The organism is Mesorhizobium sp. B2-1-3A (assembly GCF_006442655.1).
Lineage (GTDB): Bacteria > Pseudomonadota > Alphaproteobacteria > Rhizobiales > Rhizobiaceae > Mesorhizobium.
Genome location: NZ_VFWK01000003.1, coordinates 735700 through 849467 on the forward strand (window position 1 = coordinate 735700; position 113768 = coordinate 849467).

Below are 113768 nucleotides of genomic sequence, written 5' to 3' on the forward strand. Positions count from 1 at the left end.
CGGCGGCACATCCGGCATATCCTTCCGCCGAAGTCTTGCCGATCATGTCGCGCACCGCGTCCACGACATCGGGACGCGCCGCCCGAAATCCAGGCGTCAGCCAGCGCGTGAGGGTCGGTTCGATCAGGGGTTCGACGCCCTCTTTGCGCGCAAGCCTGACGCGCTCGTCCCACATCTCGATCGAGGCCGAGGCAAACGTCGCACACAGGACCAGACTGGACAGCCGATGGGGCGCGCGCACGGCGAGAAGCTGTCCGATCATTCCGCCCAGCGAAAGTCCGACGAAATGCACTTTCTCGATGTCCATCGCATCCAGAAGCGAGAGGACGTCATCGACCAGAAGGTCGAGAGAATAGTCGTCCGCCGTCGCTTCCGTCCGCCCGTGGCCCCGGGCGTCGAAGCGGATGACACGGTAGTTCTGCGCCAACTGCTGAGCTTGCGCGGCCCACATCGAGGTGTCCGCCGCAAGGCTATTGCTCATCAGCACCGCCGGCGCACCGACAGGTCCGATTTCCTCGACGTGAACGGAAATCCCGTTGACGAGCAGCCGCTCCAAAACGCCCTCCCCACTCTTGCGCAAACGCATTCCTCGTCATCATGAGATTGCACGGCGACAATTTTGTCAACAATCTTGTTGCAGATTTTGCCGACATATGGCCAATTGCGGAAAAGAGGTGTTGGATTGGATATCGAAACGATCGTCGTCGGAGCTGGCGTCATCGGCCTCGCGGTCGCGCGGCAACTGGCGCTGCATGGCCAGGAAGTTCTTGTGCTCGAAGAGGAAAATGCCATCGGCACACACACCTCGTCGCGCAATTCGGAGGTCGTCCACGCCGGGATCTACTATCCGCCCGGAAGCCTGAAGGCGCGGCTATGCGTCGCCGGACGGCGGATGCTCTACGACTATTGCGAGCACCGCGGTGTTCCGGTGAGCCGGCTCGGCAAGCTGATCGTCGCCACCACCCCCGCGCAGATAAAAACACTCGAAGCCCTGGCGATGCGGGCAGCCGAAAACGGCGTCCTTGATCTCATCGCTATAGATGGTGTTGAAGCCCGGCGCATGGAGCCGGAACTCGAATGTATGGCCGCGCTTCACTCGCCCTCGACCGGTATCATCGACAGCCATGCATTCATGCTCGCCTTGCAAGGCGACGCCGAGGCCCATGGCGCCCAATGTGTCCTGCGCACGCGGATGAATGCCGCGAGACAGCGCGCCGATGGATTCGACGTTCAGGCAACCGGCGAAAACGGCGCCGATGCCATATCGATAAGCTGTCGGAATCTGATCAATTGCGCGGGGCTTGGAGCCCAGGCGGTCGCCAGCAGCATCGAGAACCATCCACCGGACCGAATCCCTCGCCGCTTCCTGGCGAGAGGAAATTACGTTTCCGTTTCGGGAGCGACACCCTTTTCTCGCCTCATCTACCCCGTGCCGGTGGAGGGCGGTCTCGGCATTCATCTGACTCTGGATCTCTCCGGCCGGATGCGCCTCGGTCCCGATCTTCATTGGATTGATGAAATCGACTATACACTGGATGCACGGGTTGCAGAGGAGTTCTACACCCTCGTGCGATCTTACTGGCCTGGGGTCATGAACAGGGAACTCAATTGCACGCACTGCGGTGTCAGGCCCAAGATCAGCGGCCCTGGCGCGCCGAGCGCGGATTTTCTGGTCGAAGGACCACTTGACCATGGAATCCCGGGTCTAGTGAATTTTTTCGGGATAGAATCACCCGGTCTGACATCCGCGCTCGCGCTTGCCGAATATGCTGTCGGAAAACTATTGGAACGGAGTTGAGATTTTGGCCCAGAACAAAAACAGCCAGCATGTGGCTCAGATCGTCGATTTCATCAAGCAGAAGATCATCTTCGGCCGCCTCAGGCCACGTGAACGCCTGATCGAGGAAGACATCACCGCCCAGTTCGATGTCTCCCGGCACATCGTGCGTGCCGCCATGGCTGATCTCGAGCAGATGGGGCTTGTCTCGCGCCGCCCCAACAAGGGCGTGACGGTACGCGATTTTTCCGTCGAAGAGGTCGAGCAGATCTACGAGACCCGGGCGCTGCTGCAGACCGAAGCCGCACGGCGCATTCCCCTGCCCGCCAGCCGGGAGTTGATCGCCGACCTCGAGGCCATCCATCGCGACTATTGCGCCGCGCATGAGAGTGGCGAACTTCAGAAGGTTTGCACGCTCAACAACAAGTTCCATCGCCGCATCTGGGCGGCATGCGGCAATGTGTGTCTGGCCGGCCTGATCGACCGCGTCTGGGTGGAAACCCTCGGCATCCGTTGCTATGGCATCGGCGACCCGGTTCTCCTGAAGCTTGCGCGCGAAGAGCATGGCCGCATGATAGACATGTTGCGCACCGGTGACCGGGAGGGCTTCATCAGCCTGTCGGTCGATCACATGCAGCCCGCGCTCGAAGCCTACAAGCGGGCGCATGGCGGCTGGAACACCTTGCCCGAGACATTGCGCTGGGTAGAGGAAAGGCAAGCCTCTTGAACCCGTCCTACGAGATCGTCGTTGCCGGGAACAATCTGCGCCTGAAGGACGATTTCCTGGGGATGTCGAATGTCACGCTGATCCATGGCGGGCGCGGTCCGATCCTCTTCGATACAGGCGGCTACATTTCCCGGCTCGGCCTGTTGAAGAAGTTGCGCGAACGTGGCCTCGAGCCGTCCGATATAAAGACCGTCTTCCTGTCGCATCTGCATTTCGATCACGCGCACAACATCGATCTGTTTCGCAACGCGCGGATCGTCGTCAGCCGGACCGAGTGGAACTACGCAGCCAACCCGCATCCCGATGATCTGCTGGTTCCCTGGGGCATTCTCGACCAGTTGTCGCGCGGCCAGGTCGACCTGATCGACGGCGAGGGCGAACTGGAACCCGGCATCTCCTATTTCCCCGCGCCCGGCCACACTCCTGGCAGCTATGCGCTGCGCTTCGAGAGTGCGGAAAAGGGCCGCGTCATCATCGCCGGCGACGCCATCAAATACATCAAGGAGGCGATCCTGGCGCGATGCGACATGGCCTTCGACACGCTGGAAGCAGGCACAGCCACCATAAAGCACATTCTTGCAACGGCCGACCGCATCGTGCCCGGCCATTTTCCCGAGCTCATCAGGCAGCCCGAAGGTTCCTTTTCATGGGAGAGCGACGCGCCCTTCAACCTTCTTGTGAGATAGTCAATCACGCGCTCAGCCGGACGCCCTCCGCGAGGCGATGATCCCTGAGCAGGAAATTGGGACTTGTCACGAATCCCCTGACCTTCCTGGCGCGGCTCTTGAACATTGCGCGCCCTCCCAATGCCGAGGTGCGTTCCATGCCACGGTCCACTTGCTGAAAGCGACAGAACCCTCTCCCCGCTGCCACCCGGCGACGCGCGTCAGCCGCCGAGGCGACATCCATTCTCATGATCGCCGCTTTCGTCGCGTGAATGAATCCACTGGACGTGGCGATTGCGCAAACCCGCGGCGGACCGTCAGTGGTAGTAGATGCCGCCGTCGACGTTGAGCGACTGGCCGGTCACGAAGGCCGACAAATCCGAGGCGAAGAACAGCACCGGCCCGACGACGTCCTCAGGTGCGCCGAGGCGCTTCAGCGCCGCGACATCTTCCCAATGGCGGATCGCCGCCTCGCTGCCGAGGTTGTTCTTGCCCATCTCGGTCAGGATGATGCCGGGGCAGATGGCATTGACGGTGACGCCGTCCATGCCGACTTCCTGCGCCAGCACGCGGGTGAGCGTGATCACCACCGATTTGGTCGCCGCGTAATGACCCTGCGTCGGCACGCCCTGGCGGCCGGCGATCGAGGCGATGTTGATCACCCTGCCCGATCTCCTGGCGCGCATATGCGGCAGCACGGCCTGGCACATCATCAGCACGCCCTTGGCATTGATGTCGAAATGCGCGTCCCAGCTGGCCTCGTCGAGGTCCTGGAGCAGGCTGGGCTTCAGGATGCCGGCATTGTTGACCAGCACGTCGATGCTGCCAGCCGCCGCAAGCAGCGCCTGCGCGGTCGCCTCGATCTCGTGTTTCTTGCTGACATCCATCATGTAGACATAGGCCTTGCGGCCGGCCGCCTCGATCTCGGCCTTGGTTACGGCAAGCTCCGCGGCCTGCGACGGCAGGTCCGTGACGGCGACGTCGAAGCCCGCCTCGGCAAGCCCCTTGGCGAGCGCCCTGCCGATACCGCGGCTGGCGCCGGTGACGAGAGCCGTCTTGCCCTTGGCCTCAGGAAGAATGGTCATGCTGCTTGCACCTTTGATGTCTTGACCGGGAGCGAATCCATCGCCGCGACCGTGTCGTCGAATGAAACGAGTTTGCCGTCGGAGCCGAGCCCCATCGCCACCTTGGCGGCGACGGCGGTTGCGAAGCGGGCCGACTGTTTGAGGTCCCAGCCCTTGACGACGCCGACGATGATGCCGGCGGTGAAGGAGTCACCGCAGCCCGTGGTGTCGAAGACCTCGACGTCGAAGGCCGGCAGGTGGAAATCCTCGCCATGCTGCGGCGAGACATGCACGCCATCGGCGCCGAGGGTCAGGATGCAGTTCTTCACGCCCCTCGCCTTGAAGAAGGCGGCAACGCGGGCCGGATCCCGGTCGTGCGCCATCTCGCCCGCCTCGTCGATGCTCGGCACGAAATAGTCGATATAGGGCAGGCACGGCTCAACCAGCTTCCAGGTTTCCGGCGTCGCCTGGATCAGATCGAAGGTTGTGACGCGGCCAAGTTCCTTGGCGCGCTTCAACAGCTTGACCGTTGGCGCGCCATCAAAACGCTTCAACAGCCCTGTACCGCCGACATGGACGACCGTGGCGTCGAGCGCGGCGTCGAGATCGGCGTCCGCGACCTCGAACACGGCGGCCGTCCCCGGCACATGCAATGCCGGACGCTCGCCATTTGGCCGCACCGGCAGAATGGTGGAAGAGGTCTGGACGCTGCCGTCGCGGCGCACCAGGCCGCACTCCAGGCCATATTTCTTCAGCTTGGCCAGGAACCAGTCGCCCATGTCGTCGGTCCCAAGCGTGGTGACGGCCCGCGTCTTCAACCCGAGGATGGCGCAGTCCATGCCGGTCGCGCCGGCCGTGCCGGCGACCGTCATGCGGATCTCCTCGATATAGTCGGCCCGGCCGCCCTCGGGGATGCGCGACACCGGCCGCCCCAGGATATCAAGGACGTAGAAGCCGATCGAGCTGACGTCGAATTGTGGCATGGTTGGCTGACCTTTCGAACTCAATGGGCGGTCGAACTCAATGGGTGGCGCGGCGCAGGCCGAAGCTCACGGCCAGCACCAGGAAGACCAGCACGCCGATGCCGACCTGCTGCCAGTAGAAATTCCAGCCAACGAGCAGCAGCCCGTTCTTGACGATGGCAAGCAGCAGGACACCGAGCAGCGTGCCGATCACCGAAGGCTTGCGCTCGCGGCTGAGCGTCGTGCCGATGAAGGTGGCGCCGATCGCGTCGAGCAGGAAGGCGTTGCCGGACAGCGGTACGTAGGACTTGACCGTTGCCGACAGCAGGATGCCGGTGACCCCTGCCAGCAGCGCGCACAGCACATGCACCATCGACAATTCGCGCGGCACTCGGATGCCGGAATACCAGGCGACGCCGGGCTGCGCGCCCATCGCCTGCACATAGCGGCCGAAGACAGAACGGTGCAGCAGGACGTGGACCGCGATGGCCGAGACGATCAGCACGATCACCGGTGTCGGCACGCCGAACAGGGCGGTGCGGGCAATGGCGTTGAACTGGTCGCCGGCGTAGCCGCTGGTGAGGTAGATCGGCTGGCCGCCGCTGGTGGCGAGCTGCTGTGTGCTCTGGCCGATGAACAGCACGCCGAGCGTTGCCAGGAACGGGCTGATGTTGAGCCTGGTGATGAGGACGGCGTTGAGGATGCCGACGACCAGGGCAGCACCCAGGCCGCCACCGACGCCAACCACGCCGCTGTAACCGGCTGCCAAGAGCATCACGAAGACCATGCTGGCCATGTCGACGGACACGCCGACGGAAAGATCGATGCCACCGGACGAGATGACGATGGTGAGCCCGAGCGCCACGATCGCCAGCATGACGACATTGTTGACCAGCACGTTGAAGAGGTTGGCCGGCGTCAGGAAGGTCGGGCTCGCCATCGCGAAGAAGATGACGATCGCCGCGAAGGCGATGAGCACGCTGTATTTGGCGAGGAAGGCGCGCAGGCTCATCTTGGGACTGTCATTGGCCGAGACGCTCATCGTGAACCCTCCGAGCCGCGGGCAAAGGATGTGATCGCCACCACCAGCAGGATCAGCGCGCCCTGCACGCCGTTGACCCAGTAACTCGAGACGTTGAGCAACTGGAAGCCGTTGGCGAGCAGGCCGATGAACAGCACGCTGAGCAGCGTGCCGCCCATGGTCGGCACGAAGCGGCGGGAAAAGACGGTGCCGAGGAGCGCCGCCGCCAGCACCGACAAAAGCAGTTCGCCGGAACCGGGCGTGCTGGCCGAGAGCCGCGAAACGGTGAGGACGCTTGCCACCGCCGCGCAGAAGCCGCTCAGCACATAGGTGAAGGACACGTAGAAGGGCACGCTGAGACCGGCCGCGCGCGCTGCTTCCGGATGGCCGCCGACGGCGTAGAGCCTGAGCCCAAACGAGGTGTAGTGAAAGATGGCGATGACGAGGGCGGAGAACAGGATCAGCGCCCAGGCCAGCGCCGAGATGCCAAGAAAGGCCCCGGAAACCAGGAAGCCGAGCAGCGGGGAGGATGCGCCGACGACCGTGTTCTGGGTAAGCGTGAGTTCCATGCCGGCGGCGACGTTGAGCACGGCAAGCGTCGCCAGCAGCGGCAGGATGCCGAGGCCGACCACGGCAAGGGCATTCAGCGCGCCGACCGCCATGCCGACAGCGATGGCCGCCAGCACCGAAAGGACGTCGCCATAGCCCATGGACAGCAGCGTGGCGTAGACGGCGGCGCACAGCCCCATATTGGCGGCGATCGACAGGTCGATGCCGCCTTCGGTGACATCGGAGCCGCCGCCGATGATGACGGAAGTCATGCCATAGGCGAGCACGCCCAGGATCGCCGACTGCTCGACGACGTTGATCAGGTTGAATGTCGAGGTGAAGCCCGGCGCAAAGACGACGAAATAGCCCATGATCGCGGCGAAGGCGGCAATCGCGCCGAGCCGCACGACGAGGGTGGCGAAGCGCCGGCCAGCACTTTTGCCTGTGGCGCTGGTTTGGTCGGACACGCCGGCTTGGGCGTGGACAGTTGTCGCGCTCATGCCGCCACTCCGTCAGCGTTGGAGCGCGCGCCCGACGAGGCCGCGAGCAACGCATCGCTGTTCATCGTCGCACCGGAGAAGGTACCGGCCAGCCGGCCGCGATAGACGACCAGCACCCGGTCGCAGACGCCGACCAGTTCGAGCAGGTCTGACGACAGAAGCAGGATCGCCGCGCCCTCGCCGGCCAGCCGGTTCAACAGATTGTAGATTTCGACCTTGGCGCCGACATCGACCGCCACCGTGGGCTCGTCCAGCACATAGACGCGCGACTGGCAGCTCAGCCATTTGGCGATCGCCACCTTCTGCTGGTTGCCGCCGGAGAGTTCGCGCACCAGCGCGTCGCGATGCGGCGTCTTGATCGACAATTCCTTGATCAGTCCGTCGACCGCCTGGTTCTCGCTGTTGCGGCTGACCAGCCCGCTTCTGGAATAGCGGCGCAGGCTGGCCAGCGAAATGTTCTCGCGCACCGACAGGCCGAGCGCCACGCCGTGCGCGCGACGATCCTCCGGCAGCATGGCGATGCCGTCACGCACTGCCTTGACCGGCGTCGACAGCGACAGCTGCTTGCCCTCGACCTTGATCTGGCCGCCATCGGCGGTCTTGAGGCCGAACAGACACTGCACGATTTCCTTGGCGCCCGAGCCGAGCAGGCCGGTAAGGCCGACGATCTCGCCGGCGCGAACGTTGAAGCCGATGTTTTCGAAGCTGCCGCCGAGCCGCAGATTGGCGACTTCGAGCACCGGCGCGCCCAGCATGACCGAACGCTTGGGAAACATCTCGCCGACATCGCGGGCGATCATCATCGATATGATCTCGTCGATCGATGTCTCACGCGGGTCGACCGTACCGACATCGGTGCCGTTGCGCATCACGGTGACGCGGTCGCAGAGCTTTTCGATTTCCTGCATGTAGTGGGAAATGAAGACCACGGCGATGCCGTCGTCGCGCAGCCGGCGCAGCACGTCGAACAGGCTGTCCACCTCGCGTTTGACCAGCGCCGCCGTCGGCTCGTCGAGCACCAGCACGGACGCTTTCTGCGCCAGCGCCCGCGTTATCTGCACCACTTTCTGCTGCGCCGTGGTCAGGTCCTTGACCAGGGTTCCCGCCGGCAATTCCATGCCGAAGAACCGCTTCAACAGATCGGCCGCCTTGCGCTCCATGGCGCGGCGGCTGACGAACGGGCCGAGGCCGATTTCATGGCCGAGGAACACCGCCTCGCCGACCGTCGCGGTCGGCACCAGCAGCCTGTCCTGATGGATGAAATGCACGCCGAGCTTTTCCACCGATGCCGGCGACAGCGAGGTCACGGTCTCGCCATTGATGACGATGGTGCCGCTGTCCGGTCGGATGATGCCGGCCAGCACCTTGATGATCGTCGACTTGCCGGCGCCGTTCTGGCCGACGAGGCCGAGGATCGAGCCGCGCGCGATCTCGAGGTTCGCGTTCTCCAGCGCCCGCACCGGACCGAACCGCTTCGATATGTCCGTCATCGATACAGCAATTTCACGCTTTGCTGTCTGCATGGCCGTCAATCCTGGTTGATGGTGGCGGGCGGCCATTTCCCTGGGGATGGCTGCCCGCCGTTTCGTCCCGCCTATTTAACGCCTGCCTTCTCGGCGGCGTCGAGGAACGGCTTTCCTTTTTCGGCGGCATTTTCCTTGTTGATCAGCACCGCCGGTACGAAGGTGAAGGGCGCAACCTTCTGGCCGGCAAGATATCTGGCGGCATTGTCAACCGATGTCTTGCCGATCTCATAGGGCTGCTGCGCGGCCACCGCGCCTGCCGACGACTTCGGATCCATCACCATCTTGATGACTTCCGGGCTGCCGTCGATGCCGTAGGTCTTGACCTCGTTGCGGCCGGCGGCCTCGACCGCCTGCGTGGCGCCGATCTGCGGCACGTCCCAGCAGGCCCACACCGCGCCGATCGAGCCCTTCTCGGGCGACTTGGTCAGCATGTCCGTCACGTTGGAGTAGGCGCTCTGCACGGTGTTCGGGATGACGTCGCGCAATTCCGGCTCGACGATCTTCACATCCGGGAAGGAGGTCAGCACATATTTCAGCTGGTCGTAGCGGATCTTGCAGACCGGCACGCTGTAGAAGCCGTTGAAGACCAGCACATTGCCCTTGCCGCCCATGTCGGCGACCATCTGCAGCGCGATCTCGGCGCCGATATTGTAGTTGTTGGACGTGGTGTTGTTGATGGCGTGCGGCGTCGCGGTGTCGACCGTGAACAGCGGGATGCCGGCATCGCGGATCTTCTGCAGCCACGGGTTCAGCACTTCGAGATTGCCGAGCTGCTCGATGATGGCGTCGGGCTTCTGCGCGATCAGCGTCTGCAGCTGCGCGATCTGCTGCTGGTCCTTGCGGCCGGCGTCGAGCGCGATCACTTCGCCGCCGAGCTCCTTCACACGATCCTGGATGCCGCGGAACGCCATCAGGTCCCAATAGTGATCCGTGCCGATGGCGGAAACGCCGATGCGCTTGCCCTTGAGCGACAGTTCCTCGGCACTCGCGCCCGAGATGGCGGCCAGGCTGCAAGCCGCCGCCAACCCCAAAGCGAGCGCCTTGACGAGGCCTTTCATTGATCCGGTCATTTCATTTCCTCCCTTGTTGATCGCTCCGGGCCTTCCCGGAGGATTGTGCCAGATGGCCGCCGCTCAGGCAGCAGCCTCCTTGTCGCGCAGGCCGTAGCTGGCCATGCGCTTGATGACGTTTTCGATCTCCTCCTCGGGCAGGATCGGCGGCTCGCCGATCTGCAGGGCGCCGTGATACTGCCGCGCCAGCGTTTCAACCTCGACCGCCAGCCACATCGCCTGGCTGAGGCTGGAACCGACCGCGATCATGCCGTGCTGTGCGAGCAGGCAGGCCTTGCGGTCGCGCAGCGCCTCCACCGCATGCGCCGAAAGCTCCGCCGTGCCGAAGGTGGCGTAAGGGGCGCAGCGAATGTCGCTGCCGCCGGCGACCGCCACCATGTAGTGGATCGCCGGTATCTTCCTGCCCATGATGGCGATGGTCGTGCAATAGGTCGGATGCGCGTGGACGACCGCGTTGACCTCGGGCCGCGCCTTCATGATGTCGAGATGGAAACGCCATTCGCTCGACGGCGGCAGGCGCCCGTCGACCTCGCCGTCCCAGGCCATGAAGACGATGTCCTCGGGCACCAGCGTGTCGTAAGGCGTGCTGGTCGGCGAGATCAGCATGCCCTCGCCATGGCGCCGGCTGACATTGCCCGAGGTGCCCTGGTTGATGCCCAGCGCGTTCATCTTGAGGCAGGCATCGATGATTGCCTGGCGTGCCTCTAGGTCCGAAACGGTCATGCGATATTCCAATCCTTGCTCGGCCCGTCACCAGGCCGTGTAGCCGCCATCGATCGACAGGATCGCGCCGGTGACGTAGCTCGACGCCGGCGAGGCGAGAAACAGGATCGCCGAAGCGATCTCGTGCGGCTCGCCGAGCCGGCCCATCGGCGTCATGTCGATCCAGGTGTTGAAGAGTTCCGGACGCTCGCGCATTTTCAGCGTCATCTCGGTGCCGACATAGCCCGGCGCCAGGGCGTTGACGCGAACGCCCGATTTCGCCCACTCGACGGCGAGCGCCTTGGTCATCATGTGCACGGCGCCCTTGCTCACCATGTAGGAGGGCGCGGTCTGCGGACGATTGATGACAAGGCCCGACATCGAACCGAGATTGACGATCGAGCCCTTGTTGCGGGCGACCATCGAGCGGCCGAAAGCGCGCGAGGCCCAGTAGACGCCGTTGACGTTGACATCCATCACCAGGCGCCATTCCTCGTCCGATGTGTCGAGCGCGGTGTTGAGGCGGGCGATGCCGGCGCTGTTGACCAGTATGTCGACCTGGCCGAAATCGCTGACGATCCGGGCGGCCATCGCTTCGACGGCTTGCGGATCGGTGACGTCCAACACGCGGCCGTCGACGCTTGCGACACCGGCCGCGGTGAGCTCGTCGGCGGCGGCTTTCAGCCCTTGCGCATTCATGTCGAGAAGGACGATGCGCGCGCCGCAAGTGCCAAGCGCCTTGGCGGCCTCCAAGCCGATGCCGCTGGCGCCGCCGGTGACGACGGCAACCTCGCCCGTCAGGTCGAATTGCGACCGGTAATCCACGCAGATCCTCCATCGGACCAGGCTTGTACGCGGGCAAAATCTTTCCCTCGCCGCCAAGGCGGCGTCGCAAGCCGATCGATCCTGATAATGCCTCCAGGGTCAGGCTCCTCCCGACCCCATGACAAGGACGTTACAGAAGCTTCCCGGGTCCGTCAATCTGGTTATAACCAGAAAACGGATTCTTTTTCACGGATGTGATTCAGGTGCGATCGACACCGTTCACCGTCGCCGACGGCTGCTCGACCGCCATGTGGATGCGGGCGACGGAGGAGTTGTAGAAGGCCTCGTAATATTCGAGCGCCGCGCCATCCGCGTCATAGGCGATCGACTCGATCTCGATCAGCGGGGTGTTGGCGGCAACGCCCATCTGCTCGGCCTCTTCCTTGGTGGGCAATGCCGCGCGCAGCCAACGGTCGGCGCGCTTCACCGTCAGGCCGAACACCGCGCGGATGGTGCCGAAAATCGACTGGTTTTCCGACAGGATGTTTTCGAGACCGGGCACCCGGTGCCCCGGCAGGCTGATGCGCGTCATGGTGATCGGCGCGCCGTCGGTCATGTAGACGCGGCTGATGCGGACCACGCTGCCATTGGCGGGAATGCCGAAGACGCTGGATTCCTTCTCGTTCGGCGGGCAGCGGTAGATTTCGAGCGTGCGCGTCGAGACCTTGTGGCCCTTCGCCGTCAGGTCGTCGAACACGCCGAGATTGGCGGTCATGAAGTCGACATGCTCGCGCGGTGCGGCGACGAACATGCCCTTGCGCGGCATCTTGATGATGCGGCCTTCGCTGGACAGCGAGCCGATCGCGGCACGCACGACCGGACGCGAGACGCCGAAGAAGTCGCACAGCGCCTGCTCGGAAGGGATGCGCGAATTGGCCGCCAGCAGGCCGGTGTTGATGGCTTCCTCGACCTGGTTGCGCAATTGCACCCACAGCGGTGCCGCCTCGTCGCGGTTGAGCTCGACCTTGGAGCCAATCGAGCGGAACGCCTCGGCGGCTCCTGCATCTTCCTGGTCGTAGCGAGGACGCCCACGCATTCTGGTCGTTTGTTCCATTCGGTCCCGCCGCAAAATCATTTGCCGCGACTCAAGGAGCGGCAGCGTCCTCCCTAACGGAGGCCGCCAGCCATATTCACGCTCTCCGGCAAGTTTCGCAACCACAGCATGGCCACGGCTCCGAGAAGCGGGCCGGGAACCAGCAGCAGGAAGGCCCAGCGCCAGCCGCCGATGAGGTCGGCAAAGTGCGGTGTCAGCCAGATGGCGAGCACCGTAAGCGCGAAACCGGCGCCGAGTTGAACCGAGAGCGCCGTGCCGACAAAGCGGCGGTCGGCAAGCTCGGTGATGGCGGCGGAGAACTGCGCGGAATCGCCGATCACCGAAATGCCCCAGACGACGGCCACCAGCATGAACAGCCAGAGCGGCCCGGTGAACAGAAAGCCCATCAGCAGGGCGCAGCTTCCCGAGACGATCATCATGCTGGCTGTGGTTGCCGTTCGGCCGATGCGGTCCGACAGATAGCCTCCGAGCAGGCAGCCGAGGATGCCGGAGGCGACGACGAAGAAGGTCGACAGCGAAGCGGCGGCGGCTGTTCCGATCGCTTGCGTTTCGAAAGCCGCGCGCGTGTAGGCAAGCAGCCACGCCCACATGGCGTAGAGTTCCCACATATGGCCGAGATAGCCGAGATTGACCAGCAGCAGCGGCTTTTCACGAAACACCTGGCCGATGCGCGCCGGCTCGAACACCGCCTTGCCGAAGGGATAAGGCCCCTCCTTGGCAAACAGCAGGAACAGCAACGCGCCGATGGCCGTCGCCAGGCTGGCGGCGGCGACCACCGGCCGCCAGTCGAGCGCGCTGGAGGCGGCGCGGAAGAGATGCGGCAGCGCCGAGCCGATGGTCAGCGCGCCAATAACCGCGCCGAGCGCCAGGCCCCTGTCGCGCGTGAACCAGGTTGCGACCAGCTTCAGGGCCGGGGGATAGACGCCGGCGAGTGCCGCGCCGGTGACGATGCGCGCGGCAATGGCGCCGGCCGGATCGGGGTGGAACAGCAGGCTGGCATTGGCGAGCGCGGCAACCATTGCTGCCGCCGCCATGAGACGGCTGAGCCGCACCAGGTCGGGAAGGTTGACCAGGCTCGCCGCCAGCGCGCCGATCACGAAGCCGACTTGAACGCCATTGGTCAGCCAGGCCTCGGCGCCAGGGCCGAGCGCAAGCTCCTGCTTCAGCTCGGGCAGGATGGCGGTCGCCGAAAACCAGGTGGTCAGCGACAGGACGACCGCCAGGCAAAGCAGCGACAGAACGCGCCAGCGTTCGCGGTCGGCCGCCACGCCAAGCCGGCTGTCGCCCACCGTGTTCATACGCCTTGCAGCGGAACGGTGAACACCGTCGCCGTGCCGGTGAGACAAAGCTCGCCCTGGCCGTTGCGCACTGATGTCTCGATCTTGCAGATCGGCTTGTCGGGGCGCACTTCCTTGACCTCGACGCGTCCGGTGATCTCCTCGTCGACGCCAACCGCCTTGACGAACTTCCAGGCGACCTCGAGGAACACGGTGCCGGGTCCCGGCAGATCCTCGGCGACCAGCGCATTGAGGATGCCCGAGGTGACGCCGCCCTGGACGATCAGCTTGCCGAACACCGATTTCTCGGCCAGCGCGCGGTCATAGTGCAGCGGATTGCGGTCGCCGGTGATGTCGGTGAAGGCTTCGATGTCGCTGATGCGCGTGCGGCGCGTGCGTTCGGCAAAGGCGCCGACCTGCGGACGGCCCTTCACAACGCCTGCCCAGCCGTCTTTCGTCTCGGTGCTCATTTCGGCTTCTCCTCTGCTGCGGTTTCGACGGGTTTGAAGGCAGGCAGGACACGGCCGCCTATGGCTGTCGGCGCGAGCAACAGCGCGTCCCCTACCCCAGGCGATCGCATGCCCGGCAAGATGAAGCTCAGCATGGTCGGGCCTTCGGCCAGTTCGACCAGCCCAACCACGTAAGGTGCCACCGGCAGCCAGCCGGGATGGCCCGGCTTGTGCACGTGTGAAAAGGATTTCAGTTGGCCCCTGCCCGACGCCTCCTTCCATACGAGGCGCTTGCTCCAGCAATGCGGGCACATCGGGCGCGGGTAGAACACGGCCTTGCCGCAGTCCTCGCAGTGCTGGATTTTCAGCCGCCCTTGCGCCGCCGCGTCCCAGAATGGCTGGGTCAACGCGGTGATCGTCGGAGCGGGGGTTTTCAATGTGTTGAGATCGACGGACATCAGGCTGCTCCCAGCACGAGCGCGGTCGCCTCGCTCATCGTCGCGCCATTGCCGGTGACCAGCGCCAGCTCGGCCTTGCCGATCTGGCGTTCGGCCGCCTCGCCTCGGAGTTGACGCACCGCCTCGACGACATGCGTCATGCCGCCGGCAAGATCCGGCTGGCCGAAGCCGAGCTGGCCGCCATGGGTATTGAGCGGCTTGTCGCCCCGGTGAGAGAGATCGTGGTCGCGCAGCCACGCGCCGAACTGGCCGGGTGCGCACAGACCGGCATCCTCGATCGTCGTGGCGACCATGATCGTGTAGCAGTCGTAGAGCGAGAGGAGATCCATCTCCTTGGCGTCGGTTCCGGACTGCGCGAAGGCCCGGGCCATGGCGCTCTTCAGCGGACCCGAGGTGAGGCTGGGCGCCTGGCTGACCGCGCGATGCGTGACCTTCTCGCCGGCGCCGAGCAGATGCACGGGTCTTGTGGGCAGCGAGCGTGCACGTTCGGCCGAGGTGACAATCACCGCCTCGCCGCCGGCGACCGGCATGACGATTTCGTAGAGATGCAATGGCGAGGCGATCATCGGCGAAGCCAGCACCGCGTCCACATCCGCCGGCTTGCCGAAGAAGATGGCGTCGGGGTTGAGCTGCGCATTGGCGCGCGCCGCGGCGGCAATCAGCGCGAAATCCCTGGCGGTCGAGCCATGCTGCGCCATATGCGCCTGCATCAGCAGCGCGTAGGAGATGTTGGCGCCCGAAGCGCCGAACGGCACGTCGAACTCGCGGATCGGATTGCGGTTGGGCGAGCGGGGTGCCGCCGCCTCGCGGTTGTTGGCGAGCACGCACAGCACTGTCTCGCACATGCCGGCCTCGATCGCCGCCGCCGCGCGCCAGACCATCCCTGCCCCCGAAGCGCCACCGAGGTCGACGACATTGGCCATGGTCGGCGCCAGACCGAGATATTCGGCGATCGTTGCCGGAACATGCTGCGGCGTCTCGCCGACCTGCGGCCCGACCAGGAGCCCGTCGATATCAGCTGGCTCCAGCCCGGCATCGAGCACCGCCAGGCGCGAGACCTCGGCGATCATCTCCAGCGTCGTCGCGCCGCTGTTCAGTCGTTGCGGCTTCAATTCGCCGATACCGACGATCGCTCCCTTGGCCCGGCTCATGCCGCCTTGCTCCTGTCGAGCGCACGGTATTCCTCGAGGCATGCGGGATTGGCGAGCGAAGCCATGTTTTTCACCGGCTTGCCTTCGAGCGTGGTTCGCGCCGCACCTTCCACCCGTTTGCCATTGAGCGTGTAAGGCACGGCCCGCACCGCATGGATGCGATGCGGCACGTGACGCGGCGAAGCGCCCTCGCGGATGGCGCGGCGAATCCGCGCGGCAAGCTCTGATGTGAGGCCAAAACCAGCGTTCAGCTTGACGCAAAGCACGATCTCCTCGTCGCCTTCGACCGGCGCGCCGAAGACCAGGCAATCCTCGATCTCGGCGAAGGTCTCGCAGGCCGCGTAGATTTCGGCTGTGCCGATGCGCACGCCGCCGGGCTTCAGCGTCGTGTCCGATCGGCCATGGATGATCCCCGAGCCGTGCGCCGTCATCTCCGCGACATCGCCATGCGTCCAGATTTCCCGGCGTGCGGCGAAATAGGTGGCGTGGTAACGCGCGTCGCCGTCCTTGCCCCAGAAGGTCAGCGGCATGGACGGGAACGGTTCGGTGCAGACCAGATCGCCTTGCCGGCCGATGACCGGCGCGTTGCGCTCGTCCATGACAGCCACCGCGAGGCCCAGCCCTTTGACGGTCAGTTCGCCACGGCGAACGGCGTGGATCGGCGACCCGAGCAGGAAACAGCCGATGATCTCGGTGCCGCCCGAGATCGAGGCAAAGATCATGTCCGGCTTCACCTGCGCGTAGACCCAGTCGAACTGGCTGGGAGAGACCGGCGCGCCGGCCGAGAGCAGGGAGCGCAGCGAGGACAGGTCGTGCAACCGCCCCGGCGCGTAACCTTCGGCGGCCAGCGTCGCCAGATATTTCGGGCTGGTGCCGAAATGGGTGACGCGTGCACGCTCCGCCATTATCCACAGCGGACAGGGGTCGAGGCCATCAGCGGTCTTCAGGATCGGCGCGCCGTCATAGAGCACCACGGTCGCGCCGCAGGCGAGGCCCGAGATCAGCCAATGATACATCATCCAGGCAGTGTTGGTGTACCAGCTCATCACGTCGCCGGGGCGAACGTCGCCATGCAGCAGATGCTCCTTCAGATGCTGGAGCAGCACGCCGCCGGTGCGGTGGACGATCGCCTTCGGCGCGCCTGTGGTGCCCGAGGTGTAGAGCACATAGGCCGGATGATCGAAGGGCACGCGTTCGAAGGCGAGCGTGCCGTCGCTGCCGAAATCGTCGAAGGCGATACAAGCCGCCGCACAGTCCGGCTTTGCGCCCGCCTCGCCGGTCAACACGAGCGTGGTCACCGTCGGCATCGCGGCGGCGATCTCGGCCAACCGCTCGGAGATGTCGTGTTCCTTGCGCGCGTAATGATAGCGCGGCGCGGCAAACAGCACCTTGACCCCGATCTGGCCGAGGCGGTCGACGATCGCCGCGGCGCCGAAATCCGGAGAGCAGGACGACCAGACGGCGCCGATCGACAGCGTCGCCAGCAGCGCCACGAGACCTTCGACACGGTTGGGCAGGATGCCGCCGACGCTGTCGCCGCTGGCCACGCCGGCAGCGCGCAGGCCTCGCGCCGTCCTGGCGACGCGCCGTCGCAACTCGCCAAGGGTGAAGGTGCGGAAATGGCCACTCTCGTCGGTCTCGATGACCGCGGTCCGATCGTCGTCGCCCCGCAGCAGGTTTTCCGCGACATTGAGTGATGCGTCGGGGAAGAACCGGCTCCGCGTCATCGGCGCCTGATCGTCGCGCAGGAAAGATCGCGCGCCGGGATCGCCGATCACGCGGCCAAAGTCCCACACCGCCCGCCAGAACGCGCCGAGGTCACTGACCGACCAGCGATGCAGCGTTTCGTAGTCGCGCGGGTCGAAGCCGTTGGCTCGGCAAAAGCGCGCAAGATTGGACGATTCGAACGCGGCTGGCGCCGGCGCCCAAAGCACGGATGACATGAATTTCCTCCCGGAATGCAGGCCGGCACGAAGCCGTCATCTTGTCTGCATGTTGCTTTCAGATTATTGGTTATAACCAGAATGTCAAGCGGCGAACACAGCCTGTGTGCCGCGAAGGTGGAGGACGGGAAATTGCAGGATGCGGTCTATATCGTTGCGGCCAAACGCACGCCGATCGGCAAGCTGAATGGCGCGCTCGCCGGCCTTTCGGCGGCGGAACTGGGCGGGCAGCTCATTCAGGCGATGCTGGCCGGAACCGGGCTCGCGCCAGGATCCGTCAGCGAAGTGATCATGGGCCAGGTGCTGACCGGCGGCGCCGGGCAGAACCCGGCAAGACAGGCATCACTCAATGCCGGCCTGCCGGTCAGCGTCCCCGCCATGACGGTCAACAAGGTGTGCGGCGCCGGCCAGAAGTCGATCCATCTTGCCGCGCAGGCCATTCGCTGCGGCGACGCCGATTGCGTGATTGCCGGCGGACAGGATTCGATGACATCGGCGCCGCACTTCATTCCAGGCGTTCGCGGCGGCGTGCGCATGGGCGACCAGGTCGTCAAGGATTCGATGATCACCGACGGGCTGTGGGACGCCTTCCATCAGGTCCATATGGGCGTCACGGTCGAGTCGCTGGCGCGGCGCTACCAGATCACGCGCGATGAGCAGGACCGCTTCGCGCTGCGCTCGCAGGAGAAAGCCGACGCCGCCATCCGCTCGGCAAGGTTCGATGATGAGATTGTGCCTGTCTGCGTAAAGACCAGGCAAGGCGATGTCGTTGTCGACCGTGACGAGCACCCAAACCCCTCGACCACCCTCGCAGGGCTTGGCCGGCTGAAGCCGGTCTTCGAACGAGAGGGGACAATCACGGCCGGCAACTCCTCCGGCCTCAACGATGGGGCCGCCGCCGTGCTGGTGATGTCGGAGACACGGATGAACGAACTCGGGCTAAAGCCCCTCGCCCGCATCGCGTCCTACGCCTCGGCGGGTGTCGAGCCGATGGATATGGGGCTTGGCCCTGTCGCGGCGTCGCGCCTTGCGCTGGAGAAGGCCGGCTGGCGGGCGTCCGAGATCGACGTCATGGAGATCAACGAAGCCTTCGCCGCGCAGGCGATCGCGGTCAACCGCGAGATGGGCTGGAACGAGGAGATCATCAACATGAGTGGCGGCGCCATCGCGCTCGGCCACCCGCTGGCCGGATCCGGCTGCCGCATCGTGGTGACGCTGCTTCACGAGATGACGAGGCGCAAGGTCCGCAAGGGCCTGGCCTCGCTCTGCATAGGCGGCGGCCAGGGTGTGGCGATCTGCCTGGAGCGGTGAAAGTAGGCTCTGATCGGTTGGCGTCCGAGGGCTTTGCACAACGGGCTTGGCCAAGCCACCTCTGGAATTTCGTCGCTGCGAATGACTCCAGCTGCCCGGGAGGATGTGAGGGCCGGCCTTTGGCCGGTCCACATGCGCCCAGATCACGGGCAGCACGACATCACGAAGCGGATGCGGCGGCCTGGGGGCGTACTCCACGTCCGAACTCGACGTCCCAGCTACGCTCCGCTTGCGCGGCCTCACCGCTTAGTCCGAGTTTGGGGAAAAGCAGTTCAGCAACGTTGAACGCCTCTTCCAGATGCGGGTAGCCCGATGCGATGATCGTCTCGATGCCGATGTCCTGATACTCACGAATCCGCGCCGCGACATTGTCGGGATTGCCGACCAGCGCCGTTCCCGCACCGCCGCGCACCAGCCCGGGTCCCGCCCACAAATTCGGACCGACGACCAGCCGGTCGCGCCGGCCCTGATGAAGCGCCGACATGCGCTTTTGGCCGACGGATTCCGAGATATTGGTGAACCCGTTCTGGGCTTCGGCGATCAGGTCGTCGGTGACATGGCTGACCAGCCGGTCGGCCGCCGCCCAGGCCTCATCTTCCGTTTCGCGCACGATCAGATGAATGCGAAGGCCGAAGCGCATCGTCCGGCCTTGTGCCGCGGCGGCCTTCCTCACGCGATCGATCTTTTCGGCAAGCTGGTCCACCGGCTCGCCCCAGCTCAGATAGGCGTCGACATGCTTGGCGGCGATCGCAATGCCGGCGTCGGATGAGCCTCCGAACCACAGTGGCGGATGGGGCTGCTGAACTGGCGGGAAGGAAATGTCGGTGCCATGGGCAGACAGATACTTGCCCTCGAAATCAGCCGGCTCGCCCGAAAGTATCCGCCGCCAGATGGTGAGGAACTCGTCGGTCTGCGCATAGCGCTCGTCATGACCGAGCTTGTTGCCGTCGCCGGCAAGGTCGGCCGGGTCGGCTCCGGTGACGACATTGAGCAGGACCCGACCACCGGAAATGCGGTCCAGGGTGGCCGCATGGCGCGCGAACAGGGCCGGTGTTCCGCTGCCCGGCCGCAGCGCCACGAGAAACTTGAGCCGTTCGGTGAGCGGGATCAGCCCCGCCGCCACGATCCAGGCATCCTCGCACCGCGTCCCGGTAGGCAGGAGCACGCCCTTGAAGCCAAGCCGATCGGCGGCCTGGGCAATCTCCCTGAGATATCCGAACGTCGCCGGACGGTGCCGTTCGTCCGTGCCGAGATACGGCCCATCGCCATGGGTCGGCAGGTACCAGTAGAGGTCGACCGGACGGGTGTTGCTGGACATCGGATTGTTCCTACAGGGGCTGTGGAATGTGGGGCAGGCGTCAGATCTTGCCCTTCCAGGGGATGAGGCGATGCTCCAGCCAGCGCATGCCGCTGGTGAAGGCGAAAGCAAGGATGGCGATGACGATGAGGCCGACGAATACGACATCGGTGGCGAGGAAATTGGCCGCCGACATGATCATGTAGCCAAGGCCCGACTGGGCCGCGATCAACTCGGCCGCGACCAGCGTCGACAGGCCGGCACCAATGGCAATCTTCAGGCCGGTCATGATTTCCGGCAATGCGGACGGCAGGATGATGCTGGTGAACAGCTGCAAGCGGCTGGCGCCAAGCGACAGCGCGGCATTGATCCGTTCGATGGGTACGGACCTGACACCGGCCTGTGCGGCAAAGCAGATCGGAGCAAAGGTCGACAGCGACAGGAGCACGATCTTGGAAGTCTCGCCGATGCCCAGCCAGATGATCAGCAGCGGCAGGTAGGCCAAAGGCGGCAGGCCCCAATAGAGGTCGATCGGAACGCTGAAGATGCCCTTGACCCAGCGATTGAGCCCCATCAGCAAACCAAGCGGAATGCCAAGGAAAATACCAACGCCGAGCGCCGCGGCGATACGGCCAAGGCTTGCCAGCGTGTGGTCAAGGAGCGTGCCGTTGGCATAACCGTCGGCCCAGACAGCGCTGAACTGGGTCAGTACCTCGGCGGGCGAAGGCAGGAACAGCGGCGAGGCCCAGCCGAAATGCGCGGCGAGGAACCACAATGCGATCAGCGCAGCCAGCGTGACCAGGCTGATGCCGAGCGTGCTTGTCGATGTGGACCGGCGCGGCCGAGCGGACCGCGCACGCTGAGTTGTCGAGGCTGGAAATGAAGTTCCCGAATTGGCGGCAAGCGTCATTGCAAGGTTCCTTTGCGGGCGCCTTCCGGCAGGTGGATGAGCGAGCGGATTTCTTGACGCAGTTCGATGAAACGTGGGTGGGACTGGATTGGCCCGATGTCGCCGGTCTCGGCGAACTCGCGCACGAAATCGGCGTCGAACCGAGCAACGATGCGGCCAGGCCGAGGCGACATCACAACGATGGTCGTGCCGAGCGTAAGGGCTTCCTCGATGGAATGGGTGATGAACAGGATCTGCTTGCCGGTCTTGGCCCAGACCGAGGCCAGAAGCTGCTGCATCGTTTCGCGCGTCAGGCTGTCGAGGGCACCGAAAGGCTCGTCCATCAACAGTATCTTCGGATCTGTGGCCAGCGCACGCGCGATGCCGACGCGCTGGCGCATGCCGCCGGACAGTTCGTAGGGCGGCTTTTCGGCGAAATCGGCGAGCCCGACCAGTTCCAGCAGGCGTCGTGATTGCTCACGTCGGTCGCCGCGCCGCACGCCTCGGTATTTCAGGCCGAGAGCAACATTGTCCAACACGCTGGCCCAGGGCAGCAAGGTATCCTTCTGGAACACGACGCCCCGATCGCCGCCGGGCGCGACAATCTCCTTTCCGTCCAGCGTGATCGAGCCTTCGGTTAGCGGCAGGAAGCCGGCGATCGCGTTGAGCAATGTCGACTTGCCGCATCCGGAAGCTCCGACCGCGACGACGATGGAATCCGGGGCGATGTCGAGCGAGACGTGATCGAGCGCGTGTACCTCCTGACCGTCCGAGGCTGGAAAGGTGACGCTGGCGTCGCGAATTCGAAGCATGGTGGCCTCCAGGCAGTCTGGCTGGCGGGATTTCCGCCAGCCAGAACCGAATGTCGTTCGGGGATTTCTAGTTGGAGGCCTTGGCGGCCTCCGCATATTGCGGATCGGCGGCCGCGGCGTAGCTGTCCTTGATGGTGGTGATCTTCTTCTGGTCCTTCAGGAAGCCCGCGGTGTCCTTGAGGATCTTCGCAACGGCGCTCTTGTCGCCACCACCCAGCCATTTATCCGACACCTGCTCGTCAAGCGGCGGAACGACAGTCGTCTTCAATTGCTCGGAATTCTCGGCCGCCGTGCCGCCCTGCAATTTGGCGATCGCCTTGGCGTTCTCGGAGTCCGGTCCCCAGGCGGCCGGATTGCCGAGATAGGACGTGGTGTAGCCGTCGATCAGCCGGACATACTGGCCAAGGAAGTCGGGATTGGCCTTGGCGAAATCGCCAGTCACGACCAGCGCGCTGAAGGTCGGCGCGCCACGATCGGCAACCTGGCCGGCCGTGAGCAGGACCTTGCCGTTCTTCTTGAGTTCGGAGAGTGCGGGATCCCAGACGAAGGCACCGTCGATGTCGCCGCGCTTCCAGGCCGCGACAATCTCGGGCTGTGGAATGGCGATGACCTGGGTTTCCTTCTCGGAAATGCCTTCCTGCTTGAGCACGGCGAGAAGCTGGTAGTGGTCGGTGGAGACCGGCGCGGCGGCGAGCTTCTTGCCCCGCAGGTCGGCCGGGGTCTTGATCTCGGGCCGGACAACCAGGGCTTCGCCGTCACGAGATACCGACGAGATGTAGAACGCCTTCACGTCGATGCCCTTGCTGACGGCAGCGGCGAACGGGCTCGATCCGACATCCCCGATCTGGACGTCGCCGGACGCGATGGCGGCAAAGATGTCGGCGCCCGAGTTGAAGCGGCGGAACTCAATGTCCCAACCGGTCTTCTTGGCAAGATCACCATTGGCGATGCCGAGATTGTAGGGATTGGCACCGGTCTGGTAGGCGATGACGACTTTCTTGTCGGCGGCGTGCGCTGCAGCGGAAATGGCTGCCAGGGCAAACCCGACAAGGGTGGCGGAAATCAGCTTTCGCATGGCATTCAGTCCTTTTGAACAGAGGGCAAACCCCTCGATTGCCCGCCCTGGCCAAGAGCGTCGGACTAAATTCCACTTAACTTATAGACTTAGATAGAAATGAAATTCTGAAATGCGGCTCGCCTTTGAAAAAGAAGCAGGCCCCAACATCGGGTTTGTCGCGCGTGGCGACTGTCGAGCCAAATCTGGTGCCTGGACCGCACAATTGGCGTCGGCCGGTATCCGCGTCTATTTCATCACGAACCCAGATCCGGGACCGCGCGGATGGCGCATTCTCGACGGAAGGCGATGACTTGCTCCTTCAGCGCGCCAATGGACAGCTGTCGCTTCAAGTCACCGCGCCACAACCTTTTTCGACCGGGGACCAGAAACCTACTGCGGCTTGTCGCTCGGCGCCCATTTGAAGTGATCGCCGTCTTTCTCGATATAGCCGACACCCGGGAAGGGGAAATGTGGCGCAAAGATCATTTCGTGGTCCTCGGCCAGTGTCGCCAAAGTCTTGGCCCGGTTGTGCTCCGCCTCCGGCTTGTCGCCGTCGAAGGCCACCGCCCAGTCGGGCTTGGCGAGCGAGAGGATCGAACTGTGCACGGTATCGCCGATATCGAAAAGCCGTTCTTTTCCGGATTTGATCTGATAGCCGACATGGCCTGGCGTATGGCCCTTGAGCGCTACCGAGGTGATGCCGGGGGCCACCTGGGCGCCGGCCTTGAACGGTTTCACGTGATCGGCGATCACCTTGACGATATCGGCCACTGCCTTGTTGGACTTGGCAAAATTCCACTCCACGTCCGACATCCGTATCGTGGCGTTGGGGAAAGCGAGTTGCCCGTCCTTGACCAGCCCTCCGATATGATCGGGGTGAGAATGGGTGATCAATATTTCACTGACGTCACCTGCTTTCACCCCGGCCTTGGACAGGCTGTCCTGCAGCGCGCCGCCGACCCCGGTGTCGATCAGCATAGCGCTGTTCTTCGATTTCACCAGCAAGGCATCGACGCTCAACGTGATGGTGTCAGTCGGAGCCCCTGCGGCCTTGAGCAATTCGCCGACCTCCGCGGGGCTGTGATCGAGGCCGAAGGTCGTGCCATCGTTTGGCTTCACGAACTGGGCGTCATGCAAGGCGATAATGTCAAGCTCGCCAAGCTTGAACGACTTGGCGTCCGGCTGCTGCGCAGGCATCTGCGCCATTGCAAACCCCTGATGCAGAACCACCAAGGCCGTCACGGCCATCAGCCTGACCGTGGAATTGAACCTTGTCATATGGGTATCCTCTCGCTGCGGGCAGCGTGACCGTAACGGATTACCTCCATCGCGACAGGCAGTTTGGGGCTCCGTTCGATCACAAATGCGCTAGCGGATATAGGTCTCAAGCATGCTCCGGAAACGCCAGTCCGTGGCCGATCCCCGTTTTCCTGGGACGAGTTCACGAAGCTGGCGCACAAGCCTTCCCCAACGCCGCCCTTGGCGATGGCGTAGTCGAGGTAGGCATCGTCCTCTTCCGTACGGATCATACGATGGCGAGGCGTCCGCATTTCCAAGCGAGGCAAACCGGCAAGGAAAAGCCCGCCATGGTTCGCCATGGCGGGCCTCACATGCTGCAACTTCGATCAGGCTGGCTCAGCCAACCCTGACCACGAAATGCTTGGTCACCGGCTCGATGATCTTCCAGGTTCCCTTGAAATCGGCTTCCACGACGAACGCGTCGCCGGGACCCACTTCGACAGGCGTGCCGCCGTCCGGTGTGATGATGATGCGGCCGGCGATCATGTGCACGAACTCGTAATCGGTATAGGTCGCGTGATAGGTGCCGGGCGACGCCCGCCAGGTTCCCGATATGACCTTGCCGTCCGCGGTCGTGTGCTGGACAGCGGTTTGCATGGTCGGCTGCCCCTCGACCGCGATCCAGCCAGGCAGGTCGCCGGCTTCCGCGTGTTCGACGGGGCCGAATTTGAGGATCGTCTTGTTCGTCATGCCGGGCTCCTTTTGCTTCATCTGTCCGAGAGGTCGGATAGCCGATGCGCATGACGGGAGCAATGCAAATACCAGGAGAACCAGCGGCGCTTCCGCATCAGGCAACCCAGCTAGGGACGTCCCGCTGCCCGCTCCCGCGCTACGGCTTGTGCCGGGCCGAGACGAGTTCGGCCTTGCGGCGCGCCGTTTCCAGCCCGAGACCGATGAAGGCGCGCGCATGCTTTGCGAGCGCCATATTGTCGGTCCACAGATTGCGCCAGATCGCGGTTTTCTTCGACAGGTTCTCATCCACGATCTCCGAGGAGAAGGATTCGAAGCTGAGATCGTCGGCGTAGCCGATTGCCGTCAGCGCATCGAAAATCCCTGCGAAGTCGATGTTGCCGGTGCCCAGGAAGCCGCGATGGCTTTCACCGATATGGACATAACCGATCTTGCCCGCGGCGTGGCGGATGGCCAGCCCGACATCGGCCTCCTCGATGTTCATGTGGAACGTGTCGAGATGCAGGAAGATGTTGTCCGACCCGGTGTCCTCGATGAAGGCCAAACCTTGCGCGGCGGTGTTGAGCAGATTGCTTTCGAAGCGGTTGACGATCTCGAGATTGAGCGTGACGCCGGCCGCTTTCGCCGTCTCGGCGACCTTGGCCAATGTTCCGGCGCTGCGGTTCCATTGGTCGCGCGTCGGCGCTTCGACCTGCAGGCCGTGGCTGGCCGACAGGATGCCCGCGACCTTGCGGCCGCCAAGGTCGCGCGTCAGCGCGATGGTCTCGTTGAGGATTTCGACGCCACGCGCGGCGACCGCCTTGTCGGCGCTCGATATGTCGCCGTCGCCTGGCAATCCGATGCTGATCGCCACGCCGAGGCCGAGATCGGCGATACGTTTGGCAAGCCCGCCAATGTCGACATCGGCGGGATCGAGATAGGAGAATTCGATCAGGTCGAAGCCCGCCTCCCTGGTGTTGGCCAGCGTGCGCTCGAGCTCGCTCTGCGCCGAGCTTGCCGACCAGACAAAAGAATGGATTCCGATGCGCGACATGATCGTCTCCGGGTTAGAGCAATTCCAGGAAAAGTGTGAGCGGTTTTCCCACAGGAATTGCGTTAAAACAAAGAGATAGAGCGGTTCGCCGTTTCCGTGAAACGGTGAAACGCTCTAGCGGCGATGAGGAAGGCGCGGCCGGATCAACCCGGCCGCGCCTGTGTCGGACTGATCAGCGGGCCGCGGTCCAGCCCTTGTAGTCCTTCAGGTTCTCGGCGGTGATCAGCTTGGGATCGAGCAGCACGGTTGCCTCCGCCGGCTTCTTGCCGGCGAGCAGCTCCGCCGCCATCGTCAGCGACTGGCCGGCCATCACATAGGGGTCCTGCGAGGCCGAGGCCTTGATCATCGAGGTGCCGGAAGAGAGCTCCTTTTCGATATCGGGCGCGCCGTCGACCGCGGTGATGATGAACTCAGAGCGGTTGAGCTGCTTGGCGGCGAGCTGGGCGCCGATCGCGGTCGGATCGTTGATGGCGAACACCGCGTCGATCTTGTCGAAACGGGTGAGCAGCGACTGGAACACCTTCAGGCCGCCGTCGCGCGAACCTTCGGCGTTCTGGTCGTCCGAGAGGATCTTGATGTCGGGATGCTGCGAAAGCACGTTCTTGCAGCCCTTGACCCGCTCCAGGATCGACGACGACGCCGGGCCGTTGAGGATGACGTAGTCACCCTTGCCGCCGGTGTGGTCGACCAGGTACTGGCAGGCTTCCTCGCCAGCCTTGACGTTGTTGGTCATCACGGTGACGTCGGCGCCCGGCGCCGAAACGTCGAAGGCGGCAACGATGATGCCGGCGGCCTGTGCCTTCTTCACCGCTGGTGCGATCGCCTTGGCGTCGACAGCGTTGAGCATGATCACGTCGACGCCGGCGGCGATGAAGGAATCGACCTGCGAGACCTGCTTGTTGAGGTCATAGTCGGCCGAAACCGACGTCACCTCGACCTTCGGGTTGATCTTCTTGGCCGCGTCCTCGATGCCCTTGATGGTGGCGACGAAGAAGGGGTTGCCGAGCAGGCCGACCGAGATGCCGACCTTGTTGAGGTCCTTGGCCGATGCCGGCGCGATGGCGACAGCCGCGAATGCGGCGCCGCAGAGCAGTTTGGCGATGGTCTTCATTACGCTTACTTCCTCCAATTGCCCCGCGCCTCTCACGGTGCGTTACACAAGCCGGCCTTTGATGCCGGCGACCAGGTCACTCACGTTCTCGCCCCTGCCTGGAGCCGGTAGCGGTCGAGGGCGACCGCCACGATGATGACCAATCCCTTGATGATGTACTGCCAGATGTCCGAAACGCCGGCCAAGATGAGCCCGTTGGAGAGCACCGCGATGATCAGGCCGCCGATCAGCGTGCCCCAGATCGAGCCGACGCCGCCGACGAAGCTGGTACCGCCCAGGATGACCGCGGCGATGGCGTCGAGTTCGTAGGACTGGCCGAGCTGCAGGCCGTTGGCGGCGTAGAGCCTTGCCGCCGACATGGCGCCGCCCAGCCCGGCGAGCAGGCCCGAAACGCCATAGACGAACAGCAGCACCAGCGGCACCTTGATGCCGGTCAGCCGCGCCGCCTCGGCATTGCCGCCGACTGCATAGATCCAGGTGCCGAGCACCGTGCGCTTGAGCACCAGCCAGGACAGCACGACGACCGACAATGCGATGACGACCAGCCAGGGAATGCCGAACAGCGAGCCGTTGCCGATGAAGTCGAACGGCAGGTCGGAGTTGAACACGGTCGTATCCTGCCCGAGCAGGCGGGCAATGCCGCGCACGGCCGTCAGCGAGCCCAGCGTGACGATGAAGGGTGGCAGCCTGATATAGGCGACGAGCAGTCCGTTGATGAGGCCAAAGCCGAGGCCGGCCAGGATGGCCGCCGGCACGCCGAGCAGACCCCAGTCAGGCACCAATGACACCAGCACCGCCACCATAGCCGCGGCGGCGAGGATGGAGCCGACCGACAGGTCGATGCCGCCGGTCAGGATGACGAAGGTCATTCCCGCCGCCAGCACGATGTTGATCGACGATTGCTGCGTGACGATGAGCAGGTTGGTTTCGGTGAGGAAGCGGGGATTGATGAACTGGAAGCCGGCCGCCAGCAGCACCAGCACGGGCAGCATGCCAAGTGCGGCGAAGGCGGTGCGCAGCCGGCGGCTCCTGACCGCGGCCTGATCCACGCTCGTCGTCGTTCTGTCGGTCATTCCTGGGCCGCTCCCGTCGCAAGTTCCATGATCGCTTCCTGACGAAGCGGCTCGCCCCCGGATGCAGTCACCTCGCCCGCTATGGTGCCGTCGCGCATCACCAGCACGCGGTCGGCGACGCCGATCACCTCGGGCAATTCGCTGGAGATCATCAGGATGGCGATGCCTTTGTTGGCGAGATTGTCGATCAGCCGGTAGATTTCCGACTTGGCGCCGACATCGACGCCCCGGGTCGGCTCGTCGAGGATGACGACCTTCGGCTCGGTCTCCAGCAGCCTGGCGAGCAGCACTTTCTGCTGGTTGCCGCCCGACAGCGAGCCCGCATTGGCCTGCGCCGAACGGGTACGGATCGACAGGTCGGTGATCGCTTTTGCCGCACGCCTGTCGGCGGCGCTGAAATCGCGGAATCCGGCGGCCCGCGCGTCCCTGGCCAGCACGCCCATGTTGATGTTGTCGGAAATCGACATGTCGAGGAACAGGCCGAGCTCCTTGCGGTCCTCGGTGAGGTAGGCGATGCCGGCATCGAGCGCCTCGCGCGGCGAGCCGATGGAGATCGGTTTGCCCTCGAGCTCCACCGTGCCCGATATGCGTTTGTCGGCGCCGAAGATCAGCCGGGCGAGTTCGGTGCGGCCGGAACCGACAAGACCCGCCAGGGCCAGCACCTCGCCCTTGTGGAGGTCGAACGAACAGTTCTTCAACAGGCGCCCGTCTGACATGCCGTGCACCGAGAGCGCGACCGCGCGCTTCTCGTCCGGTGGGCGATGATCCTTCTTGTAGAAGGCGGAGAGATCGCGTCCGACCATCATCGACACAAGTCGCGAAGCGTTGAGGTCGGCGCGCTCCAGCGTGCCGACATAGCCGCTGTCGCGCAGCACGCTGACGCGATCGGCGAGCTGGTAGACCTCTTCCATGCGGTGGCTGATATAGATAATGGCGATGCCTTGCGATTTCAGCGTCGCGATCACCTCGAACAGGCTGTCGGTCTCGCGCGAGGTCAGCGACGTGGTCGGCTCGTCCATGACGATGATGCGCGCATTGGTCGATAACGCGCGCGCGATCTCGACCAGCTGGCGCTCGCCGAGCGACAGGCCGGAGACCAGGGCGCGCGCCGAGAAGGAAACGCCGAGCCGCGTGATGATGTCGTTCGCGCGCCGGCTGCACTGGTCACGGTCGACGATGCCGAAGCGCCGCGGCTCGTTGCCGAGGAAGATGTTTTGCGCCACCGTCAGGTTAGGCGCCAGCGACAGCTCCTGATAGATCACCGCGATACCCGCGGCGCGCGCCTTGATCGGATCGCCGGTCGCGGCTGGCGCGCCATCGATCAGGATCTCGCCGCCGGGATCCGGCCGATAGGCGCCCGACAGCACTTTCATCAGCGTCGACTTGCCGGCGCCGTTTTCGCCCATCAGCGCGTGCAGCTCGCCGGCGTGGACGGTGAGCGAGACATCGTGCAGGGCGCGGATCGCGCCGAAAGTCTTGGAGATGTGGCGCATCTCCAGCACTGGATGACTGCTTGCGTGTTTCTGAGCCGGCACGCTCATCGTGCACCACCCGCTGCCTTGACGGCGGCGCCCCGCGCGGCAATGCGGTCGCGCCAGGCCTCGCGATAGCCGGCGAGACCGCCGAAGACCGCCGCATGCACCGGCTCTGGCGCCTCGGTGGCGAATTCGCGCCCAACGCTCTCGAAGGCGAGCGCCGCAGCCCCCGTGGCACTGCCTTCCAGTGAGGCGCCCTGCAGGAAGGCCTGGCCGGGACGCAATTGCGCAATGAGCCCGGCAAGCAGGCCGCCGGCGTTCAGCCCGCCATCGACGATGACGGTGTTTTGCGAATGGATGAGGTCAAGGCAGAGATCGACCATCAGCGCCACATAGAGCAGAGCCGCCGCGGCGCGTTCTCCGGCATCGGGCATGCGCCCGACCAGCCGGCCTGCACTGCCCGGCATCGGCCCGCCCGGCGCGAAGCTCGGCAGCGCCATGATGCCGGCGTCGATCGCTTGCTGGATCGAGCCACGCGGGATCGCGCCTTGCCAGTCGTCGCTGATGACGGCGAATTCGCGGCCGCCCATGAAGCGGATGGTCGGCACCGGACCGCCGTCGACATCGACATTGACCAGCATGTCGCGCTCGCGGTCGAGCGCATCCAGCGGACAGTCGGGATTGAGCACGATGACCCAGGTGCCGGTCGACACTACGGTCAGCGGGCCAAGGTCCTGCCGGCGATAGGCATGCAGCGCCGCATTCGAGTCGTGAACGCCATTGTGGATGGCGATCGGCCGCGCCGCGCCTGCAAGGCGCCGCTCGCCGATGACCGTGCCGGCGCGCTCGAAGGCCGGCATCCGGCCGCGCCACCCCTGGGCATCGACCAATGAGGAGAAATCGCGCTTGCGCGGCGCCCACAAATGCGAATGGCAACCGAGATAGGACACTTCGCAGGCTGCCCGGCCGCCCAGGCGCCAGCTCCAGTATTGCGGATAGCCGAGGATCGATTTCGCCGCCGCGAACGCATCGGGATCGACCTCCTGCAGCCACAGCATGTGACGACCATAGTTGAAGCCGAGCGGCAGGCGGGGCGAGAACGTCTCGGAGAAGTCCGGGATGCTGCGATCGATCCGCGCGGCGATTTCGGCCGGCGGTTCCTGCTCGTAGTCGAGGATTGGATGCGTCAGCGCCGCGTCATCTACGAGAGCAAAGGTGCAGCCATGGCCGGACACCATCACCCCTTCCACGCCATGGTTTTCGACCGCGTCCGCGACGGCACCGAGTGCCCAATCATGGAGCTCGGCCTCGGCGAGCACGCTGAATCCGTCCTTGCGCGTCCATTTCGGCTGGGTCCGGCGCTCGTCGAGAATGCGTCCGTCCTGGCTGAAGACGAACAGCTTCGAATTGGTCTTGCCGAAATCGAGCACCGCCAGCCTCATGGGATCGCCCCCGAAGTGGAGGCAATCCGCACCATGACCCCGGCATCGTCCAGCATGCGCGCATCGGCGTCGGAGAGCCCGTCATCAGTCACCAGCGTCCCGATGCGCGACAGGGGCAGCGCGACATTGCGCGCATGGATCGACAGTTTGCGGCTGTCGGCCAGCACCACGATCTGGTCGGAGCAGAGGCTGAGGTCGACGATGGAGCGCACCAGCAGCGGGTGCGATTCCAGCACCCCTTCCTGGTTGAGACCTTGCGCGCCGAGAAAGAATTTCGATGCGTAGAAGGGCGTTGCCAGGGTCAGGGAATGGATGATGCCGGGCTCGCGATGCAGGTCACCACCTGCAACAGTCAGGCTGCAATGGCCGTGGTCGCTGAGATAGGCCGCCAGCGGCATCGAATTGGTGTAGAGGCGGATGTTGCGGTCGGCGAGCTTGACCCCGAGGTGGAAGCAAGTCGAGCCGCCATGGACGATGACGGCGTCGCCATCGCGCACCATGGTCGCCGCTACGGCCGCGATCTGCCGCTTGGCCTCGACGGCAAGGTCACGGTTTTCGTCATAGGGCCTGGCATAGGCAATGCCCGCCTGCGAGGCGCCATCGAGCGCCGAGATGCCGCCATAGACCTTGCGCGCCTCACCGGCCTCGTCGATCCGGTCGATGTCGCGCCTGACCGTTGCAGCCGAAACGCCAAGCCGCTCCTGCAGCTCGCGCACTGAGGCAAACGGGCGATCCCGCAGCAGTTCGACGATCTGACGCTGGCGGCCGGAGTCGCTCAACTTTTTCCTCCCAATGCCATTTTCCCATGGCAATTGGCGCAACTTACTCAACATTAGTGAGATTGCAAGCCAGTTTTGATGATAGTAGATCACTGTTGACGTAAGTCGCTCGCATCTGCGATATCAGCGCCAACAGCGGCCCGGGCGACGGGATTTCGTGCAGCGTGGAAGGAATGGCGCCATGGCAACCCAAGCTGACGCGCAGGAGCTGGCGGCCTTGCGGGCACTTTCAGCCGGCATTGGGCTGGACGCGCATATGACCCAGGCGGCCGGCGGCAACACCTCGCTCAAGGCCGGCGACACGCTTTGGATCAAGGCGTCCGGCACCTGGCTGAAGGATGCGCTCACCGACGACATCATGGTGCCGGTGGCGATGGCGCCGCTGCTCAAGGCGGTCGAGGAGCGCGACCCGGCCGCCGACAAGCCCCAGGGCTTCGCCATTGCGGCGCTCAATCCGCGCGGCCTGCGCCCATCGATCGAGACCACGGTGCACGCTTTGATGCCGCAGCGCGTGGTTTTGCATGTCCACTGCGTCGACACGATCTCGCTTGCCGTGCAGGCCGATGGCGAAGCCCAGGTCGCCAAGCGGCTGGGGGGCATCGAATGGGCCCACGTGCCCTATTTCCGGCCGGGCCTGCCGCTTGCCCGCGGCATTGCCGAGAAGCTGCGGCCTGGCGTCGACGTACTGATCCTCGGCAATCACGGGCTGGTCGTCGCCGCCGAAACCGTCGCCGAGGCGGATCGTCTGCTCCACCGCGTCCGGTCGCTGCTGGCGCGCCCGGCGCGCGCGACCATCGCACCCGACATCGCGGCCCTGACCGCGCTTGCCGGCGAAGGCGCCTACCGATTGCCGGCCGATGTCGAAGCCCATGCCGTCGCGCTCGATCCGGAAAGCCGCCGCATGGCCGGGGCCGGCAGCCTCTATCCCGACCACGTCATCTTCCTCGGCCAGGGCTCGGTCGTGGCGAGGCCCGGCGAAGACGCCGCGGGTGTCACCGCGCGGCTTGGCGCGGCACCCGTTGCGATCCTGTTCCCCGATGCCGGCGTGCTGATGCGCGGCGACGCCAGCGCCGGCGCGGACGCCATGCAGCGCTGCCTGGCCGACGTGACGGCACGCGTCGATGTCGCGGCCCGATTGAGCTATCTCACCGCCGCCGAGAATGACGAACTGGTCAATTGGGACGCCGAACAGTATCGCCAGAAGCTGAATGCCGCCGGTTAGCAAAGGACTGAAGACATGATGCCACTTGTCATCGGCATCGATATCGGCACATCGGGCGCGCGCGCTGTCGCGATGCGCCCGGACTTTTCGATTGCCGGCCAGTCCGCCGTCCGGCTCGACAGATTCGGCCAGGATCCCCGCGCCCCCTCGGCATGGTGGCAAGCGGTCCAGGCGGCTCTGGCGGAACTGCTTTCGGGCATCGACCGCGCCGCGGTCCGCGCCATCGCCGTCGACGGCACGTCGGGTACACTGCTGCCGGTCGACGCCGCGGGGCAGCCGCTGGCCGAGCCGCTGATGTACAACGACAAGGTCGCCGAGGGGGATATACTGGCCGCGATCGCCCGCGAGGCGCCGGACGCAAGCGCCGCCCACGGCGCGACCTCCGGCCTCGCCAAGGCGTTGCGGTTCCAGCATCTGCCCGGTATCGCGGCCGTGCTGCACCAGGCCGACTGGATTGCCGGAAATCTCTCTGGCCGCTTCGATGTCAGCGACGAGAACAATGCCCTGAAGACAGGCTATGACGTCGAGGCCCGCCGCTGGCCGGACTGGATCGCGGCCACCGGCATGCGCATGGACTTGCTGCCTGATGTCGTCGAGCCGGGCGACATCACCGGCTCGCTCACCGCGGCCGCCGCGGAACTGTTCGGTTTGTCGCGCAATGTGGTCGTGGTCGCCGGCACCACCGATGGCTGCGCCTCGTTCCTGGCGACGGGCGCCACGGCGGCCGGCGACGGCGTCACGGCGCTGGGATCCTCGCTGACCATCAAGATCCTGTCCGACCGGCCGATCTCGGCGCCACGCTTCGGCATCTACAGCCATCGCCTCGGCGATACCTGGCTGGCCGGCGGTGCATCGAATTCCGGCGGCAAGGTGTTGGCTCAGCATTTTCCACTGGCGCGGATCATCGAGCTCAGCGCGGCAATCGATCCCGCGACCGAGACCGGCCTCGACTATTACCCGCTCAGCGTACCAGGCGAGCGGTTCCCGATCGCCGATCCGACCCTGCCGCCACGCCTTGACCCGAGGCCGGCTGACGACACCGATTATCTCAAGGCGATGTTGGAAGGGATGGCCGCGATCGAAGCACTCGGCTATCGCAGATTGGCCGAACTTGGCGCGCCGGCGCTGACATCGGTCAGGAGCGTGGGAGGCGGTGCCGCAAATCCGGCCTGGACTGCCATCCGGCGGCGCAAGCTCGGCGTCGACTTCCTGCCCGCACTTTCCGACGAGGCCGCCGCCGGCACCGCGCGGCTGGCGCTGAGGGGTGCAAGCAAGGCAGGACTCATATGAGCGCGAAAACAATCGAGCGACTCGACGGTATCGGACCGCTGGCTGGCCGCTACCAGGTTTTCCTGCTCGACCAGTTCGGCGTACTGCATGACGGCCAGGCCCCCTATCCAGGCGCGGTAGAGGCATTGTCGGCGCTGAAGCGTGCCGGCAAGACGGTGGTGCTGATTTCCAACTCCGGCAAACGCGCCAGCCCCAATGAGGATCGCCTGCTGAAGCTCGGCTTCGCCGCCGGAAGCTGGGACCATTTTGTCTCCTCCGGCGAGGTGGCGTGGCGGTCCTTCAATGACATGGCGGCATCGGGAAGGCTGCGCCCGGGCACAAAGTGCCTGCTGATCAGCCGCGACGACGACCGCACCGCGGTCGAAGGCCTGCCCTTTGTGCTGACGCAGGCAGGCGAAGACGCCGAACTGGTGCTGATCTCGGCCAGCGAGGGCGACCGCCATGACCTCGACCATTATCGCCGGCTGCTTGCCCCGGCGGCGGCCCGCGAGGTACCCTGCTTCTGCACCAATCCCGACCGGATCATGCTTACGGCGGTCGGACCCCGTTTCGGCGCGGGCGAGATCGCCGATCTCTACGAGGAGTTCGGCGGCAGCGTCACCCGCATCGGCAAGCCCTATCCGGCGATTTTCGACGCGGCCCTGGCACTGGCCGGCGAGCCCGATCGCGCCAGCGTGGTCTGCGTTGGCGACAGCGTCGAGCATGACATTGCGGGCGGAAACGGTTCCGGCATCGCCACGGCATTGGTTCTGAGCGGGATACTGGCGGACACACCGGATCTTGCCGCCGTTTTCGACGAGCAGCAGGCCTGGCCAGATTACATTACCGGGTCCTTCAGCCTGCGCTGACCGCCTCGAGCATGCGCCTTGCGCTTTCCTCGTCGGTGATCAGGATCGTCGGCGCGATCAGGTTCATGGCGCCGAGCAGGGCCTCGATCTTCTCCTCGCCGCCAGAGGTCAGGATGCGGATCGGCGCCTTGCGCAGGCGGTCGACATCCACCGACATCACCAGGCTGTTGATCGGATGGTCGACCAGATCGCCATTGCGGTCGAAGAAGTGGAACAGAAGGTCGCCGACCGCGCCGCGCGAGACCAGCGCCTCGCGCTCCGCCTCCTTGAGGAAGCCGCCCCGATAGAAGGTCGTCGCGGAGGCAATGCCGCCGATCGACAGCAGCACGGCGTCAAGCGTGTCGGCCATCTCGAAGATTTCCTGCAGGCCGCAGCGCTCCACCAGCGCGATCTTGGTCTCGACGCTGTCGACAACGGCCGGTGTCGGAATGAGATAGCCGTCACCCTGGAAGACCTGGGCGAACCGCCAGGCGAACTCCGCCGGATTGTAGCGACGCGCGACGCCAACGCCGCCCAGCAGCGAGATCACCTTGAAGTCCGAGAGCGACCTGGCGCTGATGAACGGCAGGCTCGAGAACAACGTCCGGCCCCAGCCGACGCCGACGCGCATGCCGGATTTCATCGTATCGGACAGGAAGATCCCGGTCTTGGCGCTGATCGCGGGGATCGGGTCGGCATTGGGCGCGGTGAGCGGCGCCACCAGCGCCTGCTGCAGGCCGAACGTCCGCTCCAGCGCGCGCTCCAGCCGCACGATCTCCGACAATTCGCTCTCGATGGTGATCTTCACCTCGTTGCGCGAACGCGCCTCCGCCAGCATGCGCACGATGGTGACGCGGCCGACGCCAAGCACGTCGGCGATCTCGTTCTGCGTCATCTGTTCGACGAAATACATCCAGGCGGCCCTAATCCTCAGACGATCCGTCCGGCTTTCGCTGACGACCTGTTCGGTCGCTTCGGCTCCCGCCCGACCTTCGTCGATTTGTCGTCGCCTGGCCAAATCATCCCTCCCCCGCGGTGACGGCGCGCGCGTCCGTCACCGATTCTGCGTGCTGGTCTAGTATCGCCTATTGATCTACCAATCGATAGGAACAATGTAGAGTTGGTGGCCGCCCCTTCCTGGCGGCAATCCACGGCACTTTCGAGGCAAACCGCGATGCTCCGACAAATCTCCGAAGACGTCCGCGTCAACCTGAAGGACCGGTTGCGGGAAGTCAGAGACATCATCAGGCAGAGCCGCCATGATGGCAGCGGCGACGCCAGCGTCCTGCGCGAGGCGACCAGCCATCTGCCGCCGTTTCCGGGCAAGGGCATCGAAGGCTTGCTCAGCCACGCCGCCAGCGCCGTCGACGAGGCGCTGTCGATCGCCGAATCCTTTGTCCCGCATGAGCGTCCTATCAAGGTGGACGGCACGACCGTAAAGGGCCTTGGCACCTATTTCCCGGCCGGAAACGAACAGCGGCAGTTGAGTGCCGAGCGCCTGTTCCGACGCGACATGTACTATCTGGCCAAGGCGGTGCTTGCCGGGCTCAAGGTCGAAAACGCCCGCATCCACGAAGCCGATTTCGCAGCCGCTCACGCCGCCATGCGCAAGCGCCATGCTGATCTGTTGGCGGCCCTGGCCGCGCCGGGTGCCGGGCTGCCGGCTATCGCGGCCACCTGCGCGGCGTTGCTGGTCGAGTTGCTCGGCCACCGTCCGGCCCGCTTTGGCGACGCCGCGCCGGAAATGGCGGGGGAGCGGGCCCTCGACATAAGCTGCCTGGCGCCGGTCGTTCTGGCCTGCGGCCTGGCGACCACCGGCCGCGACGGCGCGCCGGAGCCTGACATGCTGGAGATCGCGATCCTGGCGGTCGATATCCGTCATGACCGCATCCTGCAGGCCTGCGCCAAGGCAAGCCCGGTCGATGAGCTGACGCCTGTCTTCGCCACCTTGCTTGCGCATTTGCCGTAGGCCCCAGCAGCGCTTTAGGAAACCTATTCCCCGGCTATCATGGCCGTGATCGTCTTCTTGGCGCGCTGGATCGAGGCCGGGCTCATCGAAAGCTCGGTCAGCCCCATCTTCACGAAGACCGGGATCAGGTCCGGTCGCCCGGCGGCCTCGCCGCACATGCCGACCATGATGCCGGCGGCGACGCCGGCTTTTGCCGTCAACTCGATCGCCGACATGACCGCCGGATTGGTGACGTCGTTGAGCTTGGCCACGGTCGGGTTCAGCCGGTCGGCGGCCATGATGTACTGGGTCAGGTCGTTGGTGCCGATCGAGAAGAAGGCCACTTCCTTGGCCAGAGCCGGGGCGATCAGCACGGCGGCCGGGGTCTCGATCATCACGCCGAGATCGAACGTCGCATGCGGCACGCCTTCGGCCTTGAGTTCGGCGGCGCATTCATCGACCAGTGCGCGGGTGCGAGTGACTTCGGAAATATCGGACACCATCGGCAACATCACCTTGATGTTGCCATGCACGGCCGCTCTGAGCAGCGCCCTGAGCTGACGCTTGAAGATGTCGGGCCGGTCGAGGCACATGCGGATGCCGCGCCAGCCGAGAAAGGGATTTTCCTCGTCGGGAAACTCGATACCGGCGATCGGCTTGTCGCCGCCGATGTCGAGCGTGCGCACGATGACCGGATAGGGCTCGAAGGCCTTGGCCAGCGCCATATAGGTCTCGGCCTGCATGTCCTCGGAGGGCAGGTGCATGTGGCGCATGAACAGAAGCTCGGTGCGGAACAGGCCGACGCCCATGGCTCCGGCCTCCTGCGCTGCTTCGATTTCCTCGAGCGAACCGATATTGGCCGCGACCTCGATGACCCTGCCGTCGGCGCGCTTCGGCGTCACCGTCTTGAAGGCGGTCAGGCCGGCACGCTCGTTCGCCGCCGCTTCGACACGGCCGGCGAAATCGGCACGCGTCGCCTCGTCGGGGTCGATGATCACATGGCCGGTGTTGCCGTCGAGCGCCACGTCGTGCGCCGTGCGCAAGGCATTGATCTGGTCGCCGAGACCCAGCACCGCCGGAATGCCGTGCGAGCGGGCAATGATGGCGATGTGCGAGGTGGCGCCGCCATGGCCGCAAATCACCCCGCCTATGCGTTTCAGCGGCGCGCGCGCCAGGTCCCAGGCGCCGATGTCGTCGGCGATCAGGATGGCGCCTTGCGGAATGTTTTCGAGGCTGACGTCATCCTGCCCAAGCAGGACGAGACAGATCTGCCGCCCGACGGCATGGACGTCATCAGCGCGCGCATTCAGATAGTGATCGTCGACGGCGCTGAAATCGGCGGCGATGGCGGACGCGGCGGTGATGACGGCCGAGACCGCGTCGTTGCCGCCCTTGATCGCCTTCTCGGCCTCGCCGGTCAGGCTGTCGTCGGCGGCTATATCCCTGAGTGCCGCGACGATGCCTCGGTCTCCGGCCGACAGGCTGTCCTGCGCCAAGGCCCGGTCCATGCGCGCCTGGACGGCGGCGACAGCAGCGCGGAACCTGTCGATCTCACCGGCGATCTCTTCAGCCTGCAGCGTGCGGCCCTGCCCGGTAATATCAGGCGGGAAATGCGCGAAAGCCGGCCCGATCGCGACACCCTCGCTTGCCGCGACACCGCGCAAGCCATTCGCTTCGCCGGATGCAGCGGGCGCAGATTCGGCCGCTGGTGCGACTGCCGCTTCCGGCCCGGCATCATTGGCCGGGCTCTGCGGCCCCGCTTCATCGTCGAGACCAGCCTTGGGGTTTTCGAGATAGCCGATCAGCGCTTCGATGGCCTCGATGGCATCCGCGCCGTTCGCCCGAACGGTGACTTCCTGGTTCTCCTTGACCGCCAGCAGCATCAGTTTGACCGAGCTCTTGGCGCTGACCGCCTTGCCGTCCTTGACCAGTTCGACATCGGATTCGAAACCCTTGGCGAGTTTGACGAACCGCGTGGCGGGACGGGCGTGCAAACCTTCGTGCACTCTGACGATGGTCGAGCGTTCCATGGCAATACTCTGCTTTCCTAGAGCGATTTCGCCATTTCATCGAAACGGCGAAATCGCTCTAACTCTTTGTTTTTACGCAATTCCCGACGGAAACCGTTTCACATTTTTCCTGGAATTGCTCTTGGCGCCAGGACCGGACGGTCCCAGCGCGGGTGTGTTCAGGCGGCGATGGTGATGATCGCGCCTGTCTCCAGGGCGGCCACGAGCGCCTGGGTATCGACCTGCGACGCGCAGATCTCGCCCGGCCGCTCGGCCTCGGTGGCGCCGTTGAACGAGATGACGACATGGCCCATCTCGAGCACCTTGCTCCATGCGCTGGAGCCAACCGCCGTTATGACGGCTGAAACCGAACCGACGGTGATCGAAGCGCCCTTGGCGGGCGCTCCGTCACTTGGTCCCTGCTCCGTCTTGTGCAGGACGGAGACTTCGGCAAGCTCCGGCGGCGAGCCATCCGCGAACAGGATGAGCACGCCCCCTTCGGCAAGATCCGCCACTTCGGGTCCGATGGAAGTGACCCGTGTTCTCAACAGAACCGTCATATGGCGAACCTCATTTCCTTACTCTCTTTAAAACACGATCAGTGAGACGACCCAGGCGATCAACACCGAGATCGGACCCATGATCTGGCGGCTGATGAGCACCGCCGGCACGCCGATTTCGATGGTTTTCGGCTTGGCTTCACCAAGCGCCAGGCCGACAGGCACGAAGTCGCAGCCGACCTGGGTGTTGTAGGCAAACAACGCCGGCAGGGCCATCGCCGGCGAAATCGTGCCGTTGGCGATCTGCGGGCCGATGATGGCGACGCCGATGACCTGCGCGATAACAGCGCCTGGCCCCAGGATGGGCGACAGGAACGGCAGGCCGCAAATGGCCGAGATGATCAGCAGGCCGACGATGTTGTTGGCCAGCGGACCCATCGGCTGGGCGAGCACATCGCCTATGCCGGTGTAGAGGATCAGGCCGATAAGCATGGTCACGAAGGCCATGAACGGCAGCACGTTGCGCACCACCTGGTCGATGGTACGGCGGCCGGCATTAAAGAAAATGCCGACCACTCGGCCCATGACGCGGCCGATCGAGCTGATCAGGCCGATCAGCCCGCCTTCGCTCGGCAGCGGCTGTGGAGCCGCGGCTGCAGTGTTGTTGCCTGAACTCATCGATGCTGCTCCCCCCGCAGCGGTGACCGCCTCGGACCCGTCCGCCATTGTGACGTTGGCCGGCTTCACGCCCGAAACGTAGATGTCCTCCGTGATGAACTGGGCGAGCGGCCCAGCCTGGCCGACCGGCGTCAGATTGACGGTCGGGATGCGCTTGCGCGGATAGACGCCGCAGCGTGCGGTGCCGCCGCAATCGACGACGACAACCGCCATCTCGCCTTCAACCGGCGGCGCCTTGAAGCCGTCGACGGCCGTGGCACCGGTCATGTCGGCGATAAGCTGGGCCACGGGATGGATGCCGCCGCCGGTGACGGAGACGACCTTGTCGCGCTGTGCGGTCGGCTCGATGACGAGCGGGCCGCCCCAGCCGGTGTTGCCCCGGGAGATCTTTACGGCTTTGAATGTCTTGGCCATGATGTCCTCCCCGCCCTTACAGCTCGACGCCCTGGCGGCGTGCCATGATCATGGTGATGCGCTCGGTCAGCATGCCCTTGAGCAGGATGACGACGAGGCCGACAATGGCGTACCAGATCGCCACCTTGACGTGGTAACCGGCGACGACGACGCCCTTCTTCTCAAGCTCGAGCAGAGCCACGAGAATGCCGCCCCAGACGAAATATTCGCCCGGATTGATGTGCGGGAACAGGCCGAGCGGCGGATGCACATAGGACACGGCCGCGTCATAGAAGGCCGGCTTGTGCTTTTCTTCCAGGAACGATCCGAACGTATAGGCCATCGGATTGGTGAGGAAGAACACCGCCAGCAGCGGCAGCAGCGTATAGCGGGTCAAGGCAATCCTGCCCGCGCCGCGCGCCAGGCCATGCACGCGCTCCTCGCCGACCAGTTCGGTGACGGCGTAGAAAGCGGTCATCAGCACCACCAGCGTCGGAATAATGCCGGTGACGAAGCCGGCGAACACTTCGCCGCCCTTCTGGAAGATGCCGATGAAGTACTTGCCGATGGCGGTCAGCCAGCCGAGTTGCTCTTCCTGCTGGACGTCCTTCAGCTTTTCCTTGAACTGGTCGACGGTAATCGGCCCGCTATCTGCTTGCGCAAGGACAACGAGATGATCAGAAGCATGCTCGACGGCGAACTTGCCATGCAATGCAGCATCCGAGACCATCGCACCTGCGACATGCAGATTGTGCACGGCCATGTCGGCATGCTGCGCCAACAACGAAAATACAGACATTTCTCCTCCTTATGCCGCCCGCCGGTTATCCCAGTCGGTGCGCGGCGTCCTCAGAGCATGATGCCGAAAAGCGTGAAACGGTTTTCGGACGACATCATGCTCTATCCCTTTGATTTAGAGGCGGATTCAGATTTCAGGTCGAACAGACCTGAAATCATCCGACTCTAGGCCCTTGCTACGTTCAAGCCGGCCAGGCCCGGCTTCTTCCCCGGCTCCGACCGTGCTTTGTCGATCTGTTCGATCGCCCGCTTCACGGCCTCGGCCACACCGGGTTCCCCCTCCCCCATGATCGCAGGGTTGGACCGGAGTCGATCGAGGGGAACACCCTCGAATTCTTCATGTCTTTTGAACTTGGTGAAAACGGAACGGCCACTCATCACCATCATGCGGCGCACGATCAGGTCGGGCGTCACCACGACAAGCGCGATGGTGCCCTTGGCCAACCGGCCGCGGAAATTGCCGGCTCCGACGAAGCCATCCTTGTACTGGTCGGTGACGCCCCGGAAGACATCCGAATAGTGCCGCATCTGCAGCCAGACGCCGAGCGACTGCAGCGCCCAGACAATAACCAGCAGAAGCAGTCCCCACTGCCAAATCGCCATTCGGTTCTCCTCCCGAAGCCTCAGTTGAACTGCACCTTGGACCGGCGCGCGACAACAGCAAAGTGAGAACATTTGTTTCCGTGAATGTCAATATGTATGATATTGGCCTTGGTCGCGGTCATCCACAGGACCGTCGGCCGATTTCGGCGGCGGCACGGCTGTGCTAACCTGCCACCAAACGGGATGCATGCAATGGAACTGCCCTTCAGGGATGAACTGGCCCTTATGCCCGACCTGCGCCACCGGTTGCGGCAGTTGCGCTGGTTCCGCGCCACCTTCCGCGGCAGCGCCAAGGTGGTTTCGGACACGTTCGGCGTGCGTTACGAGATCGACGAGGCGAAGCTCACCCGAGCTTTTCTCGACTGGGTCGAGATCATGGAGGCGCAGAAGCGCTTTGCCGCGATAGACCGCGCCGACTTCATCGTCTTTGCCGCCGGCCTCGTGCTGCGCGAACTGATCAAACAGGCGCCGGCCAGGGAGATCTCCGGCCTCGCGCAACTCATCGAGACGGATCAGAATGCCGGCACGCTTGAAATCATCCGCTTCTGGCCGGAAGGCTTTCTCTATACCAACTACTGCGTCTCGGTAATCTCGGCCATCTACGAACAGGAGTTCGGCAAGGCGCCCAGTATCGACAAATGCGCCGACGACCTGCGCACCTGGTGGTCCTATCGCGAGAATGTCACCGAGATGCCGGCCTACGCGGTGGCTTTCCTCGACCGCTTCCTCGGTGCCGAGCCGAACTGGATCACGCCCGACCGCGCACAGTCGCGGCAAGCCATGCAGCGGGCGCTCGGATCCTCCCGCGCAAGCGACGCGCTGCGCCAGCTTTGACTGCTCCCCGGTTTCGAGCCCAAGCGTCTTCAATCCATCGCGCTATTGAACATTTGACTTTTTGCCGATAGCGATGTGCGGAAGTTGACTTCAGGAGACAAGTGCGTGGCGCGACCAAGGCCTATCATTTTCGATTGCGACGGCGTGCTCGTCGACAGCGAGCCGCTGGCAGCCAGGGCCTATGAACACGTCTATGAAAAGCACGGCATGCCAGGCGTCCATGGCGGCATCATCGCCCAGTGCGTCGGCATGAAGCAGTCCGACATCATCGTGCGGATCAGGGAATTGACCGGCCACCAGTTTCCGGCTTCGGCCGACGGCGACATCTGGGCCGAGACCAAGGTGCTGTTCACCGAGGAATTGAAGCCGACCCCTGGCATAGCCGCGTTTCTGGAAACGCTCGAGGGCGACCGCTGCGTTGCCTCGTCATCCTCCGTCGAGCGGATAAACCACAGCCTTGCCGTCACCGGGCTGGCGCATTTCTTCGGCGATGCGATCTACAGCTCCTCGATGGTCAAGAACGGCAAGCCGGCGCCGGACATCTTCCTGTTCGCCGCCGCCAGGTTGGGCGCCAATCCGGCCGACTGCATCGTCATCGAGGATTCGCCCTTCGGCATCCAGGGCGCGGTCGCCGCCGGCATGACGGCGATCGGCTACACCGGCGGCGGCCACACCTATGCCGAGCACGCCGCGCGGCTGACGGCGGCTGGTGCCGATTTCGTCTGCGCCGACTGGCATGAAGTTAGCCGGCAATTGTCCAAGTTCGGAGTGCCGGCCTAGGCCGGCAGAAGCTAGAGAGGCCGCGGCCATTCGTTGCGTGGAATCTCAGCGCCGACACGGAAGTCAAACGACAAGACCCTCGTCGCATCGGTATCAACCTCGCACCGGAAGCTCAGATGGTACCATGTGGTTGTGGTGCTGAAAGCGACATCCGAGCCGTCAACAATATTGCCCGCTTTCAGCGGAACAGATGGCACCCATTTAGGAAAATAAGAGGCATCCAGCAACTGCTGCTGTAACGCGTTGGCGCAAAGTATGGCAGCACGCTGACCGCGACGCACCCCGTCCATCGCGGTCGTGGCAAGTGCATCTCTGGTAGCGCCTTGCGAGTAGAGCTTACGAACACCCGGAAGGCCAGAATCGTTCCGAGATGCGGATTTCGAGGCCTTCGAGGGGCTGGGCTTCGGCGCATTCGCGGGTTTGGGCTTCGGCGCTTCGGCTGATGCGGGAAGCTCGATCTCGCCGTCGGCAGCCAAAGGCGCTGGTGCCGGGCCCTCTTGCTTGGCGGGGTCGAGCGCCGCCTGCTTGTCTGCCTCCTGTTTGGCTGCCTCGGAGTCTGTCGGCGTGACAGGTTGGCTGTCTGCGGGCTTCGGCTCGACCGGCGGCTTCGAAGCATCATCCTTGGCTGGCACCGGCGAACTGTCCTGAGCACTGGCCCCATCCAGGGATTTCCTCGGACCGGTATCCTTGTCGCCGAACTGAAAAACGGGCTTCAGGACATCGACTGGCGGTGGCTTATTAGGCTGCTTTTCCGGCGGAGGTGGCTTTTCAACCTTCTGCTCAGGCGGTTTTTCTACTTTCGGTTCCGGTGGCTTGGGCGGCGGCACGGGAGCAGGTTTCGGTTTCGGCTGATCGGGCGGAGGCACGAGCGCGACACTGACCGGCTGCTCCTCCTGCGGCTTTTGGGGAGGAATTGGCAGGCCATATATCAGGAGCGCCGCGACGAGCACGTGTAGGATCAGCGATGCGGGGATGCCCCACAACAGATACCGACGCCGTTCCAGTGCCTCGTCCTTCATCCTGACCGATGTGGAATGAAATAGCGGCGGCTTCAAGCATAGGCATTGGATTTGCGCGTGTAGCTTGTCGATTCACCACACCCGGGCCAGCCCGGCCAAGGCGCAGCGGCGGCTCAACGAGCGGCTGCCACACGATCCGACCCATCAAGACAAGGGACCGGCCAGTTCGCTGCCGCCATGCCGCCCAACTGACGGAGACTGGTGCCGATTCGTCTGCGCCGACTGGCAAGAAAATAGCCAGCAATTGTCCGGCTCGGCATGCCAAATCTAATTCAGCGGATACTTCGTGAATCCGCGACTGGCCCATTCGCCGGGCGGGATCAATGACCCGACACGGAAGTTGAAGGACAGGACCCTCGTCGCATCGGCGTCGACTTCGCACCGGAAGCTCAGATTGTACCACGTGTTTCTCGTGCTGAAGGCGGCCTGCGGAGGATTAAGGACATTGCCTGTTTTCAGCGGAATGGTCGGCACCCATTTGGGCGTATAATCGGCGCTCTGCAATTCCTGGTCCAGAACGTTGCCGCAAAGGTTGGCAACGCGCTGATCGCGCGGAACGTTGTCCATGGAGCTTGTGGCCAACGCATCGCCGGTTGCGCCCTGCGAGTAAAGCTTTCGGACGCCCGGAAGGCCGGAATAGATCGGCGATCCCGCAGCCTCGGTATTGGCAGGATTTGACCTTCCTGGCTTTCCGCTTGGAGCTTTGAAGGCTGTTGCGGGTTTGAACCTCATCGGCTTTGCCGGTTTTGCCTTTGCCTTTTCGGCAGAGGGTGGCGGCGCAGGCTTGCCGCCAGCCTCGGCAGCCAATGGCTTTGGCTCCGCGACCGCTGGTTTCTCAGTGATTTGCGGCGTCGCCTCCTGTTTGTCAGGCTGCTGTTTGTCAGCATCCTCAGTCACCTGCTTTTCCTCACTTTGCGCGGGTTTTTCGTCCGGTGCGGCGGTTGCCGGCTTCTCGTCAGTTTTGACGGGCTCTGTCTGCTGCTGTTGCGTTGCAGCCGGAGCGGCCTGGGGCGGCGCGGGCTTCGGTTCGACTGGCGGCTTCGCGGCCTCATCCTTGGCTGGCGACGGCGTATGGGCTTGAGCGCTGCCTCCGTCCAGGGATTTCTCAGGCCCGGTATCCTTTTTGCCATATTGAAAAACGCGCTTCAGAACCGGAATGTCCACCGGCTTGGGCGGCTGCTCGGGCGGTTTTTCAACCTTGGGTTCCGGCGGCTTTTCGACTTTGGGTTCCGCTTTGGCTTCCTTTGGCGGCGGCGGAACAGGTTTCGGCTTTGGCTGCTCGGGCGGCGGAGGCACCAGCGCGACATTGATCGGCCGCTCCTCCTGTGGCTGTTGGGAGGGCGTGCGTACGCCGTATACCAGGGCCACCACGAAAAGCGCATGTAGGATCAGCGATGCGGGGATGCCCCACAACAGATTCCGACGCCGTTCTCTTGCTTCATCCTTCACGCTGATCGATTTGGAATGAAATAGCGGCGGCTTCAAGCGTTAGCACCGGATTAGCGCAATTTGGCCGCTGACAGCTTGGTGATCTGGATGATCACACGCAGAAGATCAGCCCGGAATCCCATCCAGAAACCCCTCGTCCAGCCGCGTTTCGCCAAACCAGTTCAGCCGGTTGATGCTGACGAAGCCGGCATCGATCGCCTCGTTCTCGTCGCCCGGCTCACTGGCATGGGCACGCCCGCGCGGAACCGTGATGACCGTGCGATCGCCGTCGCTTTCCACGATCTCGGCGGTGCGGCCGATCTTGTCGCGACCAATGCGCGGCTGGCGGATTTCAGCCGGCAAGGCGGTCGGCAGGTTGACGCTGAGCCAATGGCCCTCTGTCGCCCAATCGGCACGCGACTGCCACAATGAGGCGATCAGCGCGCCAAGCCACCGGTCGTCGCCGTCAATGAAATCGGGATTTTTCACCCGCGAGAAGCCGATCGCCGGCACACCCCAGAAGGTTGCCTCCCGGGCAATGCCAAGCGTGCCGGAATAGGCGAGGTCCTCGGCGACGTTGCGGCCGTCATTGACGCCCGACAGCACCAGATCCGGCTTCTTCGTCTCGGCGAACAGCCATGTCATCGCGCTGACCACACAATCGGCCGGGGTGCCCGAGCAGGAGTACCAGTTCGACTTGATGCGCCGCATCGTCAACGGCCTCGCGATCGTCAGCGACGAACCGGCGGCGGTGCGCTTGCCGTCGGGCGCGACCACCCACACATCGTCGCTCAACCCGCCGGCGGCGTTGGCGAGGCGGGCAAGGCCCGGCGCCTCGATGCCGTCGTCGTTGCAGATCAGAATTCTCATTCTTAGCTTCCTTGCGGCACCGCGATGCGCTGGCCGGTACGGCATTGCGTGCGCAGCGACGGAATGTGGCTTTTGAGATCATCGAGAAGATCGGCGGCGCAGGAATGTCCCAGCGCTTCAGGCCGCCCCGCCTTCTCCCAGATATCGACATTGCCGGAGAGCGTCGGATGGGTCGGCATGCGCACCCAGTCCGCCCGGCCGGCTTTGTGCAGGAGATCGCCTGGAGAACCGGCCGGCAGATGCCCGGTGAGCAGCACAGGGAACCCGGCCTGATCGGCGCGCGGCACCAGGCGTGACGACGGCCCGGCCTCGCCCATGCCGTCATCGGCCAGCAACGGCAGTGGCGGCAACGGATCGGCATCGGTCCAGTCGGCCGCGCTCGCCAAGCGGACAAGCAGAAGCTCGGAAACCCCAGGCAACAAGGCCGCCGTGGCGCCAATCTGCGCCTCCAGGGAGGAACGCATGCCGGCATGGATGGCAAACGGGCCCGGCAGAGCCGCGATCAATTCCAGCGACCGCCCCGACAGCGGCGTCGGCAGGAGGCACCCCTGCGGATGCCTTGCCACCCATTCGGAAATTTCCCGCGCCCGCGCCGCGCCCGATACGGGATCGGCGCCGTAGGAGGCATCGAAGACCAGAAGATCGCAATGCGGGATCGTGTCCATCACGAACACATGGCTATCCGGCACCACGTCGGCCGAATAGGCGACGCGGCTTTTCCCGTTGTCGACGGCGAACCAGACGCCGCCCACGACATGTCCCGACCGCCCGGTCCGGACCGTGAGATTGCCAGTCTTCAACGTATCGCCGGGTTCGAAGATTTCGACCCGATCGTGCGGAACCGGAAAGCGCCTGAAATCCTCCGGCTCGGCATAGGCGGCGAGCGTGGCCGGCGCCTCGTCGCGCGTTTCGGCCGTCATGAAGATCGGGCCGGCATAGCCGCGCGACAACAGCCAGCTCAGCGCGCCGACATGATCCTCGTGGGCGTGCGAGACAAAAAGCGCATCGATGTCGCCGACCGATCCGTTGAGCGCCGGATAATACTCCGCCCCGGAAGCGCCGACCTTGATGCCGACATCGAGCAGGATGCGGTCTTCGCCGCTGCTGACAGCGAGGCTGGTGCGGCCCTTTTCCCCAAAGCCGCCGAGCAGGTCCAGCATCATCACGATGCCGCCTCCGCCGGGATGAGCCATCCTGATCTTATCCGCAGCCGCGCCTGGGCCCCGCTCTCAAGCGTGACCGGATCGGGTTGCTCGAAATGCAAGGTAAGCCCGGGACCGGCGGCAGGCGTGAATTCGACGCGCGCCGCCCCGCCCTGATAGATCACCCGCTTGACGAGGCCGTCGAAGCCCGGACCATCCGGTGATGCGTCGAGATCCGCGGACCGACAGCAGATCTTCGCGCCGGCACGCGGCCGCTCGCCGAGGCGGCAGCGGACCACCAGCTCGGCTCCGAGGACCCTGACCTTGCAATGGCCGCCTTCTTCGCCCGTCAGGACATCCGCCGGCAGCAATATGCCTTGCGAGATGAAGGACGCCACCATTTCATTTGCCGGCTCATGATAGAGCTCGCGCGGGGTGGCCAGCTGCACCAGCCTGCCGCGATCCATCACCGCGATGCGATCGGCCAGCGCCATTGCCTCGGCCTGATCATGGGTGATGTAGACGATGGTCGTGCCGGTGCGCTTGTGGAAGGCTGCGAACTCGTCCTCCATCGAGGCTCTGAGATGAACGTCGAGATTGGCGAGCGGCTCGTCGAACAGCACCAGCGAGGGCGCGGCGACAAGGCATCGCGCCAATGCCACGCGCTGGCGCTGGCCGCCGGAGAGATTGGCGGGACGGCGCTCGCCAAGCCCCTGCAGATTGACCAAGGCGAGTGCGTCCTCGACCTTCTGGCGCGCAACCGACTTGTCGAGCTTCGCCACCTTCAGCGAATAGCCGATGTTTTCGGCAACCGTCATGTGCGGCCACAGCGCATAGTTCTGGAAAACAATGCCGACGCGCCGCTTTTCCGGCGCGACGCTGCCGTCCTTGGCCGACACGACCTCGCCGCCGATGCGGATTTGGCCCGATGTTACTTTCTCGAAGCCGGCGACGAGCCGCAGCAATGTCGTCTTGCCGCAGCCGGAAGGCCCGAGCACGGCGAGAAACTCGCCGTCGGCAACGTCGATCGAGACATCCTTCACCGCGTCGAAATCGGCGAAGCTCTTGGTCACATGGTCCAGGGTCAATCGCGCCATGGCAGAACTCCGCTCGGAAGATGAGGGGCAAGCAGGTTGGTCACCAGCATGAGCGCGAAGGTGACCGCGACCGTGATGACCGACATCGCCGCCGCATAGTTGGAATCGCCGCCTTGCTCGAAGGAAAACATCACCACGCCGATCGTCTCGGAGCCCGAGGACCACAGCAGCGCCGAGACGGTAAGCTCGCTGAGCGCCGTCATGAAGATCAACAGGCCGCCTGCGATCGCCGCCGGAGCAACCAGCGGAAAGACGATGGTGCGCATGCGCGTGAACAGGCCGGCGCCGGCCACCTGCGCGGCCTCTTCCAGCGCCCGGTCGATCTGGTGATAGCCGCTGATGGTCGGCCGCAGCGCCAGCACCAGGAAGCGGGCGAGATAAGCGTAGAGGATGATCCAGACCGTGTTGTAGAGCTGGATGCCGGTGAAGGGGATCGGCCGCAGGAACAGCAGCAGCGAGGCGATCGCCAGCACCACGCCGGGCAAGGCATAGGGCAGTTCGACAGACAGGTTGAGCAGCCGCACCCAGCGTTGCTTGCCCCAGGCGATGAGATAGCCGACAGGCACGGCCACGATGACCGCGAAGAAAGCCGCCGCGATCGACAGCCAGAAGCTATTGAAGAAGGCGCGCTTTGCGGCATCATGCTCAAACAGCACGAAACGGTAGTTGTCGAGCGTCGCCGTCTTGGCGGTCAATGCGATGCCATAGCCGGGCACCAGCGAGGTCAGCACCAGCCCGAACAGCGGCAGGAACAGCACCAGCACGATGAGCAGCCACATGCCGGCCTGGACGGCGGGCCGCCAGCGGCCGAGCTCGTAGGGTTCAGCCGGCAGCGATGTCGAGGAAATACGGTAGTCGCGACGGCGGCTCATCACCTCCTGGGCAAGGATGCCGGCCATGGCGATGACCCCGATCAGCACCGAGAGGAACGCGGTTTCGCCGAGCACCGCCGGACCGCCGCCGGCCAGCTTCTGATAGATGAGCGTCGGCAGCACCAGATAATTAGCGGGAATGCCGAGAAAGGCCGGAATGCCGAAATTGCCGACACAGGAGACGAAGGCCAGCGCCGCGGCCGCCATGATCGACGGCGTCATCAAGGGCAGCACGATGGTAATAAGCACGGTGAACCAGCCGGCGCCACCGGCGCGTGCAGCCTCGACCAGTTCACGCGGCAGCTTGCGCAGGCCGGCCCGCACCAGCAGGAAGACCAGCGGGCCGTATTGCACGCCGAGCAGGAGGATGATGCCCGAGGTCGAATAGAGCGGGTTCTTCGTGCCGAGTGGCGGTGCGGCGCCGAACAGCTTGAGGAACGGGCTTGCCGGACCGAACAGTTGCAGCCAGGCCAGCGCCGTCACCTGCGGCGCGATCATCAGCGGCATGACATAGCACAGCACCAGGGCGCCGCGGCCACGTATGTTGGTCAGCGAGACCAGGACCGCCACCAGCGTTCCCGACAGCACGGCAAGCAATGTCCCGCCGATGCCGACGACCAGTGTGTGCCATGTCGCGATCCAGGTCGCCGGGCTTCTCAGTCCGGCCTGCACGGCCACGGTCGACAGGGTTCCGCCGGGTGCCACGATCTCCTTGACGAGGCGCAGCATGGGCAGCAACGAAAGCAGCACGATGACGACGGCCACCGCCGCCGTCAGGGCCATTTCCTGACCCCGGCTTTCCCTGATGCGTGTTGACATGATTGTGTTTCCTGGGATCGATCCGTCGACGCGAGGGATGCCGCCTGATCGGCATCCCCCGCGATTTGCCGGCTCAGCCGCCGAACAGTTCCTGGAACTTCGCCTTGTCGGCGTCGGTCTTGGCGACGATTGCCTTGGTGTCGAACGGCATCACCTTGACCTTGACGCCTTCCGGCAGCCAGTCGGGGCGGCCGACCGAGGCGCGTGCCGGCAGATAGCCCATGGACAGCGCCAGCTTCTGGCCTTCATCCGACAGAATGAAGTCGACGAACTTCTTGGCGCCATCGACGTTCTTCGCGGTCTTCATGATGGCCACCGGCTCGGTCACAGCCGGCACGCCTTCCGAGGGGAACACGAACTCGACCGGCGACCCCTTCTTCTTGGCGTTCATCGCCATGAAGTCGACGAGGATGCCGTAGGGCTTCTCGCCTGATGCCACGGACTTCAGCACCGCGCCGTTGCCGCGCACGCTGACGGTGTTGTTGGTCTTGAGCTTCTGGAAGAAATCCCAGCCATAGTTCGTATCGCCGGCGAAGCCCGAGAGCAGATAGGCGGCCGCACCCGAATAGAGCGGGCTCGGCATGACCAACCCATCGGCATAGGCCGGCTTGGCTAGGTCGGCCCAATGCTCCGGCTTCTCGGCCGCGGCGGTGTTGTAGACGATCCCGGTGGTGATCAGCTTGCTGCCGAAATAGGTCTTGTCGGCGTCATAGGCGTCGGCCTCGATGCCGTCGAGCTTGGCCTCGGGATAGGCCATCAGCCTGTCATCTTTCTTCAGCAGCTCCATCGAGACCGCGTCGGCGATCAACAGCACGTCGGCCTGCGGGCTTCCGGCGGCGAACTCGGCCGCCATCTTGGTCAGGATGTCGCTGGTTCCGGAACGATAGATGGTCACGTCGATGCCGGGCTGAGCCTTCTTGAAAGCGTCCACTGTCTTGGCCGCGTCGGCCTCCGGCTGCGATGTGTAGAGCGTGAGTGTTTCGGCACTTGCCACGCCGGCAAACAAAGTTGCGGCGAGCGCCAGCTGGCTGGCCAGCAGCTTGATGAATAGCGTCTTCATGAGACCTCCTGTCTTGTCTGTGCATGACCGGTCCGGCCCCTGGCCGGCTCCCCGTCTCTTCCTCCCTGCACGGCGCATATGACTGGTGGATGACACAGCGCGTGGAACTCACAAAATATGTTCATATGTACAATGTCAATTACAAATGAACAGAGATGTGCGACAATCGGCATGCCGCAAGCCGGCATCCAGTTGACATCCGGTCGGTGTTGCTCCGATGAGGGCAACGCCGCCAGACCATGGCTCATGAGGGACCAGAACCGATGCCCGCCGAAAAACCCGGACCGGCCCGTCTGCCGATGGTCTCGTCGGACCTCAACGTCAAGACGGCCTGGCTCTACTATGTCGAGGGCTTCACGCAGGAGCAGATCGCCGAGAAGCTCGATGTTTCCAGGGTGAAGGTCATGCGCACGCTGGCTGCCTGCACCGCGGAAGGCATCGTCGTCACCATGATCAACGCGCCGACCGCCGAGCAGGTGGCGCTCGAGCGGCAGCTGGAAAAGCGCTGGGGCCTCAACGCCGCCGTCGTCATCCCGACACCCTCGTCGCACGAGCATCTGGAGAAGGCGATCGGCCATGCGGTCGCGGCCTATCTCGGCGAGCAGATGCGGGACGGCATGACGCTGGCGATCGGCGGCGGCGCGACGCTGCATGCCAGCCTGGGTTTCCTCGCCCGCCGGCAGCTGAAGCGCGCTTCGGTGGTGGCACTTGTCGGCAGCCTGCCGCATTCGCAATGGATCAACCCGTCGATCGTCGCGGCCAAGGTCGCCGATGTCTTCGAGGTCGACAGCTACCAGATCACCGCGCCGGTGATGGTGGACAATCCTTCGCTTCGCGATCTCCTGTGGGCACAACCGACCCTGCAAGACGTGCGCCGCCGCGCCGCGGCCGCCGATATTGCCCTGCTCACCGTAGGCGACATGTCACCGGACGCCACCATCTTCCGCCATGGCATCGTGCCGTCATCGCTGATCGCGCCATTGAAGGCGAAAGGCGCGGTCGCCAATATGTTGTGCTACTTCGTCGATGCCGCCGGCAGGCTGGTCGATCACGAAGTCAACGGGCGCGTCATGGCCATCGATCTCGAAATGGTCGGCCAGGTGCCGAATGTCGTGCTGGCCGCTGGCGGAAGACGCAAGGTGGCGGCGATCCTGGCCGCGCTGAAAGCCGTCAGCACCAATGTGCTGATCACCGACAGCGACACGGCCACCGCGCTGCTGGCCAAGGGCGGCTAAGACAGCTTTCGCTCCGGCCATCGGTTCGAGCTAGATAAGTCCGCGCTCGCGCAAAAAATCCTCGACGCCGACATGCGTCATGGATTCGAATTCGGCGATCGCCTCGGCAACCCGCCTGCGCTGGGCCGCCAACAACGTGAACACCTGCTTCATCTCGCCGGAAACGCCGAAACGGCTCCAGCGCTCCGCAATATGAGCGGGCAGGCCGATATCGGCGCAGAACGCGTCCAGGCTGTCATAACCAAGGCCGGCGACAAGCTGCTTCGTCTCGTCCGCCGACATGCGCGGCTCGAAAGCGTGATCGTGCAGGCGCTGCGCCACAAGCTTGATATCGGACGGCGAGGCACCCATCACCTTACCGAACAAGGTTTTGACGTCAGATGGGTCGAATGCAGGCATGCTGGCCTCCCTTGAACGCAATCCACTGGAGAACATGGGTCAAGGGTCGACGCCTGACAAGTCGTTTCTGAATGTGAGCCGGCTTCGCAGGCCGGCCTCACCCAACTGTCAACACGGCCTAGACCAGCATGCCCATCGGGTTTTCGATCAACCGCTTGAAGGCGACCAGCAGTTCGGCGCCAAGTGCCCCGTCGACGGCACGATGGTCCGTCGACAGCGTCACCGACATCACGGTGGCTACTCTGATCTCGCCGTTCTTGACCACGGCCCGCTCCTCACCGGCACCGACCGCCAGGATCGTCGCGTGCGGCGGGTTGATGACGGCGGCGAAGTCCTTGATGCCGAACATGCCGAGGTTCGACACCGCCGTGGTGCCGCCCTGATACTCTTCCGGCTTCAGCTTGCGGCTGCGCGCACGGCTCGCCAGATCTTTCATCTCGTTGGAGATGGTGGACAGCGACTTCTCGTCGGCATGTCGAATGATCGGCGTGATCAGGCCGCCGGGGATCGAGACGGCGACGCCGACATCGGCATGCTTGTGCTTGACCATGGCGGTTTCGGTCCATGACGCATTGGCATCCGGCACCGCCTTCAGCGCCATCGCCATCGCCTTGATGACCATGTCGTTGACCGACAGCTTGTAGGCGGGAGCCTCGCCCTTGTCGGTCTTCTTCATCGGGGCTGCAGCATTGATCTGCGTGCGCAGCGCCAGCAGCGCATCGAGTTCGCAGTCGAGCGTCAGGTAGAAATGCGGAATGGTGGTCTTGGCCTCGACGAGGCGGCGCGCGATGGTCTTGCGCATATTGTCGTGCGGGACGAGGTCGTAGGAACCCTCCTCGAACAGTTTCAGCACCTGGTCGTCCGACATCGCCTTCACGGCGGGAGCGGAAGCAGCAGCGGCGGGAGCTTCAGGAGCCGCCGCCGGGGCCTCTTTGGCACCGCCCTTGGCAATCGCCGCGTCAATATCCGCCTTGACCACGCGGCCGTAAGGACCGGTGCCGGTGATGCTGGCAAGGGCAAGGCCCGCCTCACGCGCCAGACGACGAGCCAAAGGTGTCGCGCGTGCGCCCGACGGCGATTGGACGATCTCCCCGCTTGTGGGGCCCGGCAGGGCAGAGGGGGTCGTGACAGAATGCGACTTTGGCGGGACAGCGCCCCCCTCTGTCGACTCCACAGGGAGGGAAATTGGCGCCCTGTCTTGCTTGGCCCCATAAGCCTCGCCATCGGCATAGATCCAGGCGACCGGCGCGCCGACCGGAATGTCGACGCCTTCCTTGCCGGTCACGTCGCGCAGCACGCCGCTGGCCGGCGCGTCGATCTCCATCGCCGCCTTGTCGGTCTCGATCTCGAACAGCACGTCGCCCTTCTTGACCTGCTGGCCTTCCGTGGCGAACCAGCGCGAGATCTGTCCGGTCGCCATGTCCATGTCGACCTTGGGAAGAATGACTTCTGTCGGCATGTCTCAGCGAACCCCTTTCACGAGGTCGCGCGCGGCGGTGATGATGTCGGGAACCTGCGGCACGGTGGCCTTTTCGAGCTCCGGATTATAGGGGATCGGCGTCTCGGCGCCGCCCAGCCGCACGATCGGTGCGTCGAGATAGTCGAACGCCTCGCTCTCGGCGATCATGGCGCTGACTTCGGCGCCGATGCCCAATGTCTTGACCGCTTCGTAGACGCACATCAGCCGCGACGTCTTCTTGACGCTGTCGATGACGGTCTGCTTGTCCATCGGCCGGATGGTCCGGAGATCGACGACTTCGACGTCGATGCCCTCGGCTTCCAGTGTTGCGGCGGCTTCGAGTGCCTTCTGCACCATGATCGAGGTGGCGACGATGGTGAGATCCCGGCCTTCGCGGCGGATATCGGCCTTGCCAATCGGCACCGTATAGTAGCCTTCAGGCACCGGGCCCTTCACCTTGTAGAGCAGCTTGTGCTCGAAGATCATCACCGGATCGGGATCGGCGACGGCGGCCAAAAGCATGCCCTTGGCATCGTAGGGCGTCGCCGGCTGAATGACCTTCAGACCCGGCACATGGCCGAGCCAGGCCTCCAGGCTCTGGCTGTGCTGCGCGGCGGCACCCGTGCCGGAGCCGGCCGGAAAGCGCATCACCACGGGAACGGAAACCTCGCCGCCCAGCATGAAACGCATCTTGGCCGCCTGGTTGACGATCTGCTCCATGGCGAGCGTGGCGAAGTCGGAGAACTGGAATTCGAAGATCGGTCGCATGCCGGTGACGGCGGCGCCGACAGCGACGCCCGCGCCGCCCAGTTCCGAGATCGGCGTGTCCATCACCCGGTCGGCGCCGTAACGGTCGACCAGGTCGCCGGTCACCTGGAAGGCGCCGCCATAGACGCCGATATCCTCGCCCATCAGGAAGACGCGCTCGTCCATGTCCATGGCGATCGCCATGGCTTCCTGGATCGCCTGGGCGTAGCTCAGTTCACGCACCATCGCGTCCATCACGCCTGCTCCGTATACACATAATTTCCAGTCTCGCTCACATCCGGCGAAGGGCTCGCCTTGGCGAACTCGATGCCGTCGGCAATCTCCCGCGCCACGGCGTCGCGAATGGCCTCGATGCCCTTGTCGTCGATGAAGCCGAATTCCCGCAATTCGTTCTCGAACAGCGTGATCGGGTCGCGGTTCGACATCCAGTCCTCGATCTCTTCCTTGGTGCGATAGCGATTGCGGTCGCTCTTGGAATGGCCGCGATGGCGGTAGGTCTTGGATTCGATGAGCGTCGGCCCCTCGCCCGCGCGCGCCCGTTCGACGGCCTTGTACGAAGCCTCGGCGACTTCGGAGAAGATGTTGCCGTTGACGATGACGCCGGGCATCGAATAGGCGGCGGCGCGATCGGCGATGTTCTTCACCGCGGTCGAACGGGCCGTCGATGTCGACATGCCGTAGCCGTTGTTCTCGCAGACGAAAATGACAGGCAGCTTCCAGACCGCCGCCATGTTCAGCGCTTCGTGGAAGGCGCCCTCATTGTTGGCGCCGTCGCCGAAGAAGGAGACGACGACCTTGCCGGTCTTCATCATCTTGGAGGAGAGCGCAGCACCGACGGCGATCGGAATGCCGCCGCCGACAATGCCGTTGGCACCGAGATTGCCCTTGGCGACATCGGCGATGTGCATCGAGCCGCCACGGCCCTTGCAGTAGCCGGTGGTCTTGCCGAAGAACTCGGCGAACATGCGCTTCACCTCCGCACCCTTGGCGATGCAGTGGCCATGGCCGCGATGCGTCGAGGTGATCTGGTCATCCTCGCCAAGCGGCATGCAGATGCCCATGGCGCTGGCTTCCTGGCCGATCGACAGGTGCATGGTGCCGTGGATCAGGCCGCGCGTGTAGCTTTCCTCCGCGCCCTCTTCGAAGCGGCGGATGAGGTACATCTTGTAGAGCACCTGCTTGAGCTGCTCGGCGCTGTACTGGCGATAGACGAAAGGCAGGTTGGCGCGGCTGTCCGCGACGGCTTTGCTGGCTGTGGCCATGATCAGGCTCCCACGGTTCCGTAGACGAGTTTGTCCTGGCGAGCGCGCAGCTCCGCGATCTTCGAGCCCGGCGCAGGGGCCGCATTGGCATAGGTGATGAGCTCACCCTTCTTGATCGGCGCCGTCACCGAACCGCCCTGCAGCAGGCCGCAAGGAATGGCCCGCGCCGCATGCGCTTCCGGCGCCGTCATGATCCAGGCCCGGTAGCAATATTCGCCGATCGCATCGAGCTTCTCGCCCGGCTGCATGTCCTTCTTTGCGACCGCCGCAACTTCAGCCACCGGCTTTGCCAGCGGCACCATGTCTGCCTTGCCGTAAAGGACGACGCGGGCGCAGGTCAGCGGCACTTCGAGCGAGGTCAGGTGATAGGGGCGATGGAAGGTGAAATACGGGCCCTTGCCCATCTTCAGGTCTTCCATGCGCTCCGAAATGCGCGGATGCGACATGTCGGCGACGACGAAGACGCCGGGCGCCACGCCCTTGCCGATCGAGTAGTCGACGACGCCGACCCTGGACAGCACGCCGCCATCCTTCTCAGGCACCAGGACTTTCGAGAGTTCGCCGAGTGTCGCGGCCGGACCATGCATGCCGGCCTTGTCCGGCACCAGGCCGGTGGCATTGGCGATCGCCGCCATTTCGACCATGGTCTTGGAGCCATCGACGAATTCGACCAGCATGCGCACATTCATGTGCCGGCGCTTGGCCTCTTCCTCGTAGGCGGGCGGCGTGGCGTCGATGTTGAGCGGGTTGTTCTTGCCCTTGCCGGCGGCGACGATCGGATGGCCCATGGCCGAAACGAACTCGATCAGTTCCATGCAGGAGGACGGCTCGTCGCCCGCGCCCAGCGAATAGGTGACGCCGAGCCGGTCGGCCTCGCTCTTCAGATAGGCGCCGATGGTGACGTCGGCCTCGACATTCATCATCACCAGATGCTTGCCGTGCTCCATGGCGCGCAAGCCGATCTCGGCACCGACGGCGGGAACGCCGGTCGCGTCGATGACCACATCGATGAGATCATTGTTGATGACCAGGTTGGCGTCGTTGGTGACCGCCACCTTGCCGGCTTCCATGGCCTCCGTCATCGCCGAAGCGCTCGACACTTCGCGCGCATGGCCGGTTTCCTGGAAGGCGATATCCACCGCCTTGCTGGCGGCCGGCAGGTTCAGCTCCGAGATCGCGCCGATCTCGATGCCGGACATATGGGCGACGCGGGTGACGATGTCGGTTCCCATCTCGCCGGAGCCGATCAGGCCGATGCGGATGGGCTTGCCCGACTTGCCACGCTCATCGAGATCGCGGGCAAGGCCCGTCAACGAAATATTGGAAGCCATACCGCTTATTCCTCCCACATTGCAGGCTTGTTCAAGTGCTTGACGGGTATTGAACATCTGTATTTCTGTCAAGACTAATGTCCAAAATTACCGCACTTTCGTGCCCTTTCCGGAGGCTTGCGGGAGGCGCGGAATGGCCACCGGCAAAAGCTGGAAGCCACGCGTTGCGGCAGGCTGTCCGGGATGCGGAACAGCCGTCGAGCCGCGAAGCCGCGCGGCGGACGCCGCGATGTTCCGGTAAAGGCGGCTACTTGATGCCGGCCCGCATGAAACTCTGCACGAACTGGCGCTGGAACAGCAGGAAGCCGATCAGCAGCGGCGCCGAGGTCATCAAGGCGGCTGCCGAGATGATGCTCCACTGTACGCCCTGATCGGGCGAGGCGAAGACCTGCAGGCCGACCGTCAGCGGCCGGGTCGAGACCGAGTTGGTGATCACCAGCGGCCACAGGAGATTGTTCCAGTGATAGCTGACCGAGACCAGCCCATAGGCGACATAGATCGGGCGCGACAGCGGGACGTAGACCTTGAGCAGGATGCCAAGCGGTCCGGCCCCTTCGACGCGTGCGGCGTCGTCGAGTTCCTTGGGCACGGTCAGGAAGGCTTGACGCAGAAGGAAGATGCCGAAGGCCGACGCCATGTAGGGCAGGCCCATCGCCAGCACTGTATCGACGAGGCCTAGCTTGACCATGGTGCGGTAGTTCTCGACCAGCAGCACCTCGGGCATGATCATCAGCTGGATCAGCACCAGCATGAACACCAGCGTCTTGCCGCGGAAATCGTAGCGGGCGAAGGCATAGGCGGCGAGCGTGCAGATGACGAATTGCGAGGCCAGGATGACCGTGATCAGCACGAAGGTGTTGAGGAAATAGCGTGCGAACGGAGCCGCGTTCCATGCTTGGATGAAATTGCCGAATGTCAGGGGCGCCGTCAGGTCGAAGCGCACTTCGTATTCGGCAGGATGGAACGCCATCCACACCGCATAGAGCAGCGGCAGGATCCACAGCGCGCCGAGCAGGTAGCAGCCGATCACCTCGATGGCGTGCCAGAAGCCTTGTTCGCGCGACTGGACCGGCTGGGGGAGAGCGGTGACGGTCATTTGTAGTGGACCCTCCGGTCGAGAATGCCGAACTGCACGAAGGCGAGCGCAGCGAGCAGTGCCAAGAGCACCATGGTCAGCGCGGCGGCATAGCCGGTATCCCAGAAGCGGAACGCCGTCTGGTAGATGTAGTAGAGGAGCAGCGTGCTGGCATTGTCGGGGCCGCCACGGGTCATGACGATGACGTGGTCGATCAGCCGGAACGAATTGATGATGGCGTTGATCAGTACGAACAAAGTCGTCGGCATCAGCAGCGGGAAGGTGACGCGCCGAAAGAAGTACCAGCGCCCGGCGCCCTCGAGAGCCGCGGCCTCCGACAGCGACGGGCTGATCTGCTGCAGCGCCGCCAGGTAGAAGATCATGAAGAAGCCGGCTTCCTTCCAGACCGCCAACACCATGAGGCTGCCCAGCGCCGTCGAGCCATCACCCAGCCAGTTGCGCTCGGCAAAGCCGAACAGGCCAAGGAAGCGGTCGATGAGACCGTAGCCGGGCGTGTAGAAGAACAGCCAGATGTTGGCCACCGCGATCATCGGCAGGATGGTGGGCAGGAAGAACGACATGCGCAGCAGGGCCTTGCCGCGGATGGACGAGTTGACGATCAGCGCCATCAGCATGGCGAGGCCGATCGCCACCGGCACCGTGCCGATGGCATAGATGGCATTGTTTTTCAGCGCGGCCAGGAACACCGGGTCGCTCAGCATGTCGCTGTAGTGGCCGAGCCCGACGAACTTTGCCGGGCGTACGCCGCGCGGCGTGTTGTAGAAGCTGTTGACCAGCGTCATCACCGCCGGGATGTGGGTGAACGCCGCCAGCAGCACGACGGCCGGCAACAGCAGCAGCCACGCGGTGATCTGATTTCGTCCTTGTGTCACGAGACACCCTTTCCTGTCGCTCTGGCGGAAAGGACGGCGGATCGGCTTCGACCGCCGCCCTTCGTATCGGTCAGCGATACTGTTTCAGGATGCGGTCGGCTTCCTGCTGCGCATCGCCCATCGCCTGCGCCGGCGTCTTGGTGCCGGTCAGCGCGGCCTCGATGCCGTCATCGATGACGCGGGCGACACGCTGGTTCTCATGCGTCGAAAGCTCCGGCACCATGTAGGGGATCTGGTCGTGCGGGACGGCGGCACCCGGGAATTCCTTGACATAGGCCTGCATCGCCGGCGTGTTCCAGGCATCGTCGCGCGGCGCGATATAGCCGGTCTTGATGCTCCATTCGGCGGCCTGGTCGGCCGAGGTCAGCCATTTCGCGAACTGGAAGGCCGCCTGCTGCTTCTCGGGCGCCGTGCCGTTGAAGATAAAGATGTTGCCGCCGCTGGTCGGCGCGCCGCGCTTCTTGTGCTCCGGCAGCATCTGCACGCCGAACGGGAACGGTGCATTGGTCTTGACGTTGGTCAAATTGCCGCTGGTCGTGGTGATCATGGCGGCACGGCCCTCGAAGAAGTCCTTCGGGTTGGTCGCCCACTCGATCACGCCGGGCTTCATCACCTTGTGCTTGAGCGCCAGGTCCGTCCAGTACTGCAGTCCTTCGACGACCTCGGGGGAATCGAAATAGGTCTTGTCCCCCGAAACATCGGCGATCGTGCCGCCATTCTGGGCGACATAGCCCTGCAGCAACCAGTAGGAGGTCAGCGACGACGGCACCTGCATGCCCCATTGCGTGACGTTGCCGCTGACGTCGCGTTTGGTCAGCTTGGTGGCGAAATCGACGACTTCTTCCCAGTTCTGCGGGCCGACATCCGGGTTGAGGCCGGCCGCCTTGAAGGCATCCTTGTTCCAGAAGAACACGGTCGTACCGCGCTGGAAGGGGATGCCCCAGGTCTTGTCCTCGCTCTTGCTGTTGGTCATGAACACCGGCGAAAATCCGGCGAGCCAGGCCTTGTCGTCGTCGGTCTTGACCAGGTCGTCGATCGGCGCGATCGCGCCCTCGTCGATCAGCGTGAAGAGATCGGCCGACAGCATGACCGCCAGTTCCGGCGGCTGGCCGGCCTTGAACGCGGTCAGCGACTTGCTGATCGTCTCGGAATAGGTGCCTGAGTAGATCGCCTTGACCTTGATGTCGGGATTGGCCGCCTCGAACCGAGTGATCAGGTCATCGACGATCTTGGTCACCGGACCGCCGATGGCCACGGGATAATAGAAACTGACTTCGACCGGCTCGGCCTGCGCCGCGCCAAGGCTCAGGCCTGCCCCCAACAGCGCGGCGCCAAGCCACTTGCCACTTCTTGCAAACATCGTTTCCTCCGGTTTGTGATATTCTCTCGTTGTCGTCGCCAATCGGCCTGCTTCGAGACCGCGGGCCGTTCCCGGCAGGTCAGGGCACCGCGCGCAGCACGCGCTCGCCGACCGCCTGACCGACCAATACCTTGCGCTCGGCCCTGTTGCCGTCCGCCTCGTCGAAGACGTGCATGGCGTCGGGCAGCCAGCCCAGCCGCACCTGGTCGCCAACGGACTGCCGACGGATGCCGTCCACCCGCACCTGCAGAAGCTGGTCGCCGACGGCGCACTCCAGAATGCTGTCTGCGCCGTGATATTCGATGCCGCGGATCATGGCGGGAACGACGCCATCCGGCTCGATCCGGATCTCCTCCGGCCGCAGCCCGAGCGACAGCCCATCGCCTTTGCCTTCGACCAGTGCCGGCCCCGCCGATCCCTTGATTATGGCGCCGGCCGGCCCATCGGCCAGCGAGACGAGGTTCATCGGCGGCGTGCCGATGAACTTTGCCGCGAACGACGTCGCCGGCCGCAGATAAAGCCCTGCCGGCTCCGCCTTCTGCTCGATGCGGCCGCCGCGCATGAGGATGACCTGATCGGCAAGGCTCATCGCCTCGATCTGATCATGCGTGACATAGACCATGGTCATGCCCAGCGCCTGCTGGATGGTGCGTATTTCCTTGCGCATCTCGTGACGAAGCTGCGCGTCGAGGTTGGACAGCGGCTCGTCCATCAGGCACACCGACGCCTCCGCGACGATCGCCCGGCCGAGGGCTACGCGCTGCTGCTGACCGCCCGAAAGCTGGGAAGGCTTGCGGTCAAGAAGCGCCCCCAGCCCGAGAATGTCGGCTGCCTTCTTGAGGCGGCGCGTCCGCTCCCCGGCCGGCACCCGCCGTACCTTGAGACCGAATATGATGTTTTCCGCAACGCTGAGGTGCGGGAAGAGCGCATAGGACTGGAACACCATGGCCAGGCCGCGCTTGGCCGGCGGCTGCACGGTGACGTCCTTGCCGCCGATGAAGATCTGGCCGGAAGTGACCGAATCTAGGCCGGCAATCAACCGCAGCGTCGTCGACTTGCCGCAGCCTGACGGTCCAAGCAGCACCGTCAGGGTGCCGGGCTTCACCTCGAAGCTGACATCCTTCACGGCGTCAAAGGTCGCCCACCTCTTGTTGAGGTTCCTGATCTCGATGCCGGACATGGTGCCTCCCTGTTCCGGTAACCTCCCGCCCGATCCCTCCGGAATCCGCGCAGCGAAGACGCGCTCGGGCTGGCGATCCGTTGATCGCTAAAATCGAATATTGAACTATCTTTCTCAAGTCAATACAATTGTACAATTCTGAAGCAGCGACGCGTCAGACCACGCCCACCGGCAAAGAGAGATCCATGGCCTCGATTCGAATTATGCAGATATCCGACACCCACCTGTCGCCGCGAACCCACCGGTTTCACGAGAACAACGAACTCATGATCGACGTGCTGAAGACCGCCGATCACGACCTGATCGTCCATACCGGCGACATCACGCTCGACGGCATACGCTTCGAGGAAGATTATCCCTTCTGCCGCTCGTTCCTGGAGCGCGCCGGCAAGGACATCCGCTATATCCCCGGCAATCACGATGTCGGCGACAATCCACGCCTGTCGCAGCCCGAAACCGCCATGGGCAGCGCCATCAGCCCGACCAGGCTTGACCGTTACGAGCGCTATTATGGCGCCGACAGATGGTCGATCGACCGCGGCAACTGGCGGCTGCTCGGCATCAATTCGCTGCGTGTCGGTTCGGGACTGGACGGCGAGCAGCAGCAATATGACTGGATCGGCGAACAGCTGGCGACGCTTGGCGAGCGGCACCTGGCGCTGTTCTCGCATCAGCCGCTCTATGTCGACACGCCGGAAAGCACCGAGCTGACCTACTGGACAGTCGATCCGATCGGTCGTGAGAACCTGCACGAATTGATGGCGCACAAGCAGCTGAAGATGATCGCCAGCGGGCATCTGCACCAGCAGCGCTCGCGCGGCCACGATGGCGTGAGGCTCGAATGGTGCTCGTCGATCGCCTTCACCACCCGCGAGGAGCTGGTGCCCGAAATGGGCGGCAACCGCGAGGTCGGCTATCTCGAGCACGTGCTGCATGATGACGGCGGCATCGAAACCCGCGCGGTGACCATCCCGGGCTTCGTCAACAGCTATCTCGACGACTGCCTGCTCGAGGTCTACCCGAAATACTGATCGCCCCATGCTCGAGAACGCAAGAAGGGCGCGCCGGTGATCCGGGCGCCCTTTTTTTAACTTCGAATCCGGTTCGTCCGATCCTTTCGGGATCAAGTCTCAGGCGACCGCCTGTTCAAGAGCCCCGTCGAGTTCCGACAAGGCGCCCGCCGGCACGAAGGCATGGCCCATCCAGTTCAGGCAGGTGACCGAGGCAATGCCGGAATCGATCAGGCTGTTTTCGTCACCCGGCGTCGTGGCGTAGTTGCGGTCGGCCAGCGGCTCGATGCGGGCGCTGCGCCCATCCTCGGCATGGATGATCACCCGCGTCGCGCATTTGTCGCGGCCGATGCGCGCCGAACGCATGGGCGCTGGCACAGTGCGCGGCAGGTTGACGCTCAGCCAATGTCCCTCCTGGGCCCATTCCTGGCGGGTGTTCCAAAAACCTTCGATGCGCGCCGCCAGCCATGCGACCTCGTCATCGCCATAGGCCTGGCTGTCGCGCGGCATGGAGAAGGCCACGCCGGCAATGCCGCACAGCGCCGCCTCGCGCGCCACCGCCATGGTGCCGGAGTAGGAGACGTCCTCGGCGACGTTGCGCCCCTCATTGATGCCCGACAGGACCAGATCGGGTTTCGCGCCGTCGCGGAACACCCAGTGCATCGCCCCGATGACGCAGTCGGCCGGGGTGCCGGTGCACGAATAGCGACGGGGCGCGACCTGCTCAAGTGCAAAGGCCTGCCGCAGCGTGATCGAATGACCAAAGCCACTGCGGTTGCCGCTCGGCGCCACGGTCCAGATGTCGTCGCTCAGCAGCGCCGCCGCCCTTTCCAGGATCGCCAGACCGGGCGCGTCGATTCCGTCGTCATTGGAGAGCAGTATTCGCATGTCATATCCTTCTGGCTGCGCCCGAGCGTCTTCATAATTCGTACATTTATGCCATATTGAGAATTATTGTACAATTCCGTAAGATGAACTCGGGCAGGCTTTTCGGTTTGCTGGATTTCCACGGGCGGCCGGCGCGCGAGCGGCCGCGTGATTTCCCTCCGTCGGCAAATCGTCTAATGGGGGTACGTCTTGAGGGAAGTGGGCATGGCAGGTTCGGAAAAGCGACCGAGGCGGACGAAATTCCAGTCCGACCAGGACGAACTCAAGCTGAGAGCCGCCTATCTCTATTATGTCGAGGGCCTGACCCAGGAACAGGTTGCCCAGCATCTCGACATCAGCCGCATCAAGGCCCTGCGCCTGCTTGCGGCGACGCGTGAGGACGGTACGGTCCAGATCACCATCAATTCGCAGGCCGAATCGCTGATCCGCCTGCAGCGGAACCTGGAAAAGCACCTCGGCTTGACCGAGGCGATCGTCGTGCCCGCGTCGAGCCAGGACGAGGAGAGCGTCGCGGCCGTCGTCGGCCACGCCACCGGACGCTACATTTCCGAACAGGTCACCAACGGACTGTCGATCGGTGTCGGCTGGGGCGCCACGCTGCAGGTCTGCATGCGGTCGCTGATCTGGCGCGAGGTCAACGACATGACCGTCATTTCACTGCTCGGCGGCCTGACCCATGCGACAGCGCACAATCCTTCGGCCGTCGCCTGGCGCTTCGCCGAATTCTACCGCACGGAACTCTATCAGATCACCGCGCCTGTCTTTGTGCCCGACCGCGAACTGGCCGACGCACTGTGGAAACAGGATGATCTCAAACAGCTCTACGAGCGGGCACGTGCCGTCGACATCGCTCTGCTCAGCGTCGGCGATGTCGGCACCCAGGCCTCGATCTTCCGCCGCGGCATTCTCAACTGGTCGGACGCCAAGAGCCTCAAGGATGCCGGTGCCGTAGGCGATGTGCTCTGCCATTTCGTCGATGCCGACGGCAATGTGCTTGACCATCCCGTCAACCATCGCGCCATGGCCATCAATCCCGCCGACATCAGCAGGGTGCCGAAGGTCATCATCTCGTCGGGCGGCCTGCGCAAGATCCACGCCATCCGCGCCGGCATCGCGGCGACCAACGCCAAGCTTCTCATCACCGACGTCGCCGCCGCCCAGGCGCTGCTCGAGCTTCCTCCGCTCGAACAGGCCTCCTGACCCGTCGCGACACGACAGCGGCAGCGCACCCGTCACTTAGGCGGATCATGGGCTTGTCCCTGGACACAGCTGTGCGTAAAAGGCAGGAATATGCATCGGTAGGGGCTTTCCGATGAACGTCCAACAAAGGCTGCGGCCTGCATCACCGGGCGACGGACCGGCACATGCGATCGCCGGCATCTTCGCTGCGGAATTGCAGGTTCCCTCGGTCGGTCTCGACGACAATTTCTTCGATCTCGGCGGCGACTCGCTGATGGCCGAGACCTTGGTGCTTGCCGTGCAGAAACGATTCGGCGTCAAGCTCCAGACCTCCATTCTGCTCGAAGCGCAGACACCGCGCGAATTCGGCAGGCTGATCGCGTCGCTGGTGCCGGTCCATCCGGCGCGCGAGCTGATCGTGCCGGTGGCGGGCAGCATCGGCCATGAGCCGATTGCCATGATCCATGGCATTACCGGCTCGGCCTTGTTCGTCAATCGCTTCGGCAAGCGGCTGAAAGAGAAATACGCCATCATGGCCGTGCGCGGCATGGGCACCGAGCCCGGCGAGACGCCTTATTCCAGCATGGCCGAAATCTGCTCCAGCTATTTCGAGGCCCTCACTTCGGTGACCGGCCAGCATCCCGACGTGATTGGTGGCATTTGCGTGGGTGGATTGTTGGCGATCGAGGTCGGTCGGCTGAGCCATGAGGCGACCGGCAAGCGGCCCGCCATCGTGCTCATCGATCCGCCCTCGCCCGGCTCCGCCTGGCTGAAACCGATGCCCAACGACCGCCTGACGGACAGCCGGCGCCGCCAGATCACGCGCAAGGTGATCTATTGGCGCTTGCTGCGCGATACGATGAGCGCGGTGGGGCTGGGGCAGACACGCCTGGGGCGGCATCTGCGCAAGAAAGCCTACAAGAGCGCATTGTTGCAGGCCGCGGCCGGTTTCGTGCCCTCCTCCTATCCCTGCGACGTTCTCATCCTCGCCAGTTCCGAATGGGGCGCCACGACGGTGAAGGATTACAAGGGCTGGGCATCCGACAAGGCCAGCGTGAAGACGGTCGTCATGCCGGGCACGCACAACAAATTCCGCAAGGCCAACATGGACGCGATCGACGCGGAGATCCTCACTTTCCTCTCCGAAAGACCCGGGGCGACACGCGTCCAGCACCAGCGATGAGTTTTGGCCGGCAGATACTGGAAGCCTTCGCGGCCCATGGCGACAAGGTCGCGATGGTCAATGACCGTTCGCAGATCACCTATGCGCAAGCGCTGACGCAGGTCGGGCATCTGGCGGCAAACTTCAACGCATCGGGCATCAGGCCCGGCGACCGCGTCGGCCTTGCCATGGTCGACAACATCGACGTGGTGCTGTCCATCCTCGCCTGTTGGAAAAACAGCGCAACCCCCGTGGTTATCGATTTTCGAACGCCCAGAAGCCAGCGTGCAAGACAGGCGCGCGACTTCGGCTTGAAGATGGTTTTCGAAAGCCGTGCCATGCCCGGCGACGAAATCTATCCGAACGCCCTCTTTGATACCGGCTGGAAATCGGCCTCGGCGCCGGGATTCGAGGCCAGCGCCCCGATGGATGATGCCAATCCGGCCTTCCTGATCTTCTCGTCCGGCACCACGGGCGACCCAAAGGCCTATACACAGTCGCACGAAGCGCTTGCCCGGCGTATCGCGGCGCGCCGGAGCGTTGTGGAGGGAACCGCCAAGCGATTTCTGACGCCGATGGCGCTGTCCTACTCGGCAATGCGCCACCAGACTTTCGGGTATCTGCTTTACGGCGGCGTCGTCCGGTTCTTCCCGCCGCTGTTCACGCCCTCCGAACTCATCGAGGCACTGCTGTCGTTCCAGGCAAGCGGTACGGCGCTGGCACCGTCGGTGATAGCCCGAATGGTCAAGGAAACCGGTGAGCGCGCCACCCACCTGCTCCCAAAACTCTCCGTCCTCTACAGCATAGGCGGACCAGCCAGGGGCGAAGACAAGATCGCCGCCTGGCGCTACATCTCGCCGGGTTACCGGATAAGCTACTCATCGAGCCTCACCGGCATAATATCCTCGCTGTCGGGTTCAGATATCCTGGCCAAGCCCGAAAGCGCGGGCCGCCCAGTGGCGGGTGTTCAAATCGAGATTGTCGGTCCCGACGGCCACGTGCTGCAACAAGGGGACAGGGGGCTGATCAAGGCCCGGACCCCGACCATGGCATCGGCCGTCCTGATGCCCGGCAACCGCCTCTTCGTCGATCCACAGATCATGGGCTCGGACTGGGGCATTCCCGGCGACATCGGTTTCCTGGATGCCGACGGCTTCGTGACGATCGTCGACCGCGAGGCCGATATGATCGTTCGCGGCGGCGTCAGCGTCGCGCCCCAGGAGCTTGAAAAACTGATCCGCGCCCATTCCAAGGTGCAGGACGTCGCCGTGGCCGGTTTCGCGGACGAGACCATGGGGCAGGAAATCGCGGTATTCATTGTTTCCGAACAGGGAACGATTGAGGAATTCCAGGCATTCCTGCGCGCCAACATCGCACCCGACCGGCGGCCGCGCGAGATACGGATCGTGCCATCATTGCCCTACAGCAGCAACGGCAAGTTGCTGCGCCGCCAGTTGATCGAAACGCTGGCGCGCAAATAAACTAAAAGATCCCCCAGATACCGGCGAGCCAGGGCGTCGGCCATGGCTGGGACGCCAGCATATCGAAAACCGAATAGACAAAAACCGTCGTGGCGGCGGCGATCGTCAGCGGCGACCGCCATGACTTCGAGCCAAGCACCGCGATGCTGCCGGCCACGAAAATGAAAGTCGCCGCCAGGTGTCCGACCAACAGGATGAGGACGGCCAAGGCAAGGCAGAGGCCCAGCACCGCAAGATTGCCCTTCATGGTTGGTTCCGTGGCCGGCGACCATTCGCCGGGAGCCCCGGCGGGCGCGGACGGGACGGGCGTGGAGGGCGTCCACCATCGCAGTGTCGTCCGCACTGTCGTCGTCAGCGAAAACATCATCAGCAATCCAGCCGTGATGATCGGGAAGATGGCGGCCTCGAAGGGAAAACCGGTAGCGGCGGTCACCAATGCCGCCAACGCCAGCAATGTCATGGCGGCGCCGGCGATGATATCGGGCAGCGCGGGCGGCAGCGGGCCACCTGGGTTTCTGGCCCTGATCCACGACAGCGTCTGCCTGATGACGCCGACCACCGCCAGTCCAAGCAGCAGCAGCACCAAGGGCTGGGCGAGCCACGACCAGCCGGAAATCTGGTAGGCGAGAAAGAAGTAATTCTCGAGGCTCGGCCCAAGAACGAAACCCAAGGAGAAGGCCGAGCGCGGCCAGTTGAGTTCCTTCATCGCCATGCCGATGGCGCCGACGCCGATGACCAGCGCAAAATCGAAAGCGCTCATGTTGGTCTGGTAAGCGCCAACCACGATGAAGGTCACCACCAGCGGCACCAATATCGCGGCCGAGACCTGCGCCACGCGCGCCAGCGGCCGGGTCAGCACGAGGCAGGTCACCGCGCCGACTATGTTGGCCACGGCAATGCTGAACACCATCGACATGGTGAGCGCGGCATTCTTGCCGAGCATGTCCGGTCCGGGAACGAGCCCGTGCACGACAAAGGCGCCAAGCAGAATGCTCATCGAGGCCGAACCCGGCACGCCGAAGGCGATCGTCGGAATGAGCGAGCCGCCTTCCTTGGCATTGTTGGCGCTTTCAGGAGCGATGACGCCCCTGACGTTGCCCTCGCCGAACTTCGGTCCGGAGCCTGGCCGGCGTGACGCATAGCCATAGGCGATCCAGTCCAGCACCGCGATGCCGACACCGGGAACGGCACCAAGCAAGGAACCTATGGTGCTGCATCGCAGGACCAGCGGCCATTCCCGCAGCGTGTCCATGATGCCTTGCCACATGCCGGCATAGGTCGGCCTCTCCGCATTGCCCTGGATGGAACCGCGCAGCAGAAGCGACGCCAGTTCCGGCAGGCCGAACAGGCCGAGAAACACCAGGGCAACCGGCAGACCGTCCCAGAGATAGATTTCGCCGAAGGTCCATCGGTCGATGCCGGCGATCTTGTCGATGCCGACGAACGAGGCCAGCATGCCGAACATGGCCGCCGCCAGCCCCTTGAGCGGCTGGCTTCCCGCCAGCATGGCGACGATGGAGAGGCCAAAGGCGCAGATCGCGAAGAAGTCCGGCGTCTTCAGGTAGAGGACAAGCGGCCGCATGACCGGGATCGCCGCCGCAAGCACCAGCGCGCCGAACACGCCGCCGATCATCGAAGCGGAATAGGAGGCGCCGAAGGCACGCGCGGCTTCGCCCTTCTTGGCCATCGCATGGCCATCAAGCACCGTTGCCGCGGCGCCCACCGAACCCGGAACGCCGAACAGGATCGCGGGTATGGTGTCGGAGGTGGTGTTGACCGATCCCATGCCAAGCAGCAGCGCGAAGGCGGCATAGGCGTCCATGTTGTAGGTCATGGGGATGAGCAGCGCCATCGCGAACAGCCCGCCAATGCCGGGGACGACGCCGACAATCAGGCCGGCGAAAACACCGGTCACCAGCATCAGCATACGGAATGGCTGGGCCATCTCGAAAATGGCGGTGAGGATCAGATCCACCGTTGAGCCTCGCCGGAAATCTACTTCACCAGATTTCTGGCGGTTTCGAATACGTCCGGATCCACCTTCAATTGCTGCGCCACGAGCCGGCTTATGTCTTCGCCGCTGGTGGCGTTGACGGTCATTTCGCTGAGCTTGCCGATATCGGCCAGAAACGCCGGATCCTTGACCATCTCCATATAGCCCTTGCGAAGCGCTTCGACGGTGTCCTTGGGTGTTCCCGGCGGAACAACGAGCGGGTGATGGAACTGCAAGGTCGTCTCTATGAGCGCGGCCGCCTCCCGAACCTCAGGGTCTTCGATCCTGGCCGTGAACTTCTCCTGGCCTGCAACCGTGCCCGGGCCAAACGTTCCGACGAGGTTGAGCGTGTCGCGGTTTCCGGAGATGTTGTAGCTGGAAACACCGCACATTCCGGCGATTTCGCCGCGTTGCATTGCCAGTTCGATATCGGCGGTGCCTTCAAAACCCGTGACGATCTTGAATTTCGCCTTCAGCCCGTTCTTGACCAGCGCCGCGAAAATATAGGTCACGCTGCTCTTGCCGGTCGCTCCAATCAGGAAATCGGACTGCAGGAACTTGTCCATCGTGTCGATGCCGGAGCTTTTGGCGGTCAGGCAATAGGCCGGTTCGTTGACGAGCGAGCCGATCCATTGCAGGGCCAGCGGGTCGAAATTCGCGTTCTGGGGATCGAGCACCGGAGCATAGGACATCGCCTCGCTGACCGAAGCGATGACGCTTCCATCGGCCGGCTCGCTGCCCAGCACCATCTTGGTGAGCTTGAGGCTGCCGCCGCCCGGCACATTCTGAACGACGATATCAGGCTTGCCGGGCAGGAACCGGCCAAAATGACGAGCGATCAGCCGCGATGTCTGGTCGTAGCCGCCGCCGGGGCCATAGCCGACCTTGATCGTGATGGTCTTGAATTCGACCGCCTGTGCCTGCGCGCACATCGCAAGGACTAGGCCAGCGACAAGAAAGGAGAGAACGCGCAAAGCGCGGAAAATCACAGCCAACGTATCAACCCCGCATCAAACCCAAAGCGGTTCTAACCCATGACTTTACAAATCGGTAATAATTTTCACGGGGGATGATACGGGATCGGATCACAGTTACGACAGCCAATCCGTGACGCGTAGCGAGCGTCAGCGTCCTGATCCTGTCGGGGGCATATGCATTATCCGGCGACGGGAAAATCGTGGAAATGCACGACCACCCCATCCCCGTCGATGAAGATCACGGCATAGGCGGGCGGCTCGTGGCCCAGGCTCCAGCTCTGCGAAAAATCGAGCGCGGTCTGGTGGTTCGTGCTGCGCAGCGTGCTGATCGGTATGCCGCGCCAGCTGCCGGCGATCAGCCGATGGACGTGGCCCGCGAAGATGTGGCGGACATTGCCGTGGCGCGACAGCACCGCGTGGAAGCTATCGGTGTCGGCGAGCCCGACCTCGTCGAGCACCGGCATGTGTATCCGAAACGGCGGGTGGTGCATGAAGACGAAGGCCGGCCTGTCGCGCGCCTCTTGCAGCCGTTCGTCGAGCCAATCGAGCCGCGCGGCGCACAGCCTGCCCTCGACATGGCCGCTGTCCAGCGTGTCGAGCAGGATCAGGCGACCCTCCGTGCCATCGAAAACGCTCTGCACGAATCCTTGCTCGGCAGCGGCGTCGGGAAACATTTCAAGGAAAAGCGCGCGATCGTCATGGTTGCCGAGCATCAACCGGCAAGGCGGAGAAAATTGCGCCAGCCTCTCCCGCAATGCCGCGTAGGCGGCACGCTCACCATCATTGGTGAGGTCGCCGGATATCACCACCAGTTCGGCATCGGCATGGTTCTTGCCGATGTCCGCCAAGCAGGCGTCCAGCCTGGCGAGCGGATCGGAGCCATAGAGAAGGCCACCCGGCGTCATCAGATGCGGATCGGAGAGCTGGATGATTTTCATGGGCGTCGACCTGTGGCTGAGGATTCAGGAGGAACTGTCTGGAAGTCGCTCCGCGTCATGCGGAACAAAACTGCCGCGCACGACAAGCGGCACGTTGAAGCGCTCGCGGATGGGCGCAAGATCCGGCTGCCGCTGGCGCATATCGAGCAATGCCACGGCACGGGCGGCCATCATCTCCGGATCCTGGCGGAAGGTGGTCAGCCGGTAGGCAAGCCAGCCGGCTTCGGGAACATCGTCGAAGCCGATCACCGAGAGATCGCCGGGGATGTCGAGCCCGGCCTGCCGGGCGTGGTCCATGACGCCGAAGGCGATGAGGTCGTTGACGCAGAAGATCGCCTGCGGCCGATCCTGGCTATCAATGAGAGCCTTGCCCGCCTGCAGCCCGCCCGCATAGTCCGTGTCTCGGCCCCGCGCGATCACAACCTCGGCGCCAAGACGCGCTGCCTCGGCGCAGAATGCATCCTCGCGTTCGGTGATGGTGGGTGTACCCGACAGCGATCCCGCCAGACCAAGCTTCGTCATGCCGCGCGCGACGAACAATGCCGCCGCGAGCTTGGCGGCCGCGCTGCCGTCGGTCTGGATATGATCGGCTTCCGGTTCGGAGCGGCCGATGACCACCAGCGGCTGGCCGTTGCGCCGCGCCAGCTTGAAGAAGGACGAGGGCGGCGAGCCCGACAGGATGATCGTCGCCTCGGCGCGATGGCCAAGCAGCGTCTTCTGGGCCGATATCAGCTCCTGCTCGGTCTGGCCGGTGTTGATCATGACCGGAACATTGCCGCGATGGATCAGCGCCTTGGTGAGCGCAGCGGTGAGATGGGCACGAAAGCCGACTTCCGGCTTGGTCACCACCAGCCCCACCAGCCGGCTCTGGTTGGCGAGCAGGCCGCGCGCCAGATCGTTGACCTGATAGCCGAGTTCCTCGGCGGCGCGCATGATCTTTTCGCGCGTTTCGGTGGCGACGCTGGCGCCCGGCGTGAAGGCGCGCGACACCGCCGAGCGCGACACGCCCGCCTGGCGCGCGACATGCAGGGCGCTGACCGAGCGAAGCTTGTCCGAGGTCTTGTCGCCCGTGGTCGAATTCTCGTCTGCCGTCATTGGTCGACGCTCACGCTTTTCAATGGCCAACCCGCGACAGCACATCGGCCTTCAGGAACCGCTCGACGATCAGCATGAAGCCGATCGATGGGATGAGCAGCAGAAGTGCCGTGATCGAGGCGATCTGATAATTGCCGCCGGCGCCCGCCGAATACAGCAGCAGCGGCAACATATTCACATCCGGCGCGCCGACGAAATAGCTGCCGGTGAATTCGTCGAGCGATTCCAGGAAGACGAAGATGGCGCTGGCCATCAGGCCGGGCATGGCGAGCGGCAAGGTCACATCACGGAAGGCGCGGAACGCTCCGGCGCCAATTGATCGGGCGGCCTGCTCGAGTTCGGCATCGACGGCCGAAAAAGCCGCCGTTGCGATCCACACGGCATAGACCAGGCCATGCACGGCATGCACCAGAACCACGCCGGTGATCGTGCCGTTGAGGCCGATCTGGTAGAAGACGCGCGCGATGTTGACATAGACCGGCAGGTTCGGAAACGCCTGCGGGATGAGGAAGGCGAGCAGGATCAGGCCGCGCAGCGGCAGCTTCAATCGCGCCAGCGCGTAGCCGGCAGGGATTGCAAGCGCCAGCGAGACGATGACCGTCAGCACCGCCACCAGGATGCTGTTCTGCAGCGAATCCATCGCACCGCCACGTGGCGAGAAGACACGCTTCCAGACACTGAAACCGTAGTCGAGCGGCAGGACATGCGGAAAATACCAGCGCTCCGCCACGGTCCACAGCAACAGATTGAGCAACGGACCGAAGATGATGAAGGCGAGCAGGCCGAGGATCACTGCCCTGGGCAGCCACCACAGGTCGATCCGCACTTTATGTCCCATGACGGATGATGGTGCGAGGCTCATGCGCGCTCCTTCATCGTGTGGCGCAGATAGATCCACGCAACGCCCGAGGTGATGACCAGCGAGATCAGGCCGAGCGCGTTGGCAACACCGTAGTCGCCATAGGCATTGATGCGGAAGGCGATGTCTGCGGTGAGCATGGTCGGCGACTGTGCATTGACCATCAGCGGCACCGACAGCACCGACATCATCGTGACGAAGGACAGGATGAGGCCGACCAGCAGCGTGGTGGCGACCTGCGGCACGACGATCTCGATCAGGATGCGCAGCCGCGAAGCGCCGAGGTTGCGCGCGGCCTCGATCGTACCGCGGTCGATCGACGCCATGGCGCCGGCGACCAGCAAGGCAACGAAGGGAACCTGCTTCCAGACGAAGGCGATGACGATGCCGCGCCAGTCGAGAAAAGCGGTGGTCTGCAGCGGCGTGATGACGCCGGCGCTGATCAGAAGATTGTTCATCAGGCCGTTCTTGGCGAGGAAGGTACGCAGGATCTGACCGACAACGATGAAGGGAATGAACATCGGCCAGCGATAGAGCCAACGCAGGATCGCCACCGCGCGCGGATTTTCGCCCAGCGTCAGATAGCCGCCGATAGCGATGGAAAACAGGCCGATCAGCAGCGTCGACAGGCTGACGATCAGAACGGTGAAGATCGTATCGCTGCGGTAGAGCTCGAACGACTTGACGAAATTTCCCATTCCGTAGCCGCCGTCCACTTCGAACGCGCCGATGACCGAAGCGGCAAGCGGGACGATGAACAACAGCACGATCACCGCCAGCGCGGGCAGGACGAGCAGCAGGCCGAAAAGTCGTTTCGACATCGTGGGTCTTTCACCGGGTAGCGGACATTCCCGCACCGCCCGGCAATGCCGGGCGGTGCGGGGTTCGAAGGTCAGTCAGCCCGCTCAATTCGCGGTCTGGCGCTCATAGGCTTCGAGGATCGCGTTGTTATAGGGAGCGATCGGGAACGGCTTGCCGTACTTCGCCAGGTCCGCCGGCGAGATGTCGACAAACAGCTTGTTCCAGGTTGCCTCGTCGAGCTTCGGCTTGACGAAATCGGCGTCGATGCCCGGATACCAGTTGAACTTCTTGACGATGCCGTCGGCCTGTACTTCAGGGCTGGTCGCGAGCGCCACGAACTTCTCGGCCAATGCCTCGTTCGGGCTCTTGGCGGGGATGACGTAGTGCATCGGCTGGCCGGGCATGCCGGGCGCCGGCAGCACCAGTTTCAGCTCCGGCGGAAGCCGGCCGTCGGCCTGCCAGGAGTAGAACATGTCGACCCAGACCGGGCCCATGCCGATCTCGCCGCGCGACAGCATGTCGAGCGTGCCGGCATTGCCGGGCGTCAGCGTCGCATTGGCGGTGAACTCCTTCAGGCTGGCGAAGGCCTTGTCCCACTTCTTGGTCTCGGCCTCGTCGAAGGGGCCGTTCATCAGCTTGTTGGCGTCGCCCTCACCGAAGGCATAGATCCAGCCCATGACGAAGCTGACACCGGAGGCGCCGCCCTTGATGCCGTTATAACCGAACTGCTTGGGATGCTCCTTGGCCCATGCGACCAGTTCCTCGTAGCTCTTCGGCGGATTGGGCACCATCGCCGGATTGTAGGCAATCGCGGTCTGGCTGTTGAACATCGGCATGACATAGCCGCTGACATTGGAGCCCAGCGCCATGTCGGCATTGGAACGCGTCACCATCTTGCCGGTGTCGATTTTCGGGCGATAGGCTTCGAGATAGCCGGCTGTCACCATCGGGCCGGCGAACTTTTCGTGCACGACGGCGACGTCAGTGTCCCACTTCTGCGAACCCGCATCGGCCTGCGCCTTGAAGCGTTCGGTGATCTTCTGCGATCCGGCATCGCCCGGGCCGGTACCGACGACGCGCACGGTGTTGCCCGGATTCTGCTTCTCGAACAGCGGCCCGAGATAGTCGTTGATGTAGTCGACCATGTTCTGGTCGCCGGCGGTGAGAACGGTGAGTTCGGCGGCTGTGGCGGGTGATGCCATCAGGCCGAGAGCCAGTGCGGCTTGCAGGATTGTCTTCACGGAAAGGTCTCCAGTTGGATGAAGAGATTCAAGCTTCGGATGCTTCCAGGGAGCGGCTTTTGGCGCCGCCCGACCGGGAACGGGTTGGCGCCAACGGCGAAGCCGCCGGCGCGTTGAACAGGAAAAGCACATCGGACGGGGTGCGGACCTTGACCGCCTCGCCGACAGCGAACGCCTTGTGGGCATCGACCAGGACCATGTCGTCGCCGACCCTGACCGCATGGCGCCAGAGGCCACCGGGATAGCTGACGGTCTCGACATGGCCCGCCAGCTCGAGCGTTCCGGCGGGAACGGCGTCCGTGGCGGTGCCCGCGAAAAGCTGTGCCGCCTCGGCCCGGAACCGCGCCTCGACGAAGCCGCGCGCCAGCGGGCGCCCCTCCAGCGGCACCGCGCAGGCGGCGTTCGCCGGCCCGGCTTCGATCTCGAAACGGCCCCGCAACGGCTGCCCCCAGAGTTCCACCCGGTTCTCTGCGCCCATGAAGGCTGCGACGAAGGCGGAAGCCGGGCGGTTGTAGACGGCTTCGGGCGTGCCCTGCTGCGCGATGCGCCCGGCATCGAGGATGACGATGCGGTCGGCCATCACCATGGCTTCCTCGCGATCATGCGTGACATGCACGGCGGTAATGCCGAGCCGCTTCTGCAGGGCGCGGATTTCGTGGCGCACGGTCAGCCTGATGCGCGCGTCGAGATTGGACAGCGGTTCGTCGAGAAGCAGGATTTCCGGATCGATGGCCAGCGCCCGGCCAAGCGCCACGCGCTGGCGCTGGCCGCCCGAAAGCTGCGCCGGCTTACGATCGCTAAGCCCATCGAGCCCCAGCAGTTTTTCCATCTCGCCGACGCGCCGCGCGATCTCGGTGCGCGCATGCCGCTTGAGCTTCAGCCCGTAACCGATGTTCTGCGCCACCGTCATGTGCGGCCACAGCGCATAGGACTGGAACACCAGCGCCATGCCGCGCTTGTCCGGAGGCAGGCGGGTTACATCGCGGCCGGCGACCTTGATCGAGCCGGCGCTTGGCGAAACAAAGCCGGCGATGGCCCGCAGCAGCGTGGTCTTGCCGCAGCCGGAAGCGCCCAGAAGGGCCACGAACTCGCCCTTCGCTATGCCCAGCTCTATGCCGTCCAGAACCCGCGAAGCGCCGTATCCGGCGCTGACCCCGCCAAGTTCGAGGAAGTTTCCTTTGGTCATTTATCACCTTTGCACAGCTGTGCATTGCTATGCGCAAGCTGCCCGTTCTCGAGTCCCGAATAGGAGGTCTAGGTAACGGCTTGATGACGGTTTGAAGGGAAAGCCTCGCCTCTCTCCCTTCGTCAGCCGGTCAGTCGACGCGGCTCATGGCTGCGGAAAACCTCCCAATCCTTCCGCGGCCGCCATCAGGATACAATCATCCCGCAGCGATAGGGAACCGCCTTTTTCGGTACTGGTCGGTAAAAGCGGAAATGTTGCGACCGATGCGTTACTGCGCCGTCCAGCCGCCATCCATCGGCAAGGTCGTGCCGGTGATCTGCCTGGCTGAATCCGAGCACAGGAACAGCGCCAACGCGGCAAGCTCCTCGACGGTGACGAATTCCTTCGTCGGCTGTGCAGCGAGCAGCACATCATGCTTGACCTGTTCCTCGGTCATGCCGCGCGCCTTCATCGTGTCGGGAATCTGCTTCTCGACCAGCGGCGTCCAGACATAGCCCGGCGCGATGGCGTTGACGGTGATGCCGTCCTGCGCGACTTCCAGGGCGACCGTCTTGGTGAGGCCCGCAATGCCATGCTTGGCCGAGACATAGGCCGACTTGAACGGCGAGGCGACCAGCGCATGCGCGGAAGCCGTGTTGATGATGCGGCCCCATTTGCGTGCCTTCATGCCCGGCACCACCGCCTTGATGGCATAGAAGGCCGCCAGGAGGTTGATGCGGATGATCGCTTCCCACTTGTCGTCGGGAAATTCCTCGATCGGCGCGACATGCTGGATACCGGCATTGTTGACGAGGATGTCGAGGCTGCCAAACGCCGCCTCGGCGTCGCGAACCATCGCCGTGACGGCAGCGCCGTCCATCATGTTGGCGTCGGAATAGCGGCACTTGACGCCGAAATCCTTCTCGATGCCGGCGCGCTCCTGCTCTATTGCCGCGGCGTCGCCAAGGCCGTTGATGGTGACGTTGGCGCCCTCGCCGGCAAAGGCGCGGGCTATGGCCAGGCCTATGCCGCTGGTCGAGCCGGTAACGAGGGCATTCTTCGAAGACAGGGAACCCATGGTGATCTCGCGAGAGGTGGGAGGGAATAGGAATTGTGCGCCGCAGCATGACAATGACAGAGCCATGTGTCGATGCGATTACAGCCAGACGACAGCCTCGGCGTGGCTCTCAACCGGCTCCAGACCATGGTCGTTTGGCTGACACGGCACTGTCATGGTGCCGTGCAACATAATCGGCAGCGCATTCGCGCGCCTATTCCTGAACGAAATTCGCCGACAGAACCTTGGGGGTGCAGCTTGGAAATCGCCGATGTCGTGAAGCGCGCCTATGCGATGCCACTGACCAATCCGTCTTTCCCGCCCGGGCCCTACCGTTTCTTCGACCGCGAATACATCATCATAACCTATCGCACGACACGCGAGGCGCTTGAGGCCGTCGTGCCGGCGCCGCTGGAAATCGACGAGCCGCTGGTCAAATACGAATTCATCCGCATGCCTGATTCCACGGGCTTCGGCGACTACACCGAGACCGGCCAGGTCATTCCGGTGAAATACAAGGGCCAGCATGGCGGCTATGTCCATTCGATGTATCTCGACGACGACGCGCCGATCGCCGGCGGCCGTGAGCTTTGGGGTTTTCCGAAGAAGCTGGCCAATCCGAAGATCGTCCATGAGGGCGAGGTGATCGTCGGCACGCTGCACTATGGTAGCGTTCTATGCGCCACCGGCACGATGGGCTACAAGCACCAGGAAGCCGATCACGATTCCGTGCTCGCCGCGCTCGCCGCGCCCAACTTCCTGATCAAGATCATTCCGCATGTCGACGGCACGCCCCGCATTTGCGAGCTGGTGCGCTACTACCTCACGGACATCACCCTGAAGGAGGCCTGGACGGCGCCCGCGGCACTCGACCTGCGGCCCCATGTCATGGCCGACGTGGCGAAGCTGCCGGTGCTCGACATCGTCTCCGCCGTTCACTTCAAGGCCGATCTTACCCTTGGGCTGGGCGAGGTCGTGCACGATTATCTTGCCGATCACGACCGGCTCGCAACCAGCACAGCCCAGCCGGAGAAAATTCGTGCTTGAACGCAACCGAAACAAGGAAGCCGCCGCCACCATCGAGGAAATCTCGGCCCAATATGACCGCATCGCCCTGGTGTTCCAGGGCGGCGGCGCGCTCGGTGCCTACCAGGCCGGGGTGTACCAGGCGCTGGCCGATGCCGGTTGCGAGCCGACTTGGCTGTCCGGCGTCTCGATCGGCGCCATCAATGCCTCGATCATTGCCGGCAACGAGCCGAGCCGCCGCCTGCAGCGGCTCGAACAGTTCTGGCAGACGATCTCCGGCCGCAAGATCTGGGCCTATACGCCGGAAGGCGACATCTACCGCGACATCCGCAACCGCACCTCGTCATGGATGACCATGACCATGGGTCAGCCCGGCTTCTTCAAGCCTCGCAATCCCAATCCCTGGTTCGAGCATCCGGGCGCCGAGGGTGCCACCAGCTTCTACGATACCGCCGAATTGAAGGACACGCTGGAGAGCCTGATCGACTTCGATATCCTCAACGACGGCAAGAAGCGGCTGAGCGTCGGCGCGGTCAATGTCCGCACCGGCAATTTCGTCTATTTCGACACCGAGAAGGTGCGCATCGGTCCCGAGCACATCATGGCCAGCGGCGCGCTGCCGCCCGCCTTTCCGTCGGTCCGCATCGAGGGCGAGTACTATTGGGACGGCGGCATCGTCTCCAACACGCCGCTGCAATATCTGCTCGATCAGGAAGAGGACCGGTCTTCCCTGGTGTTCCAGGTCGACCTGTTCAGTGCCCGCGGCGTGCTGCCGCGCAGCATGCCGGACGTGCTGTCCCGCCACAAGGACATCATGTATTCCAGCCGCACGCGCCAGAATACCGACAATTTCAAGCGCATCCATGGCCTGAAGATGCGCCTGCTCGATGCGTTGAAGCGCGTGCCCAAGGAGCAGCTGACGCCGGCCGAGGAAGCGCTGATCGCGGACTATTCGGACGCCGGCATCGTCAACATCGTGCACCTGATCTACCAGCACAAAGGCTATGAGGGGCACGCCAAGGATTATGAATTCTCCGGCACCTCGATGCGTGAGCACTGGGAGACAGGCCTGGAAGACACCCAGCGCACCTTGCGTCATCGAAAGTGGCTGACCTTGCCCACCAATGTCGATGGCGTCGCCATCCACGACCTGCATCGCGAAGACCCGACCTGAGACTTCGCGGGCCGAAGGCTCTCGAAGGTTTCCTTCCTGACCGGGATTGCGCTGCTCGTGTCGAGCGGCCGTCGCCAACGTTCGAGATTGGCTGAAGCCTCCAAACTTCGTCATCCCAGAGCAAAGCTCCGTTGCGGAGACCCTGGGATCCATTCCGTGACCTATGCCACGGAGTGCAACGGAGCAGAATTCTGCACCGTTGCAGCGCTCAGGAGTCCCGGCATGGATCCCTTGGGCTGCGGAGCAGCTCCAGGGGTCTGCGCCGCGTCGCTGCGCTCCTTGCTCCGCCCGTGGATGACGAAGCGTTGGGCGTTTCGCGCCAGTCTCGCAGGCATATTCCACGTCAATACAAACGCGAATGCCTCTTCGAAATTCGCTCAAAGAAAAAGGCAGCGCCGTCGCCGGCGCTGCCTTTTGTTTGGATGCTTGTACGCCCGCTCAGAACACCTGGCGGAAGACGATGAACAGCACGAAGGCCAGCGCGATCGAGCAAGGCAGGGTCAGCACCCAGGCCAGCAGCAGGTTGCGCACAGTCGCCCATTGCAGGCCCGAACCGTTGGCAGCCATCGTTCCGGCGACGCCCGACGACAGGACATGGGTTGTCGACACCGGCAGGCCGAGCCGATCGGCCATGCCGATGGTCACCATGGCGACGAGTTCGGCCGCCGCACCTTGGCCATAGGTCAGATGGCTCTTGCCGATCTTCTCGCCGACCGTGACGACGATGCGCTTCCAGCCGACCATGGTGCCGAGGCCCAGCGCCAGCGCCACCGCGACCTTCACCCAGAGCGGGATGAACTTCGTCGCGTTGTCGACGGCCTTGTGGTAGTCGGTGACCGCCTTGAGATCGGCGGTCTGCATCGGCAGCAATTGCTTCTTGTCGATCAGCTTGAGCGCCTCGCCGATCAGGTAGATGTCGTTGCGGGCGTTGCTGACCAGGTCGGTCGGAACATTGTCCACCGAGGCATAGGGCTGCAGCGAAGCCGTGGTGTTGTGGATGTAGGTCTGCAGCGCGACCGTCGTCTGGTCGCTCCAGGTCCGGGTGCGCACGGCATCCTGGACGGCGGCCTTGGCGTCGGCGACAGTGATGCCGGGCTTCACATATTTGCCCAGCGCCTGCTCGACGCCGGCCGAAGCCGACTTGTAGGCCTCGAGATAGTTGATGTCGGGCGTGCGGTTCAGCGCAAAGGCCGTCGGCACGACGCCGATCAGGATCAGCATGATCAGGCCCATGCCCTTCTGCCCATCATTGGAGCCATGCGCGAAGCTGACGCCGGTGCAGGTGAAGATTAGCAGGCCGCGGATCCACCATGGCGGCGGCGTGTTGCCTTTCGGCGCCTCGTAGAGTGCCGGATTGCGCACCAGCAGCTTCATCGCATAGAGCAGGATCGCGGCGGCGAAGAAGCCGACGATCGGCGACACCAGCAAGGTCAGGCCAACATTGGTTGCTTGCGACCAGTCGACGCCGCTTGTGGCGCTGCCTGCCGGTGCCGTGAACTGGTTGGCAAGGCCGACGCCGATGATCGAGCCGACCATCGTGTGCGAACTGGAGGCAGGCAGGCCGAGGAACCAGGTGCCGAGATTCCACACGATCGCCGCGACCAGCAACGCGTACACCATGGCAAAGCCGGAGGAGGAGCCGACCTGCAGGATGAGCTCGACCGGCAGCAGCGACAGGATGCCGAAGGCGACCGCGCCGCTGGAGGTGAGAACGCCGAGGAAATTGAAGACGCCCGACCACATGACGGCGAACTCGGCCGGCAGGGAACGTGTGTAGATGACCGTCGCCACCGCATTGGCGGTGTCGTGGAAGCCATTGACGAACTCGAAGCCCAACGCGATCAGCAAGGCGATGCCCAGCAGGATCCACGGCACGGTCTTGGCTTCGGCCAGGTCCTGGCTCAGCGCGTATCCGACATAGACGACGCCGACCAGCACCAGCACGCCGAAAGCCGGCAGGAACCACTTCGCGCTACCCGAACTATCCAGCGGATGATCCGGCCTCGGAATGCCCGCCTCACTAGAAACTATGTCCACCATGTCCCACTCCTATTGCATCGCAGCAAAGAACCGGGATGGACGCTATGTCTGGACGATGAACCCTGTGTGACGCCAAAGGGGCGTTTGCCCCCCGGTGTCCGCTCCTTCACGCAAGTCAGGGGCTTGTCTTCAGGATCGCCGAGAACAAGGGATCGAAGGCGCGGCTGATGGGCGCCGCGGCCGCGCCAAGCGCGATCGACCAGGGGTCCGTGGTGCCGAGCTGCAGGCGCGGCAAAGTCCTGCTTGGCCGGTCGGCGATCGACGGCAACAGCGGATGCATCGCCTCGACAAGGCGGCGCGCCAGCGCTTCCGGCGCGCCGCTGGTCAAGATGACGGTCTGCGGATCGAAGATCGTTTCGATGAGATGCACGCTCCAGCGCAGATCGTGCGCCGCGCCATCGATCCAGGCCATCATCTTCGCATCCTCGGCCAGCGCCAGGGCGTTCATCTGTTCGTAGATATCACTGTCGGCCGGATTGAGGTCGAGGTGCTGATAGAGCGAGGCCAGCGAGGCGCGGTGTTCGAGCGGCGTCGACCCCGGACCGGCGGGCGCTAGCAGCGCCATGCCTATTTCACCGGCATTGCCATGGCCGCCGCTGTAGAGTTCGCCATTGAGGATCAGTCCGGTGCCGATGCCATAGCCGACATAGAGGCAGACCGCGTGATCGACGCCATGCGCCGCGCCGACGATGCGCTCGGCCGTGGCGCAGGCGGCGGAATCGTTCTGCAGGCCGACATTCAGTCCCGTCCTGGCAGCCAGCGTCTCCAGCAGCGGAAACTTCTGCCAGGCCGGCATCATCCATTTGTCGTCCGAATTCTTCAGGCCGAAAGGGCCAGGCATGGCAACACCGAGACCGACGAGCCGTTTCTCCGACTGCGAGGAGATGCCGGCAAGGTCGCGGCGCACGCCGTCGATCAGGCCAAGAATGACCTCGACGCCCTTCGACGGTTCATCGAAGGGCAGGTTCGCCTCGGCGCGCGCCAGCACGCTGCCCATCAAATTGACCGCGACCGCCCGCGTCAGGTGGCGGTCGATCTGCAGGCCGATGGCGAAGGCGCCTTCGGGCACCAGCCTGTAGGGGGTCGAGGGTTGTCCCCTGCCCTTGCGCACCGCATCGAGCGCGGCGACCAGGCCGTCGCTTTCGAGATCCTCGATGATGTTGGACACCGCCTGTTTGGTGAGCTGCGTCGCCCGCGCCAGATCAGCCCGCGACAGGGCGCCATTGAGGCGCAGCGCCTCGATCATGACGCGGCGGTTGTGCGCGCTGGTGCCTTCCTGATTGGTGCCGCTTTTGGCGCGGATCGGGTTGATGTCGTCCATCGGCGTTTCCCCTCTTGACTCCATTAGAATATTGATCGACTAATTAAGTCAAGCGAGTTGACTTAATGCGAACCGAACGCCCCAAAACAAGATGGCCAGGGCCTCCGCCTGCCGCCACTGGTGAGCCGGGTAACCATCAGGTCACGCGACATGGATCCGGGAAGACGATGCGAAATGCCCGCATTGCCGGCCCGTCAACGCCGGAAATGGGAGAAGAAAATGCTTAGGACAATCACCAAGACACTGGTCGGCGCGGTCTTCGCCGGAGGACTGCTTGTCCCCCACGCTTTCGCCGAAACGACGCTCAACGCGCTGTTCATGGCTCAGGCCGCCTACAGCGAGGCCGACGTGCGCGCCATGACGGACGCCTTCACCAAGGCCAACCCGGACGTCAAGGTCAATCTCGAATTCGTTCCCTATGAAGGCCTGCACGACAAGACCGTGCTCGCGCAGGGCTCGGGCGGCGGCTACGACGTCGTGCTGTTCGACGTCATCTGGCCGGCCGAATACGCCACCAACAAGGTGCTGGTCGACGTGACGCCGAAGATCACCGACGACATGAAGAAGGGCGTGCTGCCCGGCGCCTGGACCACCGTCCAGTATGACGGCAAATATTACGGCATGCCGTGGATCCTCGACACCAAATACCTGTTCTACAACAAGGACATCCTGGAAAAGGCCGGCATCAAGACGCCCCCGAAGACCTGGGAAGAGCTCGGCGCACAGGCCAAGATGATCCAGGACAAGGGCCTGCTGAAGACGCCGATCGCCTGGAGCTGGTCGCAGGCTGAAGCCGCGATCTGCGACTACACCACGTTGGTCAGTGCCTATGGCGGCGACTTCCTCAAGGACGGCAAGCCCGACTTCCAGAATGGCGGCGGCCTCTCGGGACTGAAATACATGGTCGACAGCTACAAGTCCGGCCTCACCAACCCGAATTCCAAGGAATTCCTGGAAGAGGACGTGCGCAAGGTCTTCGAAAACGGTGATGCCGCCTTCGCGCTGAACTGGACCTACATGTACAACATGGCCAACGACCCGAAGGACTCGAAGGTGGCGGGCAAGGTCGGCGTCGTGCCGGCGCCCGGCGTCACCGGCATCAGCGAGGTGTCGGCCGTCAACGGCTCGATGGGCCTTGGCGTCACCGCGGTCTCCAAGCATCCGGACGAGGCCTGGAAGTACATCACCTTCATGACCTCGCAGGCGACACAGAACCAGTATGCCAAGCTCTCGCTGCCGATCTGGGCCTCGTCCTATGACGACCCGGCCGTCACCAAGGGCCAGGAAGAACTGATCGCCGCCGCCAAGCTCGGCCTGGCCGCCATGTATCCGCGCCCGACCACGCCGAAGTATCAGGAGCTGTCGACCGCGCTGCAGCAGGCCATCCAGGAATCGCTGCTCGGCCAGTCCTCGCCCGAGGATGCGCTGAAGACCGCCGCGCAGAACAGCGGCCTCTGAGCATCGTTGTCCTTCATGGGCGGCCGGGGCATGACCCAAAAATCGGAATCGATTTTTTGGAACGGATCATGCCCCAAAACCAAAACGCTACAGCGTCCTTGGCGCGTCCAATAGGACGCGCGGCGCTGTAGTGCCGCCCATGCTATGTCTGAAATCCTGTTGAGTGAAGAGAGGCTGCTCTGATGTCGGGCACCTGGATGACGACCCGTGCATGGCTCTTGATGCTGCCGCTGCTCGTGGTCATGGTCGCGGTCATCGGCTGGCCGCTGGTCGATACGGTCAGCCTCTCCTTCACCGACGCCAAGCTGGTCGGCACGGGCGGCAATTACGTCGGCTTCGAAAATTACACCAACATGCTGTCGAGCTCGAATTTTTCGCGCACGCTGGCCACCACGACGTTGTTCGCGGTCATCTCCGTTGCGGCCGAAATGGTGATCGGCGTTCTTGCCGCTCTCCTGCTCAATCAGCGGTTCCACGGCCGCGCCGTCCTGCGCGCCCTGATGATCCTGCCCTGGGCGCTGCCGACAGTGGTCAACGCCACCCTGTGGCGGCTGATCTACAATCCAGAATATGGCGCGCTGAACGCCGCCTTGACGCAATTGCATCTCATCGACGCCTACCGCTCCTGGCTGGGTGAGCCGGGAACGGCACTGGCGGCCCTGATCGTCGCCGACTGCTGGAAGAACTTTCCGCTGGTGGCGCTGATCGCGCTCGCCGCCCTGCAGGCGGTGCCGCGCGACATCACCGCCGCCTCGCTCGTCGATGGCGCGGGCCCTTTCAACCGCTTCCGCTTCGTCATCCTGCCCTATCTCGCCGGCCCGCTGATGGTGGCGCTGGTGCTGCGCACCATCGAGGCTTTCAAGGTCTTCGACATCATCTGGGTGATGACCCGCGGCGGCCCGGCCAACAGCACGCGCACGCTGTCGATCCTTGTCTACCAGGAAGCCTTCTCCTTCCAGCGCGCCGGCTCCGGTGCGTCTCTGGCGCTGATCGTCACCTTGCTCGTCACCGTGCTCGCCGCCGCCTATGCGGCATTGGTCAGGAAGGCCGCCGGGAGTGCCGCCTGATGGAACGCAGGAGCCCCGCCTTCACCGTCTTCATCCATGCCTGCGCGCTGCTGCTTGCCGCCATCATCCTGGCGCCCATCGCCTGGCTGTTCATCATGAGCATTTCGCCGGCCGCCGACCTCGCCGCCAAGCCGCTGCGCTGGTGGCCGCAGGCCGTCGATTTCTCGCGCTACCAGCAATTGCTGTCGACAGCGGAAAACAGTGCCGGCGCGGCCTTCACCTCGTCACTGCGCAACAGCCTGGAGATCGCGGGCATGGCAACCCTGGCGGCACTCGCCTTGGCCATCCCCGCCGGCTGGGCGGTCTCGCGCACGCCAACGATCGGCTGGTCGCTGTCGATGGTCATCGCCACCTACATGCTGCCGCCCGTCGCGCTGGCCGTGCCGCTCTATATGGGCCTGTCGCATCTCGGCCTGCTCAACAATGTCTTCGGCCTGGCGCTTGTCTACCTGACCATCCTGGCGCCTTTCACCACCTGGCTGATGAAGTCCGGTTTCGATTCCATCCCGCGCGAAATCGAAGCGGCGGCGATGATCGACGGCGCCGGCCTGTTCCAGACCTTGCGCATCATCACGCTGCCGCTTGCAGCGCCGGTGATGGCAACCTCGGCATTGTTCGCCTTGCTGCTGGCCTGGGATGAATTCTTCTATGCGCTGCTGTTCACCTCCGACCAGCGGGCCAAGACCTTGACCGTCGCCATCGCCGATCTGGCCGGCGGCCGTGTCTCCGACTACGGATTGATCGCGACGGCCGGCGTGCTGGCCGCGCTGCCGCCGGTGCTGATCGGCCTGGTCATGCAGCGCGCGCTGATCTCCGGCCTGACCAGTGGTGGTGTGAAAGGATGATGATGACCGCAACCAGAATTCGGCCGGCCGGACTGGCCGCCATCGACCGCGAAATGGCACGCCAGAACGCGGATGCGCGCGCTTCATTCGAGCGCAACACGGCGATGGCGCTGAAACTCGCTGCCTCGATCAGGAAGACCGGTCGTCTCCTCCTGCTTGGCATGGGCGGCTCGCATGCCGTCGGACGTGCCGTTGAACCGCTCTATCGCGCGCTCGGCATCGATGCGCTGGCCTTGCCGCTGTCCGAACAGCTCGGCCAGCCGCTGCCGCTGGCGGGCCGGACGGTGCTCGTCACCTCGCAATCCGGCGAGAGCGCCGAGGTCGTCAGGTGGTTCGCGGAGGCCGGGAGCCCTGCCGATGTTTTCGGCCTGACGCTCGAAGGCGGCTCTTTCCTCGCCCGCACCGCGCCTTGCCTGGTCGGCGCCGGCGGGACGGAACTGGCCTTCGCCGCGACGCGCAGCCTGACCGTGACCTTCGCCTTGCATCTGGCCATTCTCGCCGCACTTGGCGAGGATCCGGCTGCAGCACTCGGCGCACTGGATCAGCCGCAGGACACGGACATTGCACAGGCGCTGGCAGCCCTCGGCAAGGTGACCACCATCGTCTCCTCGGGGCGCCGGCTGCAAGGCGTTGCCGAGGCGCTGGCGCTCGGCCTCACCGAGCTGTCGCGCCTGCCCTGCTTTTCGCTCGAAGGCGGCCAGTTGCGGCATGGACCGATGGAGATGCTTGGCCCGCGGGTCGGCGTCATCCTGTTTCGCGGCAACGACCCAACCGCGGAACTGGTGACCGCCATGGCCACCTCCGTGGTCGAGGCCGGCGCGCCGCTGATCATATTCGACGCATCGGGACAATCGCCCGTGGCGGGTGCCGTCACGTTTTCCTTCAAGCCGGCTTCGGATCTCGACGCGGTCTTCGCCATGCTGCCTGTGGCACAGCGCCTGATGATCGCCTTCGCCGATAGCCGTGTCGACAATGCCGGCACGCCCGTGCGCTCCACCAAGATCACCAGGAGCGAATGATGCGTCCGCTCGCGGTGATCGGCAACGTCAATGTCGACCTGATCGTCGGCCCGGTCGCGCCGTGGCCGAAGGCGGGAACGGAAACCGTCGTCGACCATGACGAATTGCGCGTCGGCGGCCAGGCCGGCAACAGCGCGCTCGCCTGGGAAGCACTGGGCGTCGACTTCACCATTGCCGCCAATGTCGGCGACGACCAGTTCGGCCGCTGGCTCAGCGAGGCTTTTGGCCATCGCGCCGAGACCTGGCCGGTCCGTCCCGAAGGCACGACGCTGTCCGTGGGCATGACCCACCCGGACGGCGAACGGACCTTCTTCACCACGCGCGGACACCTGCCGCGGTTCAGCCTTGCCGACGTACTGTCTGTTCTCGACGGCAGCGCGCTCTCCGGCGGGTACGCGCTGTTGTGCGGCTCTTTCCTGACCGACGACCTCACCCGCGAATACGATGCCTTCTTCGACTGGGCCGACAGCCACGGCATCGCGGTGGCGCTCGACACCGGCTGGCCGATGGATGGCTGGACCGAAGCCAATTGCGCCGCGACACGCGCATGGCTCTCGCGCTGCGCGCTGGCGCTGTTCAATGAGGTCGAGACGGTGACCCTGGCGGGAATGTCGAGCCCCACGGACGCCGCGCGCCAGATCCGCTCCAGCATGCGGCACGGCGCGACCTTCGTCGTCAAGCGCGGACCGCGAGGCGCCATCGCCATCGGTCCCGACGGCACGCTTGTGGAAGCAATGGCGCCCGATGTCCGCGTCGTCGACACGATCGGCGCCGGCGATGTCTTCAACGCCGCTTTCCTCGCCGCCCTCGCCCAGGAGCAGCCCCTGTCCGCATGCCTTTCCGCCGCGACGCATGTCGCCTCGCGCGCCATCTCCACCTTGCCCCGCAACTATGGCGGGCCGATGCATCTCGAGGACGCCACGCATGAGCGCGCTTGAAATCCGTAACGTTCGCAAGAACTACGGCAATGTCGAAACGCTCAAGGGCATCGACATTGCGCTGCAGAGCGGGGAATTCCTGGTGCTGCTCGGCTCCTCGGGCTGCGGAAAATCGACGCTCCTCAACATCATCGCGGGCCTCGCCGAAGCGACGAGCGGCGATGTGCTGATCGGCGGCCGCTCGATCCTTGGCGTTCACCCGAAGAACCGCGACATCGCCATGGTCTTCCAGTCCTACGCGCTCTATCCGAACCTGACTGTCCGCCGCAACATCGGCTTTGGCCTGGAGATGCGCGGGGTCGCCGCCGATGAGCGCGAAAAGGCGGTGAACGAGGCGGCAAGGCTGCTGCAGATCGAGGCCCTGCTCGACCGCAAGCCGAGCCAGCTTTCCGGGGGCCAGCGACAGCGCGTCGCCATCGGCAGGGCGCTGGTGCGCAAGCCCCAGGTCTTCCTCTTCGACGAGCCGTTGTCCAACCTCGACGCCAAGCTGCGGCTGGAGATGCGCACCGAGCTAAAGCGCCTGCATCAGATGCTGCAGACCACCGTCGTCTACGTTACCCACGACCAGATCGAGGCGATGACGCTGGCGAGCCGCATCGCTGTCATGCGCGACGGCAGGATCGAGCAACTCGGCACACCCGAGGAGATCTACAACGAGCCGGCCACGCTCTATGTCGCCGGCTTCGTCGGCGCGCCGTCGATGAACATGCTGCAGGCCACCGTCACCGCCGGCAAGCTGGCCGTTGCCGGGTCCGATGTCCGGATCCTCTTGCCGGCACGCTATGCCAGCGCGGCTGGTGAAGGCGTGCAGGTGGTCGTCGGTATCAGGCCCGAAGCGCTTCGCCTGGCGACCGTTCCGACGGATTTTTCATTGCCCGTGGAGATCGAAGTCGTCGAGCTGACCGGCCCCGAACTGGTCACCACGGCCCGGATCGGCACGCAGCGGCTGACGGCCTGTCTGCCGCCAAGGGCCCGCGTCGCCAAGGGCGAGAAGTGCAGCCTTACCTTCGATGAGACAGCGCTTCGCTTGTTCGACCCCTCGACGAGTAAGGCCCTGGCAACGGTTTGAGAGAGGCCGCGCAGGCCTGAACGACATGCGCGGCCCAGGGCAATTCCAGGAAAAGCGGGAACCGGTTTTCCACCCGGAATTTGCGTCAAACAAATCCGGGCATCAGCGCGCCGGCGGCGCGTACATCAGGCCGCCGGCGTTCCAGAGCGCATTGATGCCGCGTGCGATCTTCAGCTGGCTGGACTGGCCGAGATTGCGTTCGAACATCTCGCCATAATTGCCGACCTTGGCGACGATGTTGTAGGCGAAGGCTGGATCGAGCCCGATCTGCTTGCCATTGTCGCCCTCGACACCGAGGAACCGCCGGATCGTCGGGTTCTGCGACGTCAGCGAAGCTTCCGCATTGGCCTGCGTGATGCCGTCTTCTTCCGCCTCGATCAGTGAGAACAGCGTCCAGCGCACGACATCGAACCATTTGTCGTCACCCTTGCGAACGGCAGGCCCAAGCGGTTCCTTCGAGATTACCTCGGGCAGCACGGTGAAGGCGGCGGGATCGGTCAGCTTCAGTCGCTGCGCATAGAGCGCCGAGGCATCGGTGGTGTAGACATCGCAGCGGCCGCTGTCGAACGCCTTGATGATGCTGTCGGCGGAATCGATGACAACCGCCTCGTATTTCATCTGATGGGCGGTGAAATAGTCGGCGACGTTCTGCTCGGTGGTCGTGCCCTGCTCCGCACAGACAGTGGCGCCAGAGAGCTTGAGCGCGCTGTCGACGCCGAGGTTCTTGCGCACCATGAAGCCCTGGCCGTCATAATAGGCGGCGCCGACGAAGTGGATGCCCATGCCGGTGTCGCGAGACAGGGTCCAGGTCGACTGGCGTGACAGCATATCGACGGTGCCGGCCTGCAGTGCCGTGAAGCGTTCCTTCGTCGACAGCGGCACATAGCTCACCTTGTCAGGGTCGCCGAAAACGGCGGCCGAAACCGCGCGGCAGAAATCGATGTCGAAGCCGCTCCATTTGCCCTGGTCGTCGGGCGCTGAGAAACCCGCCACGCCCTGGCTGACGCCGCAGATGATCGAGCCCCTCTGCTTGACGATGTCGAATGTGTCCGCCTTGGCCGGCGCGGCCAGCGTGGCCGATGCGAGCAAGAGCGCGGTGATCAATGCATGTTTCATGGTTTCCTCCCTTGATGAGGCAAAGCCTCGCCTGCCGCCGGCGCTTGAAGCGCCGGACGTTCGTGAAAATCGCTGTTGTCCTGTCTGCTCACGCACCGCCTGGGCGGTGCGTTGATCTGTCCTAAGCCCCTTCCGCCAGAACCGCCGCCATCGCCTCGTCGAGAACGCCGACCAGATGATCGGCATTGGCCCGGCTGAAGATCATCGGCGGACGCATCTTCAGGACATTGTCATGCGGCCCCTCGGTGCCGATCAGCACGCCACGTGCCCTCACCCCGTCATTGATGCGGCGAGCAAGGCGTGTGGCCGGCGCCTTGCTCTTGCGATCCTCGACCAGTTCGATGCCGAGGAAGAGGCCCTGGCCGCGCACATCGCCGATGATGTCGTAGCGGTCCTGCAAGGACTTGAAGCGGGCCATGAGATAATCACCGATCTCCAGCGCATTGCGCCTGAGGCCATCGCGCTCGATGACGTCGAGCACCGCGAGCCCGGCAGCGCAGGAAACCGGGTTGCCGCCAAAGGTGTTGAAATACTCCATGCCGTTGTTGAACGAGGCGGCGATCTCTGACGTCGTCACCAGCGCCGCCATCGGATGGCCGTTGCCGATCGGCTTGCCCATGGTGACGATGTCGGGCGTCACGCCTTGCGTCTCGAAAGCCCACCAATGGCTGCCGACGCGGCCGAAACCGACCTGCACCTCGTCGGCCGCGCAAATGCCGCCGGCGGCGCGCACCATCGCATAGACCTCCGCGAGATAGCCGTCCGGCAAGAACACCTGGCCGGCGACGCTGGGGATCGATTCCGCCAGGAACAGGCCCGGCGCGCGGCCTTGTCTCGCCATATCGGCGATCTGCTCGGCGACGCTCCCGGCGAAACGCTTCGCATGTTCGTCCACCGGCCATTCGGCCGGGGCGCGATAGCTGTCGGGTATGTTTGCCTCGAACACATGCGCCGGGCGCCCCTTGCCGCCCTTGCGCTTGTATTTGTAGGGGCTGAGCTCGATCAGCTCCTGCGTCGTGCCGTGATAGGCCCAGTTGAGCACGATCGTCTCGCCGCGGCCGGTATGGGTACGCGCCATGCGCAGCATCAGGCTGTTGGCCTCGCTGCCCGAGCAGGCGAAGGACGCCACCGACAGGCCGGCGGGCAGCGTCGCCGTCAGCCGTTCCGCATAGGTGACGATGGCATCGTGCAAATAGCGCGTGTTGGTGTTGAGCTTCGCGGCCTGTCCGGCGATCGCCTCGACCACGTCGGGATGGGCATGGCCGAGATGGCAGACATTGTTGAAACAGTCGAGATAGGCGCGGCCGCGATCGTCGATCAGCCAGACGCCCTCCCCGCGCACGAACTTGATGGGCTCGGAATAGGAAATGGAGAGATTGGGCAGCAGCGACGCCTTGCGCGCGGCAACGATCTGCGGCCGCGACCTGCCGCTCTGCCGGAAGGTTTCTAGCGGAATGCCGGCGAGATCGGCCGCATCGGGGAAAAGTTCCTTCCAGACGTCAAGATAGCGCTCCTCGCCGACACCGAGGATGTCGCGTGCGGCGAGGCTGGTATCCGTCGATATCTGGAAATGCAGATGCGGCGCCCAGCCGCCGTTTTCGGCTGGCGTGCCCATCTCGCCGACAAGCGCGCCCGCTTCCAGACGATCACCTGCCTTAAGCCTCCGTCCCGCCTCATGCGCCATATGCCCCCACAGGGTGACGAAGGGCGGGCAGCCCGGCGGCGTGTGCTCCAGCGTCACCAGGCAGCCATAGCCGAGTGGGTCTTCCTCGATCTCGACGCTTCTGACGATGGCGGCGAGCGGCGTATAAAGCCGCGTCCCCGCCGCCATGAAAAGGTCGAGGCCGAGATGGTTGGCACGGCGAGCGCCTTCCACGAAACGCGACTGGAAGATGTCGCTGGTGTAGACGGTGCGTGCCTCACCCCATGGGCCGATCCCGAGCGCAATGCCGTGCTCGGCGCAATAGGCATCCCACCACGCCGTGGCCTTGTCGGGCTGCTGCGCGGCCGATGTCACCGTCATCGGATTTTGCGGATCGCCATAAGGCACCAGCGCCTTGGCAAGCGTCGCCGGATGGCGGTCGAGGATTGGCGCGAGCCGCGCGCGGTTTGCCGCGATCCAGCCTGTCACGGCGCGGGCGCCGGAGGCGGCTTCGAAGCCGCAGGCTCTGCGCAGGATCGCCGTCGCGAAGCGCCGGTTCATCCTGTCCAGACGACGCAGCAATCGCCAGGCCGGCGCTTCCGAGATCGACAGATAGGGATTGTCGGCGGTGCGGTCCCTGCGCGCGGCCGACAGTGTCACCGAGGTGACGAGACGCATGGCGATAAGGTCGAACAGCAGGTCGAGTTCCTCTTCGCGCAGCGGATACTCGGCATGGAAGCCGGCGGCGAGGCGGGCAGCGGCACCGATCGGATCCTCGGCATCGAGGATCGCATAGGCGCAGGCGACCGCGACCTCGGCGATCAGCACGCTGTGCAAGGCGTCACCGAAATCGATCAGCCCGGCGACACGCTCGGGTCTTTCTGGATCGACGAGCACATTCCAGTCATTGGCGTCGTTGTGGATGACCTGTGCCCGCAATGCCGGCAGGCTGGGTGCCACCTCGGCATCGAAATGATCGAGGAACCGTTCCAGCAGGGCGCGGTCCTGATCGTCGTCGATATGGTGCAGGCGTTGCCGTGCTGCACCTGCCCGGCGAATGTCCCAATCGAATGAGCGCAGCGCGCCGGGGTGAATGAAGCCTTGTAGGGCGCGGTCCAGCCTGCCGAGCGCGCCGCCCAGGCTTTCCAGCAGCGCCTGCGTGGTCCGGCTCTCGGCCAGCGGCCGGCCGGGAAGCCACGACACCAGGCGCACGGCATGATCCTCGCCGGCCGGCACCTTGGCATGGGCGAGCGAAGCACCCTGCAGCGTCTTCCTCAGACGTGGCACGGCCAGATCCGGGCTGTTGTGCTCGAGGTGATCGAACAATGCCGTCTGGAATTCGCTCTCGACGATGGGCTCGCTGGCGTTGACGATCTTCAGGATCCACAGCGAATGGTCTGGAGCGGTCAGCTTGAAATTTCGGTCGCGCTCGCTGTCGAGCGGCGCGATGCTGCCGGAAATACCGAAGTACCGCGTCGCGATATCGACGGCCTCGTTCTGCGAGACTTGAGGGGCCGGGTGTGAAACGTTGGTCATCGGGATTCCGGATTTGCCTTGTCAAAGCTTGGCATGGGCCTGGAAATCGGGCATCCGGCAAAGCGTCGGTTGCGCCGGCACAATGACTGCATCGGCCGGCACATTAACGGAACCGCGGGGGAGCGTGACGTCATGAAGGAACTGGACGCCAAGGACCGGGACATTCTTGCCATTCTGTCCAAGGAAGCCCGCATCCCCCTGAAGACGCTCGCGGGGCGCATCGGCCTGTCGCGCAGCGCTACGAGCGAGCGGGTGGCTTCGCTGGAAAAGAGTGGTGTCATCAGAGGCTACCGGGCCGATATCGGCCAGATGGACAAAGGACTGGTCTGCGCCTTCCTGCTGGTCACGCTGGTCCGCACGCCGTCAATCGGCATTCTCGACCAGCTGGCGCGCTATCCGGAGGTCCGGCGCGTGTCGTCGGTAAGTGGCCAGCTGGATCTCGTGGTCGAGGTCGAAGTGCCGTCGATCGACAGGCTGAACACAGTGCGCGACCTCGTTGCCACTCTCGGCGGCGTCGAGGACCTGACGACCGCGATCGTCTTGCGCCGGGACATTGAACGCGCCGTCGATTGAGAACTCCGCGACAACGGCGTCCTTCGCGCACGGCCACGTCCGCACAGCCATACCTATTTGGCGATCTCCAGCAACGACGCCACCAGCAGATCGCGCTCGTCCTTCGACAGCACGTCGAAATCGAAGAGGTTCAAGCTGCGCAGCCCCTCGATGGCGAGATAACAGATCAGCAGCGATTTGAGGTCTGATGTCTCGCCCTTCAGCCGCTCGAAAAGCTGCTGCTTGAATGTCTTTATCGGCGTCATGAAATCGGGATCCTCGGCGATCGCCGAAAAGATCCAAGAGGCCGAGGGCTGCTTTTCCTCGCAGTCACTGGCCGACAGCCTGATATAGGCGGCGAGCGGGTTTTCGCCATCGTCGCCGCTGCTGGCGGCTTCCAGCGCTTGCTCGAAATCGCGCAGATAACCCTCGACCAGCCCCTGCATCAGTTTGGCCTTGGTCGGGAAATTGTAGAGCAGCCCGCCTTTCGATACGCCGGCGCGGCTGGCGACGGCATCCAGCGATAGGCTGCCGGGCCCGGATTCCCGGGCAACATCAGCCGCCGCTGCGAGAATCTTCTCGCGCGAGTTCGGTCGTCGGGCTCTCATGGCGCCTCCCATCGCAAGCTTAGGCCCAATTGACAAGACCGTCCAGACGGTACAGTAAGACCGCCACTATTTGAAATCGGGACCCGCAGTCGGTATGTGTCCCGATGTCCGAGCTTCGCGCCGGATTTCGACTGAGGGGACTTCCTTGTTCAAGCGCATACTTCGTATCTTTCTCATCATTGTCGTCCTGGCCGTGCTCGTCATTGTGGTCGGCGGAATCGTCGGCTTCAACTTCCTGCGCGACAACGGCATCAAGCAGTATTTCGCCACGATGAAGCCGCCGGCGGCGACCGTTTCGACGACCATCGCCAAACCGTCGAACTGGACGCCGGGCGTCGAGGCGATCGGTACGGTGCGCGCCGTGCGCGGTGTCGACCTGACGGTCGAGACCGCCGGCATCGTCAAGGAGATCCCCTTCCATGCCAACGAGAAGGTCGCGGCCAACGCAGTGCTGCTGCAACTCGACGACGCCGTCGAACGCGCCGATCTGGACGCACAGAAGGCGCAGGCCGCGCTCGATCAGGTATCGCTGACCCGCGCCATCGAACTGACCAGGCGTGGCGTCGGCTCCGACTCGACGCTGGACAGCGCGCGAGCGGCGGCGTCAGCTTCGGCATCCCAGGTCGCCAGGTTGCAGGCCGTGCTCGACCAGAAGCAACTGACGGCGCCCTTCGGCGGTACTGTCGGCATTCCGAGGATCGACCTGGGCCAGTACATCGCACCCGGCACCTCGGTGGTGACGCTGCAGGATCTCGACACGATGCGGGTCGACTTCTCGGTTCCCGAACAGCAATTGCCGCTGCTCAAGATCGGTCAGACGGTTCGGCTGGGCCTGAGCGGCGCGGACATGCCGTTCGCCGGCGCCATTCGCGGCATCGACCCCAAGATCGACTCGTCCAGCCGGCTGGTGAACATCAGGGCGGAAGTCGCCAATCCGGAAGGCAAGCTTACTCCTGGCCAGTTCGTGCAGGTGCGTGTCGAATTGCCCGAGGAGCAGAACGTGCTGGCGCTGCCGCAAACGGCGCTGACCACCAGCCTTTATGGCGACTACGTCTTCGTGGTGCAGCAGGCGAAGCCCGCAGGGGCGGCCCCGGCCCAGACCGCCAAACCGGATGAGAAGCCCGCGGCGGCCGCCACCGACAAGCCGGCGGACGCCAAACCGGCCAACGCGATGAAACCGGCGGCTGATGCCATGAAGCCTGCCGCCGATGCCGCCAAGCCAGCGGACAAGGCCGCTTCCGATGCCGCCAAACCGGCGGCTGCCGACCCTGCCAAACCAGCGGCGGAAGGCGACAAGCCCGCGCTTGTCCTGTCACAGGTTTTCGTCAAGCCCGGCCGCCGCAATCAAGGCATGGTCGAGATCGTCGAAGGTCTGAATGCCGGCGACGAGGTCGTCACCGCGGGTCAGAACCGCCTCTTCAACGGCATGTCCGTCAACGTCGACAACACGATCGACCCGACCAAGTCGGCGAACAAGCAGGCCGACGACCAATGAGCTTTTCCGATCTCTTCATTCGCCGGCCCGTTCTGTCGACGGTTCTTGCCTGCATGATCCTGCTGCTCGGTTTCCAGGGCATCTTCAACCTGTCGATCCGGCAGTATCCGAAGGTTGACGAAACCGCGATCACGATCACGACGGCCTATCCGGGCGCCAGCGCCGACCTGATCCAGGGCTTCATTTCAGCCCCGATCGCGCGTGCCGTCGCCTCGACCGAGAACATCGACTACGTCACCTCGTCCAGCCGTCCGTCCTCCAGCACCGTGACGGTGCAGATGAAGCTCGGCTCCGACCCGGACGTCGCGCTCACCGAAGTGCTGTCCAAGGTCCAGGGCGTGCGCGGCACCTTGCCGGACGCGTCCAAGGATCCGGTCATCGTCAAGGGCACCGGCCAGCAGTTCGCGATGATGTACATCTCGATGCAGAATCCGAACATGACGAAGGAGCAGCTGACGGAATATATCGAGCGCGTCATCAGGCCTCGCATGTCGACTGTCGAAGGCGTCGCCGACGTGCAGATCTTCGGCGCCCAGGAATACTCGATGCGCGTCTGGATCGATCCGATCAGGCTCGCGGCGCGTGGCGTGACGGCGGCGGAAGTGCTGGCGGCGATCAACAACTCGAACTTCCTGTCGGCGCCCGGTAACACCCAGAACGAGTACGTCGTTTCGTCGATCACCGTGCGCTCGACACTGCAGACGCCGGAAGCCTTCGCCGAGCTGCCGCTGCGCTCGATCGACGGCAATGTCGTGCGGCTGCGCGACGTGGCCCGCGTCGAACTCGCTGCCGCGAACACCGATACAAGAGTGAGCTTCAACGGCAAGCCCGGCACCTTCCTCGCCATCTTCCCGACCCCGGCGGCCAATCCGCTGACCACCGCGGCAGCGCTCACCAAGCTCGTACCGCAGATCCAGGAGACGCTGCCGAAAGGCATGACGATCGAGGTCGTCTACGACGCGACCGGACAGATCAGCGCCTCGATCGACGAAGTGTTCAAGACCATCGCCGAGGCGGTCGCCATCGTCGTCGTGGTCATCCTCTTGTTCCTTGGCTCCTTCCGTTCGGTGATGATGCCGATCATCACCATCCCGCTGTCGCTGATCGGCGTCTGTTTCCTTTTGTTCGCCGTCGGCTACTCGATCAATCTTCTGTCGTTGCTGGCCATGGTGCTGGCGATCGGCCTTGTCGTCGACGACGCCATCGTGGTGGTGGAGAACATCCACCGCCACATGGAAGAAGACCACATGTCGCCCATGCAGGCCGCCTTCAACGGCATGCGCGAAATCGCCAGTGCCATCGTCGCCATGACCATGACGCTGGCTGCCGTGTTCGCACCGCTGGCCTTCACGGGTGGCCTGACCGGCGCGCTGTTCCGTGAATTCGCGGTGACGCTCGCCGGCTCGGTGGTGCTGTCGGGCATCATCGCCATCACCATCACCCCGATGATGTCGGCACGCCTCCTGAAGCCCGGCAACGCAGGCCGTTTCCAGCGCATTGTCGACGGCACGTTCGCGCGGGTGGAGCACGTCTATGAGCGAGCCGTCACCGGTTCGTTGAACTACCGCCCGCTGACGCTGCTGATCGTGCTGGCGCTTGTCGGTGTGACCGGCTTCATGTTTACCAAGACCTCGAGCGAGCTGGCACCGGAAGAGGATCAGGGCTTCCTGCTCTCGCTGGTGACCGCGCCGCGTTATGCGACATCCGATTACACCGAGACCTACGTCAACCAGATTCTCGGTCTGGTGAGGGATATTCCGGAGACACGGGCGCAGTTCTCCGCCGTTGCCTTCGGCGGTACGACGAACAGCGCCTTCGTCGGTTTTGCTTTCAAGGATTGGGCGGATCGCAAGCGCAATTCGAAAGAGCTGCAGGCCGACATTACCGCTCGTATCGCCAAGGTGGCGGGCGTCCAGGCCTTCGTCTTCGCTCCGCCGACGCTGCCGGGGTCCGGCGGCGGCTTGCCCATCTCCCTGGTGGTACGCTCGACCGGCGATTCCGCCGAAGTGTACGAGGCGGCCGAGCAGATCAAGAACAAGGCGCAGGCCTCCGGCCGCTTCATCGTCGTGCAGAATTCGATGGCCTATGACGCACCGCAGGTGACGGTGACCATCGACCGAGACCGCGCGGCGGCGCTCAACCTGCCGATCGCCGATATCGGCCGCACGCTCACCTTGCTGGTCGGCGGCGCCGAGGTAGCGCAGTTCGACCGCGACTCCAACAGTTACGACATCATCCCCCAGGTGCCGCAGGAATTCCGCGACAACCCCGAAAGGCTCGGCGAGTATTTCGTGCGCAGCGTGACGGGCGAGATGGTGCCGCTATCGGCCGTGGTAAAGATTTCGAACAATGCCTCGCCGGCGGCAATCGAGCAGTTCAACCAGCTGAATTCGTCGACGATTTCCGCGCTGCCGCTGCCCGGCGTCACCACCGGCGACGGTTTGAAGGTCCTCGAGGACATTGCCAAGGAGAGCCTGCCCGATACCTTCTTCATCGACTATTCCGGCCAGTCCCGGCAGGAGAAGGAACAGGGCAACACGATCCTGATCGCTTTCGGAGCGGCAGTCATCGTCATCTACCTGGTGCTGGCGGCGCAGTTTGAGAGCTTCCGCGACCCGCTGATCATCATGATGGCGGTGCCGCTGTCGATTTTCGGCGCTATCGTGCCGCTCAATCTGGGCCTTGGCACGCTCAACATCTACACGCAGGTCGGCCTGATCACGCTGATCGGCTTGATCACCAAGCACGGCATCCTGTTGGTCGAGTTTGCCAACCAGCAGCGCGAGGCCCATGGCATGCGGCGGCGCGACGCCATCATCGCCTCGGCCAAGGTGCGCCTGCGGCCGATCCTGATGACGACGGCGGCAATGGCGCTTGGCGTTGTGCCGCTGATCACGTCGAGCGGCGCGGGTGCCGCGGCCCGCTATTCGATGGGCCTGGTGATCTTCACCGGCATCCTGGTCGGCACCATGTTCACGCTCTTCGTCGTGCCCATGTTCTACACCTTCATCGCCAGCAAGGACTTGCCGCATCACGCGGAAAAGCCGGATCCGAAATTGATGCCGGCGCTGCCGGATTGATGGAAAGACGAAGAACAAAAAAGAGGCCGGGAATTTCCCGGCCTCTTTTTTTTGGCTGCGCTCAACCGCGTGAAGGATCCCGCGGGAGTCCTGAACAGGCACGGCGGTCCGCCGGCCCGCTGACAGCCTGCTACTTGACGATGACGATGCTGGTGTTGGCCGGCCCGAAGGTCTCGACAAGCTGGTAGAAATCGGCGGCATTGTCGGGATGCAGCCGCACGCAGCCATGCGAGGCCGGTTGGCCGAGGCGCTTGATCGCATAGGTGGCGTGCACCGCGTAGCCGCCGCTGAAGAACACCGAGTGCGGCATCGGCGCGTTGTCGTACTTCTTCGAATACCACATCTCATGCATGCGCGTCGGCTTGAACGAGCCCGTCGGCGTCACATGCGCCCGGTCGCCGGTGGAAACCTTCCAGGCGAAGGTCGGCCGGCCATCGACCGAGACTTCCATGATCTGCTGTGAAAGCGAGACCCGCGCCACGATCTTGTTCGCGGCGTGCGCTGCGTCGGCGCCGAACAGAAGCGCGGCACCCGTGAGCGCGGCGGCGGTGATGTTGATGAGCTTGGCGGAAATGGTGGTGTGCATGATATCCCCTCTCTCTGCCGGTCCGGCCGGCTCCAATTCGATGAGCGGCTTATCGCTGCGGCATGTTTCGGACAGATTTCGCGAAATGCTCGTTTGTGTTTCGAATCTGTTTCCTCCGGTTAACAAATCAAGCGGTCGCATCGCCTGCGTTCACTCGCGCAAACCGGAGCGGGATGCGGCACATAGGTATTTTCCTCGAAACGAAAGTTCGTATTCCATTATATGAAAGGCCTATGGCCTATCTCGAAACCAATCTGCAACAAAACGTCGGGTCTGGCGGCATGATCCGGATACGGGCCGGAAGCAAAGTTTACGTAACGAAAGCAGACGGCAACGACCATGGGAACGAAAACGAACACGCGGTCCTGGCTTTTCAGGATCAGCATCGCGGCGGCGGTCATCGGCGGTGTCGGCACGGTTGCCGGCGGTTCCGTGGCAAGGTTGGCGGCGATGAGTTCGAACGAGATCTCTACACTGCACGCCGCCCTGTTTTCCGCCACGGTCTGGATTGTGTCCAGCCTGCGCATCGCCCGGCTCAAGGCCCTCTGGCGGGTTGGCCTTCGGTTGCTGGCATTGCGCGGCCCCTCCGGCATCTTGCTGCCGAGAGGACCGAAGGCCCGCGCCGCGACGGGGGGCTCCGTGGGCGGCGCGGGCACTTCGGGAGTTTCCTGAAGCGACCCGCGACACATTGATTTTGAAGAATTGGCATTTCTGGGGAGTTGGAACGATGAAAACGAAATTCGCGGCCTCGGTGCTTTCCGCATTGCTTTATGCGCAGGGCCTGCTCGGCTTTGCCGCCCTTGCCACCGTTCTCCTGAGGGATCGTGCCCAGGCCAATGAACTCGTCATGAGCAACGACATGCCATCGGGGCCGTCGCTGCTGGTGGTACGCTGAGCTTCGGGAGCATCGGTGCGAGGGAGAAAATCCGATGCTCAGCCAGAAAGATCTTCCGGGCACCCTGCCATCAGTCAGCGAATTGCTGCGGCGGATCGAACCGGTAACCGGCGCCGCGTATGGTGGTGATGGTCTCGGTGTCGAGCTTGCGGCGCAGCCGCACGATCCGCGAATCGATCGAGCGATCGAAGGCATCGGCATTCTCGGCCGGTGCCGCGGCGATGATGTCGTCACGCGTCAGCACCTTGCGGGGGCTGGCCAGGAACAGCCGGAGCAGCGCCACCTGACCGGGCGAAAGCTGTTCCTCCGTGCCGGAGCGGTGCATGACGATGGCCGACCTCAAATCGACGGTCGCATTCTCCAGCACGATCAGTTCCTGGGTGCCCCTGCCGCGCCGCGACAGCAGGCCCCCGACACGGGCGGCGAGTTCCCTGACATTGAGCGGGCTTTCGACAACGTCGGCCGCACCCAGTTCGAGTGCCAGCACCTTGTCGACCAGATCGCTAGGCCGGCAGATCAGGATGAAGTCGGGTCCATCCCCGCCGCCCTCGCCTTGGCCGCCATAACGCCTGAGCAGATCCCGCCCTTCCGCCTGGCTGAGACTGTCACCGACGACAACGACATCGATGCCCCTGCCCGCCAGCAGCGATTCCGCCTCCCAGGGCTGTCGCGCCTGGCGCACGTCATGGCCACGCCGCTCGAGATGGTCTGCAAGTTCGGTCGCGACCACCTCGGCGACGGAAACAAGCGCGATGACGGCTCGTGCGGCCATGTTTTCCAACCATTCCCTTGCAACCGGATATGAGTGCTGGACATGATGTTTATACCCAATCTACTTTCCACTGAAAGTGGGAGCGAGTGCATCGTGCGGGCAAGAATTGTTATCGTCGAGGACGAGCCCGACCTGAGGGACGCGGTTGCCGAATATCTCGGCGCCGCCGGTTATGACGTGGCGACCGCGGAAACCGCGGCCGCGGCGCGCAGCCTGATCGAAACGCAACCCTTCCATCTGGCCATCCTCGACATCGCCATGCCGGGCGAGGACGGGCTGTCGCTTGGCCGCTGGCTGCGCTCGAAAATGCCGATCGGCATCATCTACGCGACCGCCGCCGGCACCGCGCTGGACCGCATCGTCGGGCTGGAACTCGGCGCCGACGACTACATCGTCAAGCCATACGAATTGCGCGAAGTGCTGGCGAGGGTCCGCAGCGTGCTGCGCCGCGTTCCGCAGCCGACGGAGCTGCTCGACAGGAAAGCCAAGGCAGATCGCCGCTCGGTCGCCTTCGGCCCGTTCCAGGCCGATCTCGACGGCAGGCTGGTCACCGGGGCCAATGGCGCCGTGATCGACATGGCCAAGAGCGAATTCGACGTGCTGGAGGTCTTCCTGACCCGCGCCAACCGTCTGCTGACACGAGCCGCGATCTCGGAGGCCATCGGCTTCACCGAGGATCCGGAATCGTCGCGCGCCGTCGACATCCGCATCATGCGCCTGAGGAAGAAGATCGAGATGGACCCGGCCAACCCGAAATTCCTGCGCACGGTGCGCGGCGAAGGCTATATCTTCTCGCTGCCGACCGGCGACGGCAACTGAGCGCCAGGCCCACAGGGTTCAGGTTCGCAGCCGTTGCTCGCCGATCGAATTTGGGCCGATCGAATTGGCAATGACCTTGGAATAACGGCTGACAATGACGGGCGAAGCAACAAGCACGGATATGCAGGGTTTCAGGCAGGGCGCGGCGATGGCGGCCGTGCGCGTCGTTCGCCGGCTGCGCGAGGCCGGCGACTGGCAGCGCGAAATGGACGGGATATTGGAGACGCTGTGCCGGGCCATCGAGTGCCAGCGCGGCATCCTGTTCCGCTTGCGTGAGCTGCCTGGCCAGGGCTTTGCCCAGTCGGTGTCCGCCTACTGGATCGACCCCGACTTCGGTGGAGAACTGGCCTCGCCGACCGTCATCATGCAGTCGATCGTCAACTCCGATCCGCTGTTGGAGCGCGTGGCCGAGGACGAACGGCAAGGCAAGATCTTCGCCGGGCACACGCGCAACCTCGAAGGCTTCCTGAGAACCGATTTCGAAAAGCAGAGCATCAAGTCGTTCCTGTCGGTGTCGGTCTTCGCGCATGGCCATCTGTGGGGCACGCTGGCCGTCAATGACTGCGTCGGCGAGCGCGAGTGGACCGATGAGGAAGAGGCGACGCTGCACATCATCGCGCTCGCCATCGGCGACGCCATCGAACACTCGCCCTCCGACGCCCATGCCAGCGAAGTTATCCGGCGAACCATGCTGCAAGCCTCGCTCGACGCCATCATCGTCATCGACGAGGCCGGGTCGATCATCGAATTCAATCCTGCCGCCGAAAAGATGTTCGGCTTCCGGCGCAGCGACATCCTCGGCAAGGACCTGCTCGACACCGTCGTGCCCGTATACTACCGCAAGGGCTATTCCTCGGGCGCCGACTACATGTCGGGCCGCGGCGCGCCCATGGTCGGCCAGCGGCTCGAGACCGTGACGCAGAATGCCGCTGGCGAGGTTTTTCCGATCGAACTGACGGCGACCGAGATGCGGGTCGCCGACCGCCGCCTGATCTTCGGCTCGATCCGCGATTTGCGCGACAGGCTACGCGCCGAGGAAGAGATCAACCGGCAGCGCGAGAAACTGCATCAGAACGAGAAGATGGCGGCGATGGGCTCGCTGCTCGCGGGTGTTTCGCACGAGCTCAACAACCCGTTGGCGGTGGTGGTCGCGCAATCGACACTGCTGCATGAATTCGCCACCGATCCACAGACCAAAGTCCGCGCCGAGAAGGTCCGCGCCGCCGCCGAGCGCTGCGGCCGCATCGTCAAGAGCTTCCTCTCCATGGTGCGCCTGCATCCCGCGGCGCAGGCCGAGACCGATCTCAACCAGGTGATCCGCGCCGCCCTCGAGGTGACAGCCTACGGCGCCCGCTCGAGCGGCATCATCATCGATACCGATTTCGCGCCCGGTCCGCTGCTGGCCATGGCGGACGCCGATCACGTGACGCAGGTGGCCGCCAACTTTTTGATCAACAGCCAGCATGCGCTTGCCGGCATTGCCGGCGACCGGCTGATCAAGGTGCGGACGTTCCGTACCGATCGCGGCAATCCCGGCTTTTCGGTCGAGGACAACGGGCCCGGCATTCCGGAAGCGATCCGCAACCGCATCTTCGAATCCTATTTCACCACCAAGCCCGTTGGCGTGGGCACCGGCATTGGCCTGTCGATCTCGAAATCGATCATCGAACGGCACAATGGCAATGTCTGGTTCGAGGAAGTTGTGCCCAGAGGCGCGCGTTTCGTCGTCCATCTGCCGGCCATCTCCGCGGGCATCGCCACCGCCGGCGAGACGCAGCCGCGCTCGAGCGGCCTGCGTCATGCCTTGATCATCGACGACGAACCTGACGTCGCCGGCTCGCTGTCGGACATTCTCGAACTGATGGGCATCAAGTCGCGGATCGCGCCCGTCTGGGTATCGGGCACCGCCACCTTGAGCGGCCACATGCCACCGGACATCGTCTTTTCGGACCTGCGCATGCCCGGCACATCGGGCATAGCGATCTACCGCGAACTGCTTGCCGAGAGGCCCGACCTCGCACGACGTTTCGTGCTGGTCACCGGCGATCTGATCGGCGCCAAGGCGGAAATCGAGGCCTTGCCGGCGCAGCAGCGGCCGCAAATCCTGGAAAAGCCGTTCAGCACGCTGGACGTGCGCAGCGTGCTTTCAACGATTGCCGAGCAGGCGGCGTTGAAAGGTAAAAAAAGGCTCCCGGCCGACTGAGCGGCGGGAGCCGAAGAGAGCGCTGGAGGAGCGCTCGGGGAGGTCAGAGCATGATCCCGAATGGGAACGGGTTTCGGGACCACACTTCGACGGAAATCAGAAAATGTTTGGCGTGTTGGTCAGTGGTGCGGCATTGGCGATCATGCGGATCGCGCGGGCCTTGTGCGTGCCGGACTGCTCGGCGATAGCGCGCAGGCAATCCACGCTCTCGGCGCCCCAGGCCTGTCCCTTGCAGGCGAAATCGAGCGTCGGCATCGGCAGCCGCGCGGTCTTGATTGTCGTCGGCGCGCCGTCAACGACGTTGGCCGGCGGGTTCAACGAAGCGAAGGCCGGCCCGACTGTCGGCGTAAGCGCCATGCCGACGAAGGCGCAAGCAGCCAGTCCCATGAACATAGCCATCGGGTGGTCGCTGGCGCGTTGGCGCAGCGCCAGTTTCGGGCGGCGGTCAGCGCGCTCTGGAGCCTGGAGGCGGTGCTCGCCGCTGATGATCTTGACTTTCGCATGCATTGCCTTCCCCTTCGCTGCGTTTCTTTTTGCTGATGAAACGAACTTACTCGCGCTTTGTAACAGCACGAACGTGGTGTAGATCTGGCAATGTAACCAGGTTGAAACAGAAGTTTCGGGCAAAATCGGGCAGAATCGGTCATTCCGGATCGCATGTGGCCGAGACAAGCGAACCTCAGGCCAAGTCCCACGGGCGATCCCGGCCCCAAGCGCCTGCCGAACAGCAGATCGGCCGAGGCGCGGCGAGCACTTTTTGCCTCCGGCCAGCTGTCTTGTCCTTCGGTTTCCGCGCTTCGGGATATCGCGTCGAAACGGCGCCTCGGAACCGAGGCTAACACCCGGATTCTCCGCGATTTTCCTGGGCAGCAGCCGTATCGAATTCAGCCAAGGACAATGCCAGGGTCTCGCCTTGAAACCATTCGTATTTTCACAAGCCATTGCATTTCAATGAAAAATATGCTTTTATTGAATGATTATTCAACAAAAAGAAGAGACGTTTTATGAACCCGCACCTCCGTGACGTGGCGATCCCCAACGATTGGGACCGGCGGGGACTACCGGGCTGGAGTTACCATTCCGATGCCCTTCTCGAGCTTGAGAAGGAGCACGTCTTCCGCAACCACTGGCAGATCGTCGGCCATGTCAGCGACGTGCCCAACCCTGGCGATTACCTGACCATGGACGTGGTCGGCGAACGCGCCCTCATCGTGCGCGGCAAGGATGGCGTCGTGCGCGGCTTCAACAACATGTGCCGCCATCGCGGCAGCCGCGTCGTCGCCGACAGCCAGGGCAATTGCAAGAACGCGCTGGTGTGCCCGTTCCATGGCTGGGTCTACAATCTAGACGGCACGCTGCGCGGCGCCGCGCGCCCGCGCTCCTTCCCCGACCTCGACAAGACCGAGTTCGGCCTGATGCAGCTCGATCTCGAAATCTGGATGGGCTTCATTTTCATCCGCTTCCGCAATGGCGGCCCGCAGCCTTCAGTCGCCGAACTGATGAAGCCGATCGAACCCGAATTCGCGCACTACAATGCCGCCGACATGGTGCCGTCCTGGGGCATCTGGACCCAGAAGACCCCGGTCAACTGGAAGTCGGTGCGCGATGTCGACAATGAGGGCTATCACGTCGCCATGGCGCATCCCGCCTTGCAGGATCTCTATGGCGCGACCTATTTCGACGAGCCCTTCATAAACGGCGTGTCACGATCCTTCGCCACCTACAACCCGCATGCCGGCCGGCGCTGGAGCGTCAGGAACTACGTCAAGATCGCGCCCGAGCCGACGCATCTGCCGGACTATCTGAAGAAGGCATGGGTCTACTATGGCATTTTCCCCAATGCGGTCATTTCGGTGATGCCGGAATCCGTGCAGTTCTATCAGGAGTTTCCGCTGTCGACGGGTCAGACCCTGCTGCGCGGCGCCATCTACCGTTACCGCGACGAAAGCCGCGAGCAGGCCGCCGCCAGATACCTGTCCTTCCGCATCGACCGCGACACCATGTCGGAAGATGTGCAGTTGTCCGTGTGGTCGAACGAATCCATGCTGTCCGAGGCCTTTGAGGGCTTCTATCTCTCAGACCTCGAATACGGTGTGCGCACCCATCACGACCATCTGCGCAAGATGCTGCCGGTGCTGGGCCTCGAGACCGCGCCCGAGGAGAAGGACATGTGGAATCTGAACGACGCGCTCAGGTCGCGGTCCTAGAGCAGTGCAGGTTTGGCCCCGCTACGACGATTTCGCGCCGTGGCGCAGCCCATCGACGAGTAGAGCGACCATGCGCTCCGCGCGGCCGCTTCCGGCATTGTGGGCCGACATGCACAGGCTCGCCACCGCGCCAAGAAGCTCGTCGGCATCGACATCGGCGCGGATTTCGCCGGCGTCGGTCGCCTCATCGAGAAGCCTGCGCAGGGCAGGCCGCAGCCTCTGGTCGAAGTAACCCGGCAGACTGTCAAACGCCGGATCTCCTGAGTGCAGGGCCTTGGCGAGCCCACGCTTGGCCGCGACGAAGGCCGCGTATCGCTGCATCCAGTTCGCCAGCGCATCGAAGGGTCGGTGCCCTGCCGCCAGGGTCGATGCTGCGTCCGCGCAGGCGTCGATCTCACGGCGGAAGACGGCGGCGATCAGATCGGAGCGCTGCGGAAAGTGCCGATAGACGGTGCCGATGCCGACGCCCGCCCTTTCGGCGATCTCGCGCACCGGCGCATCCACGCCGGAGCTCGCAAACACCGCCATGGCCGTCTGGAGCAGCGTGTCGAGATTGCGTCGAGCGTCGGCGCGCACGCGCCGGTCGGCGCGAGCCCGAGGCTCCATCCCACCATCTGAATCGTCTGTCTGGTCGTTCACGACACACCCGCTTGCAAAACGGAACATTGTTCCGTATAAAAACGGAATACTGTTCCGCTTAGACCGAATAGCACAGCAAGGCAGTGCTGGCCACAACCCTGCACCAAGGAGAACGTTATGCACTACCGCACACTGGGACGAACCGGCATCAAGGTCAGCCCTTACTGCCTGGGCGCGATGATGTTCGGCGGACTGGGCAATCCCGACCACGACGATTGCATCCGCATAATCCACAAAGCCCTGGATCACGGCATCAACTTCATCGACACCGCCGACCGGTATAGCCGCGGCGAGTCGGAGGAGATCGTCGGCAAGGCGCTGAAGGGCCGGCGCGACAACATCGTGCTGACCACCAAGGTGAATGGGCCAATGGGGGAAGACGCGAACAGCCAGGGCAATTCACGACGCTGGATCATGCAGGCTGTGGAGGCGTCGCTGCGCCGCCTGCAAACCGACCATATCGATCTCTACCTCATTCATCGGCCGGCGCCGGACACAGACATCGAGGAAACGCTTTCCGCGCTCACCGATCTGATGCGCGCCGGCAAGGTGCGGGCGATCGGATCATCGACCTTCCCGGCCTCCGAGATCGTCGAGGCCCAATGGGTCGCCGAGCGGCACGGGCTGGCCCGTTTCCGCACGGAACAGCCGCCATATTCGATCCTCGATCGCGGCATCGAGCGCGACGTGCTTCCCACCTGCGAGCGACATGGAATGGGAGCGATGGTCTGGAGCCCATTGTCGAAAGGCATGCTCACCGGGCGTTACCGCAAGGGGCAGAAGATGCCCGACAGCCTGCGGGTGAAATACATGCCCAGGCAAATGTCGGATGAGCGCAGCCTGGATGCGGTCGAGCAACTCATCCCGTTGGCGAACGAGGCCGGGCTGTCGCTCACCCACATGGCGATGGCTTTCGTGATGGCTCATCGGGGCGTGACATCGGCCATTCTTGGACCGCGCACGATGCAGCATCTCGACGATCTGCTCGCCGGCGCCGAGGTCCGCCTCGGCGACGACATTCTGGATCGGATCGATCAGATCGTCCCGCCGGGAACCGATGTCGGACTGAATGAGGCCAACTACAACCCGCCGGCGATCCTGCAAGCCGATCTGCGCCGCCGGCCTGCCGGCGAACGCGCCGCTGCATAGATCCGCAAGGTCGGAGGAGATCACCTGCCCAACAGGCACCTTCTCCCCGTGAAACGGGGAGAAGGGAGAGCTTTACCCCTGCCAAACGCCTTCCCGACGCAGGTCATCCATCGTGCGTGAAATGCCTTCGCGCAGGATTGCGACCATGTCGTCGATCTGCTCGCGCGTGATGATCAGCGGCGGCGACATCACGCACATGTTGATCAGCGGACGCACCAGCAGGCCAAGCTCATGGCAATGGGCGTCGATGCGTTTGCCGACATCCTTGTCGAGTTGCAGCGGGTCCTTGCTTTCGCGGTCGGCGACGCACTCCACGCAGCCCATCAGCCCCACGCCGCGCACCTCGCCGACCAACGGCAGGTCTTCCAGCGTCTTCAGCTGCGCCTGTAAATAGGGGGCGACCGCCTGCGTGTGCGCAAGCACGCCTTCTTCCAGCAGGTCGAGGTTCTTCAGCGCCACGGCGCAACCGACGGGGTGGCTGGTGTAGGTCAGGCCGTGGCCGAACATCGCATCGGGATGGTTCGAGCGGCGCAGTTCTTCAAGCAGCCGTTCCGAGATGATGACGCCGCCGAGCGGAAAATAACCCGAGGTGACGCCCTTGGCGAAGGTGATCATGTCGGGATCGATGCCGAACACGTCGCCCGAGGCGAAGACATGGCCAAGCCGGCCAAAGCCCGTCACCACCTCGTCGGAGACATACAGGATGTCGTTGTCGCGGCAGATCTCGCGGATGCGCCCGAGATAGCCATCGGGCGGCACGACGACGCCACCGGAGGCCTGCACCGGCTCGCCGACGAAGGCGCCTATTCTGTCGGCGCCGACACGGGCGACCGTGTCGCGGAACTGCTCGACGAGGAAATCGGTGAAGGCGGCAAGGCTCATGCCTTGCGGACGACGGAACGGATCGGGCGAGGACAGCTTGATCACCAGCTCGTCGGCACCATCCATCCAGTCGCGGTCGCGTGGGCGGCCGTTGAGCGAGGCCGACAGGTAGGTCGAGCCGTGATAGGCGCCGCCGCGCGACAGGATCAGCTTCTTTTCCGGGCGGCCGCGCACATTGTTGTAGAACTGCATGAGGCGCAGCGCCGTCTCCACGGCCGAAGAGCCGCCGGTGGTGTAGAAGACATGGCTGAGATCGCCCGGCGCATGGCCGGCGATGCGCATGGCAAGCTCCGCCGATGGCGCGTTCATCGTGTACCAGGGCGTGTTGTAGGACAACGCCATCGCCTGGTCGTACATCACCTTGGCCAGCTCCTCGCGGCGGTGGCCGACATTGACGCACCACATGCCGGCCGGCCCGTCGATCAGCCGCTTGCCGGTGTTGTCGGTGATGTAGATGCCGTCGCCCTCACCGATCAGCGCGCGTGCTTCCGCACCGACGGAACCGGCATAAGGCCAGGGCTGGATGAGATGGCTCTTGGCCAGTTCGATGGCATCGCCGCCGGGCTCGGTCGTCTCGGTCGCTCTTAGATCTCTCGCAGCCGCCATGATCGCCTCCACATCATCTCATCGATTTCTTCGCGGGCATGCAATTCAGCGTCAAATGCCGAAAATCCGGGCTTTCTTCACTTCATTTTGAATGTCCGTTCAATCAATATTGCAGAAATAGCGCTTGATTTCAATCCGCGGATACGGGCATGATGAAAGAAAGCCGGCAAGGGGAACAACAAGTCGGCGCCAGCACAATGGGATGCCGCATGGCGGAACAGTCCAGGCCAGCAACCGAAATCACGCCCGGAGCCCTGCCCCCCGGAGTCTGGCAATGACGGCGGCGGCGGAAGGGTCGCCCCCGCTGCGCATGACGCGGGCCAGACGAAATGCCCTTCTGCAGTCCGAGCCCGTACAGGGCTTTGCCCTGATCAGCCCGACCTTTCTCTACGCGCTCATCCTGCTGGTCCTGCCGATCCTGGTGGTCATCGCCCATTCCTTCTGGACACAGCATTACCTGACCATCGACCGCACCTTCACGCTGGAAAACTACCGCGTCGCGCTGACCGAACCGATCTACCGGGATCTGTTGTGGCGCTCGCTCTACATCTCGCTGACGGTGAGCCTGCTCACCGTCATCCTCGCCTACCCGATCGCCTACTTCATTTCTTTCCATGGCGGCCGTCACAAGAGCCTGTGGCTGTTCCTCATCACCATCCCGTTCTGGACCAGCTATCTCCTGCGCGTCATGTCCTGGAAGGTCATCCTTGGCTACAACGGGGTCCTGAATTCCGGCCTGATGGGCCTCGGCATCATCCACGAGCCGTCGACGGCCCTGCTCTACAATTCGAGCGCCGTCATCATCACGCTTACCCACGCCTGGGCGGCCTTCGCCATCCTGCCGATCTTCGTCTCGCTGGAGAAGGTCGACCGCACGCTGGTCGAAGCGGCCACCGACCTTGGCGACGGCCCCTTGCGCTCGTTCCTGCGCGTGACCTTGCCGCTGTCGGCACCAGGCGTCATCTCGGCGGCGCTGATCGTCATGATCCCGACCGTCGGCGACTACGTCACGCCGAAGCTCGTCGGCGGCAAGGACGGCGTCATGATCGCCAATGCCATCCAGGCGCAGTTCGGCAAGGCCGCCAACTGGCCGCTGGGTGCCGCCCTTTCCGTCACCACCATGCTGATCGTCACCTTGATGGCCGGCGCCACGGTGCTGATCATCCGCGCCTTGCAGAGGCTGGCACGATGAGGGCGCGGCGTTTCCTTTCGGGCGGCTGGCTGTCCGTCTATGCGTTCCTCTACATCGTCTTCCTCTATCTGCCCGTCATCTTCCTGCCGATCTTCTCGATCAACACCGCGCCAACGCCGAAATTCCCGCTCACCGGCTTCACCCTGCAATGGTATGCGGACCTGCCGCACACGCCGGCCCTGCTCGACGCCGCCTGGAACAGCCTCAAAGTCGGTGTCTGCGCCTCGGTTCTCGCCACCGTGCTCGGCATCCTCGCCGCCCGCTCGATCACCCGCTACCGCTATCCCGGCCGCCGCACCATCAACGGCCTGATCATGGCGCCGCTGGTGCTGCCCGAGGTGATCGTCGCCATCTCCATGCTGCTGGTGATGCTGCAGCTGGGCTTGAGCCTGTCGCTATTCACCGTCGTGCTCGGCCATGTGCTGGTCTGCATCCCCTATTCGATGACGGTGCTGACCTCCGGTTTCGAAGGCTTCGACCGCAGCCTGGAGGAAGCCTCCGCCGACCTCGGCGAAAGCGCTTTCGGCACCTTCCGGCGGGTGACGCTGCCGATGGTGGCGCCGGCCATCATCTCGAGCCTGCTCGTCTGCTTCACCATCTCGCTCGACGAATTCATCATCGCCTTCTTCCTGACCGGCACCGAAGCGACGCTGCCGATCTACATCTGGGGCCAGTTGCGCTTCGCCTCGAAACTGCCAGGCGTGCTGGCGCTGGGCACGCTGCTGCTCGTTGCCTCTTTCCTGTTGATGACTGTTGCCGAAATCCTGCGTCGCCGCGCGGCCAGACGCACCCAGAACGAGGGAGGCCTCTATGCCTGAACAGCCGCAGATCGAGCGCCCTCAATCCG

Annotated in this window: 103 protein-coding genes (1 of these 103 running past the window's edge); 34 read left to right on the forward strand and 69 right to left on the reverse strand. The window is 64.0% G+C overall.

Features of this window, described 5'->3' with window-relative positions:
• Positions 1-586, reverse strand: partial view of a 3-oxoadipate enol-lactonase gene (pcaD, locus tag FJ977_RS14885; RefSeq protein ID WP_140772484.1) — the 5' portion only. 290 nt of this gene lie to the left of the window's left edge; 586 of the gene's 876 nt are visible here — the first part of the coding sequence; its start codon is at positions 584-586; its stop codon lies off the left edge, out of view.
• A 96-nt stretch (positions 587-682) separates the two neighbouring features.
• Between pcaD and FJ977_RS14890 the strand changes: the two genes are divergently transcribed.
• Genes FJ977_RS14890 through FJ977_RS14900 form a run of 3 tightly spaced genes read left to right on the forward strand, consistent with a single transcriptional unit; the run spans position 683 to position 3190 of the window.
• Entirely contained in the window at positions 683-1798 is a 1116-nt protein-coding gene (locus tag FJ977_RS14890; RefSeq protein WP_181179839.1) for an NAD(P)/FAD-dependent oxidoreductase, read from the forward strand.
• A gap of 4 nt (positions 1799-1802) precedes the next feature.
• Positions 1803-2504, forward strand: coding sequence for a GntR family transcriptional regulator (locus tag FJ977_RS14895; RefSeq protein ID WP_202325736.1), 702 nt, complete (start codon positions 1803-1805; stop codon positions 2502-2504).
• Entirely contained in the window at positions 2501-3190 is a 690-nt protein-coding gene (locus tag FJ977_RS14900) for an N-acyl homoserine lactonase family protein (protein ID WP_140772486.1), read from the forward strand. The genes FJ977_RS14895 and FJ977_RS14900 overlap by 4 nt, the downstream gene beginning before the upstream one ends.
• A gap of 296 nt (positions 3191-3486) precedes the next feature.
• Here the strand turns inward: FJ977_RS14900 and FJ977_RS14905 are convergent, their stop codons facing one another.
• From FJ977_RS14905 to FJ977_RS14970, 14 genes are all read right to left on the reverse strand, one after another.
• Complete coding sequence (locus tag FJ977_RS14905; protein WP_140772488.1) at positions 3487-4254, reverse strand: SDR family NAD(P)-dependent oxidoreductase; 768 nt, start codon at positions 4252-4254, stop codon at positions 3487-3489.
• The gene (locus FJ977_RS14910; RefSeq protein WP_140772490.1) at positions 4251-5216 is read right to left on the reverse strand and encodes a sugar kinase; all 966 of its coding nucleotides are present in this window, start codon (positions 5214-5216) and stop codon (positions 4251-4253) included. The genes FJ977_RS14905 and FJ977_RS14910 overlap by 4 nt, the downstream gene beginning before the upstream one ends.
• Positions 5217-5253: 37 nt before the next feature.
• Positions 5254-6237 (reverse strand): ABC transporter permease, encoded by a 984-nt coding sequence (locus tag FJ977_RS14915; RefSeq protein ID WP_140772492.1) that lies wholly within the window; start codon positions 6235-6237, stop codon positions 5254-5256.
• Positions 6234-7265: an ABC transporter permease gene (locus FJ977_RS14920; RefSeq protein ID WP_140772493.1), complete on the reverse strand. Its 1032-nt coding sequence runs from the start codon at positions 7263-7265 to the stop codon at positions 6234-6236. Before FJ977_RS14920 ends, FJ977_RS14915 begins: the two co-directional genes overlap by 4 nt.
• On the reverse strand, positions 7262-8788 hold the full coding sequence (locus FJ977_RS14925) for a sugar ABC transporter ATP-binding protein (RefSeq protein WP_181179840.1): 1527 nt from the start codon (positions 8786-8788) through the stop codon (positions 7262-7264). Before FJ977_RS14925 ends, FJ977_RS14920 begins: the two co-directional genes overlap by 4 nt.
• A 71-nt stretch (positions 8789-8859) precedes the next feature.
• Positions 8860-9861 carry a sugar ABC transporter substrate-binding protein gene (locus tag FJ977_RS14930; protein ID WP_202325731.1) on the reverse strand — a complete coding sequence of 334 codons (1002 nt, stop codon included), beginning with the start codon at positions 9859-9861 and terminating at the stop codon, positions 8860-8862.
• A gap of 63 nt (positions 9862-9924) precedes the next feature.
• Positions 9925-10584, reverse strand: coding sequence for an L-fuculose-phosphate aldolase (locus tag FJ977_RS14935; RefSeq protein WP_140772495.1), 660 nt, complete (start codon positions 10582-10584; stop codon positions 9925-9927).
• A gap of 27 nt (positions 10585-10611) precedes the next feature.
• Positions 10612-11388, reverse strand: a complete 777-nt coding sequence (locus FJ977_RS14940; RefSeq protein ID WP_140772497.1) for an SDR family oxidoreductase — start codon at positions 11386-11388, stop codon at positions 10612-10614.
• A gap of 199 nt (positions 11389-11587) precedes the next feature.
• Positions 11588-12424: a GntR family transcriptional regulator gene (locus FJ977_RS14945; RefSeq protein WP_056577120.1), complete on the reverse strand. Its 837-nt coding sequence runs from the start codon at positions 12422-12424 to the stop codon at positions 11588-11590.
• A gap of 71 nt (positions 12425-12495) precedes the next feature.
• Positions 12496-13740 (reverse strand): MFS transporter, encoded by a 1245-nt coding sequence (locus FJ977_RS14950; protein WP_140772499.1) that lies wholly within the window; start codon positions 13738-13740, stop codon positions 12496-12498.
• Positions 13737-14189, reverse strand: coding sequence for a MaoC family dehydratase (locus FJ977_RS14955; RefSeq protein WP_056577114.1), 453 nt, complete (start codon positions 14187-14189; stop codon positions 13737-13739). Before FJ977_RS14955 ends, FJ977_RS14950 begins: the two co-directional genes overlap by 4 nt.
• Entirely contained in the window at positions 14186-14626 is a 441-nt protein-coding gene (locus tag FJ977_RS14960; RefSeq protein ID WP_140772501.1) for a zinc ribbon domain-containing protein, read from the reverse strand. The genes FJ977_RS14955 and FJ977_RS14960 overlap by 4 nt, the downstream gene beginning before the upstream one ends.
• Positions 14626-15777, reverse strand: a complete 1152-nt coding sequence (locus tag FJ977_RS14965; RefSeq protein ID WP_140772503.1) for a thiolase family protein — start codon at positions 15775-15777, stop codon at positions 14626-14628. The genes FJ977_RS14960 and FJ977_RS14965 overlap by 1 nt, the downstream gene beginning before the upstream one ends.
• Positions 15774-17720, reverse strand: coding sequence for an acetoacetate--CoA ligase (locus FJ977_RS14970; RefSeq protein WP_140772505.1), 1947 nt, complete (start codon positions 17718-17720; stop codon positions 15774-15776). The genes FJ977_RS14965 and FJ977_RS14970 overlap by 4 nt, the downstream gene beginning before the upstream one ends.
• 81 nt (positions 17721-17801) lie before the next feature.
• Between FJ977_RS14970 and FJ977_RS14975 the strand changes: the two genes are divergently transcribed.
• Positions 17802-19031 (forward strand): acetyl-CoA C-acetyltransferase, encoded by a 1230-nt coding sequence (locus FJ977_RS14975; protein WP_140772507.1) that lies wholly within the window; start codon positions 17802-17804, stop codon positions 19029-19031.
• Between the two features lie 160 nt (positions 19032-19191).
• Here the strand turns inward: FJ977_RS14975 and ssuD are convergent, their stop codons facing one another.
• The 12 genes from ssuD to FJ977_RS15035 all read right to left on the reverse strand — a co-directional run bounded on the left by ssuD (position 19192) and on the right by FJ977_RS15035 (position 31988).
• Positions 19192-20349, reverse strand: a complete 1158-nt coding sequence (gene ssuD, locus FJ977_RS14980) for an FMNH2-dependent alkanesulfonate monooxygenase (RefSeq protein WP_140772509.1) — start codon at positions 20347-20349, stop codon at positions 19192-19194.
• 40 nt (positions 20350-20389) lie between these two features.
• Positions 20390-21238 carry an ABC transporter permease subunit gene (locus tag FJ977_RS14985; protein WP_140772511.1) on the reverse strand — a complete coding sequence of 283 codons (849 nt, stop codon included), beginning with the start codon at positions 21236-21238 and terminating at the stop codon, positions 20390-20392.
• On the reverse strand, positions 21235-22029 hold the full coding sequence (locus FJ977_RS14990; RefSeq protein ID WP_140772513.1) for an ABC transporter ATP-binding protein: 795 nt from the start codon (positions 22027-22029) through the stop codon (positions 21235-21237). The genes FJ977_RS14985 and FJ977_RS14990 overlap by 4 nt, the downstream gene beginning before the upstream one ends.
• A 67-nt stretch (positions 22030-22096) precedes the next feature.
• Complete coding sequence (gene tauA, locus FJ977_RS14995) at positions 22097-23104, reverse strand: taurine ABC transporter substrate-binding protein (RefSeq protein ID WP_140772515.1); 1008 nt, start codon at positions 23102-23104, stop codon at positions 22097-22099.
• A gap of 372 nt (positions 23105-23476) precedes the next feature.
• Entirely contained in the window at positions 23477-24364 is an 888-nt protein-coding gene (locus FJ977_RS15000) for an MBL fold metallo-hydrolase (protein ID WP_140772517.1), read from the reverse strand.
• A gap of 357 nt (positions 24365-24721) precedes the next feature.
• Entirely contained in the window at positions 24722-25075 is a 354-nt protein-coding gene (locus FJ977_RS15005) for a cupin domain-containing protein (RefSeq protein WP_056576558.1), read from the reverse strand.
• Positions 25076-25214: 139 nt separating this feature from the next.
• Positions 25215-26108, reverse strand: a complete 894-nt coding sequence (locus tag FJ977_RS15010) for a sugar phosphate isomerase/epimerase (protein ID WP_140772519.1) — start codon at positions 26106-26108, stop codon at positions 25215-25217.
• Positions 26109-26280: 172 nt separating this feature from the next.
• Positions 26281-27219, reverse strand: coding sequence for an ABC transporter substrate-binding protein (locus FJ977_RS15015; RefSeq protein WP_140772521.1), 939 nt, complete (start codon positions 27217-27219; stop codon positions 26281-26283).
• Between the two features lie 80 nt (positions 27220-27299).
• Positions 27300-28292: a ribose ABC transporter permease gene (locus tag FJ977_RS15020; RefSeq protein WP_140772523.1), complete on the reverse strand. Its 993-nt coding sequence runs from the start codon at positions 28290-28292 to the stop codon at positions 27300-27302.
• A complete protein-coding gene (locus tag FJ977_RS15025) occupies positions 28289-29833 on the reverse strand; it encodes a sugar ABC transporter ATP-binding protein (protein ID WP_140772524.1) in 1545 nt (514 codons plus the stop codon). The genes FJ977_RS15020 and FJ977_RS15025 overlap by 4 nt, the downstream gene beginning before the upstream one ends.
• Complete coding sequence (locus FJ977_RS15030) at positions 29830-31209, reverse strand: FGGY-family carbohydrate kinase (RefSeq protein ID WP_140772526.1); 1380 nt, start codon at positions 31207-31209, stop codon at positions 29830-29832. Before FJ977_RS15030 ends, FJ977_RS15025 begins: the two co-directional genes overlap by 4 nt.
• Positions 31206-31988, reverse strand: coding sequence for a DeoR/GlpR family DNA-binding transcription regulator (locus tag FJ977_RS15035; RefSeq protein ID WP_140772528.1), 783 nt, complete (start codon positions 31986-31988; stop codon positions 31206-31208). Before FJ977_RS15035 ends, FJ977_RS15030 begins: the two co-directional genes overlap by 4 nt.
• A 181-nt stretch (positions 31989-32169) precedes the next feature.
• Between FJ977_RS15035 and FJ977_RS15040 the strand changes: the two genes are divergently transcribed.
• Genes FJ977_RS15040 through FJ977_RS15050 form a run of 3 tightly spaced genes read left to right on the forward strand, consistent with a single transcriptional unit; the run spans position 32170 to position 35348 of the window.
• On the forward strand, positions 32170-33210 hold the full coding sequence (locus FJ977_RS15040; protein ID WP_140772530.1) for a class II aldolase/adducin family protein: 1041 nt from the start codon (positions 32170-32172) through the stop codon (positions 33208-33210).
• 15 nt (positions 33211-33225) lie between these two features.
• Positions 33226-34500: an FGGY-family carbohydrate kinase gene (locus FJ977_RS15045; RefSeq protein WP_140772532.1), complete on the forward strand. Its 1275-nt coding sequence runs from the start codon at positions 33226-33228 to the stop codon at positions 34498-34500.
• The gene (locus FJ977_RS15050; RefSeq protein WP_140772534.1) at positions 34497-35348 is read left to right on the forward strand and encodes a TIGR01459 family HAD-type hydrolase; all 852 of its coding nucleotides are present in this window, start codon (positions 34497-34499) and stop codon (positions 35346-35348) included. Before FJ977_RS15045 ends, FJ977_RS15050 begins: the two co-directional genes overlap by 4 nt.
• Here the strand turns inward: FJ977_RS15050 and FJ977_RS15055 are convergent.
• The gene (locus FJ977_RS15055; protein WP_244735522.1) at positions 35335-36327 is read right to left on the reverse strand and encodes a sugar-binding transcriptional regulator; all 993 of its coding nucleotides are present in this window, start codon (positions 36325-36327) and stop codon (positions 35335-35337) included. The genes FJ977_RS15050 and FJ977_RS15055 overlap by 14 nt on opposite strands.
• A 174-nt stretch (positions 36328-36501) precedes the next feature.
• Here FJ977_RS15055 and FJ977_RS15060 point away from each other — a divergent pair, with 174 nt between their 5' ends.
• Positions 36502-37296, forward strand: coding sequence for a hypothetical protein (locus FJ977_RS15060; protein WP_140772538.1), 795 nt, complete (start codon positions 36502-36504; stop codon positions 37294-37296).
• A 23-nt stretch (positions 37297-37319) separates the two neighbouring features.
• Here the strand turns inward: FJ977_RS15060 and ptsP are convergent, their stop codons facing one another.
• The 5 genes from ptsP to FJ977_RS15085 all read right to left on the reverse strand — a co-directional run bounded on the left by ptsP (position 37320) and on the right by FJ977_RS15085 (position 42256).
• Complete coding sequence (gene ptsP / locus FJ977_RS15065) at positions 37320-39305, reverse strand: phosphoenolpyruvate--protein phosphotransferase (protein WP_140772541.1); 1986 nt, start codon at positions 39303-39305, stop codon at positions 37320-37322.
• Between the two features lie 158 nt (positions 39306-39463).
• Positions 39464-39844: a PTS glucitol/sorbitol transporter subunit IIA gene (locus FJ977_RS15070; RefSeq protein WP_140772543.1), complete on the reverse strand. Its 381-nt coding sequence runs from the start codon at positions 39842-39844 to the stop codon at positions 39464-39466.
• A 27-nt stretch (positions 39845-39871) separates the two neighbouring features.
• Positions 39872-40876, reverse strand: coding sequence for a PTS glucitol/sorbitol transporter subunit IIB (locus FJ977_RS15075; RefSeq protein WP_140772545.1), 1005 nt, complete (start codon positions 40874-40876; stop codon positions 39872-39874).
• A 16-nt stretch (positions 40877-40892) separates the two neighbouring features.
• On the reverse strand, positions 40893-41654 hold the full coding sequence (locus FJ977_RS15080; RefSeq protein WP_140772547.1) for a PTS glucitol/sorbitol transporter subunit IIC: 762 nt from the start codon (positions 41652-41654) through the stop codon (positions 40893-40895).
• A gap of 164 nt (positions 41655-41818) precedes the next feature.
• Complete coding sequence (locus tag FJ977_RS15085) at positions 41819-42256, reverse strand: transcriptional regulator GutM (RefSeq protein WP_115140659.1); 438 nt, start codon at positions 42254-42256, stop codon at positions 41819-41821.
• Positions 42257-42448: 192 nt separating this feature from the next.
• On the opposite strand from FJ977_RS15085, the gene FJ977_RS15090 reads away from it, so the two are divergent.
• Positions 42449-43090 carry a hypothetical protein gene (locus tag FJ977_RS15090; RefSeq protein ID WP_140772549.1) on the forward strand — a complete coding sequence of 214 codons (642 nt, stop codon included), beginning with the start codon at positions 42449-42451 and terminating at the stop codon, positions 43088-43090.
• A 105-nt stretch (positions 43091-43195) separates the two neighbouring features.
• On the forward strand, positions 43196-43870 hold the full coding sequence (locus FJ977_RS15095) for an HAD family phosphatase (protein WP_140772551.1): 675 nt from the start codon (positions 43196-43198) through the stop codon (positions 43868-43870).
• Between the two features lie 11 nt (positions 43871-43881).
• Here the strand turns inward: FJ977_RS15095 and FJ977_RS15100 are convergent, their stop codons facing one another.
• The 7 genes from FJ977_RS15100 to FJ977_RS15130 all read right to left on the reverse strand — a co-directional run bounded on the left by FJ977_RS15100 (position 43882) and on the right by FJ977_RS15130 (position 52177).
• Positions 43882-44889: a DUF930 domain-containing protein gene (locus tag FJ977_RS15100; RefSeq protein WP_140772552.1), complete on the reverse strand. Its 1008-nt coding sequence runs from the start codon at positions 44887-44889 to the stop codon at positions 43882-43884.
• A gap of 267 nt (positions 44890-45156) precedes the next feature.
• Complete coding sequence (locus tag FJ977_RS15105) at positions 45157-46338, reverse strand: DUF930 domain-containing protein (RefSeq protein ID WP_140772831.1); 1182 nt, start codon at positions 46336-46338, stop codon at positions 45157-45159.
• Between the two features lie 105 nt (positions 46339-46443).
• Complete coding sequence (gene surE, locus FJ977_RS15110) at positions 46444-47187, reverse strand: 5'/3'-nucleotidase SurE (RefSeq protein ID WP_140772554.1); 744 nt, start codon at positions 47185-47187, stop codon at positions 46444-46446.
• 2 nt (positions 47188-47189) lie between these two features.
• Positions 47190-48350 (reverse strand): MBL fold metallo-hydrolase, encoded by a 1161-nt coding sequence (locus FJ977_RS15115; protein ID WP_140772833.1) that lies wholly within the window; start codon positions 48348-48350, stop codon positions 47190-47192.
• A complete protein-coding gene (locus tag FJ977_RS15120) occupies positions 48350-49426 on the reverse strand; it encodes an ABC transporter ATP-binding protein (RefSeq protein ID WP_140772556.1) in 1077 nt (358 codons plus the stop codon). The genes FJ977_RS15115 and FJ977_RS15120 overlap by 1 nt, the downstream gene beginning before the upstream one ends.
• Positions 49414-51117 carry an iron ABC transporter permease gene (locus tag FJ977_RS15125; RefSeq protein WP_140772558.1) on the reverse strand — a complete coding sequence of 568 codons (1704 nt, stop codon included), beginning with the start codon at positions 51115-51117 and terminating at the stop codon, positions 49414-49416. The genes FJ977_RS15120 and FJ977_RS15125 overlap by 13 nt, the downstream gene beginning before the upstream one ends.
• 73 nt (positions 51118-51190) lie before the next feature.
• A complete protein-coding gene (locus tag FJ977_RS15130; RefSeq protein WP_140772560.1) occupies positions 51191-52177 on the reverse strand; it encodes an ABC transporter substrate-binding protein in 987 nt (328 codons plus the stop codon).
• A gap of 263 nt (positions 52178-52440) precedes the next feature.
• Between FJ977_RS15130 and FJ977_RS15135 the strand changes: the two genes are divergently transcribed.
• The gene (locus tag FJ977_RS15135) at positions 52441-53412 is read left to right on the forward strand and encodes a sugar-binding domain-containing protein (RefSeq protein WP_140772562.1); all 972 of its coding nucleotides are present in this window, start codon (positions 52441-52443) and stop codon (positions 53410-53412) included.
• A 30-nt stretch (positions 53413-53442) separates the two neighbouring features.
• Here the strand turns inward: FJ977_RS15135 and FJ977_RS15140 are convergent, their stop codons facing one another.
• From FJ977_RS15140 to FJ977_RS15180, 9 genes are all read right to left on the reverse strand, one after another.
• Positions 53443-53811 carry a hypothetical protein gene (locus tag FJ977_RS15140; protein WP_140772564.1) on the reverse strand — a complete coding sequence of 123 codons (369 nt, stop codon included), beginning with the start codon at positions 53809-53811 and terminating at the stop codon, positions 53443-53445.
• A 118-nt stretch (positions 53812-53929) separates the two neighbouring features.
• Positions 53930-55270: a pyruvate dehydrogenase complex dihydrolipoamide acetyltransferase gene (locus FJ977_RS15145; RefSeq protein ID WP_140772566.1), complete on the reverse strand. Its 1341-nt coding sequence runs from the start codon at positions 55268-55270 to the stop codon at positions 53930-53932.
• A gap of 3 nt (positions 55271-55273) precedes the next feature.
• Positions 55274-56272, reverse strand: coding sequence for an alpha-ketoacid dehydrogenase subunit beta (locus FJ977_RS15150; protein ID WP_140772568.1), 999 nt, complete (start codon positions 56270-56272; stop codon positions 55274-55276).
• Positions 56272-57300, reverse strand: a complete 1029-nt coding sequence (locus FJ977_RS15155) for a thiamine pyrophosphate-dependent dehydrogenase E1 component subunit alpha (protein ID WP_140772570.1) — start codon at positions 57298-57300, stop codon at positions 56272-56274. Before FJ977_RS15155 ends, FJ977_RS15150 begins: the two co-directional genes overlap by 1 nt.
• 2 nt (positions 57301-57302) lie before the next feature.
• Entirely contained in the window at positions 57303-58631 is a 1329-nt protein-coding gene (locus tag FJ977_RS15160) for an NAD(P)H-dependent oxidoreductase (protein WP_140772572.1), read from the reverse strand.
• Between the two features lie 247 nt (positions 58632-58878).
• On the reverse strand, positions 58879-59727 hold the full coding sequence (locus FJ977_RS15165) for a carbohydrate ABC transporter permease (protein ID WP_140772574.1): 849 nt from the start codon (positions 59725-59727) through the stop codon (positions 58879-58881).
• Positions 59724-60599 carry a sugar ABC transporter permease gene (locus FJ977_RS15170; RefSeq protein ID WP_140772575.1) on the reverse strand — a complete coding sequence of 292 codons (876 nt, stop codon included), beginning with the start codon at positions 60597-60599 and terminating at the stop codon, positions 59724-59726. Before FJ977_RS15170 ends, FJ977_RS15165 begins: the two co-directional genes overlap by 4 nt.
• Before the next feature lie 70 nt (positions 60600-60669).
• Complete coding sequence (locus FJ977_RS15175; protein ID WP_140772577.1) at positions 60670-61959, reverse strand: ABC transporter substrate-binding protein; 1290 nt, start codon at positions 61957-61959, stop codon at positions 60670-60672.
• A 79-nt stretch (positions 61960-62038) separates the two neighbouring features.
• Positions 62039-63139, reverse strand: a complete 1101-nt coding sequence (locus tag FJ977_RS15180; RefSeq protein ID WP_140772579.1) for an ABC transporter ATP-binding protein — start codon at positions 63137-63139, stop codon at positions 62039-62041.
• A 185-nt stretch (positions 63140-63324) separates the two neighbouring features.
• On the opposite strand from FJ977_RS15180, the gene FJ977_RS15185 reads away from it, so the two are divergent.
• On the forward strand, positions 63325-64170 hold the full coding sequence (locus FJ977_RS15185) for a metallophosphoesterase (protein ID WP_140772581.1): 846 nt from the start codon (positions 63325-63327) through the stop codon (positions 64168-64170).
• A gap of 99 nt (positions 64171-64269) precedes the next feature.
• On the opposite strand, the gene FJ977_RS15190 is transcribed toward FJ977_RS15185, so the two are convergent.
• Positions 64270-65037 (reverse strand): 5'/3'-nucleotidase SurE, encoded by a 768-nt coding sequence (locus tag FJ977_RS15190; protein WP_140772583.1) that lies wholly within the window; start codon positions 65035-65037, stop codon positions 64270-64272.
• A gap of 204 nt (positions 65038-65241) precedes the next feature.
• On the opposite strand from FJ977_RS15190, the gene FJ977_RS15195 reads away from it, so the two are divergent.
• From FJ977_RS15195 to FJ977_RS15205, 3 genes are all read left to right on the forward strand, one after another.
• Positions 65242-66237 (forward strand): sugar-binding transcriptional regulator, encoded by a 996-nt coding sequence (locus FJ977_RS15195; protein ID WP_140772585.1) that lies wholly within the window; start codon positions 65242-65244, stop codon positions 66235-66237.
• A 112-nt stretch (positions 66238-66349) separates the two neighbouring features.
• A complete protein-coding gene (locus FJ977_RS15200) occupies positions 66350-67399 on the forward strand; it encodes a phosphopantetheine-binding protein (protein ID WP_140772587.1) in 1050 nt (349 codons plus the stop codon).
• Complete coding sequence (locus FJ977_RS15205) at positions 67396-68859, forward strand: class I adenylate-forming enzyme family protein (protein WP_140772589.1); 1464 nt, start codon at positions 67396-67398, stop codon at positions 68857-68859. Before FJ977_RS15200 ends, FJ977_RS15205 begins: the two co-directional genes overlap by 4 nt.
• A 1-nt stretch (position 68860) precedes the next feature.
• Here FJ977_RS15205 and FJ977_RS15210 read toward each other — a convergent pair whose 3' ends face one another.
• The 9 genes from FJ977_RS15210 to FJ977_RS15250 form a co-directional block, all read right to left on the reverse strand.
• Entirely contained in the window at positions 68861-70834 is a 1974-nt protein-coding gene (locus FJ977_RS15210) for a tripartite tricarboxylate transporter permease (RefSeq protein ID WP_140772591.1), read from the reverse strand.
• 20 nt (positions 70835-70854) lie between these two features.
• Positions 70855-71841, reverse strand: a complete 987-nt coding sequence (locus FJ977_RS15215) for a hypothetical protein (RefSeq protein WP_246683115.1) — start codon at positions 71839-71841, stop codon at positions 70855-70857.
• A gap of 167 nt (positions 71842-72008) precedes the next feature.
• On the reverse strand, positions 72009-72767 hold the full coding sequence (locus tag FJ977_RS15220) for a phosphodiesterase (protein WP_140772595.1): 759 nt from the start codon (positions 72765-72767) through the stop codon (positions 72009-72011).
• Between the two features lie 24 nt (positions 72768-72791).
• Complete coding sequence (locus tag FJ977_RS15225) at positions 72792-73862, reverse strand: LacI family DNA-binding transcriptional regulator (RefSeq protein ID WP_140772597.1); 1071 nt, start codon at positions 73860-73862, stop codon at positions 72792-72794.
• Positions 73863-73881: 19 nt separating this feature from the next.
• The gene (locus tag FJ977_RS15230) at positions 73882-74700 is read right to left on the reverse strand and encodes an ABC transporter permease subunit (RefSeq protein ID WP_140772835.1); all 819 of its coding nucleotides are present in this window, start codon (positions 74698-74700) and stop codon (positions 73882-73884) included.
• Positions 74701-74720: 20 nt separating this feature from the next.
• Positions 74721-75542, reverse strand: a complete 822-nt coding sequence (locus FJ977_RS15235; RefSeq protein ID WP_140772599.1) for an ABC transporter permease subunit — start codon at positions 75540-75542, stop codon at positions 74721-74723.
• 84 nt (positions 75543-75626) lie between these two features.
• A complete protein-coding gene (locus FJ977_RS15240) occupies positions 75627-76763 on the reverse strand; it encodes an extracellular solute-binding protein (RefSeq protein ID WP_210243840.1) in 1137 nt (378 codons plus the stop codon).
• Between the two features lie 28 nt (positions 76764-76791).
• Positions 76792-77949, reverse strand: a complete 1158-nt coding sequence (locus FJ977_RS15245) for an ABC transporter ATP-binding protein (RefSeq protein WP_140772601.1) — start codon at positions 77947-77949, stop codon at positions 76792-76794.
• 268 nt (positions 77950-78217) lie between these two features.
• Positions 78218-79006 carry a 3-hydroxybutyrate dehydrogenase gene (locus FJ977_RS15250; RefSeq protein ID WP_140772603.1) on the reverse strand — a complete coding sequence of 263 codons (789 nt, stop codon included), beginning with the start codon at positions 79004-79006 and terminating at the stop codon, positions 78218-78220.
• 237 nt (positions 79007-79243) lie between these two features.
• Between FJ977_RS15250 and FJ977_RS15255 the strand changes: the two genes are divergently transcribed.
• Positions 79244-80032: an acetoacetate decarboxylase gene (locus FJ977_RS15255; protein WP_140772606.1), complete on the forward strand. Its 789-nt coding sequence runs from the start codon at positions 79244-79246 to the stop codon at positions 80030-80032.
• Positions 80025-81185 carry a patatin-like phospholipase family protein gene (locus FJ977_RS15260; RefSeq protein WP_140772608.1) on the forward strand — a complete coding sequence of 387 codons (1161 nt, stop codon included), beginning with the start codon at positions 80025-80027 and terminating at the stop codon, positions 81183-81185. Before FJ977_RS15255 ends, FJ977_RS15260 begins: the two co-directional genes overlap by 8 nt.
• 438 nt (positions 81186-81623) lie before the next feature.
• Here the strand turns inward: FJ977_RS15260 and FJ977_RS15265 are convergent, their stop codons facing one another.
• Together FJ977_RS15265 and FJ977_RS15270 are read right to left on the reverse strand one after the other, a co-directional pair.
• Positions 81624-83225, reverse strand: a complete 1602-nt coding sequence (locus FJ977_RS15265) for an inorganic phosphate transporter (protein WP_140772610.1) — start codon at positions 83223-83225, stop codon at positions 81624-81626.
• Between the two features lie 115 nt (positions 83226-83340).
• Entirely contained in the window at positions 83341-84546 is a 1206-nt protein-coding gene (locus FJ977_RS15270) for an ROK family transcriptional regulator (protein WP_140772612.1), read from the reverse strand.
• Between the two features lie 219 nt (positions 84547-84765).
• Between FJ977_RS15270 and FJ977_RS15275 the strand changes: the two genes are divergently transcribed.
• From FJ977_RS15275 to ugpC, 6 genes are all read left to right on the forward strand, one after another.
• On the forward strand, positions 84766-86004 hold the full coding sequence (locus FJ977_RS15275; protein ID WP_140772614.1) for an extracellular solute-binding protein: 1239 nt from the start codon (positions 84766-84768) through the stop codon (positions 86002-86004).
• A gap of 182 nt (positions 86005-86186) precedes the next feature.
• Positions 86187-87071 (forward strand): sugar ABC transporter permease, encoded by an 885-nt coding sequence (locus FJ977_RS15280; RefSeq protein ID WP_140772616.1) that lies wholly within the window; start codon positions 86187-86189, stop codon positions 87069-87071.
• Positions 87071-87916: a carbohydrate ABC transporter permease gene (locus tag FJ977_RS15285; protein WP_140772618.1), complete on the forward strand. Its 846-nt coding sequence runs from the start codon at positions 87071-87073 to the stop codon at positions 87914-87916. Before FJ977_RS15280 ends, FJ977_RS15285 begins: the two co-directional genes overlap by 1 nt.
• Positions 87913-88935 (forward strand): SIS domain-containing protein, encoded by a 1023-nt coding sequence (locus FJ977_RS15290; protein WP_140772620.1) that lies wholly within the window; start codon positions 87913-87915, stop codon positions 88933-88935. Before FJ977_RS15285 ends, FJ977_RS15290 begins: the two co-directional genes overlap by 4 nt.
• On the forward strand, positions 88935-89873 hold the full coding sequence (locus FJ977_RS15295) for a PfkB family carbohydrate kinase (RefSeq protein WP_140772622.1): 939 nt from the start codon (positions 88935-88937) through the stop codon (positions 89871-89873). Before FJ977_RS15290 ends, FJ977_RS15295 begins: the two co-directional genes overlap by 1 nt.
• Complete coding sequence (gene ugpC, locus FJ977_RS15300; RefSeq protein ID WP_140772624.1) at positions 89860-90942, forward strand: sn-glycerol-3-phosphate ABC transporter ATP-binding protein UgpC; 1083 nt, start codon at positions 89860-89862, stop codon at positions 90940-90942. Before FJ977_RS15295 ends, ugpC begins: the two co-directional genes overlap by 14 nt.
• Before the next feature lie 102 nt (positions 90943-91044).
• Here the strand turns inward: ugpC and FJ977_RS15305 are convergent, their stop codons facing one another.
• Together FJ977_RS15305 and FJ977_RS15310 are read right to left on the reverse strand one after the other, a co-directional pair.
• Positions 91045-92058 (reverse strand): amino acid ABC transporter substrate-binding protein, encoded by a 1014-nt coding sequence (locus tag FJ977_RS15305; protein ID WP_140772626.1) that lies wholly within the window; start codon positions 92056-92058, stop codon positions 91045-91047.
• A gap of 121 nt (positions 92059-92179) precedes the next feature.
• Positions 92180-95236, reverse strand: a complete 3057-nt coding sequence (locus tag FJ977_RS15310; protein WP_140772628.1) for an aminotransferase class III-fold pyridoxal phosphate-dependent enzyme — start codon at positions 95234-95236, stop codon at positions 92180-92182.
• A 132-nt stretch (positions 95237-95368) separates the two neighbouring features.
• On the opposite strand from FJ977_RS15310, the gene FJ977_RS15315 reads away from it, so the two are divergent.
• Positions 95369-95809 (forward strand): Lrp/AsnC family transcriptional regulator, encoded by a 441-nt coding sequence (locus FJ977_RS15315; RefSeq protein ID WP_056575891.1) that lies wholly within the window; start codon positions 95369-95371, stop codon positions 95807-95809.
• Positions 95810-95862: 53 nt separating this feature from the next.
• Here the strand turns inward: FJ977_RS15315 and FJ977_RS15320 are convergent, their stop codons facing one another.
• Entirely contained in the window at positions 95863-96396 is a 534-nt protein-coding gene (locus tag FJ977_RS15320; RefSeq protein ID WP_140772630.1) for a TetR/AcrR family transcriptional regulator, read from the reverse strand.
• Between the two features lie 145 nt (positions 96397-96541).
• Between FJ977_RS15320 and FJ977_RS15325 the strand changes: the two genes are divergently transcribed.
• Both FJ977_RS15325 and FJ977_RS15330 read left to right on the forward strand, forming a co-directional pair.
• A complete protein-coding gene (locus FJ977_RS15325; protein WP_140772632.1) occupies positions 96542-97891 on the forward strand; it encodes an efflux RND transporter periplasmic adaptor subunit in 1350 nt (449 codons plus the stop codon).
• Positions 97888-100971 carry an efflux RND transporter permease subunit gene (locus tag FJ977_RS15330; RefSeq protein ID WP_140772634.1) on the forward strand — a complete coding sequence of 1028 codons (3084 nt, stop codon included), beginning with the start codon at positions 97888-97890 and terminating at the stop codon, positions 100969-100971. Before FJ977_RS15325 ends, FJ977_RS15330 begins: the two co-directional genes overlap by 4 nt.
• A 130-nt stretch (positions 100972-101101) precedes the next feature.
• Here the strand turns inward: FJ977_RS15330 and FJ977_RS15335 are convergent, their stop codons facing one another.
• Positions 101102-101557, reverse strand: a complete 456-nt coding sequence (locus FJ977_RS15335) for a L,D-transpeptidase (protein WP_140772636.1) — start codon at positions 101555-101557, stop codon at positions 101102-101104.
• A gap of 339 nt (positions 101558-101896) precedes the next feature.
• Between FJ977_RS15335 and FJ977_RS15340 the strand changes: the two genes are divergently transcribed.
• The gene (locus FJ977_RS15340) at positions 101897-102229 is read left to right on the forward strand and encodes a hypothetical protein (protein ID WP_140772638.1); all 333 of its coding nucleotides are present in this window, start codon (positions 101897-101899) and stop codon (positions 102227-102229) included.
• Between the two features lie 55 nt (positions 102230-102284).
• The gene (locus tag FJ977_RS15345; RefSeq protein ID WP_140772640.1) at positions 102285-102452 is read left to right on the forward strand and encodes a hypothetical protein; all 168 of its coding nucleotides are present in this window, start codon (positions 102285-102287) and stop codon (positions 102450-102452) included.
• Positions 102453-102522: 70 nt separating this feature from the next.
• On the opposite strand, the gene FJ977_RS15350 is transcribed toward FJ977_RS15345, so the two are convergent.
• The gene (locus tag FJ977_RS15350; protein WP_140772642.1) at positions 102523-103224 is read right to left on the reverse strand and encodes a response regulator transcription factor; all 702 of its coding nucleotides are present in this window, start codon (positions 103222-103224) and stop codon (positions 102523-102525) included.
• A gap of 45 nt (positions 103225-103269) precedes the next feature.
• On the opposite strand from FJ977_RS15350, the gene FJ977_RS15355 reads away from it, so the two are divergent.
• On the forward strand, positions 103270-104043 hold the full coding sequence (locus tag FJ977_RS15355) for a response regulator transcription factor (RefSeq protein WP_181179873.1): 774 nt from the start codon (positions 103270-103272) through the stop codon (positions 104041-104043).
• A 94-nt stretch (positions 104044-104137) separates the two neighbouring features.
• Positions 104138-106246, forward strand: coding sequence for an ATP-binding protein (locus FJ977_RS15360; protein ID WP_181179842.1), 2109 nt, complete (start codon positions 104138-104140; stop codon positions 106244-106246).
• A gap of 96 nt (positions 106247-106342) precedes the next feature.
• Here FJ977_RS15360 and FJ977_RS15365 read toward each other — a convergent pair whose 3' ends face one another.
• On the reverse strand, positions 106343-106753 hold the full coding sequence (locus FJ977_RS15365) for a hypothetical protein (RefSeq protein ID WP_140772646.1): 411 nt from the start codon (positions 106751-106753) through the stop codon (positions 106343-106345).
• 497 nt (positions 106754-107250) lie between these two features.
• Here FJ977_RS15365 and FJ977_RS15370 point away from each other — a divergent pair, with 497 nt between their 5' ends.
• Entirely contained in the window at positions 107251-108453 is a 1203-nt protein-coding gene (locus FJ977_RS15370) for an aromatic ring-hydroxylating dioxygenase subunit alpha (RefSeq protein ID WP_140772648.1), read from the forward strand.
• 21 nt (positions 108454-108474) lie between these two features.
• Here the strand turns inward: FJ977_RS15370 and FJ977_RS15375 are convergent, their stop codons facing one another.
• Positions 108475-109059 carry a TetR/AcrR family transcriptional regulator gene (locus FJ977_RS15375; protein ID WP_140772650.1) on the reverse strand — a complete coding sequence of 195 codons (585 nt, stop codon included), beginning with the start codon at positions 109057-109059 and terminating at the stop codon, positions 108475-108477.
• A 150-nt stretch (positions 109060-109209) separates the two neighbouring features.
• Between FJ977_RS15375 and FJ977_RS15380 the strand changes: the two genes are divergently transcribed.
• A complete protein-coding gene (locus FJ977_RS15380) occupies positions 109210-110241 on the forward strand; it encodes an aldo/keto reductase (RefSeq protein ID WP_140772652.1) in 1032 nt (343 codons plus the stop codon).
• A gap of 72 nt (positions 110242-110313) precedes the next feature.
• On the opposite strand, the gene FJ977_RS15385 is transcribed toward FJ977_RS15380, so the two are convergent.
• Positions 110314-111729, reverse strand: coding sequence for an aminotransferase (locus FJ977_RS15385; RefSeq protein ID WP_140772654.1), 1416 nt, complete (start codon positions 111727-111729; stop codon positions 110314-110316).
• Positions 111730-112003: 274 nt separating this feature from the next.
• Between FJ977_RS15385 and FJ977_RS15390 the strand changes: the two genes are divergently transcribed.
• Complete coding sequence (locus FJ977_RS15390) at positions 112004-112921, forward strand: ABC transporter permease (protein ID WP_140772656.1); 918 nt, start codon at positions 112004-112006, stop codon at positions 112919-112921.
• Entirely contained in the window at positions 112918-113739 is an 822-nt protein-coding gene (locus tag FJ977_RS15395; RefSeq protein WP_140772657.1) for an ABC transporter permease, read from the forward strand. The genes FJ977_RS15390 and FJ977_RS15395 overlap by 4 nt, the downstream gene beginning before the upstream one ends.
• The last annotated feature ends 29 nt before the right edge of the window (positions 113740-113768 follow it).

What these genes read in the sequence shown, in the direction of transcription:
- FJ977_RS15140 (WP_140772564.1), bottom strand. Translation starts at nt 53,811, where the DNA reads ATGCCTGCATTCGACCCATCTGACGTCAAAACCTTGTTCGGTAAGGTG.
- FJ977_RS15115 (WP_140772833.1), bottom strand. Translation starts at nt 48,350, where the DNA reads ATGATGCTGGACCTGCTCGGCGGCTTTGGGGAAAAGGGCCGCACCAGC.
- ssuD (WP_140772509.1), bottom strand. Translation starts at nt 20,349, where the DNA reads ATGTCCAGCAACACCCGTCCGGTCGACCTCTACTGGTACCTGCCGACC.
- FJ977_RS15190 (WP_140772583.1), bottom strand. Translation starts at nt 65,037, where the DNA reads ATGCGAATACTGCTCTCCAATGACGACGGAATCGACGCGCCCGGTCTG.
- FJ977_RS15305 (WP_140772626.1), bottom strand. Translation starts at nt 92,058, where the DNA reads ATGAAACATGCATTGATCACCGCGCTCTTGCTCGCATCGGCCACGCTG.
- FJ977_RS15175 (WP_140772577.1), bottom strand. Translation starts at nt 61,959, where the DNA reads ATGTTTGCAAGAAGTGGCAAGTGGCTTGGCGCCGCGCTGTTGGGGGCA.
- FJ977_RS14950 (WP_140772499.1), bottom strand. Translation starts at nt 13,740, where the DNA reads ATGAACACGGTGGGCGACAGCCGGCTTGGCGTGGCGGCCGACCGCGAA.
- FJ977_RS15145 (WP_140772566.1), bottom strand. Translation starts at nt 55,270, where the DNA reads ATGCCGACAGAAGTCATTCTTCCCAAGGTCGACATGGACATGGCGACC.
- FJ977_RS14970 (WP_140772505.1), bottom strand. Translation starts at nt 17,720, where the DNA reads ATGTCATCCGTGCTTTGGGCGCCGGCGCCAGCCGCGTTCGAATCGTCC.
- FJ977_RS15250 (WP_140772603.1), bottom strand. Translation starts at nt 79,006, where the DNA reads ATGGGTTCCCTGTCTTCGAAGAATGCCCTCGTTACCGGCTCGACCAGC.
- FJ977_RS15280 (WP_140772616.1), top strand. Translation starts at nt 86,187, where the DNA reads ATGTCGGGCACCTGGATGACGACCCGTGCATGGCTCTTGATGCTGCCG.
- FJ977_RS15290 (WP_140772620.1), top strand. Translation starts at nt 87,913, where the DNA reads ATGATGATGACCGCAACCAGAATTCGGCCGGCCGGACTGGCCGCCATC.
- FJ977_RS15020 (WP_140772523.1), bottom strand. Translation starts at nt 28,292, where the DNA reads ATGACCGACAGAACGACGACGAGCGTGGATCAGGCCGCGGTCAGGAGC.
- FJ977_RS14935 (WP_140772495.1), bottom strand. Translation starts at nt 10,584, where the DNA reads ATGACCGTTTCGGACCTAGAGGCACGCCAGGCAATCATCGATGCCTGC.
- FJ977_RS15385 (WP_140772654.1), bottom strand. Translation starts at nt 111,729, where the DNA reads ATGGCGGCTGCGAGAGATCTAAGAGCGACCGAGACGACCGAGCCCGGC.
- FJ977_RS15370 (WP_140772648.1), top strand. Translation starts at nt 107,251, where the DNA reads ATGAACCCGCACCTCCGTGACGTGGCGATCCCCAACGATTGGGACCGG.
- FJ977_RS15125 (WP_140772558.1), bottom strand. Translation starts at nt 51,117, where the DNA reads ATGTCAACACGCATCAGGGAAAGCCGGGGTCAGGAAATGGCCCTGACG.
- FJ977_RS15030 (WP_140772526.1), bottom strand. Translation starts at nt 31,209, where the DNA reads ATGAGGCTGGCGGTGCTCGATTTCGGCAAGACCAATTCGAAGCTGTTC.
- FJ977_RS15015 (WP_140772521.1), bottom strand. Translation starts at nt 27,219, where the DNA reads ATGAAGACCATCGCCAAACTGCTCTGCGGCGCCGCATTCGCGGCTGTC.
- FJ977_RS15155 (WP_140772570.1), bottom strand. Translation starts at nt 57,300, where the DNA reads ATGGCCACAGCCAGCAAAGCCGTCGCGGACAGCCGCGCCAACCTGCCT.
- FJ977_RS14945 (WP_056577120.1), bottom strand. Translation starts at nt 12,424, where the DNA reads ATGCGTGGGCGTCCTCGCTACGACCAGGAAGATGCAGGAGCCGCCGAG.
- FJ977_RS15075 (WP_140772545.1), bottom strand. Translation starts at nt 40,876, where the DNA reads ATGGCCAAGACATTCAAAGCCGTAAAGATCTCCCGGGGCAACACCGGC.
- FJ977_RS15340 (WP_140772638.1), top strand. Translation starts at nt 101,897, where the DNA reads ATGGGAACGAAAACGAACACGCGGTCCTGGCTTTTCAGGATCAGCATC.
- FJ977_RS15335 (WP_140772636.1), bottom strand. Translation starts at nt 101,557, where the DNA reads ATGCACACCACCATTTCCGCCAAGCTCATCAACATCACCGCCGCCGCG.
- FJ977_RS15320 (WP_140772630.1), bottom strand. Translation starts at nt 96,396, where the DNA reads ATGAGAGCCCGACGACCGAACTCGCGCGAGAAGATTCTCGCAGCGGCG.
- FJ977_RS15225 (WP_140772597.1), bottom strand. Translation starts at nt 73,862, where the DNA reads ATGACGGCAGACGAGAATTCGACCACGGGCGACAAGACCTCGGACAAG.
- FJ977_RS15045 (WP_140772532.1), top strand. Translation starts at nt 33,226, where the DNA reads ATGATGCCACTTGTCATCGGCATCGATATCGGCACATCGGGCGCGCGC.
- FJ977_RS15230 (WP_140772835.1), bottom strand. Translation starts at nt 74,700, where the DNA reads ATGGGACATAAAGTGCGGATCGACCTGTGGTGGCTGCCCAGGGCAGTG.
- FJ977_RS15100 (WP_140772552.1), bottom strand. Translation starts at nt 44,889, where the DNA reads ATGAAGGACGAGGCACTGGAACGGCGTCGGTATCTGTTGTGGGGCATC.
- FJ977_RS14990 (WP_140772513.1), bottom strand. Translation starts at nt 22,029, where the DNA reads ATGCTTCGAATTCGCGACGCCAGCGTCACCTTTCCAGCCTCGGACGGT.
- ptsP (WP_140772541.1), bottom strand. Translation starts at nt 39,305, where the DNA reads ATGGAACGCTCGACCATCGTCAGAGTGCACGAAGGTTTGCACGCCCGT.
- FJ977_RS15275 (WP_140772614.1), top strand. Translation starts at nt 84,766, where the DNA reads ATGCTTAGGACAATCACCAAGACACTGGTCGGCGCGGTCTTCGCCGGA.
- FJ977_RS15285 (WP_140772618.1), top strand. Translation starts at nt 87,071, where the DNA reads ATGGAACGCAGGAGCCCCGCCTTCACCGTCTTCATCCATGCCTGCGCG.
- FJ977_RS15120 (WP_140772556.1), bottom strand. Translation starts at nt 49,426, where the DNA reads ATGGCGCGATTGACCCTGGACCATGTGACCAAGAGCTTCGCCGATTTC.
- FJ977_RS15025 (WP_140772524.1), bottom strand. Translation starts at nt 29,833, where the DNA reads ATGAGCGTGCCGGCTCAGAAACACGCAAGCAGTCATCCAGTGCTGGAG.
- FJ977_RS15085 (WP_115140659.1), bottom strand. Translation starts at nt 42,256, where the DNA reads ATGGCGATTTGGCAGTGGGGACTGCTTCTGCTGGTTATTGTCTGGGCG.
- FJ977_RS15090 (WP_140772549.1), top strand. Translation starts at nt 42,449, where the DNA reads ATGGAACTGCCCTTCAGGGATGAACTGGCCCTTATGCCCGACCTGCGC.
- surE (WP_140772554.1), bottom strand. Translation starts at nt 47,187, where the DNA reads ATGAGAATTCTGATCTGCAACGACGACGGCATCGAGGCGCCGGGCCTT.
- FJ977_RS15040 (WP_140772530.1), top strand. Translation starts at nt 32,170, where the DNA reads ATGGCAACCCAAGCTGACGCGCAGGAGCTGGCGGCCTTGCGGGCACTT.
- FJ977_RS15195 (WP_140772585.1), top strand. Translation starts at nt 65,242, where the DNA reads ATGGCAGGTTCGGAAAAGCGACCGAGGCGGACGAAATTCCAGTCCGAC.
- FJ977_RS14925 (WP_181179840.1), bottom strand. Translation starts at nt 8,788, where the DNA reads ATGCAGACAGCAAAGCGTGAAATTGCTGTATCGATGACGGACATATCG.
- FJ977_RS15265 (WP_140772610.1), bottom strand. Translation starts at nt 83,225, where the DNA reads ATGGTGGACATAGTTTCTAGTGAGGCGGGCATTCCGAGGCCGGATCAT.
- FJ977_RS15080 (WP_140772547.1), bottom strand. Translation starts at nt 41,654, where the DNA reads ATGTCTGTATTTTCGTTGTTGGCGCAGCATGCCGACATGGCCGTGCAC.
- FJ977_RS15245 (WP_140772601.1), bottom strand. Translation starts at nt 77,949, where the DNA reads ATGACCAAAGGAAACTTCCTCGAACTTGGCGGGGTCAGCGCCGGATAC.
- FJ977_RS15000 (WP_140772517.1), bottom strand. Translation starts at nt 24,364, where the DNA reads ATGACAAGGTTCAATTCCACGGTCAGGCTGATGGCCGTGACGGCCTTG.
- FJ977_RS15070 (WP_140772543.1), bottom strand. Translation starts at nt 39,844, where the DNA reads ATGACGGTTCTGTTGAGAACACGGGTCACTTCCATCGGACCCGAAGTG.
- FJ977_RS15365 (WP_140772646.1), bottom strand. Translation starts at nt 106,753, where the DNA reads ATGCATGCGAAAGTCAAGATCATCAGCGGCGAGCACCGCCTCCAGGCT.
- FJ977_RS15005 (WP_056576558.1), bottom strand. Translation starts at nt 25,075, where the DNA reads ATGACGAACAAGACGATCCTCAAATTCGGCCCCGTCGAACACGCGGAA.
- FJ977_RS15220 (WP_140772595.1), bottom strand. Translation starts at nt 72,767, where the DNA reads ATGAAAATCATCCAGCTCTCCGATCCGCATCTGATGACGCCGGGTGGC.
- FJ977_RS15355 (WP_181179873.1), top strand. Translation starts at nt 103,270, where the DNA reads ATGTTTATACCCAATCTACTTTCCACTGAAAGTGGGAGCGAGTGCATC.
- FJ977_RS15345 (WP_140772640.1), top strand. Translation starts at nt 102,285, where the DNA reads ATGAAAACGAAATTCGCGGCCTCGGTGCTTTCCGCATTGCTTTATGCG.
- FJ977_RS15060 (WP_140772538.1), top strand. Translation starts at nt 36,502, where the DNA reads ATGCTCCGACAAATCTCCGAAGACGTCCGCGTCAACCTGAAGGACCGG.
- FJ977_RS15315 (WP_056575891.1), top strand. Translation starts at nt 95,369, where the DNA reads ATGAAGGAACTGGACGCCAAGGACCGGGACATTCTTGCCATTCTGTCC.
- FJ977_RS14960 (WP_140772501.1), bottom strand. Translation starts at nt 14,626, where the DNA reads ATGTCCGTCGATCTCAACACATTGAAAACCCCCGCTCCGACGATCACC.
- FJ977_RS15165 (WP_140772574.1), bottom strand. Translation starts at nt 59,727, where the DNA reads ATGACCGTCACCGCTCTCCCCCAGCCGGTCCAGTCGCGCGAACAAGGC.
- FJ977_RS14915 (WP_140772492.1), bottom strand. Translation starts at nt 6,237, where the DNA reads ATGAGCGTCTCGGCCAATGACAGTCCCAAGATGAGCCTGCGCGCCTTC.
- tauA (WP_140772515.1), bottom strand. Translation starts at nt 23,104, where the DNA reads ATGCGAAAGCTGATTTCCGCCACCCTTGTCGGGTTTGCCCTGGCAGCC.
- FJ977_RS15135 (WP_140772562.1), top strand. Translation starts at nt 52,441, where the DNA reads ATGCCCGCCGAAAAACCCGGACCGGCCCGTCTGCCGATGGTCTCGTCG.
- FJ977_RS14930 (WP_202325731.1), bottom strand. Translation starts at nt 9,861, where the DNA reads ATGACCGGATCAATGAAAGGCCTCGTCAAGGCGCTCGCTTTGGGGTTG.
- ugpC (WP_140772624.1), top strand. Translation starts at nt 89,860, where the DNA reads ATGAGCGCGCTTGAAATCCGTAACGTTCGCAAGAACTACGGCAATGTC.
- FJ977_RS15390 (WP_140772656.1), top strand. Translation starts at nt 112,004, where the DNA reads ATGACGGCGGCGGCGGAAGGGTCGCCCCCGCTGCGCATGACGCGGGCC.
- FJ977_RS15185 (WP_140772581.1), top strand. Translation starts at nt 63,325, where the DNA reads ATGGCCTCGATTCGAATTATGCAGATATCCGACACCCACCTGTCGCCG.
- FJ977_RS14955 (WP_056577114.1), bottom strand. Translation starts at nt 14,189, where the DNA reads ATGAGCACCGAGACGAAAGACGGCTGGGCAGGCGTTGTGAAGGGCCGT.
- FJ977_RS15310 (WP_140772628.1), bottom strand. Translation starts at nt 95,236, where the DNA reads ATGACCAACGTTTCACACCCGGCCCCTCAAGTCTCGCAGAACGAGGCC.
- FJ977_RS14975 (WP_140772507.1), top strand. Translation starts at nt 17,802, where the DNA reads ATGTCAAGCGGCGAACACAGCCTGTGTGCCGCGAAGGTGGAGGACGGG.
- FJ977_RS15200 (WP_140772587.1), top strand. Translation starts at nt 66,350, where the DNA reads ATGAACGTCCAACAAAGGCTGCGGCCTGCATCACCGGGCGACGGACCG.
- FJ977_RS15295 (WP_140772622.1), top strand. Translation starts at nt 88,935, where the DNA reads ATGCGTCCGCTCGCGGTGATCGGCAACGTCAATGTCGACCTGATCGTC.
- FJ977_RS15270 (WP_140772612.1), bottom strand. Translation starts at nt 84,546, where the DNA reads ATGGACGACATCAACCCGATCCGCGCCAAAAGCGGCACCAATCAGGAA.
- FJ977_RS15360 (WP_181179842.1), top strand. Translation starts at nt 104,138, where the DNA reads ATGACGGGCGAAGCAACAAGCACGGATATGCAGGGTTTCAGGCAGGGC.
- FJ977_RS14905 (WP_140772488.1), bottom strand. Translation starts at nt 4,254, where the DNA reads ATGACCATTCTTCCTGAGGCCAAGGGCAAGACGGCTCTCGTCACCGGC.
- FJ977_RS15395 (WP_140772657.1), top strand. Translation starts at nt 112,918, where the DNA reads ATGAGGGCGCGGCGTTTCCTTTCGGGCGGCTGGCTGTCCGTCTATGCG.
- FJ977_RS15150 (WP_140772568.1), bottom strand. Translation starts at nt 56,272, where the DNA reads ATGGACGCGATGGTGCGTGAACTGAGCTACGCCCAGGCGATCCAGGAA.
- FJ977_RS14910 (WP_140772490.1), bottom strand. Translation starts at nt 5,216, where the DNA reads ATGCCACAATTCGACGTCAGCTCGATCGGCTTCTACGTCCTTGATATC.
- FJ977_RS15330 (WP_140772634.1), top strand. Translation starts at nt 97,888, where the DNA reads ATGAGCTTTTCCGATCTCTTCATTCGCCGGCCCGTTCTGTCGACGGTT.
- FJ977_RS15205 (WP_140772589.1), top strand. Translation starts at nt 67,396, where the DNA reads ATGAGTTTTGGCCGGCAGATACTGGAAGCCTTCGCGGCCCATGGCGAC.
- FJ977_RS15235 (WP_140772599.1), bottom strand. Translation starts at nt 75,542, where the DNA reads ATGTCGAAACGACTTTTCGGCCTGCTGCTCGTCCTGCCCGCGCTGGCG.
- FJ977_RS14985 (WP_140772511.1), bottom strand. Translation starts at nt 21,238, where the DNA reads ATGACGCTTGCCGCCAATTCGGGAACTTCATTTCCAGCCTCGACAACT.
- FJ977_RS15130 (WP_140772560.1), bottom strand. Translation starts at nt 52,177, where the DNA reads ATGAAGACGCTATTCATCAAGCTGCTGGCCAGCCAGCTGGCGCTCGCC.
- FJ977_RS15380 (WP_140772652.1), top strand. Translation starts at nt 109,210, where the DNA reads ATGCACTACCGCACACTGGGACGAACCGGCATCAAGGTCAGCCCTTAC.
- FJ977_RS15375 (WP_140772650.1), bottom strand. Translation starts at nt 109,059, where the DNA reads ATGGAGCCTCGGGCTCGCGCCGACCGGCGCGTGCGCGCCGACGCTCGA.
- FJ977_RS15010 (WP_140772519.1), bottom strand. Translation starts at nt 26,108, where the DNA reads ATGTCGCGCATCGGAATCCATTCTTTTGTCTGGTCGGCAAGCTCGGCG.
- FJ977_RS15160 (WP_140772572.1), bottom strand. Translation starts at nt 58,631, where the DNA reads ATGGCTTCCAATATTTCGTTGACGGGCCTTGCCCGCGATCTCGATGAG.
- FJ977_RS14965 (WP_140772503.1), bottom strand. Translation starts at nt 15,777, where the DNA reads ATGAGCCGGGCCAAGGGAGCGATCGTCGGTATCGGCGAATTGAAGCCG.
- FJ977_RS15180 (WP_140772579.1), bottom strand. Translation starts at nt 63,139, where the DNA reads ATGTCCGGCATCGAGATCAGGAACCTCAACAAGAGGTGGGCGACCTTT.
- FJ977_RS14920 (WP_140772493.1), bottom strand. Translation starts at nt 7,265, where the DNA reads ATGAGCGCGACAACTGTCCACGCCCAAGCCGGCGTGTCCGACCAAACC.
- FJ977_RS15050 (WP_140772534.1), top strand. Translation starts at nt 34,497, where the DNA reads ATGAGCGCGAAAACAATCGAGCGACTCGACGGTATCGGACCGCTGGCT.
- FJ977_RS15350 (WP_140772642.1), bottom strand. Translation starts at nt 103,224, where the DNA reads ATGGCCGCACGAGCCGTCATCGCGCTTGTTTCCGTCGCCGAGGTGGTC.